General features: G+C 62.7%; 96 protein-coding genes and 1 pseudogene. 45 read left to right on the plus strand and 52 right to left on the minus strand.

Annotated features, from left to right (window positions below; translation table 11 throughout):
* Nucleotides 1-126: 126 nt before the first annotated feature.
* On the minus strand, nucleotides 127-381 hold the full coding sequence (locus tag CCR96_RS09290; protein WP_201219855.1) for a CCDC90 family protein: 255 nt from the start codon (nucleotides 379-381) through the stop codon (nucleotides 127-129).
* A gap of 230 nt (nucleotides 382-611) precedes the next feature.
* Between CCR96_RS09290 and CCR96_RS09295 the strand changes: the two genes are divergently transcribed.
* Both CCR96_RS09295 and CCR96_RS24535 read left to right on the plus strand, forming a co-directional pair.
* Nucleotides 612-1,115, plus strand: a complete 504-nt coding sequence (locus CCR96_RS09295; RefSeq protein WP_201219938.1) for a hypothetical protein — start codon at nucleotides 612-614, stop codon at nucleotides 1,113-1,115.
* A gap of 143 nt (nucleotides 1,116-1,258) precedes the next feature.
* Nucleotides 1,259-1,480: pseudogene (locus CCR96_RS24535) on the plus strand (type II toxin-antitoxin system prevent-host-death family antitoxin); the annotation flags it as partial.
* Nucleotides 1,481-1,758: 278 nt separating this feature from the next.
* Here the strand turns inward: CCR96_RS24535 and mfd are convergent.
* Entirely contained in the window at nucleotides 1,759-5,496 is a 3,738-nt protein-coding gene (gene mfd, locus CCR96_RS09305; RefSeq protein ID WP_242518815.1) for a transcription-repair coupling factor, read from the minus strand.
* A gap of 405 nt (nucleotides 5,497-5,901) precedes the next feature.
* On the opposite strand from mfd, the gene CCR96_RS09310 reads away from it, so the two are divergent.
* The 7 genes from CCR96_RS09310 to CCR96_RS09340 all read left to right on the plus strand — a co-directional run bounded on the left by CCR96_RS09310 (nucleotide 5,902) and on the right by CCR96_RS09340 (nucleotide 12,768).
* Entirely contained in the window at nucleotides 5,902-6,357 is a 456-nt protein-coding gene (locus CCR96_RS09310) for a hypothetical protein (RefSeq protein WP_201219856.1), read from the plus strand.
* 176 nt (nucleotides 6,358-6,533) lie between these two features.
* Complete coding sequence (gene pstS, locus CCR96_RS09315) at nucleotides 6,534-7,601, plus strand: phosphate ABC transporter substrate-binding protein PstS (RefSeq protein WP_201219857.1); 1,068 nt, start codon at nucleotides 6,534-6,536, stop codon at nucleotides 7,599-7,601.
* 175 nt (nucleotides 7,602-7,776) lie between these two features.
* Nucleotides 7,777-8,745 carry a phosphate ABC transporter permease subunit PstC gene (gene pstC / locus CCR96_RS09320; protein ID WP_201219858.1) on the plus strand — a complete coding sequence of 323 codons (969 nt, stop codon included), beginning with the start codon at nucleotides 7,777-7,779 and terminating at the stop codon, nucleotides 8,743-8,745.
* A 3-nt stretch (nucleotides 8,746-8,748) separates the two neighbouring features.
* Nucleotides 8,749-9,657 (plus strand): phosphate ABC transporter permease PstA, encoded by a 909-nt coding sequence (gene pstA / locus CCR96_RS09325; RefSeq protein ID WP_201219859.1) that lies wholly within the window; start codon nucleotides 8,749-8,751, stop codon nucleotides 9,655-9,657.
* A gap of 25 nt (nucleotides 9,658-9,682) precedes the next feature.
* Complete coding sequence (gene pstB, locus CCR96_RS09330; protein WP_201219860.1) at nucleotides 9,683-10,513, plus strand: phosphate ABC transporter ATP-binding protein PstB; 831 nt, start codon at nucleotides 9,683-9,685, stop codon at nucleotides 10,511-10,513.
* A gap of 169 nt (nucleotides 10,514-10,682) precedes the next feature.
* Nucleotides 10,683-11,291 carry a hypothetical protein gene (locus CCR96_RS09335; protein WP_338035857.1) on the plus strand — a complete coding sequence of 203 codons (609 nt, stop codon included), beginning with the start codon at nucleotides 10,683-10,685 and terminating at the stop codon, nucleotides 11,289-11,291.
* Nucleotides 11,281-12,768: a DUF3422 family protein gene (locus CCR96_RS09340; RefSeq protein ID WP_201219862.1), complete on the plus strand. Its 1,488-nt coding sequence runs from the start codon at nucleotides 11,281-11,283 to the stop codon at nucleotides 12,766-12,768. The genes CCR96_RS09335 and CCR96_RS09340 overlap by 11 nt, the downstream gene beginning before the upstream one ends.
* Nucleotides 12,769-12,900: 132 nt before the next feature.
* Here the strand turns inward: CCR96_RS09340 and CCR96_RS09345 are convergent, their stop codons facing one another.
* The 5 genes from CCR96_RS09345 to CCR96_RS09365 all read right to left on the minus strand — a co-directional run bounded on the left by CCR96_RS09345 (nucleotide 12,901) and on the right by CCR96_RS09365 (nucleotide 19,333).
* On the minus strand, nucleotides 12,901-13,143 hold the full coding sequence (locus CCR96_RS09345; RefSeq protein ID WP_201219863.1) for a hypothetical protein: 243 nt from the start codon (nucleotides 13,141-13,143) through the stop codon (nucleotides 12,901-12,903).
* Nucleotides 13,144-13,262: 119 nt separating this feature from the next.
* Nucleotides 13,263-13,769, minus strand: a complete 507-nt coding sequence (locus tag CCR96_RS09350; RefSeq protein ID WP_201219864.1) for an SCP2 sterol-binding domain-containing protein — start codon at nucleotides 13,767-13,769, stop codon at nucleotides 13,263-13,265.
* A 229-nt stretch (nucleotides 13,770-13,998) separates the two neighbouring features.
* Nucleotides 13,999-14,358 carry a hypothetical protein gene (locus CCR96_RS09355; protein WP_201219865.1) on the minus strand — a complete coding sequence of 120 codons (360 nt, stop codon included), beginning with the start codon at nucleotides 14,356-14,358 and terminating at the stop codon, nucleotides 13,999-14,001.
* 30 nt (nucleotides 14,359-14,388) lie between these two features.
* A complete protein-coding gene (locus CCR96_RS09360; RefSeq protein ID WP_201219866.1) occupies nucleotides 14,389-16,884 on the minus strand; it encodes a glycogen/starch/alpha-glucan phosphorylase in 2,496 nt (831 codons plus the stop codon).
* A gap of 64 nt (nucleotides 16,885-16,948) precedes the next feature.
* On the minus strand, nucleotides 16,949-19,333 hold the full coding sequence (locus tag CCR96_RS09365) for a phosphoketolase family protein (protein ID WP_201219867.1): 2,385 nt from the start codon (nucleotides 19,331-19,333) through the stop codon (nucleotides 16,949-16,951).
* A gap of 425 nt (nucleotides 19,334-19,758) precedes the next feature.
* On the opposite strand from CCR96_RS09365, the gene ppk2 reads away from it, so the two are divergent.
* Nucleotides 19,759-20,649, plus strand: a complete 891-nt coding sequence (gene ppk2, locus CCR96_RS09370; protein WP_201219939.1) for a polyphosphate kinase 2 — start codon at nucleotides 19,759-19,761, stop codon at nucleotides 20,647-20,649.
* Between the two features lie 29 nt (nucleotides 20,650-20,678).
* On the opposite strand, the gene CCR96_RS09375 is transcribed toward ppk2, so the two are convergent.
* The 6 genes from CCR96_RS09375 to CCR96_RS09400 all read right to left on the minus strand — a co-directional run bounded on the left by CCR96_RS09375 (nucleotide 20,679) and on the right by CCR96_RS09400 (nucleotide 27,723).
* A complete protein-coding gene (locus CCR96_RS09375) occupies nucleotides 20,679-22,487 on the minus strand; it encodes a Na/Pi cotransporter family protein (protein WP_242518817.1) in 1,809 nt (602 codons plus the stop codon).
* 4 nt (nucleotides 22,488-22,491) lie between these two features.
* Nucleotides 22,492-22,974: a universal stress protein gene (locus CCR96_RS09380; RefSeq protein WP_201219868.1), complete on the minus strand. Its 483-nt coding sequence runs from the start codon at nucleotides 22,972-22,974 to the stop codon at nucleotides 22,492-22,494.
* A 190-nt stretch (nucleotides 22,975-23,164) separates the two neighbouring features.
* Entirely contained in the window at nucleotides 23,165-24,640 is a 1,476-nt protein-coding gene (locus tag CCR96_RS09385) for a metallophosphoesterase (RefSeq protein ID WP_201219869.1), read from the minus strand.
* Nucleotides 24,641-24,741: 101 nt separating this feature from the next.
* Nucleotides 24,742-25,383 (minus strand): ATP-binding protein, encoded by a 642-nt coding sequence (locus CCR96_RS09390; protein WP_242518818.1) that lies wholly within the window; start codon nucleotides 25,381-25,383, stop codon nucleotides 24,742-24,744.
* Between the two features lie 107 nt (nucleotides 25,384-25,490).
* Nucleotides 25,491-26,756 carry an inorganic phosphate transporter gene (locus tag CCR96_RS09395; protein ID WP_201219870.1) on the minus strand — a complete coding sequence of 422 codons (1,266 nt, stop codon included), beginning with the start codon at nucleotides 26,754-26,756 and terminating at the stop codon, nucleotides 25,491-25,493.
* A gap of 286 nt (nucleotides 26,757-27,042) precedes the next feature.
* On the minus strand, nucleotides 27,043-27,723 hold the full coding sequence (locus tag CCR96_RS09400; protein ID WP_201219871.1) for a TIGR00153 family protein: 681 nt from the start codon (nucleotides 27,721-27,723) through the stop codon (nucleotides 27,043-27,045).
* 327 nt (nucleotides 27,724-28,050) lie between these two features.
* Between CCR96_RS09400 and CCR96_RS09405 the strand changes: the two genes are divergently transcribed.
* Nucleotides 28,051-29,406: a methyl-accepting chemotaxis protein gene (locus CCR96_RS09405; RefSeq protein WP_201219872.1), complete on the plus strand. Its 1,356-nt coding sequence runs from the start codon at nucleotides 28,051-28,053 to the stop codon at nucleotides 29,404-29,406.
* Nucleotides 29,407-29,496: 90 nt separating this feature from the next.
* Here CCR96_RS09405 and gluQRS read toward each other — a convergent pair whose 3' ends face one another.
* Nucleotides 29,497-30,417: a tRNA glutamyl-Q(34) synthetase GluQRS gene (gene gluQRS, locus CCR96_RS09410; protein ID WP_201219873.1), complete on the minus strand. Its 921-nt coding sequence runs from the start codon at nucleotides 30,415-30,417 to the stop codon at nucleotides 29,497-29,499.
* An 83-nt stretch (nucleotides 30,418-30,500) separates the two neighbouring features.
* On the minus strand, nucleotides 30,501-30,935 hold the full coding sequence (gene dksA, locus CCR96_RS09415) for an RNA polymerase-binding protein DksA (RefSeq protein ID WP_201219874.1): 435 nt from the start codon (nucleotides 30,933-30,935) through the stop codon (nucleotides 30,501-30,503).
* A gap of 224 nt (nucleotides 30,936-31,159) precedes the next feature.
* Here dksA and CCR96_RS09420 point away from each other — a divergent pair, with 224 nt between their 5' ends.
* On the plus strand, nucleotides 31,160-31,948 hold the full coding sequence (locus CCR96_RS09420; protein ID WP_201219875.1) for an HAD family hydrolase: 789 nt from the start codon (nucleotides 31,160-31,162) through the stop codon (nucleotides 31,946-31,948).
* 113 nt (nucleotides 31,949-32,061) lie between these two features.
* On the opposite strand, the gene CCR96_RS09425 is transcribed toward CCR96_RS09420, so the two are convergent.
* The gene (locus CCR96_RS09425; protein WP_201219876.1) at nucleotides 32,062-32,940 is read right to left on the minus strand and encodes an HAD family hydrolase; all 879 of its coding nucleotides are present in this window, start codon (nucleotides 32,938-32,940) and stop codon (nucleotides 32,062-32,064) included.
* Nucleotides 32,941-33,072: 132 nt separating this feature from the next.
* Nucleotides 33,073-34,557, minus strand: a complete 1,485-nt coding sequence (locus CCR96_RS09430; RefSeq protein ID WP_201219877.1) for a glycosyltransferase family 4 protein — start codon at nucleotides 34,555-34,557, stop codon at nucleotides 33,073-33,075.
* 295 nt (nucleotides 34,558-34,852) lie between these two features.
* On the opposite strand from CCR96_RS09430, the gene CCR96_RS09435 reads away from it, so the two are divergent.
* The 3 genes from CCR96_RS09435 (at nucleotide 34,853) to CCR96_RS25535 (ending at nucleotide 38,168) form a co-directional block, all read left to right on the plus strand.
* Nucleotides 34,853-36,121, plus strand: coding sequence for a glycosyltransferase family 4 protein (locus tag CCR96_RS09435; protein WP_201219878.1), 1,269 nt, complete (start codon nucleotides 34,853-34,855; stop codon nucleotides 36,119-36,121).
* A 3-nt stretch (nucleotides 36,122-36,124) separates the two neighbouring features.
* Entirely contained in the window at nucleotides 36,125-37,873 is a 1,749-nt protein-coding gene (locus CCR96_RS09440) for a sugar phosphorylase (RefSeq protein ID WP_201219879.1), read from the plus strand.
* Between the two features lie 118 nt (nucleotides 37,874-37,991).
* A complete protein-coding gene (locus tag CCR96_RS25535; protein ID WP_420827259.1) occupies nucleotides 37,992-38,168 on the plus strand; it encodes a BPTI/Kunitz-type proteinase inhibitor domain-containing protein in 177 nt (58 codons plus the stop codon).
* A 49-nt stretch (nucleotides 38,169-38,217) separates the two neighbouring features.
* Here CCR96_RS25535 and nikR read toward each other — a convergent pair whose 3' ends face one another.
* Complete coding sequence (gene nikR, locus CCR96_RS09450; protein ID WP_201219881.1) at nucleotides 38,218-38,706, minus strand: nickel-responsive transcriptional regulator NikR; 489 nt, start codon at nucleotides 38,704-38,706, stop codon at nucleotides 38,218-38,220.
* Between the two features lie 331 nt (nucleotides 38,707-39,037).
* On the opposite strand from nikR, the gene CCR96_RS09455 reads away from it, so the two are divergent.
* The 5 genes from CCR96_RS09455 (at nucleotide 39,038) to CCR96_RS09475 (ending at nucleotide 43,250) form a co-directional block, all read left to right on the plus strand.
* On the plus strand, nucleotides 39,038-39,847 hold the full coding sequence (locus CCR96_RS09455; RefSeq protein ID WP_201219882.1) for an energy-coupling factor ABC transporter permease: 810 nt from the start codon (nucleotides 39,038-39,040) through the stop codon (nucleotides 39,845-39,847).
* Nucleotides 39,848-39,869: 22 nt separating this feature from the next.
* Nucleotides 39,870-40,760, plus strand: coding sequence for a hypothetical protein (locus CCR96_RS09460; protein WP_201219883.1), 891 nt, complete (start codon nucleotides 39,870-39,872; stop codon nucleotides 40,758-40,760).
* Nucleotides 40,753-41,559 carry a cobalt ECF transporter T component CbiQ gene (gene cbiQ, locus CCR96_RS09465; RefSeq protein ID WP_201219884.1) on the plus strand — a complete coding sequence of 269 codons (807 nt, stop codon included), beginning with the start codon at nucleotides 40,753-40,755 and terminating at the stop codon, nucleotides 41,557-41,559. Before CCR96_RS09460 ends, cbiQ begins: the two co-directional genes overlap by 8 nt.
* A gap of 65 nt (nucleotides 41,560-41,624) precedes the next feature.
* Nucleotides 41,625-42,500 (plus strand): energy-coupling factor ABC transporter ATP-binding protein, encoded by an 876-nt coding sequence (locus tag CCR96_RS09470; protein ID WP_201219885.1) that lies wholly within the window; start codon nucleotides 41,625-41,627, stop codon nucleotides 42,498-42,500.
* A 417-nt stretch (nucleotides 42,501-42,917) separates the two neighbouring features.
* Nucleotides 42,918-43,250: a DUF2288 domain-containing protein gene (locus tag CCR96_RS09475; RefSeq protein ID WP_201219886.1), complete on the plus strand. Its 333-nt coding sequence runs from the start codon at nucleotides 42,918-42,920 to the stop codon at nucleotides 43,248-43,250.
* 4 nt (nucleotides 43,251-43,254) lie between these two features.
* Here the strand turns inward: CCR96_RS09475 and CCR96_RS09480 are convergent, their stop codons facing one another.
* The 5 genes from CCR96_RS09480 to purM all read right to left on the minus strand — a co-directional run bounded on the left by CCR96_RS09480 (nucleotide 43,255) and on the right by purM (nucleotide 47,588).
* Nucleotides 43,255-44,421, minus strand: coding sequence for a glycosyltransferase (locus tag CCR96_RS09480; protein WP_242518820.1), 1,167 nt, complete (start codon nucleotides 44,419-44,421; stop codon nucleotides 43,255-43,257).
* 20 nt (nucleotides 44,422-44,441) lie between these two features.
* Nucleotides 44,442-44,657, minus strand: a complete 216-nt coding sequence (locus tag CCR96_RS09485) for a cysteine-rich CWC family protein (protein ID WP_201219887.1) — start codon at nucleotides 44,655-44,657, stop codon at nucleotides 44,442-44,444.
* 143 nt (nucleotides 44,658-44,800) lie between these two features.
* Nucleotides 44,801-45,700 carry a transcriptional activator NhaR gene (gene nhaR / locus CCR96_RS09490; protein ID WP_201219888.1) on the minus strand — a complete coding sequence of 300 codons (900 nt, stop codon included), beginning with the start codon at nucleotides 45,698-45,700 and terminating at the stop codon, nucleotides 44,801-44,803.
* A 47-nt stretch (nucleotides 45,701-45,747) separates the two neighbouring features.
* Nucleotides 45,748-46,416 carry a phosphoribosylglycinamide formyltransferase gene (gene purN / locus CCR96_RS09495; protein WP_201219889.1) on the minus strand — a complete coding sequence of 223 codons (669 nt, stop codon included), beginning with the start codon at nucleotides 46,414-46,416 and terminating at the stop codon, nucleotides 45,748-45,750.
* Entirely contained in the window at nucleotides 46,413-47,588 is a 1,176-nt protein-coding gene (gene purM, locus CCR96_RS09500) for a phosphoribosylformylglycinamidine cyclo-ligase (RefSeq protein ID WP_201219890.1), read from the minus strand. The genes purN and purM overlap by 4 nt, the downstream gene beginning before the upstream one ends.
* A gap of 484 nt (nucleotides 47,589-48,072) precedes the next feature.
* Between purM and CCR96_RS09505 the strand changes: the two genes are divergently transcribed.
* The 7 genes from CCR96_RS09505 to CCR96_RS09535 all read left to right on the plus strand — a co-directional run bounded on the left by CCR96_RS09505 (nucleotide 48,073) and on the right by CCR96_RS09535 (nucleotide 55,889).
* Entirely contained in the window at nucleotides 48,073-50,172 is a 2,100-nt protein-coding gene (locus CCR96_RS09505; RefSeq protein ID WP_201219891.1) for a molybdopterin-containing oxidoreductase family protein, read from the plus strand.
* A gap of 93 nt (nucleotides 50,173-50,265) precedes the next feature.
* Entirely contained in the window at nucleotides 50,266-51,537 is a 1,272-nt protein-coding gene (locus tag CCR96_RS09510; protein WP_201219892.1) for an extracellular solute-binding protein, read from the plus strand.
* The gene (locus tag CCR96_RS09515) at nucleotides 51,524-53,257 is read left to right on the plus strand and encodes a GGDEF domain-containing protein (RefSeq protein ID WP_201219893.1); all 1,734 of its coding nucleotides are present in this window, start codon (nucleotides 51,524-51,526) and stop codon (nucleotides 53,255-53,257) included. The genes CCR96_RS09510 and CCR96_RS09515 overlap by 14 nt, the downstream gene beginning before the upstream one ends.
* 98 nt (nucleotides 53,258-53,355) lie before the next feature.
* A complete protein-coding gene (locus CCR96_RS09520; protein WP_201219894.1) occupies nucleotides 53,356-54,201 on the plus strand; it encodes a hypothetical protein in 846 nt (281 codons plus the stop codon).
* 96 nt (nucleotides 54,202-54,297) lie between these two features.
* On the plus strand, nucleotides 54,298-54,579 hold the full coding sequence (locus tag CCR96_RS09525) for a ribbon-helix-helix domain-containing protein (RefSeq protein WP_201219895.1): 282 nt from the start codon (nucleotides 54,298-54,300) through the stop codon (nucleotides 54,577-54,579).
* A 59-nt stretch (nucleotides 54,580-54,638) separates the two neighbouring features.
* Nucleotides 54,639-55,343, plus strand: coding sequence for a DUF2499 domain-containing protein (locus CCR96_RS09530; RefSeq protein WP_242518822.1), 705 nt, complete (start codon nucleotides 54,639-54,641; stop codon nucleotides 55,341-55,343).
* Nucleotides 55,344-55,691: 348 nt separating this feature from the next.
* A complete protein-coding gene (locus CCR96_RS09535; RefSeq protein WP_201219896.1) occupies nucleotides 55,692-55,889 on the plus strand; it encodes a hypothetical protein in 198 nt (65 codons plus the stop codon).
* 442 nt (nucleotides 55,890-56,331) lie between these two features.
* On the opposite strand, the gene CCR96_RS09540 is transcribed toward CCR96_RS09535, so the two are convergent.
* The gene (locus CCR96_RS09540) at nucleotides 56,332-56,730 is read right to left on the minus strand and encodes a type II toxin-antitoxin system VapC family toxin (RefSeq protein ID WP_201219897.1); all 399 of its coding nucleotides are present in this window, start codon (nucleotides 56,728-56,730) and stop codon (nucleotides 56,332-56,334) included.
* On the minus strand, nucleotides 56,727-56,957 hold the full coding sequence (locus tag CCR96_RS09545; protein ID WP_201219898.1) for a ribbon-helix-helix domain-containing protein: 231 nt from the start codon (nucleotides 56,955-56,957) through the stop codon (nucleotides 56,727-56,729). The genes CCR96_RS09540 and CCR96_RS09545 overlap by 4 nt, the downstream gene beginning before the upstream one ends.
* Before the next feature lie 144 nt (nucleotides 56,958-57,101).
* Here CCR96_RS09545 and CCR96_RS09550 point away from each other — a divergent pair, with 144 nt between their 5' ends.
* Together CCR96_RS09550 and CCR96_RS09555 are read left to right on the plus strand one after the other, a co-directional pair.
* Nucleotides 57,102-57,269 carry a hypothetical protein gene (locus CCR96_RS09550; protein ID WP_201219948.1) on the plus strand — a complete coding sequence of 56 codons (168 nt, stop codon included), beginning with the start codon at nucleotides 57,102-57,104 and terminating at the stop codon, nucleotides 57,267-57,269.
* A 73-nt stretch (nucleotides 57,270-57,342) separates the two neighbouring features.
* Nucleotides 57,343-57,816 carry a Uma2 family endonuclease gene (locus CCR96_RS09555; RefSeq protein WP_201219899.1) on the plus strand — a complete coding sequence of 158 codons (474 nt, stop codon included), beginning with the start codon at nucleotides 57,343-57,345 and terminating at the stop codon, nucleotides 57,814-57,816.
* Between the two features lie 566 nt (nucleotides 57,817-58,382).
* On the opposite strand, the gene CCR96_RS09560 is transcribed toward CCR96_RS09555, so the two are convergent.
* Nucleotides 58,383-59,162 (minus strand): HAD family hydrolase, encoded by a 780-nt coding sequence (locus tag CCR96_RS09560; RefSeq protein WP_201219900.1) that lies wholly within the window; start codon nucleotides 59,160-59,162, stop codon nucleotides 58,383-58,385.
* 339 nt (nucleotides 59,163-59,501) lie between these two features.
* Between CCR96_RS09560 and CCR96_RS09565 the strand changes: the two genes are divergently transcribed.
* Together CCR96_RS09565 and CCR96_RS09570 are read left to right on the plus strand one after the other, a co-directional pair.
* Nucleotides 59,502-59,972, plus strand: coding sequence for a YbhB/YbcL family Raf kinase inhibitor-like protein (locus tag CCR96_RS09565; RefSeq protein WP_201219901.1), 471 nt, complete (start codon nucleotides 59,502-59,504; stop codon nucleotides 59,970-59,972).
* Between the two features lie 38 nt (nucleotides 59,973-60,010).
* On the plus strand, nucleotides 60,011-60,547 hold the full coding sequence (locus CCR96_RS09570; protein WP_201219902.1) for a hypothetical protein: 537 nt from the start codon (nucleotides 60,011-60,013) through the stop codon (nucleotides 60,545-60,547).
* Here the strand turns inward: CCR96_RS09570 and zwf are convergent.
* The 3 genes from zwf to glgX all read right to left on the minus strand — a co-directional run bounded on the left by zwf (nucleotide 60,544) and on the right by glgX (nucleotide 65,345).
* Entirely contained in the window at nucleotides 60,544-62,112 is a 1,569-nt protein-coding gene (gene zwf / locus CCR96_RS09575; RefSeq protein ID WP_242518827.1) for a glucose-6-phosphate dehydrogenase, read from the minus strand. The genes CCR96_RS09570 and zwf overlap by 4 nt on opposite strands.
* Nucleotides 62,112-63,128 (minus strand): phosphogluconate dehydrogenase (NAD(+)-dependent, decarboxylating), encoded by a 1,017-nt coding sequence (gene gnd, locus CCR96_RS09580; RefSeq protein ID WP_201219903.1) that lies wholly within the window; start codon nucleotides 63,126-63,128, stop codon nucleotides 62,112-62,114. Before gnd ends, zwf begins: the two co-directional genes overlap by 1 nt.
* A gap of 144 nt (nucleotides 63,129-63,272) precedes the next feature.
* Nucleotides 63,273-65,345 carry a glycogen debranching protein GlgX gene (gene glgX / locus CCR96_RS09585; RefSeq protein WP_201219904.1) on the minus strand — a complete coding sequence of 691 codons (2,073 nt, stop codon included), beginning with the start codon at nucleotides 65,343-65,345 and terminating at the stop codon, nucleotides 63,273-63,275.
* A 211-nt stretch (nucleotides 65,346-65,556) separates the two neighbouring features.
* Here glgX and CCR96_RS09590 point away from each other — a divergent pair, with 211 nt between their 5' ends.
* The 6 genes from CCR96_RS09590 to CCR96_RS09615 all read left to right on the plus strand — a co-directional run bounded on the left by CCR96_RS09590 (nucleotide 65,557) and on the right by CCR96_RS09615 (nucleotide 72,862).
* On the plus strand, nucleotides 65,557-66,138 hold the full coding sequence (locus CCR96_RS09590) for an NUDIX hydrolase (protein WP_201219905.1): 582 nt from the start codon (nucleotides 65,557-65,559) through the stop codon (nucleotides 66,136-66,138).
* A gap of 592 nt (nucleotides 66,139-66,730) precedes the next feature.
* Nucleotides 66,731-67,915, plus strand: coding sequence for a hydrogenase small subunit (locus CCR96_RS09595; RefSeq protein WP_201219906.1), 1,185 nt, complete (start codon nucleotides 66,731-66,733; stop codon nucleotides 67,913-67,915).
* A 132-nt stretch (nucleotides 67,916-68,047) separates the two neighbouring features.
* Nucleotides 68,048-69,172 carry a hydrogenase 2 operon protein HybA gene (hybA, locus tag CCR96_RS09600; protein ID WP_201219907.1) on the plus strand — a complete coding sequence of 375 codons (1,125 nt, stop codon included), beginning with the start codon at nucleotides 68,048-68,050 and terminating at the stop codon, nucleotides 69,170-69,172.
* On the plus strand, nucleotides 69,169-70,434 hold the full coding sequence (hybB, locus tag CCR96_RS09605; RefSeq protein WP_201219908.1) for a Ni/Fe-hydrogenase cytochrome b subunit: 1,266 nt from the start codon (nucleotides 69,169-69,171) through the stop codon (nucleotides 70,432-70,434). The genes hybA and hybB overlap by 4 nt, the downstream gene beginning before the upstream one ends.
* Before the next feature lie 70 nt (nucleotides 70,435-70,504).
* Nucleotides 70,505-72,208 carry a nickel-dependent hydrogenase large subunit gene (locus tag CCR96_RS09610; RefSeq protein WP_201219909.1) on the plus strand — a complete coding sequence of 568 codons (1,704 nt, stop codon included), beginning with the start codon at nucleotides 70,505-70,507 and terminating at the stop codon, nucleotides 72,206-72,208.
* 147 nt (nucleotides 72,209-72,355) lie between these two features.
* Nucleotides 72,356-72,862, plus strand: a complete 507-nt coding sequence (locus CCR96_RS09615) for a hydrogenase maturation protease (protein ID WP_201219910.1) — start codon at nucleotides 72,356-72,358, stop codon at nucleotides 72,860-72,862.
* Between the two features lie 302 nt (nucleotides 72,863-73,164).
* Here the strand turns inward: CCR96_RS09615 and CCR96_RS09620 are convergent, their stop codons facing one another.
* Entirely contained in the window at nucleotides 73,165-74,595 is a 1,431-nt protein-coding gene (locus CCR96_RS09620) for a dynamin family protein (protein WP_201219911.1), read from the minus strand.
* 184 nt (nucleotides 74,596-74,779) lie between these two features.
* Between CCR96_RS09620 and CCR96_RS09625 the strand changes: the two genes are divergently transcribed.
* Together CCR96_RS09625 and CCR96_RS09630 are read left to right on the plus strand one after the other, a co-directional pair.
* On the plus strand, nucleotides 74,780-75,925 hold the full coding sequence (locus tag CCR96_RS09625) for an FG-GAP repeat domain-containing protein (RefSeq protein WP_201219912.1): 1,146 nt from the start codon (nucleotides 74,780-74,782) through the stop codon (nucleotides 75,923-75,925).
* Between the two features lie 276 nt (nucleotides 75,926-76,201).
* Nucleotides 76,202-77,416: an HD-GYP domain-containing protein gene (locus CCR96_RS09630; protein WP_201219913.1), complete on the plus strand. Its 1,215-nt coding sequence runs from the start codon at nucleotides 76,202-76,204 to the stop codon at nucleotides 77,414-77,416.
* Between the two features lie 136 nt (nucleotides 77,417-77,552).
* On the opposite strand, the gene ubiV is transcribed toward CCR96_RS09630, so the two are convergent.
* From ubiV to CCR96_RS09650, 4 genes are all read right to left on the minus strand, one after another.
* Entirely contained in the window at nucleotides 77,553-78,488 is a 936-nt protein-coding gene (gene ubiV / locus CCR96_RS09635; RefSeq protein WP_201219914.1) for a ubiquinone anaerobic biosynthesis protein UbiV, read from the minus strand.
* 192 nt (nucleotides 78,489-78,680) lie between these two features.
* Complete coding sequence (gene ubiU / locus CCR96_RS09640; RefSeq protein WP_201219915.1) at nucleotides 78,681-79,676, minus strand: ubiquinone anaerobic biosynthesis protein UbiU; 996 nt, start codon at nucleotides 79,674-79,676, stop codon at nucleotides 78,681-78,683.
* Between the two features lie 132 nt (nucleotides 79,677-79,808).
* Nucleotides 79,809-80,801, minus strand: coding sequence for a tRNA modification radical SAM protein MnmL/YtqA (mnmL, locus tag CCR96_RS09645; protein ID WP_201219916.1), 993 nt, complete (start codon nucleotides 80,799-80,801; stop codon nucleotides 79,809-79,811).
* 170 nt (nucleotides 80,802-80,971) lie between these two features.
* On the minus strand, nucleotides 80,972-81,442 hold the full coding sequence (locus CCR96_RS09650) for an outer membrane lipoprotein (RefSeq protein ID WP_201219917.1): 471 nt from the start codon (nucleotides 81,440-81,442) through the stop codon (nucleotides 80,972-80,974).
* Between the two features lie 451 nt (nucleotides 81,443-81,893).
* Here CCR96_RS09650 and CCR96_RS09655 point away from each other — a divergent pair, with 451 nt between their 5' ends.
* From CCR96_RS09655 to CCR96_RS09665, 3 genes are all read left to right on the plus strand, one after another.
* A complete protein-coding gene (locus tag CCR96_RS09655; protein WP_201219918.1) occupies nucleotides 81,894-83,000 on the plus strand; it encodes a cytochrome c3 family protein in 1,107 nt (368 codons plus the stop codon).
* A complete protein-coding gene (locus CCR96_RS09660; protein ID WP_201219919.1) occupies nucleotides 82,997-83,614 on the plus strand; it encodes a cytochrome b/b6 domain-containing protein in 618 nt (205 codons plus the stop codon). The genes CCR96_RS09655 and CCR96_RS09660 overlap by 4 nt, the downstream gene beginning before the upstream one ends.
* An 88-nt stretch (nucleotides 83,615-83,702) precedes the next feature.
* Nucleotides 83,703-85,979, plus strand: coding sequence for a multiheme c-type cytochrome (locus CCR96_RS09665; protein WP_201219920.1), 2,277 nt, complete (start codon nucleotides 83,703-83,705; stop codon nucleotides 85,977-85,979).
* Between the two features lie 52 nt (nucleotides 85,980-86,031).
* Here the strand turns inward: CCR96_RS09665 and CCR96_RS09670 are convergent, their stop codons facing one another.
* From CCR96_RS09670 to CCR96_RS09700, 7 genes are all read right to left on the minus strand, one after another.
* Nucleotides 86,032-87,225: a dicarboxylate/amino acid:cation symporter gene (locus tag CCR96_RS09670; protein ID WP_201219921.1), complete on the minus strand. Its 1,194-nt coding sequence runs from the start codon at nucleotides 87,223-87,225 to the stop codon at nucleotides 86,032-86,034.
* A 30-nt stretch (nucleotides 87,226-87,255) separates the two neighbouring features.
* Nucleotides 87,256-88,809, minus strand: coding sequence for an OFA family MFS transporter (locus CCR96_RS09675; protein WP_201219922.1), 1,554 nt, complete (start codon nucleotides 88,807-88,809; stop codon nucleotides 87,256-87,258).
* A gap of 89 nt (nucleotides 88,810-88,898) precedes the next feature.
* Entirely contained in the window at nucleotides 88,899-89,873 is a 975-nt protein-coding gene (locus CCR96_RS09680; protein WP_201219923.1) for a hypothetical protein, read from the minus strand.
* A gap of 12 nt (nucleotides 89,874-89,885) precedes the next feature.
* Entirely contained in the window at nucleotides 89,886-91,838 is a 1,953-nt protein-coding gene (locus tag CCR96_RS09685) for a DUF4914 family protein (RefSeq protein WP_201219924.1), read from the minus strand.
* A gap of 447 nt (nucleotides 91,839-92,285) precedes the next feature.
* A complete protein-coding gene (locus CCR96_RS09690) occupies nucleotides 92,286-93,299 on the minus strand; it encodes a hypothetical protein (RefSeq protein ID WP_201219925.1) in 1,014 nt (337 codons plus the stop codon).
* A gap of 209 nt (nucleotides 93,300-93,508) precedes the next feature.
* A complete protein-coding gene (locus CCR96_RS09695) occupies nucleotides 93,509-95,212 on the minus strand; it encodes a Mur ligase family protein (RefSeq protein WP_420827258.1) in 1,704 nt (567 codons plus the stop codon).
* A 2-nt stretch (nucleotides 95,213-95,214) separates the two neighbouring features.
* Nucleotides 95,215-96,165 (minus strand): isocitrate lyase/PEP mutase family protein, encoded by a 951-nt coding sequence (locus tag CCR96_RS09700; RefSeq protein ID WP_242518830.1) that lies wholly within the window; start codon nucleotides 96,163-96,165, stop codon nucleotides 95,215-95,217.
* A 272-nt stretch (nucleotides 96,166-96,437) separates the two neighbouring features.
* Between CCR96_RS09700 and CCR96_RS09705 the strand changes: the two genes are divergently transcribed.
* Nucleotides 96,438-97,511 (plus strand): undecaprenyl phosphate translocase family protein, encoded by a 1,074-nt coding sequence (locus CCR96_RS09705; RefSeq protein WP_201219926.1) that lies wholly within the window; start codon nucleotides 96,438-96,440, stop codon nucleotides 97,509-97,511.
* A 4-nt stretch (nucleotides 97,512-97,515) separates the two neighbouring features.
* Nucleotides 97,516-99,090 (plus strand): AAA-like domain-containing protein, encoded by a 1,575-nt coding sequence (locus tag CCR96_RS09710; RefSeq protein WP_201219927.1) that lies wholly within the window; start codon nucleotides 97,516-97,518, stop codon nucleotides 99,088-99,090.
* A gap of 140 nt (nucleotides 99,091-99,230) precedes the next feature.
* Here CCR96_RS09710 and CCR96_RS09715 read toward each other — a convergent pair whose 3' ends face one another.
* From CCR96_RS09715 to CCR96_RS09765, 11 genes are all read right to left on the minus strand, one after another.
* Complete coding sequence (locus tag CCR96_RS09715) at nucleotides 99,231-99,644, minus strand: Fic family protein (protein WP_242518837.1); 414 nt, start codon at nucleotides 99,642-99,644, stop codon at nucleotides 99,231-99,233.
* Entirely contained in the window at nucleotides 99,542-99,961 is a 420-nt protein-coding gene (locus tag CCR96_RS24540) for a hypothetical protein (RefSeq protein ID WP_242518855.1), read from the minus strand. The genes CCR96_RS09715 and CCR96_RS24540 overlap by 103 nt, the downstream gene beginning before the upstream one ends.
* A 123-nt stretch (nucleotides 99,962-100,084) precedes the next feature.
* Nucleotides 100,085-102,454, minus strand: coding sequence for an SF1B family DNA helicase RecD2 (recD2, locus tag CCR96_RS09720; RefSeq protein WP_201219928.1), 2,370 nt, complete (start codon nucleotides 102,452-102,454; stop codon nucleotides 100,085-100,087).
* 216 nt (nucleotides 102,455-102,670) lie between these two features.
* A complete protein-coding gene (locus CCR96_RS09725; RefSeq protein ID WP_201219929.1) occupies nucleotides 102,671-103,216 on the minus strand; it encodes a potassium channel family protein in 546 nt (181 codons plus the stop codon).
* A gap of 93 nt (nucleotides 103,217-103,309) precedes the next feature.
* Complete coding sequence (locus CCR96_RS09730) at nucleotides 103,310-106,417, minus strand: efflux RND transporter permease subunit (protein ID WP_201219930.1); 3,108 nt, start codon at nucleotides 106,415-106,417, stop codon at nucleotides 103,310-103,312.
* A complete protein-coding gene (locus CCR96_RS09735; protein ID WP_338035859.1) occupies nucleotides 106,414-107,460 on the minus strand; it encodes an efflux RND transporter periplasmic adaptor subunit in 1,047 nt (348 codons plus the stop codon). Before CCR96_RS09735 ends, CCR96_RS09730 begins: the two co-directional genes overlap by 4 nt.
* A 472-nt stretch (nucleotides 107,461-107,932) precedes the next feature.
* Nucleotides 107,933-108,544 (minus strand): Uma2 family endonuclease, encoded by a 612-nt coding sequence (locus CCR96_RS09745; RefSeq protein WP_201219932.1) that lies wholly within the window; start codon nucleotides 108,542-108,544, stop codon nucleotides 107,933-107,935.
* Between the two features lie 54 nt (nucleotides 108,545-108,598).
* The gene (locus CCR96_RS09750) at nucleotides 108,599-110,785 is read right to left on the minus strand and encodes a patatin-like phospholipase family protein (RefSeq protein ID WP_201219933.1); all 2,187 of its coding nucleotides are present in this window, start codon (nucleotides 110,783-110,785) and stop codon (nucleotides 108,599-108,601) included.
* A gap of 29 nt (nucleotides 110,786-110,814) precedes the next feature.
* On the minus strand, nucleotides 110,815-111,120 hold the full coding sequence (locus CCR96_RS09755) for a hypothetical protein (RefSeq protein ID WP_201219934.1): 306 nt from the start codon (nucleotides 111,118-111,120) through the stop codon (nucleotides 110,815-110,817).
* A gap of 61 nt (nucleotides 111,121-111,181) precedes the next feature.
* Nucleotides 111,182-111,481 (minus strand): hypothetical protein, encoded by a 300-nt coding sequence (locus CCR96_RS09760; protein WP_201219935.1) that lies wholly within the window; start codon nucleotides 111,479-111,481, stop codon nucleotides 111,182-111,184.
* A gap of 363 nt (nucleotides 111,482-111,844) precedes the next feature.
* On the minus strand, nucleotides 111,845-112,036 hold the full coding sequence (locus CCR96_RS09765; RefSeq protein WP_201219936.1) for a DUF2283 domain-containing protein: 192 nt from the start codon (nucleotides 112,034-112,036) through the stop codon (nucleotides 111,845-111,847).
* 60 nt (nucleotides 112,037-112,096) lie between these two features.
* Here CCR96_RS09765 and CCR96_RS09770 point away from each other — a divergent pair.
* On the plus strand, nucleotides 112,097-112,253 hold a 157-nt coding region (locus CCR96_RS09770), incomplete at its 3' end, for a type I restriction-modification system subunit M N-terminal domain-containing protein (RefSeq protein WP_201219937.1).

Raw genomic sequence — 112,253 nt, forward strand, 5'->3', positions numbered from 1 at the left:
GACCCCACGGGCGACGGCGTGACCGGCGATCCATTCGCCTGAGGTTGGTGCAATCCCAGCCCGCGAATCGTGAGCAACACTGTTCGGCTCACGTGCATGGATAGTTTTCCATGGCTCGAGGAACGGTTACAGGAGCTTCACCAGCGTTGCGATGATCGCCGCTTGGGCGACCAGTGCGCCGGTCACCCACTTGATCAGATCGAGCTTGAGTTCCGCCAGTTCGCTCTTGAGTCGGTAGTCCAGATACTCCTGGGTCACCGGGCGTTGCTCTTCCTGGATCTGTTTGAGCGCTGCGGCCAGCCCCTCGGCCTGATCGCGACTGAAGCCCGTCGTTTCTAGGGCCTGAATGAACTTGTGGGTGTCGAATGTCAGTGTTGTCATCATCGGTCTCCGTGTCGGCGGATCGACTAGGTGTTGCAAGAATCCGCTCCAGTACCTTGCGATTGGCCCCGCCGCGAATACTGTTGGTGGCCACCAGCCCCGCCGCGCCCGCTTGGCCCGCCACGAGCTGCGCGCGGGCCCTCTCGAACCAGTAGGTTACAAGATCAGCACCGGCGGGCACGCGACCGGAATAGAGTCTAGCGAGACCGTAAAGTAGGCATCACCAAGCGCTGCTCGCTTCTTGCTCCCGCCCAAAAACGGCGGATTCCCCACGATTACATCCGCCACCCCCCGACAGCCTCGGCCGTACCCGTCGCGCCGATACCGGGGCACCGATCGTGGTGCCGGATCGCGTGGTCGAGTCCGGCAACGGCCGCACCATGGCGATTCGCGAAGCCTACCGCAGCGGTCGCGCTGAGGAATACCGCGAGTGGCTGACCGAGGAGGCGGAAACCTTCGGTCTTGATCCTGAGCGCGTCAAGGCGATGACACATCCTGTCTTGGTGCGGGTGCGCACCGAGGCGCTTGATCGGCGTGAGTTTGCCATCGAAGCCAATCAGGATGACAAGCTGGCGATGACGGCGACCGAGAAGGCGCGCGCCGATGCCGACCGACTGGATTCGGCCCTACTCGCCAAGCTGAGCGACGATGGCAACCTACTTGCGGCCAGCAATCGCGACTTTGTAACCGGGTTCCTGAGCGCCGGGGCAAGAGGTCGACTTGGCCAAGGGTGACCAGTAAAGTGGATAGGATCGGTCTGGCGACGTCTCCAACGCAAGTTTTCTATGGATGTTGATTCTTGGCCTCAACCATGAGCGCACCCCCTGCCGAAGCAGCCGAACGCCCCGGCACATGGAAGCTGTAAGATGCCAAAGCTCGCTTTAGCGAGTTGGTTCGTCTTGCCGGCGAGATTGGACCACAGCATTTGACCGTGAATGGTCAGGAAAAGGCCGTCGTCTTGTCCGCCAAAGATTACCAGCGCCTGCGCGGCGAACCGATGGGCGACGCCTTGGTCCGATTGCTCGCCGAGGCCGACCTCGATGATCTCGAATTCGAGCACCGCAAGACCCGTGGTCCAGTCCGTGACATCAAGCTGTGAGCGGATGGCTACTGGATACCAACGTGCTCTCGGAGCTGCGGCGTCAGCGGCCAACGCCCTCCGTGGTCGACTTCGTAGCGGCCGGGGTTGCGGTGTTCAATCCGTGGTGCGAGTCCGCTTGACGCAAACAGATCAACCTCTGCACCAGATGGCCAGGAACGGCCTGATTAGTCTGGGCGGTCGTGGTTTAGATCTGGATGTCTTCCGGCGCTATGGCGCTATGATCACCAGGGACCTGACACGTAAGTCTTCCGCTGATGTTCAGATGAAATGGCGCTTCACCCGGTCAACCGCGCCACCACCGTACTGACCTGATCCACCCGCTTGGCCGGATCAGCCATGTCCATGCTGAACCGCAGCGCACCCGCCGCCTGATCCAGCTTGAAGTCCTTGGGCCGCGATTGCACCAACTGAATCAGCCTCATGTGATCGATATTCGGCTGCTCACCGAAGACGATGCGCCCGCCCTTGGGGCCGGCCTCGATCTTCTTGATGCCGTAGGGCTGGACCTTGAGCTTCAGCTCGGTGATCGCGAATAGGGCCTTGGTCGGCTCCGGCAGCAGGCCGAAGCGGTCGATCATCTCCACTTGCAGATCCTTCAGCTCGTTGCGGTCGGCGGCGCTGGCGATGCGCTTGTAGGTGACCAGCCGGGTGTGGACATCGGGCAGATAATCGTCCGGCAGCAGGGCGGGGAGGCCGAGATCGATCTCGGCGCCGTGGTCGAGCGGGCGATCGAGCTCCGGGGTCTTGCCGGATTTGAGCGCCTGCACCGCGCGCTCGAGCAGGTCCATGTAGAGGGTGAAGCCGATCTCGTGGATCTGGCCGGATTGCTCCTCGCCTAAGAGTTCACCGGCACCGCGGATCTCCAGATCATGGGTGGCCAGCGTGAAGCCGGCGCCGAGGTCTTCCAGCGACTCGATCGCCTCCAAGCGCTTTTTCGCATCAGCGGTCATCGCCTTCGGCGGCGGGGTGATCAGATAGGCGTAGGCGCGATGGTGCGAGCGGCCAACCCGTCCGCGCAACTGGTGCAACTGCGCCAGGCCGAGCTTATCGGCACGATGGATGACGATGGTGTTGGCGCTCGGCACGTCGATGCCGGACTCGACGATCGTCGTGCAGACCAGCAGGTTGAAGCGCCGATGGTAGAAGTCGCGCATGACCCGCTCGAGCTCCTTCTCGCGCATCTGGCCGTGGGCGACCTCGACCCGCGCCTCGGGCACCAGTGCTTCTAGTTTCTGCGCCATGTTCTCGATGGTCTCGACCTCGTTGTGCAGGAAGTAGACCTGGCCGCCGCGGTTGATCTCGCGCTGGCAGGCCTCGCGGATCAGGGCATCGTTCCAGGTCGAGACGAAGGTCTTGATCGGATGGCGCTCGACCGGCGGCGTGGCGATGATGCTCAGATCGCGCATCCCGGCCATCGCCATGTTGAGCGTGCGCGGGATCGGCGTCGCGGTGAGGGTCAGCACGTCGACCTCGGCGCGCAGGCTCTTCAGCTGCTCCTTGTGGCGCACGCCAAAGCGGTGCTCCTCATCGATGATCGCGAGTCCTAGGTTCTTGAACTTGACCGAGGGCTGCAACAGCTTGTGGGTGCCGACGACGAGATCGACCGTTCCGGCGGCGAGCCCGTCGGTCACGCCCTTGACCTCCTTGGCGCTCTTGAAGCGCGACAGGCTCTCGACCTTGATCGGCCAGTCGGCGAAGCGATCCGACAGATTCTGGAAGTGCTGCTGGGCGAGCAGGGTGGTCGGGACCAGCAGCGCGACCTGCTTGCCGGCATTGATGGCGACGAAGGCAGCGCGCATCGCCACCTCGGTCTTGCCGAAGCCGACATCGCCGCAGACCACCCGGTCCATCGGCTTGGGGTCGGCCATGTCGCTGAGGATGGCCTCGATGGCGCGCTGCTGATCCGGGGTCTCCTCGAACTCGAAGGCGGCGGCAAAGGCGTCGTAGTCGGCGCCTGGGGTCGGGAAGGAGACGCCTTGGCGGGCGGCGCGGCGGGCGTAGATGTCGAGCAGCTCGGCGGCGACGTCGCGGATCTTCTCCGCCGCCTTGCGCTTGGCGCGCTCCCATTGATCGCTGCCGAGCCGGTGCAGCGGCGCCTGCTCGGGCTCGGCGCCGGTGTAGCGCGAGATCAGGTGCAGCGAGCTGACCGGCACATAGAGCTTGTCGCCCTTGGCGTATTCGAGCGCGAGGAATTCCGCCGGGGTGCCGCCGACCGCGATGGTCTGCAGCCCAAGGAAGCGGCCGACGCCATGTTCCTCGTGCACCACCGGCGCGCCCGCGACCAGTTCGGTGAGGTTGCGGACCACCGCCTCGCCATCGCGCTCGCGGTGCTTGCGGCGGCGCTCTTGACGCACCCGCTCGCCGTAGAGCTGGGTCTCGGTCAGGATCACCAGCGCGGGCTGATCAGCGCTGGCGGGCAGCAGCAGCGGCTCCTCCAACGGCGCGACGGTCACCGCGAGCGGGGCGGTGTCGGTGAGGAAATCGAGCCAGCCCGCGACGGGCTTTGGCTGGATGCCAAAGCCGTGCAGATTGTCGATCAACAGCTCGCGTCGGCCGGTGCTCTCGGCGATGAAGAGCACGCGTCGGCCGGTGGGGTTGGGTGAAGGTGAGCCCGATGCCGCGCTAGGCGCGCTGGGCGCGTCAACCAACGCGGTCTCATCCAAGAACGCCTTGAGTGCCGCGGCGGGATGCGCAGCGCGTGCTTGGATCGCCACGGCCGGCGGTCGCCCGCTGGCGAAGTTGTAGACCTGCGCAAAGCCTTTGCGTCGCTCGGCCCATTCGGCGCTCTGCCAGCGCACACCGGGCAGCGCATTGAGCTGACCGGCAAGCTCGTCCGGGCTGAGATAGAGGCGCTGAGGTGGCAGCAGTGGTCGCTCAATGTCGTGGCGGCGCTGCTCGTAGCGGGTGCCAATATCCTCGAAGCGGGCTTTGGCCGCCTCGCGGGCGCCTTCTGGCTCGAACAGCAGGGCGCCGGTGGGCAGATAGTCGAACAGGGTCGCGGTCTGCTCGAAGAACAATGGCAGGTAGTATTCGAGCCCGCCCGGTGCTCGGCCCTCGGAGACCTCGCGATAGATCAGGCTGGCCTTGGGGTCGGCGTCGATGCTGGCGCGCCAGCGTTGACGGAAGCCGGCGATCGCCTCCTCGGTGAACGGATACTCGCGCGCCGGCAGCAGGCGCACCTGCTCGAGCTTGGCGATCGAGCGCTGGCTGTCGGGATCGAAGGTGCGGATCGATTCGACCTCATCGTCGAACAGGTCGATACGCAGTGGCTCGCGGCTGCCCATCGGGAAGATGTCGAGCAGCGCGCCGCGCACCGCGAACTCGCCGTGGGTGATGACCTGCGAGACGCATTGATAGCCAGCGCGCGTGAGGCGTTCGCGGGTGTGCTCCAGGTTGAGTCGGTCGCCGGCGGCCAGCACCAGCGACTGGCCGTCGACGAAGTCCGGCGGCGGCAGCCGCTGCATCAGCGTGGCGACCGGCACCACCAGCACCCCACGCGCGAGCCGCGGTAAGCGGTGCAGGGTCAGCAGCCGCTCGGAGACCAGCTCCGGGAGCGGTGAGAAAACGTCGTAGGGCAGCGTCTCCCAATCCGGAAAGCTGAGCACCGGCACGGCTTGGCCGCGAGCCCGTTCGGTACTCGGCTTGCCGGCGTTAGCGCCCGTGCCGGCGTTTGCCCCAGCGCCTTTGCCTGTCTTCGTCTCGGCGCCCCTGTTGCTATCCGTGCCGGTGGCCGTGCCGGCGTTGGCCAACGCATTGTTCGCGCTGATGTCCTGTTCATCGAGGAAGAAGCGCAGCGCCTCGCTGAGCTGAACCGCCGCCGGCATATCCGCGACCACGCAGAGCAGCGGAGCCCGCGCGTTGCGGGCGGCTTCGGCAATCGCCAGCGCTGAAGCAGCGCCATAGAGTTTCCCCCACAACAGCCGTTCGCCTTGGCGCTGCGGCAAGGGTGGTGCGAGCGGTGATGGCGCTCGCGCATCCTCGGTGAGGGCATCCGTGAGGCCAGCTGGGGGCATGGCGGTGAGCGCCGAGGGCGCATCCGAGCGAGAAGCGGTAGGGTCTTGGGACACAGCGACAAGGAAGAGCAGAACAGCGGACTGAAAGATAAGCGCTGAATCTTCGCACAGCACACCTCTGGGTGCAGCAATGCCTAGTGGAATAGCTCTAGTGGAACAGCCCTGGTGGAACAGCCCTAGTGGAACAGCGGCTGCAACGTTCAGCGGGATGCCAGCGTCACGCCGGCGAAAACGCCAGTCTCCAGGCCAGGGATGATGAGCTGCGGGTTGCTCCGAGCGGTGAGGGGGCCGGGTCGTGCGCCTCCTCGCGGCTCGCAGCCTCACTCAGGTACGATATCGCCATGTGCCATGTGCCATGTGCCATGTGCCATGGCCACCCTCTCGTCAGCCTTGGAGACCGCATCGATGAAGCAGCCAACCAACCTCGCCGGCAAGATCGCTCATCTGAAGACCCTGCTGGTGAATGCCGAGGAATTTTCCGAACCGATGACCTACTTCTTTGATGCCCTGGTCGATGATCCCGCCTTTCTCGCCAAGGGCAAGAAGCTCAGGGACGAGCAGATCGAGTCACGCTTCTACGGGGTGCTGGAGGTGCTTCGACGGCGCATGACGCCAGACACCGAGGTCAAGCCGCGCACCATGACCTTGGCTGCACTCAAACAGTACGGGTTTGCCCATGGCGGCTTTACCTTCGGACATCTCCTCGGGGTGACCTTCTACTTCCGCGACCTCGATATGGGGCTCTGCGCGTTAACGGCCATGGACGGCTCCGCCATGACCCTGTTTTCACGCTTCTCGGTCTATGATCAGGTCGACCCGTCGAAGAATTTTCAGGTCGACCGCCCTGGGCGTCGCCATTGACACCGCCGCCGTGCCAGTCGGCAAACCTCCCAGTCGAGGAAACCTCAAGGCGGTCTCGTCTGGCATCGGTTGGTCACGAAAAATTCACAGAATGGCAGTATGCGGTCGTCACAATAGCGCTGGCCTGAGTTTGGGCCACCCTTCTACGCACCATGATCTTTAGGAGTTCTTCCGCCATGACGCTTCTGCATGCACTGAAGACAGCGGCACTTGCCGGCTGTCTCTCGACGTTCGCCTTCTCTGCGGCGGTCAGCGCCGACACCACCGTGAATGGCTCCGGCGCCAGCTTTCCGTTCCCGCTCTATGCCAAGTGGGCGAAGGACTTCAGCAAACAGAACAAGGGCGTACGCGTCCAGTACCAGGCGGTCGGTAGTGGTGCAGGCATTCAGGCGTTTATTGCCGAAACCGTCGATTTCGCGGCCAGCGATGCGGCCATGAACGACGACGAGATCAGCAAGGTGCCGACCGAAAAGGGCGTGGTCCTGCTGCCGATGACCGCCGGTGAGGTCGTCCTCTCGTACAATCTGCCTGGCAACCCGGAGCTGAAGTTGCCGCGGGACGTGTTCATCGATATCTTTACCGGTAAGCTCGATACCTGGTCGGATGAGCGCATCGCCAAGGCGAATCCGGATGTGAAGTTCCCCGATGACAAGATCACCGTGGTACGTCGCTCTGACTCTTCCGGTACGACCTATGTCTTTACCGGCCACCTCGCCGCGATCAGCGATGAGTTCAAGAGCCAGGTCGGTCACGGCAAGAGCGTGAACTGGCCGAAGCGCTTTGTCGGCGCGCCGAAGAACGACGGTGTCGCGGCGATGATCAAGCAGACACCGGGCGCGATCGGCTACATCGAATACGGCTATGCCGAGGCGACCCGTCAGCCGATGGCGATCCTGCAGAACAAGGCCGGTCATTTCGTCAAGCCGGGCGAGGACAGCGGTAAGGCCGCACTGGCCAGCGCCGAATTCCCAACCACTGATCTGCCAGGGTATCCGGGCACGCCCGACCTGCGCGTTTGGGTTGATGACCCCGAGGGCGAGCAGGCCTATCCAATCGCGACCTTTACTTGGATGCTGATGTATCAGCATCAAGACGAGGAAAACGCCAAGGTGCTGCGCGACTTCATCGAATATGGCCTGACCGAAGGCCAAAAGGACGCCACCAAGATGGGCTTCATTCCGCTGCCGGAGAACGTCAAGGCCAAGGTTGAAGAGGCCATGAAGCTGGTCGGCAGCAGCAAGTAACGCTGCGACCTGAAGCCCGCTTGAGGCTCAGCTGGCGTCGGTGCGCTATCGAAGGTTGCACCGTTCGCCGGCAGCTTTTTGACCTAATCTTTATCGCCCAACCTTATCGCTTCCATACCGCTTCCTTATCGCTCAGCTTCGCCAGCGTTGGCGATCCAAGAACGGCGCACTTGCTATGGCTTCCAATCCTTTCGCTCATGTTGTCACCAAGGTCAGCGGGCCGCCCTCGGCTGTCGACTATGGGGCGGACAAACTGCTCCGAGGGGTGGTCTGGGGCGCGGCCGCGGTTATCCTGCTCCTGGTGGCCTATATCGTCTTCGAACTCGGTCGCCAGGCCTTTCCGGCGATGCTCGAGTTTGGCCCCGAATTCATTTACAGCACCACCTGGGATGTTCAGGCAAAGCAATTCGGCATCCTGCCCGAGATCTGGGGTACGCTCTATAGCTCACTCTTGGCCTTGCTGCTTGGCGGTATCCTTGGGGTCGCGATCGCCATCTTTCTGACCCAAGATTTTCTCGACCATCGCGTCTCCAATGTCTTTCGCACCATTGTCGAGATGCTGGCCGCGATCCCCTCGGTGGTCTATGGCCTCTGGGGCATCTACGTGCTGATTCCGCTGATCCGGCCTGGCGCCAACTGGTTGCACGACACGCTCGGCTGGTTCCCGTTCTTCGGCACCTCGCTGAGCGGCCCTGGCATGGCGCCGGCTGCGCTTGTGCTGGCGGTGATGATCCTGCCGACGGTGGCAGCGATCTCGGTCGATGCCTTCAAGCGCGTGCCCTATAAGGTCAAAGAAGCCGCTTATGGTATGGGCACCACGCGTTGGGAGGCGATCCTGAAGGTGATGTTGCCGAGTGCTTCGAGCGGCATCTTGGCAGCGCTGGTGCTCGGCTTCGGGCGCGCGCTGGGCGAGACCATGGCGCTGGCGATGTTGATCGGTAACTCCAATCAGATCAGCCTGTCGTTGTTCGCGCCGGCCAACACACTGGCATCGCTGCTCGCCTCTAGCTTTCCGGAGGCTGGGCCGATCGAGGTGCAGGCGCTGATGTATGCGGCCATCGCGCTGCTCGCCATCACGCTGCTGGTGAACATCTTTGGCCTCTGGATCATGAAGGCCGCTACGCGCAAGTTTGAGGGGAAATAGGCCATGACCGGTAACATTAGCCAGGCGATCCTCGAGCGGGATCTTGACTCCTTGCCGCAGCTCAAGGGCTCGGTGCTCGAAGGTCGTGGCCTCAGGAGCCGCATCTATACTGGCATCACCTGGCTGCTCGCCATCCTGGCCGCATTTCCCTTGTTCTCGGTGCTCTACATGCTGATCGCCAAGGGCGGCGCTCGCATCAACTGGGAGACCCTGACCGAACTGCCACCCTCGGCGTTCGAGGTCGGCGGTGGTATCGGCCCGGCGATCGTCGGCACCGGCGTCATGGTTGGCATTGGCGCCGCCATCAGCATCCCGATCGGCATCCTCGCCGCCATCTACCTGGCTGAGATCGATCCGCACGCCAAGTTGGCGCAGATCGCGCGCTTCCTGGCCAAGGTGCTGACCGGCTTCCCCTCGATCCTGGCTGGTGTTTTCGTCTATGCGTCCCTGGTGGTAGCGATGAAGAGCTACTCGGCTTGGGCTGGTGGTATCGCGCTAGCGGTGCTGATGCTGCCAACGGTGATTCTGACCGCCGAGGAGGCGCTGAAGCAGGTGCCGCAGAAGATGAAGGATGCTGCCTACGGTATGGGTTGCACCCGAGCGCAGGTCATCAGCAAGGTGACCTTACCGACCGGCATGCCCGGCGTGATCACCGGTGTGCTGCTGGCGGTGGCTGGTGCGGCGGGCGAATCGGCGCCGCTGCTTTTTACCGCCTTGTTCAGTACCTACTACATCAATGGTTGGGAAGGATTGAGCGAGCCCACTTCGTCGCTGTCGATCTTGATCTACAACTTCTCGGGCATGCCCTATGACAACCAGATCGAGCTGGCTTGGACGGCCTCGTTGGTGCTGGTGCTGATTATCCTGCTGTTCAACATTCTGGCCCGCGTTCTCGGCCGGCAGAAGTTTTGATTGCGATTGATGAGGTAACTCGGACATGAACGCGACTTCAGAAGCACTCAGCAGCCAAGCTGCGGCTTGGTCGGTCGACCCGAAAGACAGGGTGATGGACTGTCGCTTGCAGAAGATCTTCTACGGCGACTTCCTGGCCGTGCGCAACAGCATCGTGCCGATCGAGAAGAACAAGATCACTGGCTTTATCGGGCCGTCTGGCTGCGGCAAGAGTACCGTGCTGCGCAGCCTCAATCGGATGAACGATCTGATCCCCATCTTCCGCTTTGAGGGCAGCGTCACTTACCACGGGCAGGACATCTACGACAAGTCGATCGACCCGGTCTTGGTGCGGCGCTACATCGGCATGGTATTCCAGCAGCCGAACCCGTTCTCGATGAGCATCTATGACAACGTCGCCTTCGGCCTGCGGCTGAATCGGTTCAAGGGTGATATGGACGAGCGGGTCGAGAAGGCATTGCGCAGTGCGGCGCTCTGGACCGAGGTCAAGGACAAGCTGAAGAACAGTGGCTTGTCCTTGTCCGGCGGCCAGCAGCAGCGTCTCTGTATCGCGCGTGCCGTGGCCACCGAGCCCGATGTGCTGTTGATGGACGAGCCCTGCTCGGCGCTGGACCCCATCGCGACACGTCAGGTCGAGGAACTGATGCTGGAGCTGAAGGAAAACTACTCGGTGGCGCTGGTGACCCATAACATGCAGCAAGCTACGCGTGTTGCCGACACCACGGCCTTCTTCTCGGTCGACATCTCACAGGGTGGACGCACCGGCTACCTGGTCGAGATGGGCGAGACGCGCCAGGTCTTCGAGGACCCGCAGGCACAGCTGACGAAGGAATACGTTTCCGGCGAATTCAGCTGATCGGCAGCTGCTTAGCAGCTGTTCGATACCTCAGCCAGCAATCACGCCAAGCTTTGGGGCCTTCCGCTTCCCTGGCAAGGCAGAGCTTTTGCTTCAATTTTGCAAATGGATCTCGATGCCGAAGGCGAGACGACTTAACCTGGATGCCATAGAGGCGTCACTACGCGCTGTGCAGGCAGACTTCGAACGGATCAATGGGACCCTGGATACGCCGCGTGATCCACTCGGCAACGCCGTCCTCGAGCGCATGCTGCTCGGCTACGAGCTGGTCGACGCCTACCTCGCCGATGGGGTGGATCTGTTTGCCGCTGGGCATTCGTCGCTGCTGCTCGAACTCAATGTGCGCGTGCTCTGCGGGCTCGACGCCGCACGGCGGCCCGAGTGCGCCTCGCAGCTCGAGGCGACCAAAGAACACTTCTACGCGGCCACCGACGGCGGGGTCGAATCCTTAGTGAACTGGGTACGAGGTCTCAATGGCGCACCGACTCGGCGGCGGGCCGCGAGTACCTACATTCATATCCTGAGTCAGCCACAGTTGTTCATCGAGGGCAACCATCGGACTGGCTCGCTGGTGATGAGCTGGATACTCGCTCGTGACGGAAAGCCGCCCTTCGTGCTCTCGGTTGAGAATGCCAAGGCCTATTTCGATCCTTCGGCGCTGGTCAAGAACTCGCGTAAACATTCACTGCGGTTGTTGCTAGAACGTCCTAAACTGGTGAAACGATTCGCTGACCTGCTCAAGGACGACGCTGAGAAGGTTCATCTCGATGGCCACTAGACTTGACGACGACGATAACCACGACAATGCCACGCCCATCGTGAGTGTGCTGCCGGAGCCCTCAGCGCAGGGCTCCGGCCTGCCGTTTCCGGTGCATCCGCTGCGCGAGCTGGTGACCTCCGAGCTGCATGCCCGCACCTTCGATCCGATGCAGGCGCCGGTTCGGGTCGCACATCTTGCCTATCTCTGTGGCGAGCGGGGGAGCGGGCGCCAGCAACAGTATTTGGCGCGCTTGCTCTCACACTTTGGTATCCAGTTGCCACCGAAGGTTGGCCTGCAATTCGCCACCGATCTCGGTGGGCTCTGGCTGCGCTGGGAGCGGCATACTGAATTTGTCACCTACACGCTCAGCCGTCAGGGTCCATTTGCTCAACCCTTTGGTTCCGATCTGCTGGGTGAATTGCCGCAAGTCTGGCTGCGTAATCTCCCGGGGCAGGTGGTGACTGCGGTGCAACTTGCGCTTGAGTCAGCCGAGATGCCCGAGCGCAGCCTCGACGAGTTGGTCGCGCTGTTCGGTCATCATCCAGTGGTGGGTGGTCAGGTTGCCGGCGGGGCTGGTTACGTCTGGTCTGATCTGCGGATTCATGCCGACGGATTTGGCCATATTCTGCTACGCGATGTCTGTCTGTCAGCTGAGCAGGCGGGTCGGCTGATCAAGCGCGTGCTCGAGATCAATGCCTATCGCGCGATGGCGCTACTGGGTCTGCCGGCGGCGCGGGAAGCGGCGTTGCTGCTGAGCGATGCGGAGCAGCGCTTGGCAGGTGTGGCCGCGCGTATGGTTGATGGCCAATTGGACGCTGCGGGTAGCGGCGACGCGAGCCCTGTCGATGGCCTGACATTGCCCCCAGAGCGCGAACTACTGGCCGAACTCACCGCACTGGCGGCTGAGATCGAGTCGGTCGCGGCCGAGACCGCAACCCGGTTTGATGCCTCGCAAGCTTACTATCAGGTGGTGCGACAGCGGCTCGAGCAGCTGCGCGAAGAGCGCATTCAAGGGGTACAGACACTGACCGAATTCCTCGATGCACGCTTGGCGCCGGCGATCGCTACCTGCACCGCAACCGCGCAACGTCAGCAACATCTCGCCGAGCGGGCGGCGCGCTTGACCGCGCTGCTGCGCGCTCGGGTCGAGGTTGAGTTGCAGGAGCAAAACCGCGGCCTGTTGGATTCGATGGATCGGCGTGCCAAGCTACAGCTGCGGTTGCAAGAGACGGTCGAGGGGCTATCGGTCGTCGCGATCGGCTATTACGGAGTCGGGCTGATCGGTTATCTACTGAAGGGGTTCGAGGCGAGCGGCTGGCCCCTCAATTCGACACTTGGCATTGGCATTGCGGTACCGCTGGTGGTTGGCATCGCTTGGCTTGGACTCAGACGTGCAAGGCGTCGCTTACATCAGGATGCCGAGCATTCGCATCTGAGCACAGCGCAAGGCGGCGGTGCCGGTTCGACTGAAACACCGACGCGCGAGCAAGATTAGTAAAAAACTGTCGATCAACGTCTTCCCGATTTGAGGGCCCATGGTGGGCGATGATCGGGAAGTAGAAAATGGGCAGCGACTCAGGCTCTCGCAACAGGGGACGCTGGCCCGTCGCAGCGTCGGCCATCGGCCTTAGCCCGGCGCCCGAATATCAAGCTCTGGCCTGAGGGAACCGATGGGTGCGATCTTTCCCTGGCTCCGCCAGGAGATCAGCGCATCGTGGTCGAGATAGAAGGTCCGCCCCGTGATGCGTCCGTGATGCTTGACGTCGAGGGCTTGTGCCAGCTCGCGAGCGGTCGATGAAGACGGCGATGTGCCGATGACGCGAGCGAGCGCGTCGCCGTTCTTCTCGACCAGCAAGATGTAGTACTCCATGCGTCCTCCGCATGTGAATCGCGGTCAGGATTCGGCGTGTCGGCCCGCGCTCGCTGGGCGTCGACCGGCGAAGCATGGTGTCGTGCTCGGTCGCCTTGGTCGCTCCAAGTGGCCGGTGGTTATGGGCAAGTGTTCATGTCACCGCCGACGCTGCCGGTCAGTGCGAGGAACGCGTTAAAAGGACCCATCACGCCCATGGCTTCCATCTTCGGACCGCTGAACTTGAGCTTGCCAGTCATCATCGAGCCGGCCGCTTTGCACTTGCCCTCGCCCATGCAGGTCCAGTTTTCGTCGGTGGCGTGCATCAGGTAGTCGACACCGTAATCTGGGTTGCTGTTGGTGACCGCGCCACCATAGGTACAGATGGCCTTGCCGTCCTTGTGCGAGATCTTCAACTCGACCTTGCTGCCGAGGCCGCACTTGTCTCGATACATTTGAATCGTCTTGAAACCGCGGTCATCGTCGTTCTTGGCCCAGTCGGCAAGCTCATTGGTGAGGGTGCTGCTCTTGTTCCAGGCATCGCAGGCCTGCTTGGCCCACGCATTGCTCATGAAGACCTCTGCGTGCGCGCTGAGGCTTCCGGTTGCGAGCAGTACAGCTAAGGCGGTGGCGCGTGTTGTGATCATGGTCAGATCCTCCTATGGGGTCGTTAGACTCTGTTGTATTTTGTCTTGAGCTGCTCAGTCACCAAAGGGCTGCGCAAATGTCATCCCCTAGCGAACAGGATGCTACGCCAGGCGCGAGAAGGTGGCAATGAACCGATCGGGAGACCTTGCTGATCGTTGCTCTGGTTAGATGGGCCGTTGCCGCAGTCAACCTCTCTTCGTTGTGTACAGGCATCGTTGTGAGCAGGCATCAGGTGCCCGGATCTCCATAGAAAACGTAGTTGGTCGAGTAATCGCTGATCTCGAAATAGACCTTGCGCTCATTGCCGTCTTGTTCGCCATTGAGGTTACTGTCGAGGACGCCGTAGGCAAAACGATAAGGGCGGTTCATGTCGCCGCTGGTCGCTGTGGCTGTCGAGAGCTTATCGATCTTGATGAAGCGCTTGACGACCTTGCCGCCCGAGTAGACCTCGAGCACGCCGTTGGCGCCCGTCCAGTTCTGCAGCGAGCGGCCAATCTTGTTTTGGGTCTCTTGGGTGCAGCCCAGCATGGCGACGCTGAGCAGCAGCAGGATGAGGAGGCGAGTGAGAGGCAGTGTGGTCTTAGTCATCTTGGCCTGAAAGATCGATTGTTGGGTTGGTCAAAAGGGGCTGCTGAGGTCGGCTGACATGGGTGTCACCTGCCAAATCCGCTCGGCGTACTCCTTGATGGAGCGATCAGACGAGAACTTGCCCATGCGCGTGGTGTTGAGGATCGACATTCGATCCCAGTGGTGAGGGTCTTTGTAGGCATGGTCGACCTCTTGTTGGCGCTCACGATAGTCGTTGAAGTCGGCCAGTACCATGAATGGGTCGCCGTGGATCAGGTTCTCGGTCAGCGGACGGAACAGCTCGGTGTCGCCGTGCGAGAACAGGCCTGAGCTGATGAGATCCACGGCCGCGCGCAGCTGCTCGTCGCGCTGATACAGCTCCCAGGGCTCATAGCCGGCGACCTGTTGTTGCTGCACCTCGGCCGCCGTCATGCCGAAGAGGAAGAAGTTCTCATGCCCGACCTCGTCGCGGATCTCGATATTCGCGCCATCCAGGGTGCCGATGGTCAGTGCACCATTCATCGAGAACTTCATGTTGCCGGTGCCGGAGGCCTCCTTGCCGGCTAAGGAGATCTGCTCGGAAAGATCGGCGGCCGGGTAGAGCCGTTGGCCGTTCTTGACGTTGAAGTCGGGCATGAACAGCACGCGCAGATAGCCATTGACCTGGGGGTCAGTATTGATCACCTCGCCAACGGCATTGATCAGTTTGATCATCAGCTTGGCCATGAAATAGCCAGGCGCGGCCTTGCCGCCAAAGATGAAGGTACGTGGCGTCAGATCGATGTTTGGGCGCTGCTTGATCTGCTCATAGAGCCAGACGATATGCAGCAGATTCAGGTGCTGGCGCTTGTACTCATGGAAGCGCTTGGCTTGGACATCGAACAGGGTCTCGGGGTCCGGGGCAAAGCCGGTGCGCTCGCCGAGCCAGTTCGAGAGCTTGCGTTTGGCGTTGGTCTTGACCTCGCGCCAGCGTTGCTGCAGGGCATGGTCCTCGGCATGTGGCTCGAGATCGCGCAGGCACTCGAGATCCTGTACCCAGCGGTCATTACCACAGGTCTCGGTGATCAGCGCGGCGAGCTCGGGATTGCTGGCGACGATGAACCGCCGTGGTGTTACCCCATTGGTGACGTTGTGAAAGCGTTCTGGCCAGAGGTCATTGAAGTCCTTCATCACCGTCGATTTGAGCAGCTCGGTGTGCAGCTCGGCGACGCCATTGATGGCCTTGCTGCCGACTGCGGCGAGATGCGCCATACGCACCCGGCGTCCCCCCTGCTCGTCGATCAGCGACATGCGCGCAACGCGCTCGTCGTCACCCAGGAAGTGCACACGTACCTCATCGAGAAAGCGCCGGTTGATCTCGTAGATGATCTCCAGATGGCGTGGCAGCAGGCGCTCGAACAGCTCGACCGACCAGGTCTCCAGCGCCTCTGGCAGCAGGGTGTGGTTGGTGAAGTGGCAGCTGTTGCGGGTGATCTCCCAGGCCTGGTCCCAGGTCATCAGATGATCGTCGAGGAGCAGCCGCATCAGCTCGGCGACGGCCAGCGATGGATGGGTATCGTTGAGCTGGATCGCGTACTTGTGATGGAAACGCTCCAGATGGCCGGTATGGCGCAGCTCGAGCCGGATCATGTCTTGCAGCGAGCAGGAGACGAAGAAGAACTGCTGTTTCAGGCGTAGCTCCTTGCCGGCCACCGGCTCGTCATTCGGGTAGAGCACCTTGGAGATGGTCTCGGCCTCGATCTTGGCATGCACGGCGCCATAGTAGTCGCCGACATTGAAGGCCCCGAAATCGAACGATTCCGGGGCTTCTGATTTCCACAGCCGGAGCAGATTCACGTTGGTGACGCCATAGCCCATGATGGCGGTGTCATAGGCGACGCCGTTGACGACCAGGTTCGGGCGCCAGCGCTGGCGCGGAACGCCATGCTCGTCGGCATAGGCCTCGCTATAGCCACCAAAGCCGACCGGGAACGCCAGCTTCGGCCGCATGATCTCCCAGGGGTTGCCGTTACGCAGCCAGGTATCGCCCTTCTCGATCTGCCAGCCGTCGACGATGACTTGGTCGAAGATGCCAAACTCATAGCGAATGCCATAGCCGATGGCTGGAATCTGGGTCGTGGCCAGGGAGTCCATGTAACAGGCCGCTAACCGGCCGAGTCCACCGTTGCCGAGGCCCGGCTCCTCCTCGCTCTCGATGATGCGCTCGAAGTCGAGCCCCAGTTCCTCGGCGACCTCGCGCGCCACCTCGGTGATGCCGAGGTTGATCATGTTGTTGGCCAGGTGCGGGCCGAGCAGGAACTCGGCCGAGAGGTAGCAGACGGTACGGGCGCTCTGATCCTTGTAGATGCGCGCCGACTTGATCCAGCGCTCAAGCATCCGATCGCGGACCGTATAGGCAGCGGCTTGGTACAGGTTGTTGTCGGTTGCGACCTCCAGAGAGCGACCTTGGATGTAGAACAGGTTGTCGAGGAAGGCGCGATTCAGTGCGTCCTTTGATAAGCCGGTGCGGGTGCGTTCTTCGTCCAAGCGGTTGTCAGCTGTGCTCATTGCGCGCCTCTTGTGCAGTCGTGTTCTGGAGTCGTGTTCTAGATCCGTGTTCCTAGAGCCATCTTCAGAACGGCCAGACCCAATCGTCGACTTCGGGCTTGTCGATGCCGTACTCATGGGCATAGTTGCGGCAGTCGATCTGCATGTCCTTGAGTCGCTCCATCACATGTGCGCCTGCCACTTGCAGCCGTGGGACGCGCTTGATCACATCCATCGCCAGTGTAAAACGATCGATCTCGTTCTCGATCGCCAGCTCCAGTGGCGTGTTGATGTTGCCACGCTCCTTATAGCCGCGCACATGCAGGTTCTTGTGGTTGGTGCGCCGATAGGCCAACCGATGGATCAGCCAAGGATAGCCGTGGAAGTTGAAGATCACCGGCCGATCCTTGGTGAACAGGCTGTCGAAATCGGCATCGGTGAGGCCGTGCGGATGCTCATTCGGGGTGGTGATCCGGAACAGATCGACGACGTTGATGAAGCGGATCTTAATATCCGCGAAGTGCTCGCGCAGCAACGCGGTGGCCGCAAGCGCCTCCTTGGTCGGGATGTCGCCGCAGCCGACCAACACCGCGTCCGGCTCCTCGCCCTGGTCATTACTGGCCCAGTCCCAGATGCCGAGGCCCTTGGTGCAGTGCTTGATGGCGGCGTCCATGTCTAGGTATTGCAGATGATTCTGCTTGTCGGCGACGATGACGTTGATGTCATCGCGACTCTGCAGGCAGTGATCCACGGTCGAGAGCAGGCTGTTGACGTCTGGTGGCAGATAGATGCGCGTGACCTCCGGGTTCTTGTTCACCACCACATCGAGGAAGCCGGGGTCCTGATGGGTGAAGCCGTTGTGGTCCTGGCGCCAGACGGTCGAGGTGATCAGCAGATTCAGCGAGGAGATGCGTGCCCGCCAGGGGATGTCTTCGCAGATCGCCAGCCATTTTGCATGCTGGTTGTACATGCTGTCGATGACATGCACGAAGGCCTCGTAGGTGGCGAAAAAGCCGTGGCGGCCGGTCAGCAGATAGCCCTCGTACCAGCCCTCGAGGGTGTGCTCGGAGAGCATCTCGAGCACGCGGCCGTCGGGTGACAGCTCGCCGCCGTCGGCATCCTCGTCCTTATAGTCGCAGAGCCAGAGCTTTTTGGAGACCTCGTAGATCGCGTCGAGCTTGTTCGAGCTGTTCTCGTCCGGGCCGAAGACGCGGAAGTTATCCATGTTTTTCGCCATCACATCGCGCAGCAGCGCGCCCACCGGCTTGGTGTTCATGTGCCTTGTGGTGCCGGGCTTGTCGACCGGGATCGCATAGTCGCGAAAGTCCGGTCGGCGCAGCGCCCGGCGTAAGAGTCCACCGTTGGCATGCGGATTGGCGCTCATGCGCAAGGTGCCCTGGGGGGCGAGCGCCTTCAGTTCTGGAATCAGCAGGCCGTTGCCATCGAACAACTCGTCCGGCTTGTAGCGCTTCATCCAGGTCTCGAGCTGCTGCAGATGCTCTGGATTGTTGTGCATGCCCGAGAGTGGCACCTGATGCGCGCGCCAGAAGCCCTCGACCTTGTGCCCATCGACCTCCTCGGGGCCGGTCCAGCCCTTGGGGGTGCGCAGCACGATCATCGGCCAATGACCGCGGGTCGCCTTGCCCGAGCGGCGCGCCTCGTCCTGCAGCGCCTTGATCTCGGCATAGCAGCGATCCAGGGTCTCTGCCATCAGCCGATGCATCGTCATCGGGTCATCGCCCTCGACGAAGTGCGGCGTCCAGCCATAGCCGCGCATCAGGCTCGCCAACTCCTCATTCGGGATGCGCGCGAGCAGGGTCGGGTTGTTGATCTTATAACCGTTGAGATGCAGGATCGGCAGCACCGCGCCGTCGCGGATCGGGTTCAGGAATTTGGCCGAATGCCAGCTCGTCGCGAGCGGGCCGGTCTCGGCCTCGCCGTCGCCGACCGCGACCGTCACCAGCAGGTCGGGGTTGTCGAACGCAGCGCCGAAGGCATGCGAGATCGAGTAGCCGAGTTCGCCGCCCTCGTGGATCGAGCCGGGGGTCTCGGGGGTGCAGTGGCTGCCAATGCCGCCGGGGAACGAGAACTGCTTGAAAAAGGCCTGCAGGCCGGCCTCGTCCTCGCTCTTGTTCGGGTAGATCTCGGAGTAGGTGCCTTCCAGGTAGACCGGCGCCAAGACGCCGGGGGCGCCATGTCCTGGCCCGGCGAGGAAGATCGCTTCCTGTTGGTGGGCGTTGATGAGTCGGTTCATGTGCACATACATGAAGGCCAGGCCCGGGCTGGAGCCCCAGTGGCCGAGCAGGCGTTTCTTCAGGTGCTCCTCACGCAGGGGTTCGCGCAGCAGCGGGTTGTCGCGCAGGTAGATCATGCCGGCCGCGAGATAACAGCAAGCGCGCCAGTAGGCATCGATCTTCTCGAGCTGAGCCTGGTTGAGGGTCGCGGAAACAGTGGTGTTTTCTTCGGCCATGATGATCTCCTGAGCGCGCTGTGTTGTGGATCAGGTAATGGACTAGCTTAGGGTTCAAGATAGCGTTCAAGATAGGGTTCAGATTAGAACGTTTCGGTGAACATTGGATGACGCCAACGGACGTGGCGCGTCGCCACCCCAGACGATAAAGCGCTTGTTTTACCTTAACCTTAGCCTATGGTTTGGTGCTGGCAACCGGGGGTTTGGGCGTGCGATGCAGGGTTGTTGCGGCGATGCTCTCTCCTCGCCTCGGCCTCTCGATCGACATGTGGTCGTCTTCTTTTTGTCATCAACCTCTGTCAATCTTCTGTCACTCTAATTGACCGATCGCTGTTGCCCGATTCGACTGAGCCCGGTCCGGCGGCGGCGCTGATGTTCGACGTCAGGAGCAATCTGTGAACGATACGAGTGCGGATCTCGGAGGTATGGACTGGTTGAAGGCCGAGCTTGAGGCGGAGCTCGATGAAGACTATGAACTTGAGCTGTCAGAGTCTGCGCTATCGCTCGAGCTGAGACGGATCTACAAGAAGCGGCATCCAGCAACGCTGGATCGCGCGACCTACTTCAAGGCCTTGCTGGCCCTGCAGGCCGAGCTGATCAAACTCCAAGACTGGGTGGAGCATAGCGGCGAAAAGATTTGCGTCATCTTCGAAGGACGCGATGCCGCTGGCAAAGGCGGGGTGATCAAGCGCATCACGCAACGGTTGAATCCGCGTGTCTGTCGGGTGGTGGCGCTGACCAAGCCCAGTGATCGTGAACGGACGCAGTGGTATTTCCAGCGCTATGTGCCGCATCTACCCTCGGGTGGAGAGATCGTGCTCTTTGATCGCTCTTGGTACAACCGCTCTGGCGTCGAGCGCGTGATGGGCTTCGCCACGCCGGATCAGGTCGAGCAGTTCTTTCAGGACGTCCCGGAGTTCGAGCGGATGCTGGTGCGCTCTGGGATTCGCCTGGTCAAGTACTGGTTCTCGATCACCGATGAAGAGCAGCAGCTGAGGTTCTTGATGCGCATCCATGATCCGCTCAAGCAGTGGAAGCTGAGCCCGATGGATCTGCAGTCGCGGGTGCGTTGGGAGGACTACACCAAGGCCAAGGAGGAGACCTTTGCGCGCACCAACATTCCCGAGTCGCCCTGGTTTATCGTCGAGGCCAATGACAAAAAGCGCGCGCGATTGAACTGCATCCATCACCTGTTAGACCAGATCCCCTATCGAGATATGCCACACGAGTCGATCACGCTGCCGGATCGCGTCTTCAGCCCCGATTATGACCGGGCCGTGCTGCCGAACGAGCTCTTCGTGCCGGCGCGCTACTGATGAAGTGATGAGCTTGGGCAGAAATCGCCTCAGCCTTGTTCGATGTCGTCGTCGCGATCGACCGTCTTCGCCATGCGCTTGGCGAAGTAGTAGATGCGCTTGAGTTTCTCGATGATGTCGATCTCGAGGGTGTAGGCCGGGATACGGTTTGGCTCTTCGGCGACTAAGCGCTGTGCCTGGTGGGCGGCGGCGGAGTCCGCGATGCGCGAGATCTCCTGCTTCATCGAGGTGACCGAGCGCGCGGCGAGCTCGTTGTTCTGGGCAACCGCCTGCACCGCACATTCCACCGCGCGATTGACCGCGACATGAAAATTGGTCAAAACCTCGCGCGTCGGCTGGCTGATGGAGACCCCTTGCTGGATGCGCTCGTGCCCGAGCACGATCAGATTCGTCTCGATCACGTCACCGATATTCTCGAGGTCGTTGACGGCTTCCATGAGTCGGATCAGCTCCGCGGTTTGGTGCTGGGTCAGGCTGAGGCGACTGATCTTGCTGAGGTAGGCGATGATCTGTGCATGCAGGGTATCGACATCGTCGTCCATGCGCTCGATGTCGCGCAGCGTGTCTCGACTGCCGCTGAGGATGGCGGGCATGATCCGGCCCATCATGTCCTGGACCCGCTCGCCCATGTGCAGCACTTCTAAGCGAACGCGGTCGAGCGCCAAAGACGGCGTTGCCAGGAGTTCGTCATCGAGGTACTTGGCGCGCACCACGAGTTCCTCCTCGCCCAGTGGTCGGTCGCGGACCAGCCATTCGGCGAGGCGCGCGAACTGGCCGGTGAAGCCAATGAAGATCAGGGTGTTGGCGACATTGAACAGGGTATGTGCATTGGCGATCTGGCGCGGCACCTCGGCGGCAAGACGGGCTGCGCCGGTCAAGCCCGCGTGCTGGGGCGAGATGAGGCGCACGACCTCGGCGAGCTGCGGGATCAGCCCGATCCAGACCAGGACACCGGCCACATTGAAGAGAACGTGCACGACGGCGGCGCGCACTGCCTCGCGGGGCTTGCCGATCGACGCCAGCAAGGCAGTGACACAGGTGCCGATATTGGCCCCGAAGGCGAGTGCGATTCCGGTCGGTAGGTTCACAAAGCCTTGGCTGGCCATGACGATGACGATGCCGGTGGTGGCCGCCGAAGACTGGATGAGTCCGGTGAACAGAGCGGCGACCAGGATGCCGATGAAGGGGTTTTCCATCGTCTGCATCACGTCCAGGAAGGGCTGATAGCTGCGCAGTGGCGCCATCGCGTCGCTCATCACGCTCATGCCGTAGAACACCAGCCCGAGCCCCATTACCATGCCCCCGTACTGGCGGAAGCGCTCACGCTTAGAGACGAATAAGAACGTAAAGCCGACGCCGACCATCAGTAACGCGGCCTTGGTGATCTTGAACGCGATCAGCTGGGCGGTCACGGTCGAGCCGATGTTGGCGCCCATGATGACGCCCACCGATTGCGCCAACGACATCAAACCGGCGCTGATAAACCCGACCACCAGCACGGTGGTGACCGAGGATGAGTTGATCACCGCGGTGACGAAGGCGCCGGTCAGTGCGCCGGTGAAGCGGTTTGATGTCAGCCGCGCCAAGATATCCTTCATCCGCTCGCCGGCCACCGCCTTGAGCGCGTCGGCCATCTGATCCATACCGAAGAGGAACAGTGCCAGACCGCCGAACAGGCCCATGGCCATGGTCAGCCAGTCGATTTGCTCGGTGCTGGCATCGACACTGGTTGCGGCAAGGGATGCGGCTGTCGTGGCGAGCAGCCCTAGGGCGAGCAGCCCCGGCAGCCAGATCGCGGTTGTTGGCAGACACGGCCTTGCAGTCGGTCGGATCAGCAAGCGGTTATCCCTCCTGATGCGGATCGGATTTGACGACGGTCACCGGCATCGGCGCCAGATGCACGACCTGTTCGGCGACCGAGCCGATCAGCAGGTGCTTCCATCCGGTCAATCCCATGCTGCCCATGACGATCATGCTAGCGTTGATCTTGTGCGCGACCTCTAGGATGCGCGAGCTTGGCAAACCGGAGACCAGCATGGATTCGAGCTGCTTGCGCTTGATCATATCGCGATGCGCGTTGGCGACCCGTTGCAAGAACTCATCGAGCATCTCTGCAGCGCCGTCCTCGATCCGCGTGAGCTGCTTCTTCTTCAGCGCGCGGCTGTAGTAGCCAGGCATGGAGGCGGGGTCGTGGATCACATGCAGCACCTGGACCGGGCGTTGCAGACAACGCCCCAGCTCCAAGGCGCAGAGCAAGGCGGCTTCGGAAGGTGCTGAAAAGTCGACGGGCACGAGGATCGGGCCCGGCGTGTGCTTGTCGCTCATAGCCCCTCAATGCGAGTGAGACCCGCGTTTGCTGTTGAACCGCTCAGCCGCTCGGTGGTGGAGCACCCCTTGGCAGAGCCTCGATTATGTCATTTTTATGACAGATTTGTTACAGCGAGAACGCGCGGCCAAAAGCGGGAGTTGGCACCAAACGCCGAGCCTACCGGGCCTACCGCTGCGCGCTTTCGGTTCATGGCTGCTTCCGCCCGTTGTCGACGAGCCGGTTGTAGACCACGCGCAGTGGCTCGGTCGGATAGGTCAGCGGTAGCAGCTTTCCAGTGGGCATGGCGAGGACGCCGATCTGGTCCGGGTTGGCGCCGAACAGCACATGATGATTCGGGATACCGCCGGCATCCAGCCAGAGCGTGCCGTCGGCGGACAACGGCGTGTGCCCGACGATGAACGGCGTGTTAGGGCTGACGCCGAGCGCTTTGCAGAGCCGCTTGATGTCGCTGGCGCCATAACCCGACGGTGAGTTGGGCTTGCGCAGGCGCAGGTTGGTGAGTTGGCGCTGGAGCTTGGGCTTGTCGCGGACATGGATCAAGTCGCTGCGCGAGGCCTTCATCGTTGGCGCGCCAGCATGGCAGCAGACGAAGCGCGGTGAGACGGCCACATAAGGCAAGCGCTCATAGAGCGCCTGCATCCGGTCGCGGTAACGCGAGCCGCGTTGCTCATGCAGGGCCTGCTCCCACAAGAGTCCTTGCGGTACACCGCCCTTGCTGATGTCGTTGGCGAAGTCGTCGTGATTGCCACGCAGGTAGAAGACCCGCTCCGGAAAGCGCAGCTTGAGCCGGAAGATCAGGTCCATGAGCAGCATCGAGCTATCCATCTGGTCTTCCTGTCCGGGTGTGTCCGGATGCACGGCGTCGCCAATGAGGATCAGCAGCCCGCTGCCATCCTCGATGGCTTCGAGGAAACCATTCTGGGTCAGGATCACGAGCAGATTGTCGATACAGGCATGCAGGTCGCCGACGAAGATGGGTGTTGGCCGGCTCGGTAGGCGCAGCACGCCTCCGGCCTCGCCATCGCGGGTCTTGAGCCGGTATGGCTCGCGCTCCATCAAGGCGATGGTCTGCTCGAGCAGGTCGAGTGCGGCGCTGCGCTCGAGCGGCTCAATGGGTGCATTGAGCACCGTTGCCAGACGCGCGATCTTTTGTGCCCGCCAGCGCGTCATGCGATCGATATCGGCGGGTTTCACCAGGGGTGCGACACAGGTTCCGCGCTTTGGCGCCTTGTTCTTCAACGCCAGCCCCTTGCCGCTCAGCTTGACGCGCAGGTGCTTGTTGGCGACCAGCTTCGGGTAGCCAAGTAGGCCGCGTTGGATTGGGTCTTCGCGGCCAAGGGTGACCGATTCGCCCGGGCGCACTCGAACAAAGCCGCTGATGTCGCTGAAGAAGGTGGAGGGGTCGAAGAGCAGGTAGTCGCCGCTGCGCTGGAAGCGGCCATCGGCCGCGAGCTTGAGCTCGGGTTCGAGCTGCAACCGATAGCCGTCGTCGCTACCGAGCAGGAGCTGCAGCGGCAAGGTTGGATGCGGTACCCGGACCTTCTTCTCCCCGAGCCGCAGCGCGGCGTCGAGATCAAGCTCATCGCACTCTTCCATGTCGTTTAGGAGCTCGTGGAAGTAGCGCAGGAAGCGGTGGCGGGATTCGCTGGAGGAATGGGGCATAGCGTTTACGGAGCCGCCTCGGTCGTCGCACGGTTTACTCGGATTGCCGGGCCGCTGAGTATCCTCCCCCTCGTCATCATGCGGAAGTCCGAGATGATGGCTCAGCGAGGGTCAGCCCTGGTTGCGATGGCGAATCGCATCGGGTTGTCCCGGATGCGCTGGCGCAGGTAGACCTGCAGGCCGTGGCGATCGAAATGCGCTGCCACCTGTGCAAACAGCTTCACCTGGGCGCGAATCTGATCGAGATTGATCTGGCGATCGACCGGATGGGTGCCCTTCAGCGCGCGTGCCCGACGATCGCTATCGATCAGCTCCGGTGCCGGCAGCAGGAACTCGAACACAAAGCGAGAGCGCCAGTTCACCGACAGCAGGCAGCGTCGCGGCGGCGGAAGCTGGATGCGTTCGGCGTCGAGCGCGAGCTCGCCCCAATGCTCGAGCCAGGCGTCGTCGAACAGGGCCAGTGCGGCTTGATGGCCGATGAACGGCAGGCCGAGATGGACCTCGCGCGGGCGCACCGCCAAGGCCTGGGCACGCCACCAGCCGCTGCGGCTGAGATCGATGAAGCCCTCTTCAGGCCAGCCGCCGAGATGGCGGATGAAGGTCGACTTGCCGGCCCCCGGCGGGCCGGTTACGATGATCTGATTGAAGTGAACACAACGCGCAACCGGAACATCGCGAAACCTCTTGACTTGAGGCACCGGCTCCAGGCTCAGCTCCGGCAGACCAGTTTGCATCGACGGCATTTGCACTCCTGTGAAAGGCCTGCCGGTGGTGCCGGCGTGAGCGGCGGTCGCTATGGGTATGAGTCGCGGCATGAGTCGCTAAGGGCATCAATCGCGATCGCCATGGCTCAGCCAAAGATGGCCTTGAAGAGATAGAAGATGAGCGCGGCAAGAATGGCCCCAGCCGGCAATGTGATGAGCCAGGAGAGGAAGATATTGCCGACCACGCGCAGATCGACCGCACCGATACCGCGCGCGAGACCGACCCCCATCACCGCGCCGACCGCGATCTGCGTGGTCGAAACAGGTAGCCCGGTCTTCGAGGCCAGCACAACCGTTGATGCCGCGGCCAGGGTTGCGCAATAGCCGCGCGTTGGCGTCAGCTCGGTGATCCTGGTGCCAATCGTCTGCATGACCCGGTAGCCAAGGGTGGCGAGGCCGACGACGATGCCGACTCCACCAAGCGCCAGTATCCAGAGGGGCAGCGAGGCGCTTTGCACGACCTTGCCGCCGCTCTCGACAATCGACACCACCGCTGCCATCGGGCCGATGCCGTTGGCGACATCGTTCGAGCCGTGGGCAAAGGCCATGGCGCAGGCGGTGAAGATCATCATCGGCACAAACACGCGCTCGACGCTGGCAAAGTGGTAGTGGCGGTCGGTGTTGGCGTCTACTTTAACCCGATCGATCATCAGCTTGCCGATGATGGCAACGATCACGCCGATGACCGTCGCGCTGGCGACACTCTGCCAGGTGTTCAGATGCAGATCCAGATGTTTGAGGCCCTTGAACAGGGTCACCAGGCTGATGATCCAGCCGACCAGGAAGACGTAGAGCGGCCCCCAGCGTTTGGCGCTGCGAAACGGGTTGTCGGCGTCCAGGATCAGCTTGCGGATGCTGTGCATCAGCAGGAACGCGATGAGCCCGCCAATGACGGGCGACACCACCCAGCTTGCCGCAATCTTGCCGATCTTTGGCCATTGCACCGCATCCATGCCGATGCCGGCGATGGCGAAGCCGACGATGGCGCCGACGATGGAATGCGTGGTTGAGACCGGCCAGCCGCGCGTGGTCGCGATCATGAGCCAGATCGCCGCCGCCAGCAACGATGCCAGCATGCCATAGACCAGCAGCTCAGGACTGCCAATGAGTGGAGTAGGGTCGATGATGCCCTTGCGGATCGTCGAGGTGACCTGGCCACCGGCGATAAAGGCGCCGGCGAACTCGAAGATGGCCGCGATCAGGATCGCCTGCTTGACGGTGATGGCGCCGGTGCCGACCGAGGTGCCCATGGCGTTGGCGACGTCGTTCGCGCCGATGCCCCAGGTCATGTAGAGCCCAAAGATGACCGCTAGGACAAGAAAGACGGTGCCGTAGGTGGCAATAATTTCCATGATTCCTCCACGAGGAGTGCGAGTGCCAGCGATGCCGACTGCGCGAGCGCGTCCGGGGCTGGCTGAGCAAGTGGGCTAAGCAAGTGGGCTAAGCAAGTGGGCTGAGCGGGTAGGCTGAGCGGGTAGGCTGAGCGGGTAGGCTGAGCGGGTAGGCTGAGCGGGTAGGCTGAGCGGGTNGGGTAGGCTGAGCGGGTAGGCTGAGCGGGTAGGCTGAGCGGGTAGGCTGAGCGGGTAGGCTGAGCAATTAGGCTGCGCGGATGGGCTGTGCTGATAAGGCGCGCTTGGGTCAACGCGCGATCAGCAGCAGCATGCGATCGCCGACCTTCTCGGCGTTGTCGGCCAGGTTTCCAATCCACTCGATCAGCCGATACCAGAACACCACCGAGATTGGACTCATCTCGTCTTCGTGCTCGAATAGCTTGCGCGCCAGGGCGATGGCGAGATCGTCGGTCTCGGTCTCGATGCGATTGAGCTCAGCGACCATGCCCTCGACCCGCTCCGCCTCTGGGCCGCGGAAGCCGGTCTCAATCAGCTCGTCGAGCTCATCGATGATCGCGTGCGACTGGGTGCAGGCGTCCACGCAGCGGCGAATCAGCTGTTTGAGATGCTCCTGCATGGCATCGGGCACCGTCATCTGCCGTTGCAGCAGGAGCCCGGCGATGTCTTGGGCGGTGTCGGCGATGGCGTCTTGCACCTCGAGCACCTCGAGCAGGTCGCGCCGGTCCACGGGGAGGAAGAGGCTGCGCGGTAGGTGTGCTCGCACATTATGTTTGATCTCGTCGGCCTCGCGCTCCTTGGCAAAGATGGCCTCTTGGGTCTTGATGAGCCCGTTCTGATCGCCGGCGATCAGTTGATCGAAGAGGGTTGGTATGAAGCTGACACAGGCATGCACGGTTGCCATGTGTTGTTGCATGGGTTTGAATGGCGAGCGCGCGAACACGGCTGATATCGCGTTTGTTGTTTTCATTGCAGACTCTTCCTCAGGGTGCCGCCAACGTGTGCTGAGGTCCGGTTGTGGCCGGGCAGGGGACCGGCGCAGCCCAGCGCCAGATCAGGCATGCGACCGCTCTTGCTCATTCCCGGCACGGCGGTATCGTCATGGTGAGTGGAGCCTCGCTTCCCCTCTGGCCGTTGATAACAGCGTTGTCATCATTTCGCAATAGATTCGTCACATAAGCGCTGTTCGTGGTCTTCCGCTCGGAGTCAGCGCTCAGGTCGACTATGATGATCGCTAGCCGCCCGGCCGGCGGCCCTGTCCGCATCCTCCTCTGGCATCAACACGAGGTTCGACGCCTTGAAACAGCTCGCAAGTCGACTGCGTATCGGCGAAAAGATCGTCCTTGGCTTCGGGGCCATTGGGCTGATTTTCCTCGGCGTCATCGGGTACTACCAGGTCAATCTGCGCGAGAGCGTCAACGCCTACCAAGAGCTGGCCCGGGTGTACGGAGCCCGGCAGGTGCACGCCTTTGCTATTGAGAGGCAGCTGCTTGCGATGCGCTCGACGGCAGACCGCTTTCTGCTGACGCGCGATCCGGCGCTCGCCGAAGAGACGCGGCTGCACGCCGGCGCCTTGGGTGCCGAAACCGAGGCCCTGGCGCTGACGGATCAGGCCTCGGCGGAGACGGCTGCGGCGATCAGCGCAGCTGCAGATGACTTTGCGAGTCGATTCGATGCCATCGTCCGCGCCTGGCGCATCCGTGGCCTGGATGAAGGCTCCGGCTTGCAGGGCGCGTTTCGCGATGCGGTGCATGAACTCGAGGACCGCGTTCAGCGCCAACAGGTGCCTGGCCTCGAGCCGGCCGTGTTGCAGATGCGTCGGCGTGAGAAAGACTATCTGCTGCGAAGCGACGCCGATTACGTGGCGATGGTGGATGCGATTGGAGCGGACATCGAGGCGCGTATCCAGGCGTCGCCGTTGCCGACCGATGAGCGTTCCGCGTTCAGCGCTCTGCTGGCTAGATACCTGCGGGATTTTCATGCCCTGGTTGAGCAGAATGCCCAGATCGAGCAGCTGACCGCGGCCATGTACGAGGCTGCAGTGCGGATCACGCCATTGGTTGAGACCAACCTCGCGAGCGCCATGGCGGCGATGCAGGAGCGCAGTGCGGCGGTTGCCGAGACCTCGGCAGAACGTGCTCGCTGGAGCATGATCGTTGCGGCGATCGCGCCGGTGTTAGGTTTCCTGCTGGCGTTGGTCATCACCTCACGCATCGTGCGTCCGGTGCGGCGCATGGCTGAATTGCTCGATCGGCTGACGCGCGAGCATCCCCGCGAGCGTATTGAAACCAACCCTTACGGGCGCGACGAGGTCAATGCCATGGGCATCGCGGTGAATACCCTGCTCGATCATAAGACGCGGTTTTTCGACTGGTGGCGCAGCTCGATGCAGGAGACGATCGCCTGCCGCGATCTCGGTCGCGCCGAGGACGATGATGAGCGTGTGCGGGCGGCGCTGGAGCTGAATCGTGCCACGGATGCCAAGCTCACCCAGCTTGCAGCAGAGCGCGAACGCCTCATCACCAAGGCGCAGCGTCTGGATCAGCTAGCCACGAATGCCGCTGGCACCTCTTTGGGTCGTACAGCGAGTGCCGAGCTGCGCACGATAGCGGGCGACCTGCGGACGCTGGCTGGGATGCTGGAAGGTCGCTGAGACCGGGGCCAACAGACGGCAGACGATGTCGAGCCGGTGTCGGGGGGCAGCCGGGCACCGATCTGGATCGGCAGATGACTCACGTCAGATTCACCTTGAGCGAACGGCGGCGTCGATCTGCAGAGGTCCGCGCGGGATGCGTGCTAGATCCCAGCGCGGGATGGCGTGCTGCCAGAATTCGGAGACGCTGCGGGGCGGGGCTTCGAGCGGCGTCTGGCCTAGACAGCGCCAGGCGCGATCCAGTGCTGGCAGTGGATGGTCGGGATCGACTGGGGCTGCAGCAAGGCTCTTGGAGAGCTTGCGCCCGTCGTCGCCGAGGACCAAAGGCAGGTGTGCGTATCCTGGCTGGGGTAACCCGAGACAGCGCTGCAGATAGAGCTGTCGCGGTGTCGAGATGAGCAGATCTGCGCCACGCACCACCTGCGTGATGGCCTGGTCGCCATCGTCGACGACGACGGCGAGCTGGTAGGCGTAGAAGCCATCGGCACGACGCAGCACGATATCACCCACCTCGGCCATCAGCTGTTGCGTGATTGGCCCCTGGACCGCGTCGGTCAGGCTGAGCTGGTCGCCATCGATGCGCAAGCGCTCGCTGCGTGCAACCCGGTCTTGCGGGAGTCCGTTGCGGCAGTGACCGGTGTAGATCGGGCCTTCCGGTCCCTGGATGCCATGCGCGGCGATCTCGCGGCGGGTGCAAGCGCAGGGGTAGCTCAGCCCATCACGGCGCAGGCGCTCAAGCGCGGCTTCGTAGTGCGAGCTGCGTTGGCTCTGGTAGACGACCGGCTCATCCCACCAAAGGCCAAACGCCTCGAGCGTGGAAAGGATGTGCGCGTCGGCGCCGGTAACGGACCGGTTCCGATCCAGATCCTCGATCCGGATCAGCCAAATACCGGCATTGGCGCGCGCATCGGCGAAGCTGCCGACAGCGGCCAGCAGTGAGCCGAAGTGGAGTGGGCCGGTCGGGGAGGGTGCGAACCGACCACGATAAGGCGCGGATACGGTGCCGCCCATGGTCGATACGATGGGGTCGGTCAGCGGTTTGCGAGGCGGCTTGCTGGCGCTGCAGCCTGAGCCGCCGCGCCAGCAAAAGCTAATCAACCACGCTGCTTCTCGCGGATCTCGTCCAACGTCTTGCAGTCGATGCAGAGTGTCGCCGTTGGGCGGGCCTCGAGGCGGCGGACGCCGATCTCGACCCCGCAGGCCTCGCAGTAGCCATAGTCGTGATCGTCGATGCGCTCAAGCGCCTCGTCGATCTTGCGAATCAGCTTGCGCTCGCGGTCGCGGGTGCGCAGCTCGAGGCTGAACTCAGACTCCTGGGTAGCCCGGTCGTTGGGGTCCGGGAAGTTGGTGGCCTCGTCCTGCATGTGGTGGACCGTACGGTCGACCTCTTCCATGAGCTGCCGCTTCCATTCCAGCAGCAGCCCACGGAAGTGCTCTTCCTGGTCTGCATTCATGTACTCCTCGTCCTGTGCGATTGCGTAGGGCTCAAAACCGAGCGACCTCGCGCCTTTCTTGTCTGTCTCGGCCATGATCTGCTCCCGGAGACGATGCAATGTTGAAACCGGCCTTTGAAGGTGGCAATGGACGGTTCCGTTGAGACTACGCCGAGCGTCAGCCATCGACCGCCCGACTGCGAAGCCGCTCCTTCTAGCAGATCGCTTCGGCCGCGACAAGCATTGCGCGCCGGCAGAGTGATGAGGCTGTGCTAATCTTGCGCGCCGATTAGGTTCACCACTGACAGAGGGAATCCCCGATGCAGACGGGTCTCCAAGCGCTGATTTTCGACGTCGACGGCACCCTGGCCGATACCGAGCGCGATGGCCATCGCCCTGCCTTCAATGCGGCCTTTGCCGAGGCCGGTCTCGACTGGCATTGGTCTGTCGAGCTTTATGGCGAGCTGCTCGCCGTCACCGGCGGGAAGGAGCGGATGCGGCATTACCTGGCCCAATACCGGCCCGACTTCGAGCTCGACAAGCAGCGCTATTCGGACCTCGATACGCTGATTGCGCAGCTCCATAAGCGCAAGACCGAGCTCTATGTCGAGCGGCTGGGGCAGGGGGGTATCCCGCTGCGCAGCGGCGTGCTGCGGCTGCTACGCGAGGCCCGTGACGCCGGCGTCAGGCTCGCGATTGCCACCACCACCACGCCGGCCAACGTGACGGCGCTGCTCGATTCCGGGCCGGAGCCGGGCTTGGTGAATTGGTTCGAGGTCATCGCCGCAGGCGACGTGGTGCGCGAGAAGAAGCCCGCTCCAGATATCTTCGAACTCGCCCTGGCCCAGCTGAATCTGCCCGCTGCGGCCTGTGTGGCGATTGAAGATTCCGAGAACGGCGTTCGCTCGGCGCTCGGCGCCGGCCTCGATGCACTCTTAGTGACGACCAGCTCTTACACCGAAAGCCAAGACTTTGGCGGCGCCACTCTGGTGGTCGACCAACTTGGCGAGCCTGGTGACCCAGCCAGGACCCTGATGGGCGATCTCGGTGGCGCTGAGTATGTGGACCTTGACGTGCTGCGCCGGCTGCGTGAGCAGGTGTTCGGCTAGCGTTGGCGAAGACTCTGGCACGGGGCTCGGCGTCGTGCGTTGCGACCCGCCAGGTGACAGGCTTTCCAGCGACTGACCCGTAGCCATTGATGACCAAGCAGGATGCTTGGCGGCTAGACGATTTGTTCAATCTGTTCTAGCCGAGTCATGACGCGGTCAGCGCTGACGCCAACGAGCTCAGGGTCGTCTTCCCGGAGTCTGAGCGAGCGCGCATCGCCAGCAAAGAGCGCGGTCTTGAGCCCAAGCCGTTGCGCTGGCCAGATGTCATTCCGACGGTCGTTGCCGATGTAAAGCACTTGATCGGGCCGGATGCCGTGCGCGGCTGCGAGACCACCGAGCGCGGCTTGGTAGATGGCGGTTGATGGCTTGGCCTCGCGCAGTTGGTAGGACCAGGCGCTGCAGTTTGGGTCGAGCCTGAGGTCGGCCGGTGGCTGGCCGAGGAAGGCCTCTAGGATCAGTGGCGTGTAGAACTGGGCGTTAGAGACGATGCCGAGCACCAGGTCGCGTTGACGCAGCTCGCTGAGTAGGTCGGTGAGGCCGGGCATCGGCCAGACAGGATTCACCCGGCACTCATACTCTACTGCGATCCGTTCCAGCTGTTGCGGGGTTGGTTGGCATCCATGCTCGGCGAGCACAGTTGTCCAGATTTCACGAATATCCACCTCCGGGTAAAGCTTGCCACTGGCCCGAACCCGTGCGTGATCGGCGCGGATGGCGACGCTCAGGTGCTCGTTGATGGGTGTGTTGATGGGGGCGTTGATACCTGTGTTGATGCCTGCATGTGCGAGCAGTGCCTGGAGGTCGATCGACCCCGGCGTGTGGCCGCTGAGCCCGATATCGCCGCTGGCGGAGATCAACAGGGTGCCGTAGACGTCGAAGAGCACCGCTTTGATGCCCTGGAGCGGCTCCAGCCATGGTTCCACGCCGGTCGGCTTGGGTTCGAGCGGGGTGCTGAGGTCGCGGATACGCGCGCTGAGTATCTGCTCGGTCATGCGCCGCTTACAACCGGGTGATGGGCCGGGGGATGGGCCGGGCGATGGGCCGGGCGATGGGATTGATGGGCGCGATGGGCGTTTGTCATTCTGGAACTTGTGGCTTGTGGCTTGTGGCTTGTGGCATCTGACTCAGGTTCGCAGCAGATGGAGCCGTTCAGGGGCCTGGAAGCAGGCGATGAGCACAGGGCCATCGGCCTGGTCGCGCAACGGGGCGGCGGGGGCGTTGAGCAAAGATTGGTAGATCGCCTCGAGCCGGCGTCGGTAGCCGTCGATCAGGTACTCGCGCTCGACCACAGCCTGGTTGCGCGCGATCAGCTCGGCGCCGGCGGTGAGCGGCGGTGAGGTTGCGTCGAGCGCTGAGCCGGCGGCTGGGTCGGTGCGGATGTGTCGCAACACCTGGATCTGCCCGTCTTCGTCGAGGCGGCCGAAGTCGACGCGGCTATCCTTAGCCACGGCCGCGTGCCAGGCACGCTCGAGGTCATCGACTTCGCGCTCGCGACCATAGGCACTGGCGGCGGCCGCGAGGGCTTGGTCGAGGCGTCGGCGCAGGGTGGCCGCATCGAGCCAGTCGAGCGGTACCGGCAGGCGCTGATAGAGCCCGCTGAGGTCGAGCCCGTCGGCACGGAAGTCGGCGGTGATCTCGGGCAGATCGCGGCCAGCGAGTGGTCGGCCGATGAGCCAGGGTTCGAGGAACGCGAGGCCGAAGCCCTCGGCGACGCTGGTGGTCATGAGCGCATGACTGGAGGCGAGCAGGGCGCTGAAATCGCTGTTGTCGGCACCAAGCTCGAGGTCGACTGGCAAGGCCAGCTCCTGCGCCAGTGCCACCCAGCGCTGATAGATTGGCTGCTCGAGCGGGTTCTGTGGCGCTTGGGTGGTCGCAAAGCGATCCTCAGGGCCGGCAAGCGCGGCCCAGAGCAGCAGCTCGCCGAGATTCTTGCGGCGGATGGCGCGGGTCGGATAGAGCCAGCGGCGATGATCGCCGCGCGCCCTGGTGTGTTGGTCGCGGGGCCGTCGACTGGCCCTGCTGTCTTGCTCGCTTGCGAAGGAAACCGCATTCGGAAGACGATGTAGCTGCGTGCTCGGTATGCCCGCCGCGGCAAGAAAGCGGTAATCGCGCTCGTTCAGCGTTGCGTAATGGATCTGCGGTGCCAATGGATAGAGATGCGTGGACAGTGCTGCACCATCTTGGGCATCGGTGGTCTCAAGCATGCGTCGGTAGAGGGCAGGGCGGCCATCCTCAGCGAAATCATGCGGCTGCAGCAATAAGCGCTGGCCAGCCGCGGCGAGCCCGCGGAGAGCGTCCGGGAGGGCGAGGTTCTTGCCGAGGCAATGATTATGGACATGCCAGAGGTCGGCTGGTCCGCCGAGGGCGCGCGTCGCGGCCTGCTCCATGGCCTGCTGTAAGGCGCTGGCGCCCAAAGGCTGCCGGCGCTCCTCGTAGCCGAGCGCGGAGACGACCTCAACCCGGGCCGCGAGCGAGCCGGGCTGTTGTGGTGGCTCGCCGCTGAGCACGACAACGGCGTGACCCACTGATGCTAGGGCCGCGCAGGCGTGCTGGATCACACGCGTGACGCCGCCGGTCTGAAGATGGAAATGGACGATCGCGATACGCATGCTGTGGGATCATAGCTCGGATTGTTGGTCGACTGGCTGGCTGTTGCGATGCTCTGATTGGCAGGCCTACCGACACTGGCAGCAATCGGTCAGGTACAGTCGACGCTATGCTGACTGGTTGGCTCAATGGCAGAGCCGCGCATCGGGCACGGGTTATGCAGCATCGAGTGCGCTGCGGGCGCTCTGCATCCTCGGCTGACTGACTCGCTGGTTTGCTGGACCCCAGGCTCTGCTCTCACTGATCGCTCATCTTGACGACTTTTCAGACAGCTCCCAGACAGCTCCCGCAGTACGCATGAAGCAACCGGAAAACATCGGCTTCGTCTCGACCCGCTTTGCCGGCACCGATGGCGTCTCTTTGGAGGCCGCGAAATGGGCCGAGGTGCTCTGGCAGAGCGGGCATGTCAGCGCCTGGTATGGCGGCGTGCTCGATCGCGATCCGGCGATGAGTCTCTGCATCCCGGAGGCCTTCTTCGATCACTCAGAGAACCAGTGGATCAACGCCCAGCTCTGGGGCTGTACGCGCCGCAGCCCCGAGGTAAGCCGCCGCATCCAGGAGCTGGCGGCCTATCTGAAGTCGACCTTGTATGCGTTTCGTGCGCGTTTCGATCTCGATGTGCTGATCGTCGAGAACGCGCTCACGATCCCGATGCATATCCCGCTTGGCGTCGCGATCACCGAGTTTCTGCTCGAGACCGGGATGCCGGCGATCGCTCATCACCACGACTTCATGTGGGAGCGGCAGCGGTTCCAGATCTCGGCGGTCGATGATTACCTTGAGATGGCCTTTCCGCCACGGGTGCCGCACCTGCAGCATGTGGTGATCAACCAGGCTGCGCGCGAGGAGATCGCCTGGCGTAAGGGCCTGCCGAGCATCCTGGTGCCGAATGTGTTCGATTTCGAGAACCCGCCGGGTCCGCCGGATGCCTATGCGGCCGATGTGCGCCAGGCCTTGGGGCTGACCGCTGAGGAGCTGCTGGTGCTACAGCCGACGCGGATCGTGCCGCGCAAGGGCATCGAGAATGCCATCCATCTGATCCGCCGGCTCAAGCTGTCGCATGCTCACCTGGTGATCTCGCATCATAGCGGTGACGAGGGCTATGAGTACGAGCGCCAGATCCAGCAGTTGGCGCAGGACGAAGGGGTGTCGCTGAAGCTGTTCGGCGAGCGCATGGCCGATCGCCGGCAGCTGGACCAGACGGGGCAGAAGGTCTACGTGCTGAGCGATCTTTATCCGCATGCCGACCTGGTGACCTTCCCGAGCCTCTATGAGGGCTTCGGCAATGCCTTGCTGGAGGCGATCTACTTTCGGCTGCCGATCGTGATCGGGCGCTACAGCGTCTACCAGCGCGATATCGAGCCGAAGGGCTTCCGTTTGCCGTTCATCGATGGGGTGATCGACAAATCCACGGTTGAGCAAACAAGGACCATCTTGGCCGACCCTGGCTATCGTGCCGAGCTAGTCGAGCACAACTATCAGGTCGCCAGTCGCTTCTACAGTTACCGCGTGCTGCGCGACAGCCTGCGCAGCATGATCAATAACGTGCGCAATATGACGGAGTAAGCCATGTTTGTGGTCGAGCGGCGCGTCTATGAGCGCATTCGCGAGCGTCTGCGCCGACTTTATGGCGAGGAGGCATTACCGCGCTTGATGGATCGGTTGCAGCTGATCATTGGGCGCTATGGCGTGGGCGCTGAGTGTCCGCCCGAGGCCTCTGGTTGCGCGCCTTGGGATCAAACCGATGCGGTGCTGATCGCCTATGGCGATATGGTTTGCGCTAACCAGGAGGCGCCGTTGGCGACGCTGCGGCGCTTCCTCGAGCAGCATGTCGGCGATGCGATCTCGAGCCTGCATCTGTTGCCCATATTTCCCTATAGCTCGGATGACGGGTTTGCGGTGATCGATTATCGGCAGGTTGATCCTGCGCTTGGCGATTGGTCGGATGTCGATGCGCTGGCCGAAGACTATAGGCTGATGTTGGACCTGGTGGTCAACCATGTCTCCAGTCAGAGCCGCTGGTTCCGTGCCTATACCAACGGCATGGCGCCGGAGCGCCATTATTTCATCGAGGTCGACCCCAAGGCGGACCTGTCGGCAGTGGTGCGTCCACGGACCTCCGCGCTGCTGCGGTCGGTGCAGACACCTTATGGCGAGCGCCATGTCTGGGCCACCTTCGGACAGGATCAGATCGATGTCGATTTTAGTAATCCAGATGTGCTCTTCGAGTATCTGGATATCCTGCTGTTCTATGTCCATCACGGCGCGCAGATCATCCGTTTGGATGCGATTGCCTATCTTTGGAAACGGCTTGGTAGTGCCTGCATCCATCTGCCGCAGACGCATGAGGTGGTCAAGCTCCTGCGAGACCTACTGACGCTGGTGGCGCCAACGGTGCTGCTGATGACTGAGACTAATGTTCCGCATGCCGAGAACATCAGCTATTTCGGCCATGGCGACGAGGCGCATCTGGTCTATCAATTCAGTCTGCCGCCGCTGCTGTTGCACGCGATGCATAGCGGCAATGGGCGCTATTTGACCGAGTGGGCGGCGGCGCTGGCACCGCCGCCGCCAGGCTGTACCTATTTCAACTTCACTGCCTCACATGATGGCATTGGGGTGCGGCCGCTCGAGGGGCTGTTGCCACAGTCACAGCTCGATGCGCTGGTCGCCGCGATGGAGGAGCGCGGCGGGCTGATCTCGCGGCGGAGTAATCCCGACGGCTCGGCAACGCCCTACGAGCTGAATATCACCTATTTCGATGCGGTTGGCATCCCTGGTGACCAGGAGGCCTCGGTTCGACGTTTCCTCTGTGTCCAGACCATTGCGATGAGTCTACAAGGCTTGCCTGGCATCTACTTCAATAGCCTGCTTGGTGCGTCCAATAACCTACGCGGGGCCGAGCAGAGTGGCCGCGCACGGACCATCAATCGACAAAAATGGGCGCTTCCAGAACTCGAGGTCATGTTGGGCGAGGGCTCGAGCCATCAGGCGCAGCGCCTATTGCCCGAGTACCTGCGACGTCTTAGGATTCGACGCTCGCAGTCAGCGTTTCATCCAGATGGCCCGCAGCGGGTGCTGGAGTTACCGGCGGGGCTGTTTGGGGTGCGTCGTGTGGCACCGGATAACAGCCAAACGCTCTGGATGATCGCCAATCTGACCGGCGCGCCGGTGCAGTTGGGGTTTGCGCGCCTCGTGCGGCGGCCGCGCGAGCTGCGATGGACGGAATTGATTGGAGGTTGGCACCAAAGTGGAGAGCAACTGCCGAGCCGTTTTGAATTGGAGCCCTACCAGGTGGCCTGGCTGGTGGGGCAATGATCCGCGCGCTGTTCGGGGCTCGCCTCCGGTTGCGGCGCTGGTCTTGCTGCTGCTTGTGGGCCTTGTCGCTGGCTGCGCGGGCGGTCCGGGTGCTGGCGATAAGGGGGATCTGTTGCATGTGAGCTGTTTGCAGGAGCCGCAGCCTGACCGCTGTAGTCGGCCGCGCCCGGCCTTCTATTACGACTATCGGTCTGATAGCTGCCGGCCGTTTAGGCCGGGCGTTTGTGATCCGGGCTGGCCATTCCAGTCGTTACGCGACTGTGTCAAGACCTGCGGAGGACGCCCGTCGCCCTGAGCAGGCAGATCGCTGGGAGCGGGGGGTTGGATGGGCATCAGGGTCGGCGCTAGGCCAGTGGCTCGAGATGCAGGTGCCGATCGCTGTCGCTCGCGCTGGCGGTGTCCTCAGACCCGTGCCGATGCGCCTCTGCGCTGGCCTTGACCGGCAGGATGGCGAGATGGCCGTGGTGGACGCCGGGTTGAGCGATGACGGCGTCGGCAAACGCCTGCACCCGGTTGCTCGGTCCACGCAGGATGACGGTCTCGAGGCAGTGATCGTGGCTCAGGTGCACATGCATGGTCGAGACCGTGAGGTCGTGATGCTGATGATGGGCGCTGGTCAGGCGTGCCGCGAGTTCGCGCTCGTGATGGTTGTAGACATAGCTCAAGGTCGCGATGCAATCGCCCTCAGGCTGGCCTGCGAGCTGCTCGGCATGGAGCCTGTCGCGGATCAGATCGCGGATGGCCTCGGAGCGGTTGCCATAACCGCGCCTGACCATGTAGCCCTCGAAGGCGTCGGTCAGGGCATCGTCTAGCGTGATGGTGACGCGTTGCATCGTGGTCAGTCGCCTTGGCTGGGTGTCGGGTGCGTGCCGCTGAGCGGGGACGGGGGTTATTCTGAGCCCTGGGCCGCTGCTGATGGCCGAAGTCCGGTGCTCGAGTAAGGAATACTGGCGCAAGACTTGGCCGGCAAGCAAGCCGAGTCAATGATCAACACCCCGCTTGAGTGCTTGCCGGAGTCCTGTCTCGCTGCTTCGGTCACGGCGCTCCCTTCGTCCCTGGTTAATCTGGCGATCTGGCTCTGGCTGTTGGCCGTGGGTGCGTTTCGCAGGCGCCGGGTCGAAACTGGTATGATCTTTTGGTCATTGCTGCTTATCGCTGCGACTTATGGCTCATATCCCCGACGGTGTTTTGTCCGCCCCTGTGCTGGTTGCCGGCGCCCTGGTCTCAACGGGGCTGCTCGCGATCGCGTTGCGGAAGCTGCGTGAGGCTGATCTGCCGCAGGCGGCGGTGCTGGCGGCCGCCTTTTTCGTCTCCTCGTTGATCAGCGTGCCGCTCGGCCCGAGTAGTGTGCACCTGTTGCTGAACGGACTGATGGGGCTGTTGCTGGGCTGGGCGGCGCTGCCTGCGATCTTTGTCGCGCTATTGTTGCAGGCGGTCTTCTTCGGTTTTGGCGGTCTGTTGGTGTTGGGCGTGAACACCATGAATCTCGCGCTGCCCGCGCTTGCGGTCGCGCTGCTGCTGCGGCCGCTGCTGCAACGCCTGCTGAGCCTTGCGCCGCGGCAAGGCTCGAGCGTTTTAGCACAAGCAGTACCTGTCGCCCCCGCTGCTCCAGTCGCTTCAGCCGACTCAGCCGCTGCGGTTGACGCAGGCCCTGATCCCGATGCGGGTGAGGGCGCTACTGTGCAGACTCCGGCGGAATCAGTGGCGGAGGACTTCATCAGCCCGCGGCAGCGTCATCAAGCCTTCGGCGCTGGCGTTGCTGCCGGCGTGCTTGGTGTGACGCTCACCGCGGTGATGCTCTCCGGAAGCCTGCTGCTGAGTGGTGAGCCGTTTGCACCGGCTGCGCGCGTGATCGCCATCACCTTTGTGCCCTTGGCCTTGGTCGAGGGCTTGCTGACCGGCATCGTGGTCAGCTTCTTGCTGCGGGTCGAGCCGGCGCTGCTGAGGCTGGAGGTGATGCGCCATGTCCATTAGCTGGTCTGGAGGGGCTCCGGTGATGTTTGCATCGCTTCTTGGCGATCAATGCGCCCAGCTCCCTGATTGGCGTCGCGCCCAGATTGCCGGAATGCTGCCGCGACAGGCGCCGATGTCAGCATCTGCGCCGGGCCCTGTTCGGGTTGCCGGGATGCTGCTGTTCGGCCTGATCTTGTTGAGCCTCAGCGGTCCGGTGCAGGCTCATCGGTTGCAGGTCTTTGCCAGCGCTGATGGAGACCAGATCCAGGGGCGAGCCTATTTTGTTGGCGGGCATCCTGCGCGCGGCATCGAGATCCAGCTGCTGGACGCCGATGGCCAGCAGGTGGCTGAGCTGAGCTCGGATGACGACGGGCGGTTTCGCGCTCAGGTGTCTGTCGTCGACGATTATCGCGTGGTCGCCAAGTCGGGCGACGGTCACCGCGCCGAATGGCCGATCGCCGCCTCCGAGCTGGTCGGGGTGTTCGCTGACGTGAGGCCGACGCCACCGACGGCTCCTGCTGTAGACGTCTCTCGTCCTGCTGCAGGTGTTGCTAATGAGCGTGAAAGCCCCAATCGCATTCCAGCGTCGCCGCCCGCGTCTACTGAGTCATCGCTCCAAGATGACGAGGCGTCTTTTCCTGCTGGCGCAGACCTTGATCTGGCACTAAGTGTCGCTAGTCAGCGCGGGCTCGAGCCATGGCTTCAGCATGTGATTGAGCAAGCGATTGAGCAGACGCTTGGGCAGACGCTTGAACAAGCGCTGGCGCGGCAGGTGCGCCCACTGCGTGAGGCGTTGGCTGAGGCGCAGGCACAGGCCTCGCTCCGTGATCTGTTGGGTGGACTGGGCTACATTGCTGGTCTGGCCGGACTCGGCCTCTGGTGGACGCGGCGCCGCGAGCAGCGGCATTCCGTCAAGGACAACAGCGATGGCTGAGCTGCCGGGTCCCAAGCGGGCCGACTCTGATCAGGTGGGGCCGGCATTGGGCCTGTTCGATCAGGCCTTTGATGAGCGATCAAATCTGCTCGCCGTATTCGATCCGCGTGCTCGGGTCATCATCGCGGCGCTGTGCGCGATCACCGTGGTCTCGCTGCAATCGCTCAGCATGGCGTTCTTGGCCTTGTGCGGCGCGATCTTGCTCGCCTGGCTTGGCGGTGTCTCGGTGCGTCGTCTAGGCTATCTGCTGCCGCTCGAGCTGTTGATGCTGGTGCTCATCTTGACGCTGCCGTTCTCGGTGCCTGGCGCTCCGCTGTTGCAGCTCGGGTCGTTCGCGGCCAGTGCTGAAGGGCTCGCGCTGGCGCTGCTGATCCTGTTCAAGGCGAATGCCGTGGTGCTGATCCTGTTCGGGCTGGTTGGCGCCATTGGCGCAGGCCCAACGGTGCACGCGCTGGCGAGCCTTGGGCTGTCGACGAAACTCTGCCAGCTGCTGTTGCTGACGCTGCGGCAGATCGACCTGGTCGGCGCTGAGTATCGCCGCATGCGCCTGGCGATGCGGGCGCGCGCCTTCGTGCCGCGCAGCGATCGACACAGCTGGCGCGCGCTGGGCTGGCTGATCGGCATGCTCTTAGTGCGTAGCCTGGCGCGCGGCCAGCGGGTTGCCGATGCGATGCGCTGCCGCGGCTTTGATGGTCAGCTGCGGCTGCTGCAGCGCTTCCACTGGCAGCGCGGTGATACGCTGCTCTTGTTCGGCGCATTGCCATTGCTCGCGGGCCTGCTGCTGGTCGATTCAAGCTAGACCACAGTTGCTACGTAGCATGAACTGACAAGCATTGCGGAAACAGCCTATCCGGAGGCCTTGCGATGGACCCTACTGATCTGGCCAGTGCGGGCGATGTGCCGCTGGTTGAGCTGAAGGAGCTGAGCTTCGGTTACGGAGCCAGGCCGCTCCTGCGCGAGATCGATCTGCGCATCGGCCGGTACGAGCGGGTGGCGCTGGTCGGGCCGAATGGCGCTGGCAAGAGCACCCTGCTGCAGCTGATCGTTGGCCTCTTGGCGCCGAGTGCCGGTCAGGTGCGGGTGCTGGGCAGGGAGTGTCGCTCTGAGGCCGATTTCCGCGTTGCACGGGCCAAGGTCGGGCTGGTGTTTCAGCACAGCGATGATCAGCTGTTTTGCCCGACGGTGCTCGATGACGTTGCCTTTGGGCCGTTGAATCTGGGGCGCTCGCCGGCGCAAGCGGCGGCTGCGGCAGAGCGCACCTTGGCCGCGCTCGGACTTGAGGGCTATGGTCCACGGGTCACCCATCGTCTCTCTGGCGGCGAGAAACGGCTGGTGGCTTTGGCCACGGTGCTCGCCATGGGTCCCGAACTGCTGTTGCTCGATGAGCCGACCAGCGGGCTGGATACCCGGAGCGAGGCACGCCTGCTCGATCATCTGGACGCACTGCCGCAGGCCATGTTGATCGTCTCGCATGACCAGCGCGTGCTCGAGCGTCTCAGCACTCGGGCGCTGTGGCTGCAACAGGGCCGATTGGTCGAGGCCGAGCTGCATCGGCATCCGCACCAGCATCGACACGCACATCTGCATCTGCATGCGCCGGGTTTGGCGAGTGATCAGGATCATCTCAGTGAGTTGCCGGTCCACGCGCATGCGCATCCGGGTGAAGCCGAGCTTGCGTCAACCGTTCAATCCTATGACTGCTGCGATGGGGACCGGCGGGACGAGGCGCATGGTCGATGACGAACTCGAACTCGAACCTGTTGCGCTGGGCTCCAGTGCACGCTTAGTGGCTGTCCATTAACTTTTTCCCGATTTGAGGGCCGGTATGGGACGATTATCGGGAAGTAGAAAATGGACAGCCACTTAGTGACGGCGGCTTAGGTTCCATCGCTATTCTGTACTGGCGTTTGATGGTCTACACTTATGTGACCCAGTTCACATTTTGAGTGCAGGACAGTCGATGCATCGTCAGGCTAGACAGGTTGACCCGGGTGATACGTTGCAGCGCTATCTCAGCACGCTGCAAGAAGAATTCCGCCGCTCGCTGGCTGCATCCTTGAGACGCTCGGGCGGACCAGGGCAGGTTGCGCAGGAGCAGCAGGATCTTGCGGCGAGCCAAACTGCAGTCTTTAAGTTCGTCGTCGATGGCTCGCGCCGATGCAACCCGATCCGTCCGATGTGACCGCGCTCACCAAGGCCAAGCTCGGCGGCGAGACCGCCAAGATCCCTTGGTGTGAGTTACAGCGGTTCTTCGCCCAGGGCCGCGCCATTCATGTCGCTACCGGCCTCGACTTAGTTGAGGTCGCCCTGGCCGTCCACCACGACGACGCCGAGCAGGTGTTGCACTGGATGACCCAGGGCCAGGTTGAGCGCGTCAGGGATGCGGATGCGCGGCACTGGATCGAGGTCGATGCGCTGGTCTGGGCCCTCGTGGTGCGGCCCTGGGTGCTGGTTCAGCCGCTCGAACTCGACGAAGCCGGGGCCGATTGATGGCCTATGGCAGGGCTTGAACGCCCATGGCATCAAGGTAGGCACGCGCGCTTGCCTCCTGCCTGTAGGCGGTGACTGCCTGCTTTAGCCTGTTCGCGGGTAGCGGGTCGTCTAGCGTTTGCAGCATGGCGCTGGCCATCGCCTCGCTATCACCAACCGGAACCAGTGGGCCGTAGCGGCCATCGTCGAGCAGTTCGCGTGGCCCGCTTGGGCAGTCGGTCGCAACGGCCGGGATGCCGAGTGCGAGTGCTTCAGTAAGCACGTTTGGTGACCCTTCCCAGGCGGACGAAAGCACGAACAGGTCGGCGCGTGCGAGCCAGGCATAGAGGTTGGTCTGAAACCCGGGTAGCTCAAGATCACCCTCGGCGCCGAGCCGCAGGCCTAGGGTCTCGGCGAGCGCTGCGAGGGTGTCACGGGCGCGGCCGTCGCCGATGATCAAGAGCCGGCAAGCACGCTGTTGTTTGAGCCGGCTGAAGGCGCGCAAGAGCGTCGGGAAGTCCTTCTGGCGTTGTAAGCGACCGGCGCCGATGATGACCGGAATCGATGCGCTCTCGGCTAGCCAGGGATGCGGGCAGGGGGCGGCTGCCCACTCAGCCAGGCGCGGCGTGATCACCGGGTTGCGAATCACCCGGATCTGGCCGCGCGGGAGCCGAGCGATCCTGGCGGTATCCTCGGCGACCCCTTCAGAAACCGCGACGATCTGCTCGATGGCTGGATAGAGTCGACGGATCGGCAGTAGCCGCAGCCAGCGCTTGAGGGGATTGCTGCCGGATAGGGCCGCGGACAGATTGGTGCCGAGCCGTAGCACCAAGCGCGTGTCGCTGGCGGCGAGGGCGCGCGCGATGACGGCAGCACGACCAGCGCGGTCCTTGACGGCCAGTAAGACGGGTGGGCGCTCGCGGCGCAGCCAGCGTGCCAGTGCGAAACTGGCCAGCCAGGTGTGGCGGGGGCCGAGCGGGATGCAACGGACGCTGTCGGGCAGGGCCTCTAGGTGAACGCTCTGCGTGCGAACGAGCAACAGATCAACCTGATAACCCTGCGCGCAGAAGCCTTGAAGCAGGTGAACCAGCATCCGTTCCACGCCGCCCTGACCGGAAAACGAGGCGAACACGGCCAGCCGCGGTTGCGTTTCGCGTACAGTGCCAGGCTCATCGCCTGCACTCATCAGCATGCCCAGACTGCAGACGGTGCTTAGGCGGTGCTGGTCTCCGCGCTGTCGGCGATCTCGCGCAGGCAGTTCGAGCAAAGGCAATCTTCGTACTGGCCTTGCAGGGTTTTCAGCACGGGCAGCGAAACCTTGACCGCGACACAGTCGCAGTTGCGTAGATCATCAACCCTGCATTCGAAAGCGGTACCGCAGCGCGGGCATTGTTTGGTGCCGTCGGTGATCGGCTCGTTCCAGGTCATGGGCTCGTCCTCCTGTACAGGTCTTAGGCGTCGCGTATTCAGTCTCTTTATGGAAAGAGAGTGCGGCCGTTAGCCTTAGGATTCTAGGTAGGAATCTAGGTAGGATTCTAACGCTTTGCGCTTGGTTGGCGGTTGGCTGGCTGTCAACTGAAGTCGCCGCGGCGCGCCGCCTCGGTGATCAGTGAGACGGCCGGGTGCTTAATGCGGCGCTCGGCGGTGATCGCGTAGAGCCGCTCTTTGAGTTCGGGTGCACGCCCGATGACGCGCACCTGATACTTGGCGAGCACGTCGGCTTCGACCGATTGTGGGGCGGTGAAGATGCCGGCGCCGGCTTCGCCAAAGGTCTTCATCAAGGCTCGATCTTCGATCTCGGCGACAACGCGTGGCTGCACCTGCTGGTGCTCGAGCCAGAGTTCGAGGGCCCGCCTCAGCGCGCTGGCGCTGCTCGGCATGAGCATTGGTGCGCCGTGCAAGCTGGCCGGAAAGTCGGCCATGAGTGCCTCGGCCTTTGCGGTTGCGGCAAAGAAGCAGGTTGCCGACTCTCCAAGCGGATGGCTGTAGGCCCTGATATTCAGCGCGGGGCTGAGGGGGCTGTCGGCCAGTATCAGGTCATGCTTATGCACCGAGAGGTCAGCGAGCAGTTCAACCAGTGGCCGCTCGGCGCAGACTAGCCGAACCGGTTCCGGCATCGCTAAGACCGGCGCCAAGACTCGGTGCGTCAGGAGTTTGGGGACGACCATCGCGATGCCGACGTTGAGGCTTAGGCCACCGGTTGGCGTGCGGCCAGCCAGCACATCCTCGAGTTCTTCGCCAAGGCGGAAGATGTCGTCCGCATAGGAGAAGACCAGCCGCCCGGTCTCGGTCAGCGCTAAGCCTCGGCCCGACTTGGCGAAGAGTTTGTCGCCGACCTGTTCTTCGAGCTCGCGCAGTTGGCCGCTGATGGTCTGCGGTGTCAGATGCAGGATCTCAGCGGCGCGCGCGATTGAGCCGTGCGTGGCAACGGCCCAGAAGTAGCGCATGTGCTTGAGATTCAGATGGGGCATCTGAGGTCTGTGTGGGGTTGTCGACGGCAAGGCGCTGGCATGGATGATCACCGGGTGGTATCGATGATCACCGGGCTGTCGAGCGGCTTGCCATCAAGCTGGGTTCGTCCATCTGTCGTGAGGGCGAGCCGACCTTCGGCAAACCAGCGTGCGGCGAGCGGGTAGATGCGATGCTCCTGCTCCAATACCCGTGCGGCGAGCCGGTCAGGATCATCGTCGGCGAGCACCGGCACCCGCGCCTGCAGAATCGCCGGCCCACCGTCGAGCTCAGCGGTGACGAAGTGAACCGTGGCCCCATGCACCGGGTCGCCGGCCTCGAGCACCCGTTGGTGGGTGTGCAGGCCGCGATAGCTCGGCAACAGCGAGGGATGGATGTTGAGCAGGCGGCCTTGCCACTGTTCGACGAAGCCGGGGGTGAGGATGCGCATGAAGCCGGCGAGGGCGATCAGCCCTGGGTCCGCTGCGTGCAACAGCTCGGCGAGCGCGGTGTCGTAGGCTTCGCGCGTCTCAAAGCCGCGATGGCTTAGGGTTCGCGTCGGGATTCCGGCGCGCGCTGCTCGTTCCAAGCCGAAGGCGTCAGCACGATTGCTGATCACCAGCCCAACCTCGAACGGCGCGTCTTGGTGTTGGCCGTGGTCGATCAGCGCCTGCAGGTTGCTGCCGCTGCCCGAGATCAGTACGGCAAGCCGCAGAGGCGCGTTGCTGCTCTGCGTCACGTCAGCGCTCCAGAGTAGCGCACCGATGGACGTGCTTCGTCGCTGGCCTCGATGGTGCCGATGATCCAGGCCTGCTCGCCGCTCTCGGCAAGCTGGGCGCAAGCGGCCTCAGCCTGGTCGGCGGGCACGCAGGCGATCATGCCGACGCCACAGTTGAAGGTGCGCAGTAGTTCCGTATCGGCGATGTTGCCCTGCTCGCGGAGCCAGCCGAAGATCGGTGGCAGCGACCAACTGTCGAGATCGATCAGCGCCTGGCTGCCCTTGGGCAGCACCCGCGGCAGGTTCTCGGTGATGCCGCCGCCGGTGATGTGGGCGAGGGCATGGACCTCGAGCGCCTGGATTAACGCGAGCGTTGGCTTCACATAGAGGCGGGTTGGCGCTAGCAGCAGCTCGCCGAGGCTGCGCTCGCCGGTGACTGAGGCAGCGGGCATCGAGGCGGGTTGCACGGAAGACGCTGGCGCTGAGGACGCCTGTGCCGAGGATGTCTGTGCTGAAGACACCTGTGCTGAAGACGCCTGTGCTGAGGATGCCTGCGTCTTGAGCGGCATGCTGAGAGGCATCGCACTCAGCTCGAGCACCTTGCGGATCAATGAGTAGCCGTTGGAGTGCGGCCCGGATGAGGCGAAGGCGATCAGTGCGTCGCCAATCCGTACCTGCTCCGGGCTGATGATGGCGGATTTCTCGACGATGCCGACGCAGAAGCCGGCCAGGTCGTAGTCGCCCGGCGCGTACAGCCCAGGCATCTCTGCGGTCTCGCCACCGATCAACGCGCAGCCGGCTTGCCGACAGCCTTCGGCGATGCCATTGACGACCGCGGTGGCGACCTCGACATCCAAGGTACTGGTGGCGTAATAGTCGAGAAAGTAGAGTGGCTCGGCGCCGCAGACGACGATGTCGTTGGCGCACATGGCGACCAGATCGATGCCGATGCTGTCGTGCTGGCAAAGCTCGATGGCCAGCTTGAGCTTGGTGCCGACGCCATCGGTGCCCGAGACCAACACCGGCTCGCGATAGCCGCTCGGCAGCTCGAACAGACCGCCGAAGCCGCCGAGTCCAGAGAGGACGCCGGGCCGGTGGGTGGTCTTGACCGCGGGTGCGATCTGCCGCACCAGGCGTTCGCCGGCATCGATGTCGACGCCCGCATCTTGGTAACTTAGCTGTGGTTTGCTCATAGTAGCGGGTTGCAATTCGCGCGAGACAGTTGCAGCGTCAGCGGAGGTGCTGCGTGCGGAGGCCCTCGGTGTCAGCGGCCGGGCCTTGAAAGTCTGCCATTCTAGCGCGATTGCGGTCTCGGTCTGGTCTTTCAGGCGGGTCCTTCCCCGTCATTCAGGTCAGTGTCGATGAGGTCATGGAGGAAATGCAACGTGAGGACTGAAGCCTGGGTTGTGGATACTGGATCTGATCGCGCGTCGCTGTGTTCAGTCTCTCGGTTTGCTGATGATCGGTTCGCTGCTAAAGCATTGCTCGAACGCGCGCTTGCCGGGATTGGCGAGACCAACGACTAGCGAAAAGGTTGCCACATCCTTAGGAACGCTCGTATTAAAACCCTCGGCTGCTTCAAGCGAGAACGGAGCCAACGGCCATGATGAGGTTGAATTCTGAGCCAGGACGCGCATTCAGCAGCTGAACATCCCTTTTTTGAGGACCGTCGAGCCGATGTCTACCGTCAAGAGTACCTGCTACGAATGTGATGCCAACTGTGCGATCGATGTCACCCTCGACGCCCAGGGTGAGCCGGTCTCGATCGAGGGGCCTGACTGCCCGCGTTGCTATGTTCAACTCGATCGGCGCAACCATCCAGATCGACTGCTCTATCCTCTGAAGCGGGTCGGACCGCGCGGCAGCGGCGAGTTCGAGCGCATCAGTTGGGACGAGGCGCTCAGCACCATCACTGAGCGACTGAGCCAGACCCGTGACCACTATGGTGCGCCGGCCGTGGCCTTCTTCGCCGGCTATACCAAAGAGGCCCGCCCGCAGTTGCAGCGCCTCGCGCATGCCTTCGGCTCGCCGAATTACATGACCGAGAGCGGCTGCTGCTTCTCGGCGACCAAGGTAGCCGAGGAGGTGACCTTCGGCACCAAGATCAAGACCACCTCCACCGTCGCCTCCTATAAGACCAAATGCCTGTTGGTCTGGTCGACCAATCCGCGCGGCTCGATCCCGCCCTTCCATCTGCATCCGCAGGCGCATGCCAAGCCGGGGCGGCCAATGATCGTGGTCGATCCGCGCCGCACGCCGCTGGCGGATCAGGCCGATGTGTTCTTACAGATCCGCCCCGGTACCGATGGCGCACTGGCGCTCGGTTTCCATCATCTGATCTTCGCTAACGGCTGGCAGGACCAGGCCTTCCTCGACGAATGGGCGAGCGGCGTCGAGGCCTTCCGCGACTATGTCGCCGAGTTCCCACCCGAGCGCGTCGCCGAGATCTGTGGCATCGACGCCGACGATCTGCGCCATGCCGCTGAGCTGTTTGCGACCCTGCACCCTGCGCAGATCATGCTCTCACCGACCGCCACGGTGCAGCACAGCAATGGCTTCCAGAATCATCGCGCCGTGATCCTGCTCTCGCCGGTCACCGGCAACCTCGACCGCGAGGGCGGTAACCGCTTCTTCAACGATAAGCTCAACCCGAAGCCGATCGAGCTGTTCGATCACTGTGTCAACGACCTACCGCCGCGCGTCGGCGATGAGGTCTTCCCGGTCTGGACCCGGCACTGGCCGGCGGCGCAGAGCATGCTGCTGCCCGATTGCATCCTTGAGGGCAAGCCGCAGCGCATCCACAGCCTGCTGGCGATGGGCATCAATACCGCGATGTGGGCCAATTCCAAGCGCGTGGAACAGGCATTGGGCGCGCTCGACTTCTTTGCGGCTTCGGATTTCTTCCACAATCCGGCCACGCGCATGGCCGACATCGTGCTGCCAGCGGCGACCAACCTCGAGCGGGAAGCGCTGATCGCCTATCCCGGCTGCGCCTTCCAGGGCGAGCTGCGCTATCGCTATCCTGTCGTCGCGCCCAAGGGTGAGGCGCGGCCGGATGCCCAGGTCTGGCTCGAGCTGGGCGTGCGCCTTGGCATGGCGGAACAGTTCTGGAATGGCGACCTCGCCGCCTGCTGGGCCGAGGCGGCCTCAGGCTTTCCGGAGGATGTGCGCGAGGAGGTCTATTCCAATCCGGACGGTGTCACCGTGTACGCGCAGACCATTGATGATCTGGTCGAGCACGGCTACCTCGATGCCGATCGCCAGTATCGGCTGCATGGCTTCAAGACCCTCAGCGGCAAGGTCGAATTCGACGCCCAAGAGCTGCGCGATGCCGGTTACGATGGCCTGCCGATCTGGCGCGAGCCGGCCGAGAGTCCGCTCTCGACGCCCGACGTGGCGCGCGATTTCCCGTTGGTGCTGACCAGCGGCGCGCGGCATAAGCACGCCACCCATTCGCAGCATCAGTACCTGGAGCGGATGCGCAAGGCGATGCCGGATGCGCTGGTCGAGCTGCATCCAGACGATGCCGCGCCGCGCGGGATCAACAACGGGGATGAGGTCATGGTGTCGACGCGCCGCGGCAGCGTGCGGTTCACGGCTCGGATCACAGATCGGATCAAGCCCGGCGTTGCCCACTGCGCACACGGTTGGAATCACGCCAACATCAACGAGCTCACCGATGACGGCGCCCTCGACCCGATCAGTGGTTTCCCTCCGTTTAAGTCGTTACTCTGTGAGGTTGCACCGGTGCAGGGTGCCGGGCGTCAAGCCGCTTGATGCTCAAGGCCGATCAATGTTTTCATCCGGTGGCGGCAAGCGGTGACAGCAAGCAATGACAGCGCATGAGACAGCCCCCGGAGACGGGGGCCTGTGAGCAATCGAGCGAGCAATCGAGGACGCCGGCGGTTCTTACAAGGGGTTTCGTCGGCGGCGGTCGCAGCCGGTTTTCCGGCCATCATCAAGGCACGCAATGCCGGGCCGACGCTGCGTATCTTGGGCACCCATGCCACGCTGCAGGAACCCATCCGGCAGCAGGCCGAGCGCGACTTAGGCTTCCGCATCGAGCTGCTGCCAGGCGGCAGCTCGCAGGTGTTACTGCAGGCATCCACCGAGCCAGACAGCTTCGATCTCTATGAGCAATGGTCCGACAGCATGCGCTTGCTCTGGCAAGCCGGGACCATCCAACCCATCGACACTGGTCGCCTGACGTATTGGGACGAGGTCAACCGTCTGTGCAAGACCGGCCGCATCACCGAAGAGGCGCCGATCGGTGCCGGCGACCCGCCCAATACCATCCTCTATGTGCAGCCGGATGGTGCGCTGGGGCCAACGCCGCAGGCCCGTATCGGTTACTTGCCCTACGTGCATAACGTGGACGCCTTCGGCTACGATAGTCGCGTCATCCCTGAGGCTGAGCCTTATGTCGGCGAGAGTTGGGGTTGGCTGCTCGATCCCGCCTACGCCGGGCGCGTCGCTCTAGTGAATGCACCGAGCATCGGTATCTTCGACTTGGCATTGGCAGCCCGCGCGCGCGGGCTGATGGATTTTGCCGATCTGGGCGCGATGACGGAAGAAGAGGTCGATGAGCTGTTCAAGATCGCCATCGCCTACAAGCTTGATGGCCAATTCCGCTCGTTCTGGCGCTCGATACCGCATTCCGCCGAGCTGATGATCTCGGGCGAGGTCTGTCTCGAAAGTATGTTCTCGCCGGGTGCATTGATGGTACGCGCCGCTGGCGTGCCCTGTGTCTACGCCGCTCCGCGTGAAGGCTATCGCGCCTGGTTCGGGGTGATGTGCTTGTCGCGCGCCTGTACCGATGAGCGCCAAGAGGCGGCTTACGCTTACATGAACTGGTGGCTCTCAGGCTGGGCCGGAGCCTACATGGCCAGGCAGGGCTACTATATCTTCAACCCAGAGCGCTCGCGGCCATTCCTCAGCGCCGATGAATGGGGCTATTGGTACGCGGGGCAGCCGGCGCAGCGGCCATTGCCTGGTACCGATGGCCGCATTGTGGTGCAGCCCGGACAGCTGCGCCATGGCGGCTCCTACGTCGAGCGCTGGTCGCACGTCGCCGTTTGGAACACGGTCATGTCGACCTATGATCTGAGCGTGCGCCGCTGGAGCGAGCTTGTTCTCGCTTGAGCGCACTGCGGTGCCGCTGGCTGCGCGCTGGCTGCCGCTGCGCCAGCGGGTTGCGGCCACGGTCTATCTGACCTTGCTGCTCGCCCTGTTGTTTGGCGTTGGCGCTATCTGGATGGCGCAGATGACGCGCTCGCAGACCGATGAGCTGGTGCGGTTGGCAGACGCCTCGAAGGCGGTTCGCGGTTTCCGTACCAACGTCGACAAGATGCAGTTCGCCGCCTATCGCTTCGTCGCCGCCAACCATGGCTCGGCGGTGGTCCAGGTCAGTCGCCTTTACTCAGCAACCCGGGCCTCGCTGACAGAGTGTCTTGCGACGGGCTGCGTCGACGCCAGCGCAGAAGGGCGTATTGAGGCGTTAGTGGAGGGCTTGGATCGATTCTACAAGGCCTTTGGCGACGCCGTTGCCCAGCGCAGTGTCTTGAGTTCGATCATCGATCAGCGCTTTAAGCCCAATCTTGCCTTTGTGCGGCAGGAACTGCCGGCGCTGGTACACACTGAGTCGTCAGGGGCTCGAGCCGATTCGCCGCAAGCGCTCGATGCCGTCAACCTGCGGGCGATTCAGCGGCACTTGCTGGCTGTCGAGGAGGCGACCGATTCGCTGCTCTACAGTGCCAATCTGCAGTCCTATAGCAGCCTAGCCATCGACTTCGACTGCGAGCGCGGTCAACTTGCCCAGCTCTCGCCATCCGTACCCGAAGCCTCGGTCGCTGCGATTCGGACCGCGTTGGAGCAGATGGAGCACGTTTGGGGCACCTTATTGCAGCGAGCCCGTGGGTATCTGTTTCTGGTGAATGTCGTCATGGCGGCGGATGCGCACGAGATGCAGGTCATCGCCGGTCAGCTCGAGCAACAGATCGAAACGGCCCTGGCCGACGCGCACCGCGCTACCGACTCAAGGCTCTTTAGCTTTGCTTCTGCCCTCATCTTGCTGTTGCTGCTCGGGAGTCTTGCCGTGTTTGCTCTTGGCCAAGCCATGGCGACGAGCGTGACCCAGCAGCTCAGGGCGCTGACGCAGACCTTTAACGATCTTGCCGCCGGCTCCCGCGCACCGATCTGCATCCAAAGTCCGCACAACGACGAGATCGGCGAGCTGGCGATGGCGGCAGCCCGCTTTCGCGATGCGAATGCCGAAATTCATGACCTGTTAGCGCGTTATCAGGCCCTGAATGAAGCCCTGGAGTCTAAGGTCGCCGAGCGTACCTCTGCGCTGGAAGAAAGCAATCGGCAGCTCGAACGGCTGGCGCATACCGACCGGCTCACCGGCGTACTCAATCGCCGCGCCCTGGAGCAACGGCTTGAGGACGAAGTGAAACGGAGCCAGCGTTACGGTCGGCCTTTCTCACTGATGTACCTAGATCTGGACCACTTCAAGGAGATCAATGATCGCCATGGGCATGAGGTCGGCGATGCCGTGCTGGTGCGCATGGCCCACGAGCTTGGCGCCATGCTACGGGCGCATGATCGGCTTGGCCGCTGGGGCGGTGAGGAGTTCCTGATCCTCTGCTCAGAGACGACCGGTGAGGACGCGCGCTCCTTGGCGGAGCGGATTCGAGCGCGGGCGGAGCAGCTTAAGCTCGAGCCCGTTGGTCAGGTCACCCTCAGCATTGGCATCGCCAGCCTGGCTCCGTCGCAAACGGTGGACAATCTGCTTGCTAAGGCCGACCAGGCGATGTATCGGGCCAAGTCGCTCGGGCGTAACCGCTGCGTGTTGGCGTCATAGGCGTGATAGCGGCCGAACAAGTCAGCGCACTTGCATGGCCACCCGTTTCCGGGGCGGTGCAGCAGTCCGATTCGTCAAGATTAAGGAGAAAACTCATCATGCCTTTCATTGGTGTTCTTCCCGAGCGCAAACAGCTCTTCACGCCCGAGCCGCGTTGCGATCTGCCCGTGAGTGACGCGGCCGCCTGGCGGCTGAATCCGGCGCATCGACAGATCTACGACAAGCTGCGCCTCGCGCTCGATGCCGGTCTCACCGCTGCACCCTGTGGCGTCAGTCCAATGGATCTGGGCATGGCCGAGGATGCCGAGGTGTTCGTGAAGCCGATCACCAACCTCGCGGGCATGGGGCTGAGTGCGCGCTCGGTGCGGGCCGATCAGGTGCCGATGGAGCCGGGAAGCTATTGGTCAGAGCGGCTAACAGGAACACACAGCAGCAGCGATTGCCTGGTCCAAGACGGGGAGCCGCAGTGGTTTGCGCATACCCGAGGCTCGGACGAGAAAGATGCCTCGCGCCCGATCTATTGGGAGATCGGTGCCGACCTTCCAGATGCCGAGGAGTGGCTCAGCGCTTGGGTGCGCCGAAACCTGGCGGGCTACACCGGCATCTGCAATATCGAGCTGATCGGCGGTCGGCCGATCGAGGCCCATCTGCGCGGCTCCAATGGCTTCTTCGACCTCTATGGGCCGGCGTTTATCCCAGCCTGGGTCGCGCTGGTGGATGGGGATGCCTTCAGCCCGCCGCCGCCGATCCCGGGTGGCTATGTGATCTCGGTGTTTGGTGAGGCCGATCTGAGCGATGAACATCTGCGCGCCGCGCATGAACTCGGCGTCAAGGTGCAGCCCGATCCGAGCACGCCGGGCAGGGCGGCTATCCTGCGCTGTCGCGAGCGCGAGGCGGGTTTTGAGGTGTATCGGCTGTTGACTGGGCGTAGGCTCGATGCCTAGGGGGGCGCTGCGGTCTGAGTCTCAGGGGAGCATCAATCAATCTCATCACACTGGATCAGTTAAGATCTAAGCCTGCTCGTGAGATCGGAGACCACCATGCACACTACCCAACAGCTCAGCATCAGCTTACCGAACGATCTGGTCGAAGAGGTCAAGGCGAGAGTCCGTGCAGGTGAATATGCCTCCGACAGTGAGGTCATCCGCGAGGGCTTGCGGACACTCCTTGCCCGTGATCGCGAACCCTTCAAACCGCTGTTCAACGCACGCCTGCTCGGTAAGGCGCTACAAGCCGCTCACATCCTCAGCAACTCATCCTCAGCAACTCATCGTCAGCAACTCATCGTCAGCAACTATCTGGAGCTGCGCCAGGCCGCATGATCGGTTGCTCGCCCTCATCGATGACCGGGATCGCTGCGACATTTCTTATGACCTGATCGTTGACTAGACGCATGCTGCTCTCGGTACCCACCTGGATCATCCATTTGCTGACCGTCAGCGAATGGTGTGCCGCCATCCTGCTATTGCGTCGCTATGCGATCCGCATCGAACGGCGGCGGCTGCGCTGGTTCGCCTACGCGATGATCCCGCACCTGCTCGCCGGACTCGCGGTGCTGGGCTTTCATCTGAGTGGTGACCAGGCCGATGGGCTGATCACGTTGTCGCGGCTGCTGACCTTTGTCGGCAGTCTGTCGCTGTTGTCCGCGACGCTCCTGTTGCTGCCCGAGGGGCGATTCTCGCCCGGGAGCACGGCAGCGGCGGTGATGGCCTTGGGTCTCGTTTGGGGCCTGTTCAGCTGGTGGTTTGGCGAGGCGGGATCAGCAGCACTGTTGCCCGCGGCGAATCTGGTCTACCTGGGGTTTTTGTTGATGCTGTTGGTGCTCTACCGGCAGGATCGGGCGCTGTTCTCGGCGCTGACCGTTTTCGGCTTCTGGTTCCTGTTGGTCTTCGTCGCGGTCACCATCACCACGACGCACATCGCCACCCAGCGCCTTGGCTTGCCGAGCCTGTCACATGCCGATCTCCTGCATGGCGCGAGTGAGGGTCTGCTCTCGGTCAGCAATTTCCTGATCGCATTTGGCGTCTATCGGCGGCTTCGGACCGCCCGGGTTCGTCCGAGCGAACCTGCTTGCTGGTTGAAATAGAACCATAACCAGCGGCAAAGGTGATAAACACGGTTTCAAGTTTTGGTTACTATGACGGGGATGTGAGCGCTGCTCAGGCTCGGTGACTCCCCGGGCGATTTTGCTTGGGCGCTCGGGTATGGCTGCCGAGGCGCTCATCCTAGCCGCCAGCTTGAGCCACCGATTACCCTGAATGGCGCAGATGGGAGATGGTCGTCATGCCGCTTGCTCGCGCGCCTGGCCTAGGTACTCCTGAAGGTCGATGAGGTTGTCTTGCTCCCAGGACCCTTGTGCCTTGCACTGGCGCAGTGCCCGACCTACCAAGGCATCAGCGGCGCGCATCGCTTGAACTTGCGTCGCGGTTAGCGCTTGGATGTGCTCTCCAAGGTCGAGAAAGAGGGTGACGTCAGTCGGTTGTTACCGAGCCCATTACAGGCAACTGACCCCTTGAACCGTCAGCAGGCTGCAGATGATGAATGGCAAAATCTAATGTTTTCCCAGGCCAACTCTTTGATGGATTGGGGTAATGAGGAAGATGAGGTCTGGAACGATGTGCCAGCCGTCTGATGTAGTATTGCTGCCTTTTCCATTCACTGATCTTTCCGCCTATAAAAAGCGTCCAGTTCTCATTGTCAACGGGGTAAATTCACGAGGTGACTTCTTGGCCGTACAAATTACATCGCAACCCGACCACGAAGGCTCTTTCGTTTTAGAGCAAAAAGATTTTATTCTTGGTGGCGTATGAGTCGTCTGACTTGACTTCATCGCTTGAAAAGCAACATTCGCGCCAGTCTCTTATCAAAATTCGCGCTTTACGTGGTTCCAGTCAGGAGGCCGGCCGCAAGTCGGTGTGCTGAAGCTGCGGGTTGATGTCCCAGCGACTGAATCATCGGGCTATGACGTCGGAAGGCATCCAGATCGAGAACGCTACCTCTTCACCTTACATAACAGGTCAGAATCTAGAGGTGGATGATGGTTGGACTCTGTCATGATGAGCGACCCCGATGGCTTAGCGCCAGTCCTCCAGGCGCAATCCACGAATCCGCTCGAACTCGTCGGTGTTGCTGGTCACCATCGTCAAGCCGCGCGCCAAAGCCGTCGCGCCGATCAGGACATCATAGGGGCCGATTGGCCTACCCCGGGCCTTTAGGTCCGCGCGCACCGAGGCGGCTGCTTGCGCATCGCCCAAGGCAAAGGGCAGCGTGGTGATGGACGCGAAAAACGCCTCCAGCACGGGCGTTAGCTCACGCGCCCGTGCCGGCTTCAGGTGCAACCCGAAGGCGACCTCCATGCGCGTCAGTGTCGAGACCGCGATCAAAGCCGGCGGCGTGGCCTTCACGCGCGCTAGCACCTTCGGCTTGCCCTTGACGAAGTCAGACACCGTGCAGGTGTCAAGCAGGTACCTCATGCCAGCGGATCATCAGTGGGCGCTGGCATCGCATCGCGCAGCGCCTCGAAACGCGGTGCATCTGGGATGCCCTCGAAGTTTGCCACCGCCGCTGGCCAGGCGGAGCGTTCCGCCAACCAGGCCTGCAGCGCCTGGGCAATCAGCGCCGAAGCGCTTTGTCCTTGCTGCTCCGCCACAGCGAACAGCCGCTCGCCGAGGGATGGATCAAGTTCGATATCAATGTGCATGATGTGTTGCTTGGGAAGTGGGAAAGGTCTGATGAGCATAGATCGAAACCACCGTGCGGGTCAGCTAGCGCCTAGGGGCTTGAGGCCTATCAGGTCAAGAGCAGCAACGAGGATGGCGATGGCCTCACACGCTCGGGACGGCTCTTGGCCTACCTGTTGGCGCAACGCCTACTGGCCCAGCGCACTGGTGCGGTGCTGATCTTCGATGAGGTCGACAGCTTCCTGACCGATCGAGGCCAGGCTCGGTACAGTTGGGAGCGCATGATCCAAGAGTGTCGGTTGAAGGGCAGTGAGCAGGTGCGGGCGGTTTGATGAATCCTGTCGCTGACCGCCACAAAAGCAATGTGAGCGCACCTTAACCAAATCGGTCCAGCAGGCGACAACGATGCAACATGCCTACAAACAAACGCTTGACCAACAGCTCGAAGACTTGCCAGAAGGGTTGACCGGCGAAATCCTCAACGGCCAACTGCATACCCAACCGCGCCCGGCTGGTCCGCATGCGCGCGCCGAAACTGAACTCAGTATCGACGTTGGCAGCGCTTACAGTCGTGGCCGTGGCGGACCGGGCGGCTGGTGGATCATCGTCGAGCCCGAGATCCACTTCATCAGCGATGTGGAGGTTGCGGTTCCAGATCTTGCGGGTTGGCGTCGAGAGCGGATGCCGCAAATCCCCGAGGGACATCGATTCGAGGTTGTTCCTGATTGGATCTGCGAGATTTTGTCTCCCTCGACCGAAAGCAAAGACCGGCGCATCAAGATGCCCCTCTATGCGCATGATGGCGTGGCCTACGCCTGGCTTGTCGACCCCAAGCGACGGCGTCTCGAGGCCTATGCGCTGGAGGCGGGTGAAATGTAATCAAGTGATTAGCTGGAGTACGCCCAGCGCTCATCCGCTGCGCCGGCCCCAATCCATCAGCAGAGGCATGCCCATGGAAGCGATACGAAAGATCGAACACATCACCAACGGCGAGCTGCGACTGCAACTGCCAGAAGCCTTCTGGGATTAGAACGTCGAGGTCATCATCCAGACCACGGCAAACGCATCGCTTTCCGGCACGGAGCCGCCCAAGAGCTTGCGCGGCAGCCTCAAACAGTATGCGCATCTGCGGCCGCTGCATGTCGGCTCTCCCCAGAACCTCTCAGCGCTGCACAGACCGGCGTACCGGACAAACCCTCGTGGGGCATCCGGCGATCAGTTTAGTCTAACGCCGATGACCAAACCCGGTTCATCGCCGTTACAACCTCATCCGCAGCGTTATTCGCAAGCGGCTGATCGTCGCCGCCGAGCGAAGCGACCGTGCGGGAATTTCCGCGCAAAGTTCTCCCCACCCACGGTCAAGCCGGATCTACGCAGTTAGTAGGAAGGCGCTTGGTCATGCACCAGATCTATTGGCCTTGAGCAGATGCCCAGACCTGCCCGATTTACCTCGCCGGCTCCAGCGCGGGCTGATCTGTTTCAGCGATCGGGAGCATCTCAGTGGCCGTCTCGGCGATCGAATGCATCGCTGGCATCGCCAGCCCTGGGTCAAGCTGTAGCGCGTGCAGCACGCGCCAGGCCAGCTCATCTGGGGAGCGGCTGATCACCTCGGCGGGGATCTCGTGCTTGCCGTTGAGGCGGTCGAAGTCCTCGAAGCCGTAGGAGACCATGAACGGGTGCATGCCGGAGTTGATGGCGGCGCGGAAGTCCTTGGCCTCGTCGCCGCAGGCGAAGGCGCAGGCGGGGTTGATGCTGAAGCGCTCGCGGGTCTGGCGGAAGTAGCCGAGCTTGTCTTCGCTGAGTGGTAGGTGAACCAGGAAGTCGAGCAGGTCGGGCTCGAGGCCGTGGCGCTCGAAGAGTTTGGTCAGGGTGACCAGGGGCTCGTTGGTGATGTTGCGGGTGACGATGCCAACGCGCACGTCATCGGCGGCGGCGAGACGGCGCAGCAGGGCTTCGATGCCGTCGAACATGCAGGCCTCTTCGCGATAGACCTCGGTCAGGGTGTCGATCAGCTTGGTGCGGCGACCGGGACCGATCTGACGCCTGAGATTCTGGGGCATCTCCTTGAAGCCGCCGATGTACTTGAACAGGTTGCGCCGCTTCTGAAAGCGCGAGAGTGGGCCGATGTCCATGCCGAGGTGGTTGAAGGTCTTCTCGATGGCGCGAAAGGCGTCGATCGTGGTGCCATCGGCGTCGAGGATCACAAGGCGGTCGTTGCTAAACATCGCGCTTATTGGACTCAGCAATGGTCTCGGGAGGCGCCTTGCGGTGGTGACGCTGACCTGTCCCTCTAGGTCGCGGTTCGCCTGACGATCGCTGTCGACGGGCCAACCGCGTGGTGGCGCGATTTTCGCACATTCTGGCGGCTGCGGAATCATCTGACGGTCGCTCAGATCGCGGTTCAGCGTCCTCGGTGCCCAATCACCCGATTGCGCTCAGCCTCAGCCTCAGCCGAATCCATCGAATCCGCTAAAGCCGCCGAGACGAATGGTCTTGAGCCTGTACAATCAGGCCCGGTATCGGCTGACCCCTGGCCGTTCTCTTCTCATCGCAGCGAGGTGACCATGCCGTTAACGATTCGATCGAGCGCGTTTGCCGAGGGCGCGCCCATCCCCGTCCAGTACAGCTGTGATGGCGAGGATCGCTCGCCGCCGCTGGAGTGGGACGGGGTGCCGGAGGGCACGCAGAGTCTGGCCTTGATCATCGATGATCCGGATGCGCCCGACCCCGCCGCGCCGACCATGACCTATGTGCACTGGGTGCTCTACAACCTGCCGCTTTCGCTGGGCGGGCTGCCGGAGGCCTTTGAGCCGGCGACCCTGGCGACGGTGATCGGCGAGGGGATCAACGACTGGCGCCGCACCGCTTATGGTGGACCCTGTCCGCCGATCGGCCGGCATCGCTACTTCCATAAGTTGTACGCGCTGGATACCAGTCTGTACGGCCTGCTGCGGCCGACCAAGGCCGATCTGGAGCGGGCGATGCGTGGCCATGTGATCGAGCAGGCGACCCTGATCGGCACCTACCAGCGCTGATGTCCCAGACATCTCAGACATCTCAGGCATCCTAAGACATGAACCTGAAGCTGCCGAAGCCTTATATCACCTTCCTCGCCATCTGCCTGGTGGCGGGGCCGTTTATCTGGCTGGTGCTGACCGAGGACGGCAAGCGGCGCAGCGATCTGTTTCTGCTGCATCTGCTGGGGCATCAGCCATTCAATCTGGCGGTCGCCAACCTGCGCCCCGAGGTCGAGGAGCAGGCGCTGTTGGCGCAGTTCTCGCGGGTCGACTTCGTCTGCGATGATCAGCCGAGCGGGCTGGGTGACCGGCGCTGTGTCGCGCCGATCGGTTCGTTCAATGGGATACCCGCGCGCAGCGCCCAACTGCATTGGGATGATGACCAGCTGAAGGCGGTGCGGGTCGACTATCGCCGCCGTTGGCACGAGGCGTTGCTCGAGGAGCTGCAGGGGCGGCATGGTCAGCCCAGGCGCGACAGCGTCGGCAGCGGGATCGTGCTCGCCTGGCGCCTGCGCGATGGGATGCTGCTGGTGCCGGAGACCCCCGCCGAGGAGGAAACCCCAGCGCTTATGTGGGTGGCGGGGCAGGACTAGCCACCGCGCGCATGCGCCTTTGGCGTCTCGATCCGTCGCCACTGGCGGCCATCGCGCTTGATCATGTCGCCGGCGGCGGGCGGCCCCCAGGTGCCGGCGGCGTAGTTGGGGAACTCGCGCGGGGGCAGCGCGGCCCAGACGTCGATCACCGATTGCACGATCTCCCAGCCTTTTTCGACCGTCTCGGCGTGCTTGAACAGGGTCGCGTCGCCCTTCATGCAGTCGTAGATCAGGGTCTCGTAGCCGGTCGCCGGTTTGTTGCCGAAGTAGTCCTCGTAGCAGAAGTCCATGTTGACGGTGCCGATCTTCATCGTCGGTCCCGGCACCTTGGCGCCGAAGCTCATCTGGATGCCTTCGTTGGGCTGGATGCGCAGCACCAACATATCGGCCTCGAGTTCATTGACCTCGGTGTCTTGGAACATGATGGTCGGCGCCTTCTTGAAGTGGATCGACACCTCGGTGTACTGCGCGGTGAGCCGCTTGCCGGTGCGCAGATAGAAGGGCACCCCGGCCCAGCGCCAGTTGTCCATGGTCAGCTTGAGCGCGGCGAAGGTCTCGGTGTGCGAGCTCGGCTTGACCCCGGGTGAGGTCCGATAGGCCTTGACCTGCTCGCCATTGGGCATGGTGCCGGCGCCATATTGCCCGCGCACGGCATGGGTCAGCACCTGCTCCGGGGTCAGCGGGATGACCGCATCGAGCACCTTGTTGACCTCGTCGCGGATCGCCTTGGCGTCGAACGAGTTCGGCGGCTCCATGGCCAGGAAGCCGAGCAGCACCAGCAGATGGTTCGGCATCATGTCGCGCAGCGCGCCGGCCTCCTCGTAGTAGGCGCCGCGATGCTCGACCCCGACCGACTCGGCGACGGTGATCTGCACATGGTCGATATGGTTGCGGTTCCACAGCGGCTCGATGAAGCTGTTGGCGAAGCGGAACACCATGATGTTCTGCACCGTCTCCTTGCCGAGATAGTGGTCGATGCGATAGATCTGCTCCTCGTTCATGTTGCGGTGCAGGTCTTCATTGAGCGCGATCGCCGAGTCCAGATCGCGTCCGAACGGCTTCTCGATGATCACCCGGCGCCAGTCGTCCTCGGTCTCGTGCAGCAGCCCGACCTCGCCGAGATGATCGGTTACCGTGCCGAACATGCTCGGCGGGATGGCGAGATAGAACAGGTAGTTGCCCTCGGTATCGCGTTCCGCGTCGATGCGGCTCAGGTGCTCGCAGAGCAGCTCGTAGTCGGCCCCGGCGAGCATATCGATCTTCATGTAATGGATGCGCTCTTCGAGCTGCGTCCAGAGTTCGGGGCGGAAGTTGTTGCCCGAGGTCGCCCGCAGATGTTCGGAGAACAGGGCGCGGAAGCTGGCATCGTCATGATCCAGTCGGTCGAGGCCGAGCATGACGAAGCTCTCCGGCAGCAGGCCGGCGGACCAGAGGTGATAGAGCGAGGGGATCAGCTTGCGCTTGGTGAGATCGCCACCGGCGCCGAAGATGATCATCACATTCGGTGGCGCTGGTGGCGCGGTGTTGAAGCCGGTGTGGTTCAACGACATGGTTTGCGGTTCCATCAGCCCTCCGCTTTCTCGTGGTGGCCACCGAACTGGTAGCGCATCGCCGACAGCAATTGATTGGCGAAGCCGGCCTCGCCCTGGGAGTTGAAGCGCTCGTAGAGGGCGGTGGTGAGCAGCGGCGCCGGGGTGCCGCTCTCGATCGCCGCGATGCTGGTCCAGCGACCCTCGCCGGAGTCGGAGACGCGCCCGCCAAAGGCCTTCAGCTCCGGGTCCTCGGCGAGCGCATTGGCGGTCAGGTCGAGCAGCCAGGAGGACACCACCGAGCCGCGCCGCCAGAGCTCGGCGATGCGCGGCAGGTCCATCTCGTATTGGTAGAACTCGGGGTCGGAGAGCGGGGCGGTCTCGGCATCGACGGTCTGATCGGCGCGGCCAACGCCGGCGTGCTTGAGGATGTTCAGGCCCTCGGCATAGGCCGCCATGAGGGCGTATTCGATGCCGTTATGGACCATCTTGACGAAGTGGCCGGCACCATTGGGGCCACAGTGCAGATAGCCCAGCTCGGCGCGGTCGTAGTCGCCCGTGCGCCCCTGGGTGCGCTCGATCTCGCCGGCGCCGGGGGCGAGCGCGGCGAAGATTGGGTCGAGGTGCCGCACCGCGGCCTCGTCGCCGCCGATCATCAGGCAGTAGCCGCGCTCGAGACCAAACACGCCGCCGCTGGTGCCACAGTCGACGAACTGGATGCCCTTGGCATGCAGGCGCTTGGCGTGGCGGATGTCCTCCTTGTAGTAGGAGTTACCGCCGTCGATGATCATGTCGCCCGGCTCGAGATGCGGCTCGAGCTGGTCGATGACCCTGTCGACCACGGCCGCGGGCACCATCACCCAGACCGCGCGCGGCTGGCTGAGCTTGGCGCAGAAGTCGGCGATGTCGCTGCTGCCGATGGCGCCTTGTGTCTCCAGTTGCGCGACGCTGGTTGGATCGGTGTCGTAGACGACGCACGCATGGCCGGCGCGCAGCAGTCGTTGCACCATGTTGGCGCCCATGCGCCCGAGTCCGATCATTCCGAGTTGCATGCTGGCGGGTCCTCTCTGTCGTGGTGGGTGTCGTGGTGGGTTCTACCCAGATTTGGCAAGGGTTGGCGCCGGCTGGCGCGGCCAGCTGACCTCGACCGCGCGGGCGTTCAACGGATAGAGACCGGTGTCGAGTCGTGGGTTGCTTCAGCGAGCCTCCAGCACCAGGACGCTGCGGGCCTGTGCGCGGATGCTGTCGCGATCGATCCGCTGCTGATCGTGAACTGACCAGATGTAGGGTGCTCGGGCGGTATCGATAGCGCTGTACCAGCGCCGTCCAGGCATCGGTGGTAGCTCGAATTCCTTCGGCTCTTTCCACATATTCATGATCACATGCAGGTGCGGTTCGTGCGGCTCAAGCCCAGCTAGCGTGAAGGCGAGCACGCGGGTGCCCGGATCATCCCAGAGGGGTGTGTCGAGCTTGGTCCCGTGCCAGCGGATGTCCGGGATGCCGCCCTCGTGGGTGGGCTGGCCGGTGAGGAAGCGATCGCGGCGCAGCGTGGCATGACGATGCCGAAAGGCGATCATGGCGCGGGTAAACGCGAGCATGGTGCGATTCTCATCGGCCAACCGCCAGTCGATCCAAGACAGCTCGTTGTCTTGGCAGTAGGTGTTGTTGTTGCCCTGCTTGGTGCGCAGCAGCTCGTCGCCGGCGAGCAACATGGGGACGCCCTGGCTGAGCAGCAGCAGGGCGACGAAGTTGCGCGCCTGCTGCTGGCGTAGGGCGAGGATTGCCTGATCGTCGGTCGGGCCTTCAACGCCGCCGTTCCAGCTCAGGTTGTGATTGTGCCCGTCGCGGTTGTCCTCGCCGTTGGCCTGGTTGTGCTTTTCGTCGTAGCTGACCAGATCATGCAGCGTGAAGCCGTCATGGCAGGTGATCAGGTTGATCGAGTTGGCTGGGCGGCGGCCGCGGCTCTGATAGAGGTCGCTGGAGCCGGCGATGCGGGTGGCGACGTCGCCGATCAGGCCGCCATCGCCGCGCACGAAGGCGCGCATCACGTCGCGATAGTTGCCGTTCCATTCGGCCCAGCGAAAGCCGGGAAAGTCGCCCACCTGATAGAGCCCGGCGGCATCCCAGGCCTCGGCGATGATGTGCGCGCGGCCCAGCTCGGGCGAGAGCTCGACCGACCAGAGCACCGGTGCGTGATACTGCGGCTCGCCGTCTTCGCCGCGCGCCATGGCGCTGGCGAGGTCGAAGCGGAAGCCGTCGACGTGCATGTCGCGCGCCCAGTAGTGCAGTGAATCGATGAGGAAGCGCGTCACCAGTGGATGGTTACAGTTCACGGTGTTACCACAGCCGGTATAGTCGCGGTACTGGCTGCGGTCATTGAAGTCGAGGTGGTAGAAGACCTCGTTGCCCATGCCCTTGAAGTTGATGATTGGCCCTTCGGCGCCGCCCTCGGCGGTGTGGTTGTAGACCACGTCGAGGATCACGCCGATACCGGCACGGTGCAGCGCCTTGACCATGTCGCGGAACTCGTCGCGCGCTTGGCGCGGGTCGCAGGCATAGTGCGGGTGCGGTGCGAAGAAGCTATGGGTGCTGTAGCCCCAAAAATTCTTTAGCCCCATCTGCGCGGTCTTCGGCGGCACGTCCTGGAGATCGAAGGCCATGATCGGTAGCAGCTCCACATGGGTGATGCCAAGCTCGGTGAGGTAAGGGATCTTCTCGATGATGGCGCGGAAGGTGCCCGGATGCTGGGTGTTCGCGGAGGGATGACGGCTGAAGCCGCCAACGTGCAGCTCGTAGATGACGGCCTCGGTGAGCGGCACATGCAGATGTTGATCGCCTTCCCAGTCGTACTCGTCGCGAATCAGCAGCGAGCGCATTGCGCTGGCGAGATTGCTGCCTGGGCGGCAGGCGGCGGCGCGATCCCAGAGCCGATCACTGACCGCGGTGCACCAGGGGTCGAGTAAGAGCTTGTCGGGATCATGGCGACAGCCGCTTTCGCGGGTGTCGCTGGGGCCATCGATGCGCCAGCCGTAACAGATGCCGTCTGGCAGTCCTTCGACGAGTACATGCCAGAAGAAGAAGGTGCGGTGGGTGTTGGGGTCGAGCTGGATGATCTGGAATGGCTCGCGGCTGTGTTCATGCTCGAACAGCAGCAGTTCCACCTGGGTGGCATGCCGCGAGAAACAGCAGAAATTGACGCCGTTGTCGGCGAAGGTCGCGCCGGAGAGTCCCCAGTCGCCGGCTTGGGTGCGATAGTGCGTGGCTGCCATGGGTGGGATTTTCCTTATGGATCTGAATCTCGGTCTGGGTCTGGGCCTGCTCGAGCCCGGCGCTGGTGAGCTGAGATGCTGGCGCCGAGCCTCTGGTGCCCCAATGGTAATGCCTCAGCGCAGACGAAGATATGACTGTGTCGTCACGCTGCCTGCGGGTAGCTGCGACGAATGCGTAGAATGGCGGAAGATCAATCTGAGAGCGAAACGAATGCGATATTGCAGCCAATGCGGATCGGGCGTGACCTTGACGGTGCCCGAAGGCGATAACATGCCGCGCCACGTCTGCGCCCAATGCGGCACCATCCACTACCAAAACCCGAAGATTGTCGTCGGCTGCATCCCCGAGTGGGGAGATCAGCTGCTGCTGTGCAAGCGTGCCATCGAGCCTCGCTATGGGCTCTGGACACTACCGGCTGGCTTCATGGAAAACGGCGAGACGGTGCAGCAGGGCGCAGCGCGCGAGACCTGGGAGGAGGCTGAAGCCCGAGTGGAGGTCGGACGCCTCTATGCGCTGTTTAATCTGCCGCATATCAACCAGGTCTATATGCTGTTTCGCGCGCGCATGCTCGAGCCTGAATTCGGGCCGGGTAGCGAGAGTCTCGAGACACAACTGATGACAGAGTCGGAGATCCCTTGGGATGAAATCGCCTTTCCGGTGATTCAGGAATCGCTGCAGCTGTACTTTCGCGACCGCGCCGCTGGTCACTTTCCCTTGCGCACAGGCAGCATTTGTCGTCTGGATGGTCCCGGGCGTCGCTACGAAGTGACGCTTGAGGACGAGCCTGTCTGACGGTCGCGCTCGGGCTTGCTGTGCTTGCTTCGGTCCGCGGACCTCACTGACTAGTTCGACTGATGCTGAGTCCTTCGCTGTCCCTTTCTCCCTGAGCTTGGGTGTGGTCCTGAGAAGAGCGCACTCTTCTCCGCTTCCTGCCCCGTCTCCCGGCCTGCTTGACCTCCTCTTGCTCGGCGGCGGCGCAGTCTTGTGCGAGCACTGCTGCGAGCACTGCTGCGAGCACTGCTGCGAGCACTGCTGCGAGCACTGCTGCGAGCACTGCTAGGTGCCACTGGCAAGCTAAAAGTGTCGCTTTCTTGATCTGGGCGGGGTTGATCGAGGAATCGCTTCAATCTGCCGTCCTGTCGCTAGACGCTCCGAATCGGATGCGCTATACCTGAAGTCATAAGTTAGAAAATTCTAATATTATTGACTAATTGACTTTTCGCAATACTAGATCGGCCGCAGCGGACCTAGGGCGCGCTGCATGCAAACCAATCTGGTGTTGGATGCTCGGAGAGCGACGGAGTGGGGAGACTGGCCTTGAATGAGCCATGCCAACGGCTCCGCGTTTCTTTAATGCCCGAGCCATGAGAGGTGGTATCGGCTCATGAAAACGACAGGTGAGTGGCTAGAGAAAGAAATCGGTCCGAGGATCTCGGATCAGTTAGACATTGGAGGCATCGATCGACGCAGTTTCATTAAATTTGCGGCGAGTATGACAGTGGCAATGGGTTTGCCGGTTGGCATGTCAGGCCGGGTCATGGCGGCGATTGAAGAGGAGGCGGCGCGACCAGTGGTGATCTGGCTGCATTTTCAGGAATGCACCGGTTGTACTGAGTCATTACTGCGCTCGACACATCCGACGCTTGAGACCCTGATTCTCGACATGGTCTCGCTCGATTATTCGGAGACGTTGCTTGCCGCAGCCGGTCATCAGGCTGAGGCGGCCTTGCATGACTCGATGCAGGCCAATGACGGGCGCTTCATTCTGGTCGTCGAGGGCTCGGTGCCAACCGCAGACAACGGCAATTTCTGTAAGGTCGCAGGCCAGACCCCGCAGCAGATGCTGCACAAGATCGCACCGCATGCCGTGGCTGCCATCGCGATCGGCTCCTGTGCTTCTTGGGGTGGCGTGCAAAGCGCAGCGCCGAACCCGACTGGTGCAGTGGGGTTGGCGAAGGCGCTCGAGATGGAGGGCATCATCAAGACCGACGGCAGTGCGTTGCCGGTGATCAACCTGCCGGGCTGCCCGGCCTCGCCCTACAACTTCCTCTCGACCGTTCTCTATTACCTGACGCTGAAAGAACTGCCAGCACTGGATGCGAAAGGGCGGTCGCAATTCGCCTATGGGCGGCTGATCCACGAGAACTGCGAGCGGCGTCCGCACTATGACGCTGGGCGCTTCGCTCAGGAATACGGCGACGAAGGTCATCGCCAGGGCTATTGCCTCTACAAGCTCGGCTGCAAGGGTCCAGAGACCTATGCCAATTGCCCGGCGATCGAGTTTGGCGATGTCGGCGGCAATACCTGGCCGGTTGGCATTGGGCATCCCTGCTTCGGCTGCTCCGAGCAGGGGGTGGGCTTCCACAAGGCGCTACATGAGCAGGCTGATGTGACCTCAGTGACGCCGCCGTCGATGTTTCCAGGCATCTTCACCGAGCACGGTGGTGGCATCGGTGTTGGCTCTGCGGCGCTCGCCGGCGCGGTCGCGGGTGGTGCCACGGTTTACGCGCTGGGCGCTTACGACAAGCTCAAGCGTGCGGAGAAGGCTGAGGCCTCAGAGTCCAGTTAGCAAGCCAGTTAGCAAGCCAGTCAGCAAGCCAGTCAGCAAGCCAGTCAGCAAGCCAGTCAGCAAGATGCATGAAGACCCGCCCTGTGCAAAGCGGGGCGAGCCGGTTGCGGTTTAATCGGAGAGGTCAGGGCAATGAGTATCGATCGTCGCAATTTCTTGAAGGGTCTGGCGGTTGGAGCCGTCAGTCTTAGTGCGGGCTCCGTGATGGGGCCGGCCGTCGCGCGGCCGGGCAAGGAGCTCGTGCCCGGAGCAGTCGGCATCCTCTACGATGCCACACAATGCATCGGTTGTAAGGCCTGTGAAGTCGCCTGCAAAGCGGCCAATGATCTGCCGCCGGTTGAGAACCCGGCGTTGGGTCAAGCCTATGGTGTCGAAGGCGTCTGGGACGCTGGGGACGACCTGGACAGCCGTACGATGAACAAGATCAAGGCCTATCCGGGCCTGCAGGCGGTCGAGGCGAGCCGTGCTGATGCGGTGCTGGCGGAGCCGACGGTTGGCGGCCCCAAAGCGGATGCGGTGAGCTTCGTCAAGCGCGCCTGCATGCACTGTGTCGACCCGGACTGTGTCTCGGCCTGTCCGGTGAGCGCGTTGACCAAGAATCCGGACACCGGGATCGTGCAGTACAACCCGGACGCCTGCATTGGCTGCCGGTACTGCCAGGTGGCTTGCCCGTTCAATATCCCGAAGTTCGAGTTCGACAAGACCTTTCCGAAGATCGTCAAGTGCCAGATGTGCACTGATCTCGTCGAGGCGGGTGGCATTCCGGCTTGCTGCGAGGCCTGTCCGACTGGCGCGAGCCTGTTCGGTCTTGTAGCCGAACTGCGCGAAGAGGGCCACCGGCGACTCGCCGCAGAGCCAGGCTCGCGCATCGAGTATCCGATCCATTCGCTGGATCGCAACGATACCAAGGTTACAACCGTTGCGCAGTACACCCAACGCATCTATGGCGAGACTGAGACCGGCGGCACTCAGTACATGCTGATGGCCGATGTGCCGTTCGAGGATCTTGGTCTACCAAGGCTCAGTGATGAGTCGCGGGCGCGGCTGTCCGAGACCATCCAACATACGCTCTACGGCGGCATGGTGGCGCCGACCCTGTTGCTTGGGGGCCTGGTCTTAGCGGCCTATCGGAATACGCGTGAAGAGCGTGCGCGGGCTGACGATGAGATTGGAGGCGAGCCTGACGCAGGCGCGAGCGCGGCCAAGGCGAATCAGCCGAAAGTCCAAGCGCAGCCGAAGGAGGGTAGGCGGTCATGAGTGAGCGTTTCCGGCCCATCGGCGGGCGTCTGCTGACCCCGCACTTCTACTTTCTTGGCCTGCTGGTACTGATCGCGGCCTGGTTCATTGCCAAGCGCTTCATCTTCGGCATCGGCGCGGTATCGAACTTGAGTGATGGATTCCCTTGGGGTATCTGGATCACCTATGACGTCGTTACCGGCACCGCGATCGCCTGCGGCGGCTATGCGATGGCGTTAATGGTCTATGTGTTCAATCGCGGCCAGTTCCATCCAATGATCCGCGCCGCGCTCTTGACCAGCGTTTTTGGCTACACCTTGGCCGGTGCCTCGATCATCGTCGATGTCGGCCGTTGGTGGCAGCTCTATAACGTGTTCTTGCCCCAGTACATGAACCTGAATTCGGTGATGCTGGAGGTTGCGCTCTGCGTGACGCTTTACACCGTCGTGCTCTGGATCGAGTTCTCGCCAACCATCCTGGAGGCGATGCAGGCGAAGCGTTGGCTGCGCAATCTGCGGCATTTTCTGTTCCTAGCGATTGGTCTTGGCATTCTGTTGCCAACCATGCATCAGTCTTCGCTGGGGTCGCTGTTGATCATTGCCGGCGATAAGGTGCACCCGCTCTGGCAGACCAACATCATTCCGCTGCTGTTCCTGCTCACGGCCATCACCATGGGCTATGCCATCGTGGTGTTCGAGTCGCTCTATGCCTCGGTCAATCTGCGTCGGCCGTTGGAGACGCCATTGCTCTCAAAGATCAGCGCGGTGATCCCTTGGCTGTTGATCGTCTATCTGGTGTTGCGGATCGGCGAGAGCGTCATCAGTGGTGACATCCTGTTCTTATTCAGAGGGGGTTCTGAACCGTTGCTGTTCATGCTCGAAGTGGCGTTGTTCGTCTATGCCATCCGTCACCTACGCGATGAGCAGCAACGGGTGCGTCCGACGGTGCTGTTCTGGACCTCGCTGGCGGTCTTGCTGGGCGGTGCCCTGTATCGCTTCGACGCCTTCATGATCGCCTTCGACCCCGGTCCGGGCTGGCATTACTTCCCGGCCGTGGGCGAGATGATGATCACCATTGGCATCGTCGCCTTCGAGATCATGGCCTATCTGTTCTTCGTCAAGATGACGCCGGTGATGATGGCCGCTCCCGGAGAGGATGGACCGGATGCTGGACCTTCAGGCGCGTGGTCAGGGCAACGGCCTGCAACGACAGCGCCTGACCGATTGAGTAGCCAGAGGCGAGGCAAGGGCGGCTTTCCGCCACCCGCAGCGACCTCTGCCTGATCAAGACATCATTTGGCGGTGGCAGGCTGATTGATCGTCCGCGCCGCCCTTCGGCTGGAGAACAAGAACAGTGAGCACGAACAGAATCACCGTCGACCCGGTGACCCGCATCGAAGGTCACCTGCGCATCGACTGCGACATTACAGATGGCAAGGTTACCGACGCCTGGTCCAGCGGCCAGATGTGGCGTGGCATCGAGACCATCCTGCGCGGGCGCGATCCGCGGGATGCCTGGCTCTATACGCAGCGCATCTGCGGTGTTTGCACCACCGTGCACGCCATCGTCTCGTTGCGGGCGGTTGAGAACGCGTTGGATCTGGAGATCCCGCTCAACGCGCAATTGATCCGCAACCTGATCATGGCCTCACATGGCATCCACGATCACATCGTCCACTTCTATCATCTGTCGGCATTGGATTGGGTCGATGTGCCTTCGGCCTTGAAGGCTGATCCGAAAGCGACCGAGAAGTTGGCGCAGTCGATCTCGAATTGGCCGAACAATAACGCCCAGCATTTCGCCAATGTGCAGGAGCGGGTGAAGAAGTTCATCAATAGCGGCCAGCTCGGCATCTTCTCGCATGGTTATTGGGGCCATAAGGCGATGATCCTGCCGCCGGAGGCCAATCTGATGGCGACCGCGCATTATCTGGAGGCGCTCGACTATCAGCGCCGTTCGAACCAGATCACCGCGGTGCTGGGCGCCAAGACGCCGCATGTTCAGAACCTGGCGGTTGGTGGCGTCGCCAATGCGATCAATCCCGACAACCAATCGGCCTTGAACATGGAGCGTCTGGCCTATGTGAAGACGCTGATGGATGAGCTGGGTGGCTTCGTGCGCGAGGTCTATCTGCCCGATGTGACGGCGATCGCCGCGCTCTATGCCGACTGGCTGCCCTATGGTCAGGGGGTGACCAATTATCTGTCAGCGCCGGACTTTCCGCGCGATGGTAGGGGGACCAAGTTTGGCATGCCGGGTGGCTATATTCCGAATGCGGATCTGTCGCGGTTCCATGAGATCACGTATTTCGGTGATCCCTACTTCGAGAAGAACGTCAAAGAGAGCATCAAGCACAGCTGGTATCAGGGCGACTGGACGCGGACGCCTTATGAGGAGGAGACCGAGCCGGAATACACCGATTTCAATGAGAACGGTGCCTACTCTTGGGTCAAGGCGCCGACCTTCTTGGATCAGCCGGCGCAGGTCGGGCCTCTGGCGAATGTGCTAGCCGGTGTCGCGGCCGGGCATGAGCCGACCAAGCGGTATCTGAAGATGGCGATGGACCGGATTGGTGCGATCACTGGCTCCGAGGTGCCGCTTTCGGTACTGCATTCGACGCTGGGGCGGCATGCGGCGCGCTGTGTGCGCACCCAGGTGCTCTACGACATGATGCAGGAGAACTATGACGCGCTGATCGCAAACATCGCATCCGGTGATTACACCAGCTTCAACAAGCCGGTGTTCCCGAAGGGTGAGCAGATGGGCTTCGGTTTCCATGAGGCTCCGCGCGGCATCCTGTCGCATTGGATCGTGATCGAGGATGGCAAGATCAAGAACTACCAGGCGGTGGTGCCCTCGACCTGGAATGCTGGGCCGCGGAACCAGGATGATGCGCGTGGACCTTATGAGGCGTCGCTGATCGACAATCCGGTGTTGGAGGAAGACCGGCCGTTGGAGGTCTTGCGCACGGTGCACTCGTTCGATCCGTGTCTGGCTTGTGCGGTGCATCTGCATGATAACGAGCGGCAGACGGTGGTGCGAGTGAATACCGCTTGATGACTGCCTGTGGTGCATGGCCGGGTTCAGGTGATCTGTGCATCGGAGATTGGGACTGTGATTGATTCAGAATTGTTATCTGCCGCTGCACCGCATCGTGCTCGTTATAGCCCTGGCTCGATAAGCGAGCCCGAGCCATCGAGCGCGATGCTTATTGGGTTGGGTAACCTGATCCTGGGCGATGAGGGTGTCGGGGTGCATGCGATGCGGCGGCTGGAGGCGGAGTATGGCTTCCAGCCGGCCGTCGAGCTGGTCGATGGCGGTACCTCTGGGCTGGATCTCTTGCCGTTGCTTAAGGATCAGCGCCGGTTGCTGCTGATTGATGCCTTGGCCTCTGATGCGGCCCCGGGGACGATTCAGGTGATTCGCAACCAGGAGATCAGGACGGCATTGACGGAGAAGGTCTCGTTGCACCATCTCGGCATCGCCGATCTGTTGGCACTGGCCGAGCTGCTCGACTACGCGCCGTCGGAGATCGTCCTCATCGGCATCGTGCCTGAGCGATTGGAGATGGAACTGGCGCTTTCGGACTGTTTGCGCCAGCGCATGCCTAAGATCATTGAGACCGCTGTTGGCGTCTTGTCCGAGTGGGGGATCGAAAGCCGTCGAAGTCTGACGCTGGCTCCAACGCTGCTAACGGATTCAGCGGCCTAAGAAGCTCGGTCAGAAAGGTGATCTTGACCCTTAGAAACTGTCCATCAACGTCTTCCCGATTTGAGCACCTGTAGGGCGATCATTAGGAATTAAAAATGGGTGGCTACTTATCTGCCGTTGCCCGAGGATAAACACCCTGGCACTGCCCCTGGCACTGCGCTTGTTTTGTCATCATTACGCACCTTTGGTCGCTTCGGCGCGCCGGTAGGCTGCCAATTCGGCATTGGCCAAGAACAGTCTGAACCATGTCTTCGACAGATATCAGGAAGATGTCAGGATAGATGATCCCCGCGTATCGCTGGTCAGAAGAACGTTTTACGCTTAGGGCGCCCGGACTGCTCACCTTTGACCAGTTGCGGACGGTCCGGTTCTGATGCAGGGGGCATTGCTGGGCGATCCTGTTGCAAAGCGGGTGCGGGCGCCTCGTGATCACGCATGGCGTCGTAGAGTTTGCTGCGAAGCTGTGGGAGCAGCTCGCCCGTCAATTCCTCAAGATGCTCGCGACTGTGCCAACTCATCTTGCGGAACGACTGGAGGCCGCTCTTTTCAGCAATCTCGCGGGCGCGTGGGCTGACCTCTGCCCACATCATGCGCAAGTCCTCCGCCCGGTCGCGCAACAGCAGCTCTCGATCGTGCAGCTTTTCAAAGATCTGGTCGAAGCGAGCAATCAGACGCCGTTTGGTCCGCGGGAGAACAAGGTATTCGATGACAATGAAAGCCAGGATTGCGGTCACTGCAATCACTGGCAACGCCACAAGCATGCCGGTGCCAAAGGCGGCAGCGCCCAATCCGCCGAAGAGCAACAGCCAAACACCTCGCCAGCGCGCGCGGATCGATTTGAACCTGTCGGCCGCCTTGTCGATCACCATGGCGTGGAGCCGGAGCCGCTCAGCATAGGCTTGGAGCTGTGTGATCTGGTTGTCCATCCGCCGAGTCGGTGCACGGCGTAACTCACTGATCAGGTCGTTGCGCGCCTTCTCGAAGTCCTCCATCGGCAGGCGCGACTTCGGCTTGTCGGCCAGCGGTATGAAGGTGTTATAGATCATCGGTAAGTCTTTGCGCGGGATCACCTTTCCTAGGTTCCAGCAGAGCGCGCCATAGGCCCGCGCGAAGTCGTGCAAGTTCTGGAACTGATCCACCTTGTTCAAGACGATCAACATCTTGTGGTCGATGCCCGCCAAGGACTCGCGGAAGACTTGAAGTGTTTCACCTGTCGTCCCAGGTTTATCTGGATCAAAGAAGATCATCACAAGGTCGGCGCGTTCGGCGAACCAACGCACCACACCGGGGAAGTCAAAACCACGCCCGTTCTCGGCTTTGGCCTCATCGATCATGCCCGGGCTGTCGATCAGGGTCACCGTTTGCAAGAGTTCAGCGGGGCGCAGCTTGAGGCGCACATGCGAGACCAATTGGTCGCCAAAGTGCCGGAGCCCCTCATAGGGCAAGTCCGGATTGCTTACGACAGCAGGTCCATCTCGCTCGGTCGCGGTCGCGCCATGGGTGATGATCGTGAACCCGTCATCCGTGGGAGCAACCCCTGTCTTCTGAACATCGTCGCCTAGGAGATAGTTCACAAACGTGGACTTCCCCGATGAGTGGTTGCCCAAGAGCAAGACCTGCGTCGGCCGCCGCAACTCACCCACGGTGGGCGGACGTCGGAACAGGAACTGTTCTGCCAGTGGGTCGAGAGGGTCCTGGTAGTAGTTGCGGATCCGGTTCGCGAATTCTTCCATCACATGTGGCAAGGGGACGTCCTCTTTTCGTCTGCTCGATGAGGGAGAGGTCATTTAAGCAATCCAGTGCGTGCAAGTCGAGCTGGGCTTCGCGGCCAAGGCTAAACTTTTCTCTCCGGAGACCGATATATCGAGTTAGAGAACGGTTTTCTCGGCTTTTGTGCCCCTGCGCCCTGAGGTCATCATGAACGTTGTCAGCAGCGAATTGAGCTTGGCTTCCTCCCATCGCTACAGTCGGGTCGAGACCTCGACCGAGCGTCTTGAGATCAATGGACGCGGGCGCGCCATGCCGAGCGAAGCCGGACAGAATCGAGCCGGGGCAAGACCTGAGACCGGTGTATCGGCGGTGGTGCTGTCTGGACAAGGGCGCGCCCTGGCGGCTGCTGAGCAGGCGTCCGGCGAGATTGGAAACGCGGCTGGCAAAGGCCAAGCAACCGCTGATGCGATCGAATCCGCGGCCGAGGAGGCCCGTAAAGACCCGGGTAACCAGCTGCTGATCGCGCTGGTGGAGTACCTCACCGGGAAGCGGATACGGCTGATCGATAGCAAGGACTGCCAGCCTGCTGAATGTGAGTCTGGCAAAGGAATGGAGTCTAGTGCTGCCGCGCCGAATGCCATATCGACTGCTCCGGAGACCGCCCCGCGCGGCCGGCAGTCGGATTTCTCACTCTTCTATGAGCGCACCCATAGCCTCGAAGAGCATGAGTCAATGCACTTTTCTGCCGAGGGTGTGATCCGTACCGCTGACGGCAAGACCATCCGTTTCGCGGTGGAGCTTGGCATGCAGCGTTCGTACCGTGAAGAAAGCCGGTTCGAGCTTCAGATGGGATCAGCGGCTCAGCGCGAAGATCCGATCGTGATCAATTTCCCTGGGCAGTCCGCGCAACTGCGTGATCAACGCTTCGAGTTCGATCTCGATGCCGACGGTGACTTAGAGTCGCTGCCGCTGCTGGCCAATGGTAGCGGTTATCTGGTCTACGATCGCAACGGTGACGGTCGCGTGAACGATGGCTCCGAGCTGTTTGGCGCGCTGAGTGGTGATGGCTTCGCCGACCTCAAGGCCCTTGATGAAGACGGTAACGGCTGGATCGATTCTGCCGACGCCGCCACCAATCAGCTCTACCTCTGGCTGCCAGAGGCTGGCGGTGATGGTAAGCTCATGACGCTTGAGGAGGCTGGGGTTGCGGCCGTTTCCACCTCCAGCATCGCGACGCCGTTTGAGCTGAGGGGGCACCAGAACGCGGACCTTGGCGCGGTTCGCTCGACTGGCCTCTACTTGAGTACTGACGATACGGTCGGGACCACGCAGCAGATCGATCTCAGCGTCTAAATTTCGCACGGCGCCCTGCTGAGGACAGGCGATGAGCGCCGATGAGCATTGAAAAAGACGCTCGATCAACGTGAAATGCTGCGTTGGCTCTGAGGTGTGGCTGAGGTGTGGCTGGGGTTCCCGCGTTGAGATAAGGCCCGCATTGCAATCAAGACGGATGCTGTTATAAAAAAGCCGGTCTATGATCGCGCCGGAGGTCGCTGTCGGCGTCGGTGGCGCCGGAGTGCGGTCTTGCGACGCACAGCTTGAGGCAAAGGGAGAGGGGAGAGAGTCGCCTTGATTAAACGTATTCCAGTCGAGCAGCTTCGTTTCGGCATGTATGTGCATAGCCTGAACTGCGGCTGGACCGATCACCCCTTTCTGCGCAACCGTTTCTGGTTGGATAGCGATGACCAGATCAGGCGCATCCGTGCGCTCGGCGTTGATGAGATCGAGATTGACACCGATCTGGGCAGGGATGCACCGAGTGTGCCTAGCATCAGTGAGGTGGCTCAGGATCTGAGGCCAGCATTGGATGCGGCCGCGCGTCAGCGGCTACCGGTGTTCCACGCCTCAAGCCTCGCTGAAGAGCGTGCTCGGGCGCGGCGGATACTCAGCGAGGCCAACCGGGTGGTAGAGCGGGTGATGGAAGATGCCCGCCTCGGCCGACAGATCGAGGTCGATCCCGCTCGTGAGGTGATCTCTCACGCCGTCGCTTCGATCGTGCGAAACCAAGATGCCATCATTGGCCTTCATCGCATTCGTTCTGTTGATCGCTATACCTTCGAGCACTCAATCAACGTCGCCGTCTTGATGATTGCTTTCGCGCGCTCGCTTGGCCTAGAGACATCGCTGATTGAGGAGATTGGCCTCGGTGCGTTGCTGCACGATGTGGGCAAGAGCCAGATCCCGGATGCCATCCTGAACAAGCCCGGCAAGCTCACTCCGGCTGAGTTCGAGGTGATGCGCAGCCACGTTGACCTCGGCCATGAGATCTTGGCACAGACCTCAGGCGTCTCAGCAACCGCGCTTGATATTGTTGTCGAGCACCATGAGCGCATCGATGGAAGTGGTTATCCAAAGGCGAAGTCAGGTGCATCGATCTCGCGTTTCGGTCAGATGGCGGCTATCGTTGACGTCTATGACGCGCTGACCACTCGGCGCGTCTATCACGATGCCATGCCACCAAGCAAGGCGCTGCGAAGTCTCCTACAGGAAAGCCCGCAGCAATTCGATCGTACCCTGATTCAGCAATTCATTCGTTGCGTTGGCATCTACCCGATCGGCACCTTGGTCCGGCTCGAGAGCCAACGCCTCGCGGTGGTGGTCGAGACTGGGCGCGAACAGCTGTTAAAGCCTGTCGTCCGATTGGTATTCGATATCAATAAGCATCAACGCCTGATGCCGCAAGACATCGATCTTTCCCGTCCCACGGCCTTTGGGCAAGATCGCATTATCGATGCGGAAGATCCGGCCGATTGGGGTCTACGCCCGGAGTATGTGCTGCGGTAGAGCGCTGGGCTTGCTGTCAGCCTGGCGCCAGCGGATCAGCCGCTCTGTTCGTTGGAACGGCTGGGTGAAGTACTTCATTTGACCTCAGCTGTCTGCAGACGAATGAGCATGCAAGCCGTTCGGCAATGCGCACGCATTAGGCCGCGGTCGCCGCCATCCCGGCCTTGCCATGCCAATAACCGTCGCAGGGGCCAACCGGCATCAGCGCGTTGAGCCGTATGCTGGCCTCAGCGGGGTCGAGCACGTTGCTCAGGGCTTGATGGAACAGCTCGATGACCTGATCCATCTGCTGCGATTGAGGGCTGATGCGCAAGATGTCGACGCCCAACTCGCGCATCGCCGGCAGCTCGGCGAGCAGGTTGAGCGTGTGCGCGGATTGGGTCTGGATGCCATTCAGCACCAGGAACTGTTGCTCGTCCTGGGTGTTGACCACCAAGCCATCCGGGTAGTCCATACAGACATCTCGACAGTCGTCCTTGGGCAAGTGTTTGTGCCGCGCGGTGAAGCAGCGCGCGGAATAGGCGAGGGGGAGCCGTCCGTAGGCCATGACCTCGGTTTCGACGCCGGCCGGCTTGGCGCGCTGCATCTGCTCAAGCGTCTCGCGGGTCAGCTCGACCGGCAACGCCCAGCGCTTGAGGCCCTGCCTGGCGAGTACGCCTAAGGTACGATCGTTGTAGCAGTTGACGCTTGGGCCGATCGCGAACGGTCGGCCGGCGAGCAGATGCACCGCGCCCATGTCGTTGGCCTCGACCATGAACCGGTCTTGGCCGCAGATCGCACGCAGTCGCTTGAGCTCGGACTCGGCCTCAAGCAGGGTCAGGGTCGAGAGCACCACCTCTTTGCCGTGTTCGGCGAGGCGCTCGGCGATCGCCAGCCAGTCCTCATGGCGGACCTGATTGCGCTTCGAGCAGATGGTCTCGCCGAGATAGACGATATCGACCGGCGCTTCGGCGACCATGGCGTAGAAGGCGTTGACCTGCTCCTTCGGCCAGTAATAGGTGATCGGCCCGAGCGAGAGGCGAGGGCGATGGCTGCCCTGTGCAGCCGCGATTGGAGTCTGAAGAGCGCTCATTGTGAGGTATTCCTGGGCCTTGCGGCGAGGCTAGTCGGCAGTTTGATCAGAAGGGGCGTGCAGCTGGCTGAAGCACTTGGTTAGGCGTTGGGTCGAGCTTGCGCCGATCGCTTGCTCTCCGGTCTGTTCCAGTCTCCAAGGCGCTCATTGCCAAGGCCTATCCGGCGGCCGAGAGGGCGCCGAGAGGGCAACTCATTGCCAAGGCCGATGATAGGGGCCAAGGGTGGTTTGGGCGCCCTCGGAGACCTTACCCAGGGCTGCGGTCCACTCGGGCTTGGGCGCGAAGCTGCTCGGGCTGCGCTCAAAGCTATCGAGTGCCTCACGCCAGATCTTGGTCACCTGTGCAACATAGACCGGGCTGCGCTGCCGACCCTCGATCTTCACCGCCTTGACGCCGGCGGCTTTCATCTCTGGTAGCAGCTCCATCGCGTTCAGGCTCACCGCGTCTTCGATCGCGTGATCGATCTGGCCATCGGTGTTGAAGGTGCCCTTGCAGAGGGTCGGATAGCCGACGTTCTCGCCTTTTGGGTGGCGTTGGATCAGTACTCCGCCGAGGCGGGTGTCGAGTCCGGCGTCGGTCTCGATCCATTCGACATGGCTGGCCGGCGAGCAGGCGCCATAGGTGTTCGGCGAGCGGCCGGTGGCATAAGACGAGAGGATGCAACGTCCCTCGACCATCACGCAGAGGCTGCCGAAGGCGAAGACCTCGATGTCGACCGGGCTCTGGTCGATGACGTGCTTGACCTGGCTGATCGAGAGCACCCGCGGCAGCACCGCGCGACGGATGCCGAAGTGCTCATGGTAGAAGCGCAGCGCCTCGTAGTTGGTCGCCGAGCCTTGCACTGACAGATGCAGGTTGAGCGTTGGATGGGTGCGACTGGCGTAGTCGAGCACACCAATGTCGGCGGCGATCAGCGCATCGACGCCGAGATCGGCGGCCTTATCAACCGCCTGCTCGAAGCGACCGAAGCCGTCTGGGCGCGGATAGGTATTGAGCGCGATGAACACCCGTACACCCTTGCCGCGTGCATAGCGAATGCCCTCGACCATCTTGTTCGGGGCGAAGTTGAGGCCGGCGAAATGGCGCGCGTTGGTATCGTCGCGAAAGCCGATGTAGACCGCGTTGGCGCCGTTGTCGACGGCCGCCTTCAATGCCGGCAGATTGCCGGCCGGACAAACCAATTCCATCGTCTGGGTTACTCGTGGTTATCGTGAAACAGCTGCCTCGTCTTCCGCGTCCTGTTGCGGTATCAACCTGACTCTGGATCGGCTGCGTCAACGCTCGTGTTGTGATGCGTTATGGGCATTACGAGCACGGCCTCAGGCGACGCGGTCGATCGGAGATGCGCGCAGCATCGATTGCTCCGCTGCCAAAGTCCCCTGGCAGGTGCCGCGACGGCGCAGCGCATGCTCGATGCCATTGAGCACCACCCACTTCTTCGAGCACCATTCGGGCGCTAGCAGGATCTCGCGTTGCGCGGTGCCGGTGACGCGGTGATAGAGGATGTCGTCGGGGGTGCGCTCGATGAGATCAGCGGCGATCTCGATATAGTCGTTCATCGCCAATGGCTGGTAGCCGCCACGGCGCCACTGCTGCGCCAGCAGGGTATGTCGAACCACATGCAGCGGATGTAGTTTCAGCCCGTCGGTCCCCAGTGCGACGACGCGAGCGAGTGTCTCCAGTGCGGCATCGCGGCCTTCGCCGGGTAGGCCAATGATCAGATGCGTGCAGACCGGGATACCCCGGAGCCGTGCCGCGCGTACCGTGCGCCGATAGTCGGCGAAGCAATGGCCGCGATTCACCCGCGCTAGGGTGCTGTCGAAGGCCGACTGCAGGCCGAGCTCAAGCCAGATCTCGTAGCCCTGTGCGCGATAGTCAGCGAGCAGATCGAGCACCGCATCGGGCACGCAATCCGGCCGGGTGCCGACCGAGAGGCCGATCACATCGGGCTCATCGAGTGCCTGCTGATAGAGGGCGCTGAGGCGAGCAATATCGTCGTAGGTGTTGGTATAGGCCTGAAAGTAGGCGAAAAAGCGCTCGGCGCCGGTGCGTTTGCGCAGTACCCGCCGACCGCCCTCGATCTGCTCGGCAACGCTTAGCTCGGGGCCGGAAGACTTGGTTGCGCTGCTAGTCGGGCTGTTGGCATTCGGGCTGAATGAGACGTTGTTGCAGAAGCTGCAGCCGCCCCGCCCTTTGCTGCCATCGCGGTTCGGGCAGGTGAAGCCGGCGTGAATCGCCAGCTTATGCACCCGGCGCCCGTAGCGGCGGACCAGATCGACGCCGAAGGTATTGACTCGATCTGCTAAGGTCATGAGCGGTTGCGGGCGTTCTTGTATTGATCGCAGAAAGCCTTAAACCTTCGCAAAAGTTTCCCTGATTGACATTGAGTCATGTCAACCAGGTTACCGTGAAGCAGATTGCTGTGAATCAAGCGCTTCATGGTCCGCGGTAGCGACCCCGCTCTGACCGTGAGACGTTGCGTTCAGCGCACGACCCGAGCTGTCCCAAAGCGATCGAATAAAACGCGGACGCGATCGCCAGCGACGAAGGACTCGTCGGCGGCTTGGGTGACCGCCATCGTGCGGCCATTGTCGAGCCTCACGGTGATCTCCAAGCCGCGCTGTCGCGTGACACCTTCTTCGATGGCTGAGCCGGCAACGGCGCCAGCGAGGCCGCCACCAATGGTCGCGAGTGTGCGGCCGGTCCCGGCGCCGACCTCATTGCCGAGCACGCCGCCGATGGCGCCGCCAGCGAGCGTGCCGACACCGCTCTTAGTGCCCTCGATCTGCACCTCGCGGACCGACTGCACGGTACCGAATTCGACATTCTGTGCGCTGCGTGCTTGATCACGGGTGTAGGAGGAGGCGGACATGCTGGCCGGGCAGCCGCTGAGTAGCGTGAGAGTGGTTAACGCCATCAGGGCAACCACAGCGGTGTAAACATGTCTCATCATGGCTTGTATCCTCATCGACAAGTAGGTCGGTTTGAGATGGTGCACTTATTGGACCTGGTATCTGGGCCTGCTATCTGGACCTGGTATCTGGGTCAGGTTGCAGCCTTCGGCGCCCGACTGTGACATTCTTCAGTACTCTGCTGCTTGAGCCCTTCCTTGCTTCACAGCAGGTCTAACAGCCGGTCTAGACTTAGCGAGTGGAGCTTACCAGAGGCGCGCGCCTCAACGAACCGACAAACCCGTCTGCGAACGAACGAGGCCACTCTGCCCAGCCTGTCTGCCCAGCCTGTCTGCCCAGCCTGCTCATCACCCATGTGGTGAATGACGACTGATAAGACTGCAACACCTGACCTTGAGATATTGCCAAAGATCATTCACGAGCGATGCTGTCGGCGTTTAAGGTGGTGAACGCACTCGATCCGACGGTCTCTATTGCTGAGAGGCACCCCGCATGTTCTCCCTTCCGCCGCCTGACCCACGTCCTATAACCCGATGGCTCGTGATCGGGCTGTTCCAAGCTGCGCGCCGCCCGCGGTTGTCGATGCTGCTGATGCTGGCGCTGTTGGTGCTGACCGGATCAGCGCTGGCGAACGCCGTTGGCCCAGCCGCCTCCTATACGGCCGCTGCTGTTCCTGCACCAGCGCCTGTTGCCGCTGCACCAGCGCCTACCGATGCGAGTTCAGCGCCAATGGCCGAGGGGAAGGGTCTGCTCAAGCAAGAGAGCCAGAACTGTATGCGCTGTCACTGGATGGAGACCATGGCGTACCGCGACCGCGAGACCGGCAAGATCGTCAATCTGTCGATCGATGGCGACGCCTACAGCCACTCGGTGCACGCAGAGCTTGCCTGCAGCGATTGCCATGACCGCGGTTTTTCAAGCTACCCGCACCGTAGCAGCAGTGCTGACGAGGCGCTGAATTGCGTCGACTGCCATGAAGGCCGGCAGGATGATGGCGCACCGAATCTGATCGGGGTCAAGCACGAGTTTGAGAAAAGCGTTCACTTCACCGAGGGCGTTGAGGAATTTTCCTGCTTCTCTTGCCATAATCCGCACACCTTTCACCCGTTTAAGCCAGGCGTGTCGATTCTCGAGGTGGTTGCCGAGACCAATGGCACCTGCTTGGATTGTCATACCGAGCTCTTAACGCCGGTGCCCAAGGGCCATGAATGGCTGCCGCGGCCACAGGCGCATTGGAGTTCGGTGCGCTGCCTAGACTGTCATACCCCGCTCGAGGGTCGTATTCCAGATCGGCCATCGCACAACGTACTGGCGGCCGAGGAGAGCAATCAGCTCTGCGTTGAATGTCACAGCAAGGGTTCGGCGCTGCTCAGTCAGCTTTACAACTACCGTGCCGAGCAGGCGCGCGAGGAGGATGGATTTTTCTCCCAGGCGATCTATAACGATGCCTACATCGTCGGCATGACCCGCAATGCCTGGATGGATCGTATCGGTCTTGCGGTGATCTTTCTGATGATCCTCGGCGTTGCCGCGCACGGCTATGGCCGCTACTACAGTCGCCGTCGCCAGGAGAACTCACAACAGGAGAACTCACAATGAGCGCGCTCTACCTGTATCCCGTTTGGCTGCGGCTTTGGCATTGGTTGAATGCACTGCTGTTCATCACCCTGCTGTTGACCGGCGCCAGCATGCACTTCAGCCTGAATTGGCTGATCCCGTTCGATGTGGCGGTGCCTGTCCACAACACCAGTGGCGTCTTGCTCACCGTCTCCTGGTTAGTGTTCCTGGCCGGGAACCTTTGGGGTGGCAATGGCAAGCACTACTTGATCAATCTGCGCAGCCTCCCGCGTGATCTGATCGCGCAGACGCGTTACTACCTGCATGGGATCTTTGTGGGTGCGCCGCATCCGTTTCACGTTAGCGCCGAGCACAAGCTCAATGCGCTGCAGACCCTAAGTTACGTCGGAGTGATGTATGGGCTGATGCCGATCTTAGTCCTGAGCGGCTGGGCTTTTCTTTTCTCGACCTCCTTGCCGGAGACCCTGTTCGGGATTGGCACCGTCTGGATCATCGCGATGGTTCACCTGGTGGTGGCCTGGATGCTGACGCTATTCCTGATCGTGCATTCGTACATCATTACCACTGGAGAAACGCCGACCACCAATCTAAAGGCCATGCTGACCGGCTGGCACAAGGAAGCGTCGGGCGGCTGAGGTTGGCGGGGCCAGCTTCGTAACATCGTCGCTCGGGCAGGGTCAAAGGCCCTAGTTATTCGCAACGCGTTCTTCGAGACTCAACGCCATGAACATCCGCTCCCTTTTTGCAACCAAGACGCGCCGCCGCCTGGCTATCGTGCTGGCCGTGATACTGGTGCCGGCGGTGCTCTACAAGGTGGCTTATCCACTCTTCTTTGATGCCTATACGGGCGTCAAGAACGCACCGCTGACTTACGACACGCGCAAGCTGAGCGAGGCTGAGTTCAATCAACTGGCGCTTGAGTTGACCGAGTCGGCCCGTCGCGAGCGTGCCGAGGCGACTGTGACCGAAGAGCGGGACGCATTTGCCCGCGAGGTCAAGATGGAGATCCTGATGCGCACCCCCTCGTTCATTCGCGAGAGTGGCTACGCGCACATCGAGTACTTCCGCGAGGCCGGCATCCTCGAGTACAAAGGTCCAGAGACTTGCCTTGAGTGTCACGCGACGATCGACATTACCCATGAAGACGGCAGCGTGGAAACGGTCGATACCTTGGACAACATCGTTAACACGGTGCACTTCAAGTTCCAGAGCGCGGAAGGCGGCGCCTTCTCGACCTATGGCTACGATGGGCGACAGGTGAATGCCGAGGGCGCACGCAAGATCCCGGTTGGCAAGATCAACCGCGCCTGCGGTATCCCGGGCAGCTTCTCCTGGACCGGTTGGGCGGCGTTGGTCGCGAGTCGGCCCGAGCATGGCCTCGAGGGTGAGGCTGAGCAGTCGCCGGTCTCGGCCGATCCACCCACTGCCGAGGGCATCACGCTCGCGCTCAATGATCCAGGCGCCGAGGGGCATGGCGTGGGTGAGGGCGTTGCCGACGGCGTGGTGCTGCGGAGTGAGGGTTGCGGCCAGTGCCACATCGGTGGCAACTATCATCCGGCCACCGAGAAGATGATGCCGGTCGGCGATGTGCCGGGCGTGGCGAAAGAGGGCATCGATTGCCTGATCTGCCATGCCGCCGAGTACGACATGAATCAGCGCTACGTGATTCAGGATAAAAAGGGTCTGCGCTGGAATCAGGACCGCAGCATGCGCGCGGCGATGACGGTTGGCCGGGCCACGAATCAGAACTGCCTCAACTGCCACCAGCACAACATGGGCGGCGATGCCTACATCCATAATGTTGCTGCCAAGCACTTGGGCGACAAGCACCAGCGTCTGCTTCACACCGGCGCCAAGCGTGGCAATCCATTCAGCCCGGAGTCCGATGCGCACGCAGCCGCTGGAATCAAATGCACCGACTGCCATGTGCCCGAAGGCCATAAGATCCCGCGCGGTCGCAAGGGCGTCGACCTGGTCGCCAGCGATCTGCCGCACAAAGAGGTCAGTTGCGAGAGCTGCCATTCGCAGGCGCCGCACAATGTCTCTGACCACCGGGCGTTACTGAATGGCCATGTCGCTCGGCTGGCTTGCGAGACCTGTCACATCCCGCAGCTTGAGGACAATAATGTCGTCCTGCGCGATTGGGTGCATCCGACCTGGGACGCCGAAGAGGGCATCTGGACGCCGACCGACGTGTATCGCTCCGGTCAGCCTGGCGAAGGCCTGATGTACCTCTGGTTCAACGGTAATGGCACCTTCTTGGCCAACGCCCTGGGAAGCAACCCAGAAGGTGACGGTAGCTACAATCCGCTGATGGAGCAGATCGCCCGTATCGATAACCCGGATGTGATTGCTGCGGTGCGCGCCGCGGCTGAGGAACTCAAGCAGCAGTACCCGGATATCAATGTCGACGAGTATGTCGAGATGGCCACGAATCCGCTTTCGCAGCTCAGTCCCGAGATGCTCGAGAAGCGTCGTCAGATGGTGGCTGACAATCTCGGCAAGGCGATGCAGGAGGGCGAGAGTCGGATCTATCCATTCAAGCCCTTCAACGCGATGATGTTCGAGGACATGAACAACCAGGGTCCGTTCGGTGCGATGATCCTGCCGTTCGACTACGCGGTTTACTATGAGACCGGCGATGCGCGCGCGGCGGTGGCGAAGGCGATTCAAGACCCGATCGTGCTGCGCATGTACCAAGAGCCGTTCAAGCTCTACATGATGGACGAGTTCATGGCCTACTTTGGCGTTGAGGGTGGCTGGAAGACCATCTACCCGCTGACCGCCGATAAGACGCTTGCGCCACAGGTCGAGCCGCACTGGATGCGGCAGATGGGCACGCTGATGGTCAATCATGGCATCCAGCGCAAGGGCCATGACTGCAAGGCCTGTCACCAGCCCGATGGCATCCTCGACTATGCGGCACTGGGTTACACGCCGGAGCGCATCGCCGAGCTGACCTCGAACGAGATCATTGCCGAGATCGAGATCGAGCCCTAGTCGTCTCGCCGAGTGATCCTCGACGGCTTACGACTTGCATGCGATCTGTGGTTCAAATGCTCTCTTTAGGTTGATCCACGAGCGCGGCGACGACAAGATCGCCCCAGACATTCAGCGCGGTGATCGGGTAATCGAAGAAGCGATCGACCACCAGGTAAAGCGCGAGATAGGTCTGCGGCAGCCCGAGCAGTTCGAGCATAAAGGCCATCATCGCGATACCGCCGCCGGGGATGCCGGCGGTGCCAGCACTCGAGGCCATGGTCAACAAGACAATCATCAGCGCCTGCCAGAGCGAGACCTCGGCGCCGGCGAGCTGGGCCATGAAGATCAGCAGGATCGACTGATAGAGCGCCGAGCCGTCCATGTTCAGGGTTGCGCCCAGCGGCAGGGTGAAGCTCGTAGTGCCTGGGCTGACGCCGGCGTTCTGCTCCAAGGTCTGTTTCGAGACCGGATAGGTCGCTGCGCTTGAGGCCGTGGCGAGCGCGGTTGCTAGCGCAGCCCGGACTTGAATAAAGAAGCGCCAGGGATGCCGGCCGCTGCCCAACCAGAGCAGCGTCGGCAAGAACAGCAGCGCATGCAGCACGGCAGCCAGCGCCACCGCCCAGACGAACGGCCGCAGCGCCAAGACCCCGGCCCAGTCCATGCCGGCCAGGCTCGCATAGACCAGCGCCGCGATGCCGATCGGCGCCAGCGCCAGCAGGGCCGAAAGCATCCGCATCAGTAGTGCATTCAAGGCATCTGCACCATCGGCGAGCAAGGCGCGCGGCTCCGGCTGCAACCCGCGCGCGGCGAGCGCGGCAAGGATCGCCAGCACCACAATGTGCAGGATGTTGCCCGCGGCCAGCGAGGCGAACAGATTCGAAGGCACCAAGTTGGTGATCAGCTGCTCCAGGCTGAAGCCGGCACCAAAGACCTCGCCGCCATTGGCGATTGGTTCCAGATTCAGCAGTCCCGGCGTAACCCCACGCGAGAACAACAGCCCGAGCAGGCTACCGCTCATCGCGGCGAAGGCCGAGGTCAGCAGATAGAAGCCGAGCGTGCGACCGCCAATCCGGGCCAGATCGACGCTACGCGCCAGCGCCGCATAGATCGAGATCAGGATCAGCGGCAGGATCAGCACCTTCAGCAGCGACAGGAAGATCTCGCCAAGCCAGCCGACCCAGATCGCGCCCGCTGGCCAGAGCAGGGCGAGCAGGACGCCGAGTGCCAGGCCGGTGGGGGTCGAGTAGAGCGAGCGCCAGCTCAACAAGGTTCGAGCGTGACGCGCGGCGACGCGTTAGGGCCTTGATGCGTCCAACTGGGGCTTGAAGGTTGCTCTGGCATGGGTGGTCATGGATCTGCGGTTGTCTTGTGCTACTGGGGCGCGCAACGCTAGGGTCAGCGCCGCCGCTGCGAGGCATAGGATACCCGCAGCCAGGAAGGCGGTGTCGTATTCGCCGAGCTGAAACAGGCGTGTGGCGAGGGTTCCGCTGGCATCCAGCGCCAGATAGTCGATGCCCTCGGTGGTCTTCAGCAGAACGGCGGCCAGGAACGGGCCGAGCAGGCCACCGATGCCGTAGGCGGTGAACAGCAGGCCGTAGTTGACGCCGATGTGGCGGGTGCCAAAGTAGTCCGCGGTGATCGCCGGATAGAGCGCCAGGAAGCCACCGAAGCAGAGCGCGATCAGCGACACGCCGAGCAGGTACAGCGGATAGGGCCGCATCCAGTCGAGGCCAAAGAGCACCAGACCGCAGAGCACGAACATCAGGATCAAGGTCGACTTGCGGCCGAGGCTGTCCGAAACCCGACCCCAGAGGATACGCCCGGCGGCATTGAACAGCGCCAGCACCGCCACGGCCATGGCCGCCGCCGAGGCGATGGTAGCGAACTGTTCATAGGGGACAGGTCGTTCGGTGATCGCGGATAGGCTGAACGCCTCCCAGATCGGCGCAGCCTTCATGATCACCATCAGTCCGGCCGTGCTGCCGGCCAGATAGGTCAGCCACAAGAGCCAGAAGGTCGAGGTAAGCAGCATTTGACCGGGTGTGAAATCGACCTGGTTTGGCGGCAATCCGGTGTGTCCGCTGTTAGCGCTGGTGCCGCTGCTCGTGCTGGTGCTGGCGCCAGTGCCAAAGCCGGTGCCAGTGCGAGTGCCAAAGCTGCTGCCAGTGCCGCTAGCCGCGGCGGGCGGCGTCCAGCCCGCTGGACGATAGCCCTCGGGCGGATTACGCAACAGCTGGGCGCCGAGCACCACGGCGGTGAGGAAGATGATCCCGAGCACCATGAAGGTGTCGAAGACGCCGGCCTGTGGTAACGGGAAGAGCGCGATACCGAACAACTCGTAGTCGCTGCCGCTGATCAGCGCCCGTGCCAAGGGTGCGAAAAAGAAGGCGCCGGCGCCGAACCCGGCGACCGCCAGGCCGGTGATGAGCCCACGCTTGTCCGGATACCACTTGACGCAGGTCGCCACTGGGCAGACATAGGCCATGCCGATACCGATGCCGCCGAGCACGGCATAGGTGCCGACCAACCAGGCGAGGGCGACGCCATCCGAAAACTGGTCGGTGAGGCTGGCGAGCATCAGCCCGAGCCCGAGGATCAGGCCGCCGAGGGTGCCGACCAGCCGTGGCCCGAGCCGATCCTGGATGCGTCCGCCGAGGATCACGGCGAACGCGAACACCGCGATGACCAGCTGAGCGGGCAGCGTGATCTGGGTCTCCGACCAGCTCGGAAATTGCGCCAGCAGCGGGGTTTGGAAGACGCTCCAGATGTAGACGGCGCCGAGGCTGACCTGAATGATCAGGGCGCCGGCGACCACGACCCAGCGCTTGTCGTCATGGTGATTGGTCATGCTGCGATTCCTTGGAGAGGGAACATGGGGCGGTTCGGATTGGCGTGAGGATCGCGCTTGGCTAGCGTCAGTGATGCGCTTGGCTAGCGTCAGTGAGTCCGTGCATCGACTGGGGTGCTCGCGTCCTGCTGTGCTTGAGGTCCCTCGCCGGCAGGAGCGGGGTAGGGCACCAAGAGTTCGTAGTCGACCAAGGCCCAGAGTGTGCGCCCGTGACGGCTCAGCAGTCCGCCCGGCGCTGACTCGGACCTGGACGCGCACTCCGACGCGCACTCGGACGCGGGGCGCACAATCACATGCCGGGCCTTGTGATCCAGCACATCCCAGCCAAGCGCGCGCAAGCCCTGCCGTGCCTCTTGGCAGAGCGCGTGCAGCTCGGTCTGCGTCAGATAGCCCTGTTGCGAGGCGGTCTCGGCATCGACCCCATCGATCCAGCGATAGATCAGCACGTACAGCCGCTCCCAGTCGTAGGCCACCCTGGCGCCCTCGGGCTGAGCAGCCTGATCCTCGGCCAACACGCGGTCGTACCACCAGCGGCGGTGGTCGATACGGCCGAGCTGCCAGTCGAGATAGCGGGTGGCCGGCGAGTAGATCGCCAGCGGTGCCTTGGTCGGGATGCGCGGGCCAGCACGGGCGCGCAGGCGTTCCAGATTGGCGAATTCCTCGAACGGTGACAGGAATTCACTCACCGCGATGCGATCGCGCTCGGCCCAGTCGAGCGGCTCGCTTGGCGGAATCGAGATCAGCGCTTCTTGTGCGAAGCGGCTGAACTTGACCACCAGGGCGAAGCCGGCGCGCGCCGGATGCGCGACCGGCACCCGATACACGGCGCCGGTCGCCCCGGCGAGCTGGCGACCGACTTTGCGCAGCCGATCACCGACGAACCACTGCGAGGGCACGATCGACTCCAACACCGGCCAGCCATGGCGGGTGACAAAGAGGTCACCCGACTGCTTGCCACGCAGATGCAGGTAATCGACCCCGAGCACCCGGCGCCGCAGCGACTCGGGGGCGCTATCGAAGGCGCGGGGCTGATGATGATGTCGACGGAAATCAAACTGTTCCAAATGAACGACCCCTCAGCGCTCGTCCGGCTCGAGGAACGGCAGGTCGAGCAAGCGCTGGTAGTCATCCGGGCTGCCACCCTGCAGGCAGCACTCGATGATCCGCTGTCCGGTCGGCAGCAGATCGGGACCGAGGAAGGCCTTGAGTTCGCGGTGGAAGAAGTCGGTGAGGATGGCGGCGCCTTGGTCGTAGGCCGCCGGGCCGACCTCGGGCTGATGCTCGACCTCGAAGAACCAGTTCCCGATCGTGCTGCCCTCCATCATGATGCTGCCAGGGGTGTAGCCGAGCAGCGAACAGCGCGACGGCCGCATGCGGTTAGCGGCAAAGCGGGCGCCACCGCGCCGCGCGAAATACTCGCGGGCAATCCACTGCGGCATGAAGCCGACCTCCCAGATGCCGATGTGCTGGTTCGGGATCAGCACATAACGCACCTCAGGCGTCTCGATGATCTGATTCAGCAGCAGGTTGGCGTGATCGACCATGCGTCCGGTCGCGAACGGCCAGTAGGAGCCAACGCCCTCGGAGGTCATGCCCGCGGTCTCGACGATGCTGGGGTTGGCGTGACCACGCGGCGCGACCAGGCGCCATAGCCAGGCCAACGCGGGTGGCAGCAGATGGAACAGGCCGACGATGCCGTAGGTGGGCCGCGCGGCGCTGCACGGCGGTGTGCGCACGCCCATGCTGCGCACGTCGACATCGACAGCGCCGTTCACCACATCCGGGATGATCTTGCGCGGGATGACCACGCGCGGGTTCGGGCAGGGTTCGCCTGGGGCGTCCTCGATGTGTTCCCAGATCAGGGTGGTGGCGCCGGGGCGGCCCTCGATGTTGAGGAACAGCAGCGGCTCCGGCGGGTGCACGGTGAGCGCCTCGATGTGCGGATCGGTGCCGTAGCGGTCGATGTGGTTACAGCGCACGAACCAGGCCTCTTCGGCATCGATCAGGGTCAGCTTGCCGTTGCCCTTCTCCAGCGACGGATGGCAGAGCGCCATGTCATCGGTCACCGGGCGCAGATCGCAGCCCTTGGGTAGGGTGAATTTGCGCTTCTCGCCGGTCTCGAGGTTGCGGCCGATCAAAAGGGTGCCATCGGGCCGGCGATGCGCGTATTCGAGCATCTCGCTCTTGCCGCCGCCGCTGGCGCCCTCGTGCGAGATCACTACCTTGTTCTCATAGGGCGTCACCACCTGCACCGTGGCGCAGTGCATGGTCACCCAGCGCTCCTCCTCGCCGATGTTGAGCAGCACCCCATAGACGCCCTTCTTGGCGCTGGGGCCGGGGTAGAGGTTGTAGCTGAAGACCTCGTGGAGGCCCTCGCGGCGGTTATGCACCACGACCTGACGACCCTCGAAATGGGTATGCCGAAACGGCGGCGCGACATAGATGATCGCCTTCGGCTGAAAGTCATCGGGCAGCTCCTCGACCGGGACGATGCCTTGCAGCAGCGCCAGCCCGAGAGCAAAGAAGCCGGCGTTGTCGGGCGCGATCACCAGCGCCTGGGTGGCCGGGCTCGGCAGTCCGGCATAGAAGGCGAAGATGGCGAGCGGCTGCGTCTTCAGCCATGCGAAGGTCTCTTCGCGCACGGGGTCGAAGGAGGTCCCGAAACGCTCGACATAGGTGGTCTTGTCCGTCGGCCGGTCGTCGCCGATGACCATGCAATCGGGGTCGCGCCGACGCATATAAGGATCGATGTAGTTGGCTGAGATGCCATTGCGGGTGCGGCAGACATTGGCTTCGACGACCCGGCCGACCCCAGGCACATCGTAGTCGACCTCATGGTTTCCCTCGCGCGCATCGCGCACCGCGAGGGCGATTAGCTCCTCGTGGGAACCAGCCACGGTGACACTTGGCGCCGCCGCGAGCAGTGCGCGCGTCTCCGGTGGCAGCGGAAGATCGAGCAGCTTGCGCGATGGCTGACTGCCACCTGTCGATGGGCGGGGTGATGTGGAGGAATGATCAAGTGGGGACATGATTGGACCCGGTATGGAGCCGGCGCGAAGGGATTTGCCTCAGCAGCGCGGTTCTGATTGCGCCACGTATGGGGCTGCGATCCTGATCGCGGCGGTGACTTCAAGATGGAGGTGAGTCGATCATAGCGAGACTGATCGGTGCCGATCAGCCCATCAGGCCGCCGATGTCTTCGAGAAAACCTTCAAAGACTTCGTATTTTTCGAAGTGTTTCTTGCGCGCAGTGCCGATTCGCCTTGGCCCTGCGTTGCGTCTGCGCCGGACTTGGGCCTAGCCGATCCGGGTTTGAGCCGATTCAGAGTCTGCGCCGAGTCTGATGTGGATTCTCTTAAAGCGATATCCTGCGCGCCGAGCGGTTTATGCTCATTCCATCTGATCGGCAGCCGGAACGCTGGGCGCACCTGTACCCGCCCAATCTGGCAGACAGGGCGAATGGCTTAGCGATGCGGCTAGTGCTGCAAGAAAGGTGAGCTGCGGCGCTGTGCGCTCAATCGCTCGATGCCGAGCACGGCGAGCAGGCGCTCGACCATCTGCTGCTGGGTCTGGCGGTCGCCGTGCTCGGCCTCGATGTTGTAATACTCACCGAGCCGATGGCGGGCGACATAGTCGGACAGAGAGCAGTCGAAATTGGTGCTGTTCAACTGCTTGTGCATGACATTCAGGCCAGCGGCATTGAGCGCAGCAACCCGACGTTTGAGCGCGGGGTCGGCGCTGAGTGGTGCTGTGCCCACGACGAAGATCAGGTTGTCCTCATCGCCTAATCTGCTGTTGCCTTTTGTGCTGCCGCTGCTGCTGTTACTGCTGCCGGTGCTGCCAGAAGTGCCGGTGCTGCTGATGCGACTGGCATTTCTGCCGCTGATGTTGCTGCGGCTCGCCTGGACGCCTGGATTGCTGTTCAGCCGGGCTCCCGGATAAGCCCTGAGCGACACGCTCTCGCGGGCCATCGAGATGCTGCCGGCACCGCCATTGCCACTCCAGCCGTTGTGATTGTTGTGCAGGGCCAGGACGGGTCCGTGGCGGTCTTGGTAATGATCCAGTATTGCCTGGCTGTAGCCGGGGGCTGGCGCGCGTTGGCCAGGGCAGCGCCTGGACTCCGCCTGAGAGCGACTGAAATTACGATTGGGGTCCTGACCTAGGAAGTTGCGCTGTCCACCGCTGTCGACTGCCAGCAGACCGCCGCCATAGTCGATCACCGCCTGTACCGCGACATCGAAGGCGGTGTCTTCGTTGTCATGCGGCAAGATCCAGAATGGTCCTTGCGGATGCTGTTGATGCTCAAGGATGTGGAAGGTCCAGCGGAAGCGGCCTTCGTACACCTGTTGCTGCCGATAACAGAGCCCTGCGCCTTGGATACGGCTGAGGTTACGACGGATGTCGGCTGAGTTGGCACGGGTCGGCTCGAGGCAGTCGCTGATGGTCGTCGAGGAGCCTCTCGAGCCGTCGCCTGCGCAGCCGAACAGCACTGCAAGGACCAGGATGGCAGCCAGACAGTGCAGTGGTCTAAATCTGCCTTTCAGCAGCGTGCCGATTGCAGGCGTTTCGCGTGCAGCGGTGCTAAGCGTAAAGGCTCTGCGGGCTTCATAGACTATCCGCCAAGCGCTAAGCGCGGGGCGATCCCTGTCGATGTCGATGACGTTACTCCGCTGTTGTCTGCCCGGCTGGTCTATCCGTCTCATGTCATCTCCCATCCGAGTCGGCGCAGATTGAGCTGCACCTGCTTCCGGTCGCTATAGGGGCGCTTCATCCCTTGCTGGTCGATGTAAGGCTCATGGCCCTTGCCGGCGATCAGAGCGACCCAGGGCTCGTCGTCGGGTCGCGCGGCCAGCCGGTCGAACAATGCGGCGATCGCCGCGGCCCGATCCAGGATCAGGGTCGGTGGCTCGGGGCAGTCGCGCATCCCGGCCAGGGTGTCCTCGGCGATGGCTTGGGGGTCTTCGAAGCGCGGATTATCAGAGGTCAGAATCACCTGATCCGAGCCGCGACAGACCGCCGCGCCCATCAACGGCCGCTTGCCGCGGTCGCGGTCGCCGCCGCAGCCGAAGAGAGTCAGGACCCGCGCCTGCGGGAAGGCCTCGCGGATCGCGGCGAGGATGTTCTCGAGCGCATCCGGGGTGTGGGCGAAATCGATGACGATGGTGCGTTGCTGATGGACGACGCAGTCGAAGCGCCCAGCGACCGGCTGCAGGGCGCGCCAAGGCTGCTCGGGCTCGCGGCCGAGCAGTCGGGTCGCGAGCGCGCAGGCTAGGGCGTAGTTGGCGCGGTTGTAGCTCAGCGCGAGAAATGGCCGTGCTTGCAGGGCCTCGGCGCTGATCGGCGCGCTCGGACACCGGGAACTGGCTGGCTCGGAGAGGCCGGTTCCCCGCGGTAATGCGGGTGTCTCAATGCGCAGGACCGGCACCTCGCAACCGCGCTCGAGGCGCAGCCGCTGCTCGACCTCGGCGCTGCTGGTGAGCAAGGGCACCCGGTCGGCGAGTTGATCGAGGATCAACGCCTTGGCGGCAAAGTAGCTCGCCTCGTCGCCGTGGTAGTCGAGATGATCTTGGCTGAAATTGGTCCAGGCCGCGGCGGCGAAGCGCAGCCCGTGCACGCGGCCTTGATGCAGCGCGTGGCTGGAGACCTCCATCACCAGGGTGTCCGCCTCGGCGCGATGCTGATTCAGGATGCGACGCAGCTCGATATAGGGTGGCGAGGTGAAGCCGGTCTCGGCCAGCGGCTGGCCGTTCAGCGAGAGCCCCAAGGTGCCGAGGCTGAGCACCCGGCGTCCAGCGGCGAGCAGGATCGCCTCCAGGTATTTCACCGTGGTGGTCTTGCCATTGGTGCCGGTGACGCCGGCGATCTGCCAGTGCTCGGGTCCGGTCGCAAAGAAATGATCGCAGAGCCGCGCCAGTGTCTCGCCCCAGGCGCCCGGGGCGGTGACCAAGACGGGTCGGCCCGCTAACAGCTCAATGGGGTCAGACTCGGATTGGCGTGACTCGGGGTGATCTGCCTTGAGTTGATGTGCCTCGGATTGGCATGACTCGGATTGCGACGGCACGAGTTGGCATGGCTCGGGTTGAGAAGGCTCCGCTTGACAAGGCTCCGCTTGAGATGACTTGGGCTTGCTTGGGCGGGTTTTCTGGCCAGGGCTTCGATGATCAGCGCCCAGCGGGCGATTGATCACCAGCGCGCCGAATCGGCTGTGCGCCAGATAGCGTTCGATGATCTCGGAGTCGCTCTTGCCGTCATCAAAGCGCTGAAAGCAGAGGATCGAACTCGGCGTGCAGCGGTCGGCGCGCCATTGGATGTCGCTCAGGCCGTTGAGGTCTAGCGCCTCGAGGTCGGGTGTCTCGCTGAAGCGGCAGGCGCTCAGGATCTCGAGCAGTGGGGAATGGTTCAAGCCTAGGCCTCGCTGTTGCGATAGCGGCCATAGCGAGCCGCGGTCGCATCATAGTCCTCGAAGCCGAGCCGACGCCGCAGCTCGGGGAAGCCCATCAGCCGTTGCGGATGCCGTCCGGCCTTGAGTTCAGCCAGCGCCTCGGTCATCGCCTGCATCGCGGTCGCGAGCAGGGTCAGTGGATAGGCGGCGATGCGGATGCCGAGCGCCTCCAGTTCGGCCGGCGGCAGGATTGGCGTGAGGCCGCCCTCGAGCATGTTCGCGAGATGGATGCCGGGCGCCTCGCGGCAGATGGTGGCCAGTTCCTCGCGCGTTTCTGGGGCCTCGACGAAGAGCATGTCGGCGCCCAATTCGCGGAACCGATTGGCGCGCTCGATCGCCTCGTTCAGACCAAGCAGGGCGCGGGCATCGGTGCGCGCCAGGATCAGGATGTCGGCGCCCTGATCGCGCGCCTCGACCGCGGCGCGGATGCGATCACAGGCCTCCTCGCGCTCGACCACCGCCTTGCCGCGGGTGTGTCCGCAGCGCTTTGGCGCGACCTGATCCTCGAGCATGATCGCGGCAAAGCCAGCCTGGGCGAAGCCGCGCAGCGTGCGTTGCAGGTTCAACGGATTGCCGTAGCCGGTATCGCCGTCGCCGATCACCGGGATGCGAACCGCTTCGAGGATGTTGCGGCCCTGGTCCAAGACTTCGGCATAGGACATCAGCCCGGTATCCGGCGCGCCGAGCCGATGCGCGGCAGCGGCAAAGCCGGACATAAAGGTGAGAGAAAACCCCGCCTGCTCAATCAGCCTCGCGCTCAGCGCATCGCCACAGCAGGGCATCGAGATCAGGCCGCCTTGCTCGAGCAGCGCGCGCAGCTGGTTGGGGGCGGTGGTCAGGGTGTCGGTGGCCATCGTCTGGTGCTCCTGTTCGGCTCGGTTCAGGGTTTCGGCGACGCCAGCGTCAGTGGCCAACGCTCGCCTCGGATTTTGCAGCGCTGACAAGCGGGGCACAAGCAGGCTTTACGAGGTCCGAAACCCTGATCGGCAGCCGGTTCCGAGGTCCCGATGTTCTGTTTGCCGCGGAGTGATGCTTGGATTAGCCTGATCCGACAGCGAGTCATCGACCGGGAGGGATGCCACAACCATCATCCCGGTGCACCAGATCGATCGCACTGACCCTTTACGGCTGCTGCCAAGAGTGCTCGAAAGAGGAAGCGGCATGCCATCGCCTGCTGAGGAAAACCATGTCGCCCAGTCCTGAAGCCGTACCGAATGACGAACAGACCGCGTCGCTGACCTCCGAGTTGACCCCAGCGTTGACCCCAGCCCTGGCCTTTCGGGCCGCTATCGGTGGCGCCATGATGGGGCTGGCCAACCTGGTGCCGGGGATCTCCGGCGGCACCATGCTGGTGGCGGTCGGCATCTATCGGCGCTTCATCGATGCCGTGAGCGATCTCACACGGCTGCGGCTGAGCATCGCTAATCTGGCGTTGCTCGCCGTGGTGGCCCTGGCTGCACTGGTGGCGATCGGTGCCCTGAGCGGCCTGATCGCGCAAGCCCTAGTGGACTTTCGCTGGGCCATGTTCAGTCTCTTCATCGGTCTGACCCTAGGTGGCGCACCGCTGCTGCTGCGCATGACCCGGCCCTTCAATCGCGCTGCCTATGCCGGCGTCGCCGCCGGTGCCCTGGCCATGCTTGCGCTGGCCCTGCTCCAAGGTACGGCGGCCGACGCCGGTGGCGCCCAGAGCAACTGGCTGATGCTGGGCATCGCCGGCATGGCCGGGGCCTCGGCCATGATCCTGCCGGGGGTGAGCGGGGCCTACCTGCTGCTCCTGCTCGGCCAGTACGAGCCGATCATCCATGCCATCAAGGACGCAGTGTCGGCCGCGACTCAGCTCGACCTGGCCGGGGTGCTGGCCCAGCTCGGCGTCATCGTGCCGGTGGGGATCGGTGTCGTCCTCGGCGTGGTGGTGGTCGCTAACCTGCTGCGCTTCCTGCTGCATCGTTATGAGAAGGCGACCATTGGCGTCCTGCTAGGGCTGCTGCTGGCCGCCCCCGCCGGGCTCTATCCATTCCGAGAAGGCGTCCCCCCGCAGCTTGGTGATGTCTTCGAGGGTCAGCTCGTCACCGAGCAGAATATCGCCGAGCTGGCGGCGCCGAAGAACGCTAAGGACTGGTCTCAGCGCAGCTTCAGGCCCAGCCCAAGCCAGCTTGGCGGCAGCTTGGGGCTCATCCTCGCCGGGTTCTTGGTGACCCTGGGTATTGCGCGGCTCGGGGGAGATGATCGCAAGCGACCTGAACCAAGATCATCGGAGTGAGGCCATGCGCTTTTTCAATACCGAGGGGCCGGTGCGGCCCGACATCCATTACAGCGTGTCGCCCTTGCAGCGTTGGGATCTGGAGGAGATTCTGACGCTGATCGGACGGGAGAAATATTTCCTGCTCCACGCCCCGCGTCAGACCGGCAAGACCAGTTGCCTGTTGGCGTTGGCCGAGCAGCTGAATCACGACGGCCGCTATCAAGCGGTCTATGCCAATCTTGAGATCGCGCAAGCGGCGCGCGAGGATGTCGCGCTCGCGATGACTGGGATCGTGCAGACCATTGCCGCGGCAGCGACCAGACAACTCGGTGACACCGGCGTCGAGTCGCTGGCGACATCCGTCTTGCGCGATCGTGCCGCCACGGTCGCGCTGGGGCAGTTCCTCGAACGCTGGTGCGCCGCCTCCCCGCGCCCCTTGGTGCTTCTGCTCGACAAAGTCGACGCCCTGATCGGCGACACCCTGATCTCGCTGCTGCGCCAACTGCGCGCCGGCTACCCCCAGCGCCCCGAGCGCTTCCCGCAGACAGTGGTGCTGTGCGGGGTGCGCGATCTGCGTGACTATCGCATCCATGCCAGCTCCGAGCGCGAAGTCATCACCGGCGGCAGCGCCTTCAATATCAAGGCCAAATCACTGCGCCTAGGCGATTTCGACGCCGCCGATGTGCGCGCGCTGCTACACCAGCATACCGAGGAGACCGGCCAGGTCTTCACCCCTGAGGCCATCGAGCAGGTCTGGACCCTCACCCAGGGCCAGCCCTGGCTGGTCAATGCCCTGGCCTACGAGACCTGTTTCGAGAGGCGCGCGGGTCGCGACCGCAGTCGTGCGATTGATCGCGCCATGATCGATCAAGCCAAGGAAACCCTGATCCTCAATCGGGTCACCCATCTTGATCAACTGGCCGACAAGCTGCGCGAGCCACGGGTGCGGCGGGTGATCGAGCCGATGCTGGCCGGCACCGCATTGGGCGAGGTGCCGATCGATGATCTGCAATACCTGCTCGACCTAGGACTCTGCCGGATGAACAACGGCCAGGGGTTGACGATCGCTAATCCCATCTATCGCGAAGTGTTGCCGCGGATGCTCGCCTTCACCCCGCAAGCCTCCCTGCCCCAGATCACCCCGAGCTGGCTCAATCCGGACGGCAGCCTCAACCCCGATCGCCTGCTCACCGCCTTTCTCGCCTTCTGGCGTCAGCACGGCCAAGCCATGCTTGGCAGCGCGCCCTATCACGAGATTGCCCCACACCTGGTGCTGATGGCCTTTCTGCATCGTGTGATCAACGGCGGCGGCACGCTGGAGCGCGAGTATGCCATCGGCTCCGGGCGCATGGATCTGTGCCTGCGCTATGGCGCGGTCACCCTGGGCATGGAACTCAAGGTCTGGCGCGACGGGCGTCCCGATCCGCTGGACGAAGGCCTGGCACAGCTCGATGGCTATCTGGACGGGCTGGGCCTGGACACCGGCTGGCTGGTGATCTTCGACCGGCGTGCCGATCAGCCGCCGATCGAGGCGCGCACCACCTATACCGAGGCGCGCAGTCCGCAGGGGCGGAGCCTGGTCGTGGTGCGGGCTTGAGGCTGGGTCGCGATCTGGCGGCCTTCGATGCTTGGCTGGCGAGAGCCGCTCTTTTTTCTTGCCGATGGCAGTCTCGGATTTCTCTCAAACTGCTCTCAATGCGGATTCTCGGCATGCGTCACCAGTGCGGCCTGACCGGTTCAGCCTGGTGCGCCATTGTCTGTGTGGTGTTCTCGCATGATTTGAATCAGCCTTTCATCCAGGCAAGAGCGCATGAAGCCGTTCATAGGCTGCCCGTCGCCGGAGTCGTAATAGGCCAGCATCAACTGATTGAATTCCAGTTGGCGCTTTGTCGGTAGGTTGATCGCGGGGTAGCCGTGGCTGAGCAGCAGGCCATTCATCAGGAATCGACCCATGCGTCTGTTGACCTCGTAGAAATACTGCTGCCGGGCCATGTCGAGAAAGATGAAAATGGCCTGATCGTAGATGTCATCCATCTGCCCCAACCGGTTTAGCATGTCGGTGTAGCGCATGGGCAACTTACTGGCATCGGGCGGCCTGTAGTCAGTGCCGGCGATGCTGACCATGCCGGTTCTGAACGCCCCCCAAGCCAAGGCTTCTTCCTTGCCGGCGATGGCATGGAGTGATTGGGCGAATTCCCGCTCAGGCTGAAGCCTGCTTGTTTGATGGCCTTGAACAGATGGCGCCAGGCTTCCGCTTGATTGATGGCAACCTGTTGATCGCTGAGCTTGTGTCCACCTACGGTGATCCCGTCCAGCAGGGTCTGGATTTCTGGCAGGGTGAAGGGAATGCCTTCGAGATTGACGGCATCACAGACAAATTCCGGCAGTTGTCGTTGGGCGAGCATCATGGCGCGGCCCAGGTTGGGTTTCATGTTCCAGTGTTTGTCACTGGCTATGCTGTTGCGCATTTTTTCACTCTCCTGAAGACCGAAGGCTGGAGCAGAAGCCAATCAGGAGCCTGCCCTCGTCTCCTCGGGTGTCGTCAACCAACTGGCCTTCTGGGAACATCTAGGTTTGACTTAGTGGTCTACTTAGTGGTCTAGAAAGGTCGGCGTCAGGGCGTAGTCTTCTGGCATGTCTTGCTGGGCGTTGCTGAAGAGATCCTGCAACCGCTGGCGCAGCCGGGTCAGGCGTTGGCTGCCCGGTTGGCGCACCGCAATGGCCAGCGCCTTGGGCTGAGCAATGAGCACCACCAGCCGCTTGCCGCGAGTGACGGCGGTGTAGAGCAGGTTGCGCTGCAGCAGGTTGTAGTGCTGGGTGGCAAGCGGGATCACCACCGCTGGATATTCGTAGCCCTGCGCCTTGTGCACGCTGGTCGCGTAGGCGAGGGCGACCTGATCGAGCTCGCCGGTCTCGTAAATGATCTGGCGGCCGTCGACCTCGATCGTGACCAGTCCCTCGGCGGTATCGATGCCGAGGATGCGGCCGATGTCGCCGTTGAAGACCTCCTTGTCATAGTCGTTGACCAGTTGGATCACCTTGTCGCCGGGGGCGTAGGTCCAGCCGAAGCGCTCCAGACGTGGCTGTGCGCTGGGGTTGAGTGCAAGTTGCAGATCGCTGTTGAGGGCGCGGGCGCCGAGGCTGCCGCGGTTCATCGGCGTCAGCACCTGGATGTCGCGCACCGGATCGAGGCCGAAGCGTTGTGGGATGCGCTCAGTGACCACCTTGAGTAGACGCTCGTGGATCTGCTCGGGGGAGTCGCAGCGGATCAGATAGAAATCCGGCTCGGGCCGATCGGCCCTGGACTGTTCGCCCCTAGACTGTTCGCCTCTGGACTGATCCCTGTTGGACGGATTGTCCCCGCACGGATCATCCCTAGACGGATCAGCCTTGGGCTGATCCTCGCGCGGCGTCTCCGGCATGCGCCCAACATTGATGCGGTGCGCGTTGACGACGATCTTCGAGGCCGCCGCTTGGCGAAAGACCTCGGTCAGGCGCACCGTCGGCACGCGCTCGGAGTGGATCAGGTCGGCGAGCACCGATCCGGGGCCAACCGAAGGCAGCTGATCGACATCGCCGACTAGGATCATCGCGGCGCCGGTCGGTACCGCGCGCAGCAGCTGGTTCATCAGCGCGGTGTCGACCATCGAGACCTCGTCGCAGATGATCAGATCGGTGTCGAGCGGATTGTATTGGTCACGCTTGAAGGCCATCGCTTGCGGATCGAACTCGAGCAGCCGATGGATGGTCTTGGCCTCGCGCCCGGTGGTCTCGGTCAGGCGCTTGGCGGCACGTCCGGTCGGGGCGCAGAGCAGCACCCGCACCGCCTTGGCCTGTAGGATGCGCAGAATGGCATCGACCACCGTGGTCTTGCCGACGCCGGGGCCACCGGTGATGACGCTGAGCTTGGCGTTGATCACCCGCGCGATCCCGGCGCGCTGTGACGCGGCCAGCTGGAGCCCGATCTGCCGCTCGACCCAGGGCAGCGCGCGCTCGGGGTCGATCCGGCCCCAGGGCGGTGCGCCGCGCAATAGCCGCTGCACGCCGAGCGCGATGCCTTGCTCGGCGCGCTGCAGCGGCGTTAGCAGCAGTGCTGGGCGCTCGTCGATCAGCTCGGCGATCAGGTGCTTGGCCTCGAGTTCGCTGGCGATGGCCTGCTCGATGATGTCGGGCGGTATCGTCAGCAGCGCCGTCGCCTGTTCGGCGAGTTCATCGTGCCAGGCGGCGCAGTGGCCATTGCCGGCGATCTCCTGCAAGACGTGGCGCACGCCAGCCTGCGCGCGGATCAGCGAGTCAGGCGGGATGCCCAGGCGCTGGGCCAGCGCATCGGCGGTCTTGAAGCCGATGCCGTGGATGTCGAGCGCGAGCCGGTAGGGGTTCTCGCGCACCCGCTCGACCGCCTCCTCGCCATAGGTCTTGTAGATGCGCACCGCGCGCGCGGTGCCGACCCCGTGTGACTGCAGGAACACCATGATGGCGCGGATCACCTTTTGCTCGGCCCAGGCCGCGGTGACCCGTTGCTGGCGTTTGCGACCGATGCCGGGTAGCTCCAGCAGCTGTTCTGGATTGTCCTCGATGACCGCGAAGACGCGCTCGCCAAAGGCCTTGACCAGGGTGCGGGCGAAGTGCGGGCCGATGCCCTTGACCATGCCAGAGCCGAGATAGCGCTCGATGCCATCCAGGGTGCTCGGCGGGATCACCTGCAGCCGGTTGGCCTTGAACTGCAGGCCGTGGGTGCGATCGGTGACCCAGTGGCCGCTGGCCTCGATGTACTCGCCGGCGGTGACGCTGGCCGCCTGGCCGACCACCGTGATCAGGTCATACTGGCCGCGCGCCTTGATGCGCAGGACGCAGAAGCCGTTCTCCGCGTTGTGGAAGGTGACACGTTCGATGGCGCCACTGAGGTGCTCGGGTGCCGCGGGGCTTGCCGCCTCAGGTCGGAGTTCGCTGCTGGCTGCCATTGACTGAATAAACCGCGGATGCCGTGGGTGACGCAGATGCGTGCAGGTTAAAGCTTTAAAAAACAGTGCGCTAGAAAGAGTGTGTGGCCACGCATCGCAGCGGCTATAGCCACTTCGACAGCCTCATCATCGCAACGGATCTTTCCACTGGCTGCGATATCCTTTGGACTGAGGATCTCCAGCACGGGCAGCCCGTCGATGGAATGCCGAGGCTGATCAATCCCTTCTCGGTAATTGGCGCATCCTGAGCGGCTGTTCTTTACCGGCCTTGGCGCGGCTCCTAGGTTCCTCGGCGGCGGCTGGGTGCGATTTGATCCAATGCTCTCCGCGCACGTAGCTGCCCCAGCTGCGTTGCACGACGGCGAAGAGCAAGGCCGTTGACCAGCCGAGGAGCAGCACCCCGTTTAGGGCCTCGATACCGGAGAGGATGCGCCATTGCTCGGTCGCCAGGGTGATGTCGCCATAGCCGACCGTGGTGAAGGTGATGGCGGAGAAATACAGGGCCTGCTCCAGGGTGCCGATCGGGGTCACCGGCGTCAGCAGCCGATAGGCCAAGGCCCAGACCAGGATCTGCAGCCAATGTAAGAGCAGCAGCCCGAGCGCGGTCAGGATCACGGCCGCGAGGGCACGTCGCGGTAGCAGCTGGCCATCTGGCCCAACATGATGACGCGCCAGAAAACGGATCAACGCCATGGAGCCAAGGCCCTGGATCAGGACCGTGATCACGACCAGCAAGGCGCCGGTGAGCAGGGGCAGGGTCATGGCATCACGGCATGGATCACTCGACTGCTTTCCGAAGGGGCGCGGTCATGACGTTGGCCCGTCTTTTGCACATCACCTGCCGCGGTGCGATGCTCATGTCGTGCTTGGCGACGCGCCTCCGGTGGTGCCGAGCCTCTGCGCGCTCGCCATGGATGCTGTCTGCCCCTCTTTGATTCCAAACAGGATCGCATACAAGGTTGGCACCAGGATCAGCGTCAGCAGGGTCGCAAAACCCAGGCCCGCCATCATGGTGATCGACATATTGACGAAGAAGACATCAGGCAGCAGCGGGATCAAACCCAGAATCGTGGTCGATGCGGCCAAGACGACGGGGCGCATGCGGCTGACACCAGAATCGAGAATCGCCGTGTAGCCCGGTTTGCCGCTCGCGATCTGTTGGTCGATCTCCTCGATCAGCACGATCGCGTTCTTGATCAACAGACCGACCAACGCCAGGGCGCCGAGCATCGACATGAAGTCGAACGCGGCATTGGCGCCCAGCAGCCCCGCGGTAATGCCGATGATCGCCATCGGCACCGTGAGCCAGATGATCAGTGGCTGGCGGATCTTGCCGAAGAGCAGGATGCTGACCAGGATCATCGCCAGGAAGCTCGGCGGCAGCACGCCCATCAGCGCGCTCTGGGCCTTGGTCTGGTCTTCATACTCTCCGCCCCAGGACAGGCTGTAGCCCGGTGGCAATGCCATCGCCTCGATTTGCGGGCGCAGGCGCTCGAACAGCGGCGAGGCCAGCGGCCCGCGCGGGTTGGCCGAGGCGATGATGGTCTGCTGGCGGTCGCGTCCGCCGATGACCTGGTTCTCCCAAATGGTTTCGAAGCCACTGACCACCTGGGCGATGGGCACTGAGCGCTGCAGCACTGGGCTCCAGACCTGCACATCCTGGATGCTGTCGACATCGACGCGCTCGCCGAGCGGTGCCCGCACCAGGATCGGCAGCAGGCGCTCGCCGTCGCGATAGAACCCGACCTGCACGCCATCGAAGGCATACTGCATGGCCTTGGCGACGTCCTCGCGGGTCACGCCGAGCTGGCGCCCGACCTGCTCGTTGAACACCGGGCGGATCACCTTCACCGGCTCGCGCCAGTCGTCGCGGATCTCCTTCGCATCCGGGTCGGCGTGCATGATGGCCTTGGCCTCATTGGCCAGCTCACGCAGCACTGCCGGGTCTGGGCCGCTGAAGCGCGCCTCGATCTTGCTGTCGCGCCCGGGGCCGATCATCAGCGTCTTGATGATCGGATCGGTCCAGTAGAGCTCCTCGCGCATGAACTCGTCGGCCTGCTCCCAGACCTCGGCGATGCGCTCGCGGGTATCGGTATAGACCACGATCTGCGCATAGGATGGGGTCTGGTCCTTGGAGTCATAGGTCAGCACGAAGCGCTGATGGGGTCCGCCGATCACCGAGCTGGTGCTGACCACGCCTTCCAGGCTGCGCAGGTAGTCGGAGACCTTGAGCGCGTCCTCGCGGGTCTTACGGATATCGGTCCCTTCCGGCTCCCACAGATCAACGAAGAAGAGCGGCGTGTTGGAACTCGGAAAGAAGGCCTGCTTGACGTAGCCAAAGCCCCAGAGCGAGATCACGAAGAGCGCGACCACGCCGCCGACGGTCAGCCAACGAAAGCGCAGTGCACCGGCGACCAGGCCGCGATAGATACGGAAAGGTGCCGCGTTATAGGCCGCGCCCTCGTCCGCGTCATCGCCGCTGCCGACCTTGAGCAGCAGGGCGCAGAGCAGCGGCGTGGTGCTGATCGCGGTGATCCAAGACAGCAGCAGCGAGATCAGGATCACATAGAACAGCGAATTGGCGAACTCGCCGGTACTGTCCTGCGAGAAGCCGATGCCGGCAAAGGCGAGGATGCCGATGACCGTGCCGCCGAGCAGCGCCCAGATGGTCTTACCGACGGTCTCGCTCGCGGCCTGCTCCGGGCGCATCCCGGCGTTCATGCGCACCATCATCCCTTCGGCGACGACGATGGCGTTGTCGACCAGCATGCCGAGCGCGATGACCAGGGCGCCAAGCGAGATGCGCTGCAGCTCGATCCCGGCCAAGGCCATGATAAACAGCGTCCCGGCCACGGTGATCAGCAGCACCGCGCCAATGATGAAGCCGACCCGCAGGCCCATGAACAGCAGCAGTACGACGATGACGATCGCCACCGCTTGCGCAACGCTGATGATGAAGCCGTTGACCGACGTGTCGACCACCTCGGGCTGGTTGTAGATGGCCTTCAGCTCCATGCCGAGCGGGATATCGCCCTCGAGCGCGGCGAGTCGTTCATTGAGCTGACGGCCGACCTCGACCACGTTTTGCCCGCCCATCACCGAGATGCCAAGGGTCAGCGCCGGCTGGCCGTCTTGATAGTAGTAGCGGTTGGGTACGTCGACATAGGCGCGGCGGATCTCGGCGATGTCCGAGATGCGCAGCACGCGTTTATCCTCGGAGCTGATCAGCGCATCGCCGATCGACTGCACGGACTCGGACTCACCAGTCGGCCAGATGCGCAGATACTGCTCGCCGACGACGATGTTGCCGGCATCGGCGACCAGATTCTGCGACTGTAGCACCGCGCCGATGGTCGCGAGCGGGATCCCGAGTTCGCCGAGGCGGGCGCGCGAGATCTCCAGATAGGCGACCTCCTGCTGCTCGCCGCCGATCACGATCTTGCGGATGCCGGGCACCAGGATCAGCTGCTTCTTGAGATGATCGGCGGTATCCCAAAGGTCGCGCCAGGTATAGCCTTCGCCGGTCAGCGCGAGATAGATGCCGTAGACATCGGCAAAGCTATCGACCACGATCGGCGGCTGCGCCCCGGGTGGCAATTTGTGCTGCATGTCGGCGATCTTGCGCCGCAGCTCGTCGTAGATGTCCGGGAAGTCGGCGCCGCGATACTGGTCCTTGAACTCGATGGTGATGTCGGACATGCCCGGCCGCGAGACCGAGCGCTTGATTCCTTTGACCTGCTCCATCAGCTGGATGGCCTCCTCGACGTGGTAGCTGACCTCGTCTTGGACCTGCTGCGCCGACGCGCCTGGATAAAAGGTAATGATCTTGGCCAGCTTGACCGTGAACGCCGGGTCCTCGAGCTTGCCCATGCTCTGAAAGCCCCAGATGCCACCGCCGACCAGGACGATGACCAGCAGCCAGGAGATGACCGGCGTCTTGACGGAGTATTCGGCGATATTCACGAGGACGGGCCCTCGCTGGTCGGCCTGACCGGAACCTCATCCGCGCGCGGTTCGGCCTCCTCGCGTTGCGTCAGCAGACGCACCTCCATGCCGTCCGCTAGGTAGCCAACGCCGGCCACCACCACCCGCTGTCCAGGCTCGAGCCCGCCCTCGACCTCGATCGAGCTGCCGGTCAGGCGCCCGACCTCAACCGGCACCTTGCGGACGCTCAGTGCTGGCTCCTCGACCACCCAGACGAAGGGCTCGAGCTCAGCATCGGCGGTCACCGCGGTGGCTGGTAGACTGAAGACGCGCTCGCCTGCCGTGACCTTGCTGAGATCAGCCGTGACCGTGGCGGTCATGCCTGGGAAGACCATGAAGTCCGCCGGGGCGGGCATGCTGTAGGTGACCTCGAAGGTCTGGGTCGCGGCGTCGGCGCGGGTCGAGACCTCGCGCATCGTCAGGGCAAAGCGCTTGCCGGGATGGTTATCGAATGAGGCCCAGGTCGGCACCTGGTCCCTGGTCGACTGATCCTCCCCATTCCTCGGCCGCAGGCTGCGGATGATGTTTTCCGGCACCGCCACCTTGACCTGCAGGCTATTGTTGTCCTGCATCGCCAGCACCGGCTGCTTGGCCTGCACCTCCTCGAAGCGCTCGACGTAGCGCTGGCTGATGGTGCCGTCAAACGAGGCCTTGAGCTGGGTGTAGTCCAGATCCTGCTGCGCGCGCTCGAGCGCCGCCTGGGCATTCTTGAACTCGGCTTCCTTGGCGTCGAAATCGGTGCGCGAGATGAAGCCGTCTTTGACCAACTCCTGCGCGCGCTTAAAGTCGTTCTCGGCGCGATCGAAGGTGGCCTGGGCGTCGCGGGCGGCGATCTCGTAGTCGGTGGCATCAAGGGTGATCAGCACGTCGCCTTCGTTGACCTGATCACCCTCTTTGACTAGCAGTTCCTTGACGGTGCCGGGAACGCGAAAGGCGAGCTCCGCTTTGGCTTCGGCATCCACTCGGCCTGGGAAACTGCGCTCGCCGCCGAGGTCGGGCGACGCGACCAGCAGCGTCTTCACCGGTCGCACTGGTGGTGGACCCTCGGGAGCGGCCTCTTGTGAGCAGCCGGACAGGACAAGACAGCAAGGCAACAGCAGGAGCGTCACAACCGGCGCGCCAACTTGGAATGACTGATGTTTGGACACGATAAAACACCCGGTCGTTTGCAATGAGGACATCGTTTTGGCAATGGTAGCCGAATTGCGCATGGCGGAAGTGGGTTCTGAACGCTTCCCCCAGGCAATTTTCAGCGCATTGACCCGGTGAGACAGGCGAAACCCGATCCATCAGCAACAAGCCCCAGCCATCGGGCAATGAGTCGGCGAACACCCCGTGCAGCCCGGCATGCGGCCTGCGCGGCGCGGCCTGCAGCGAGGCGTCGTATGTCAGGCCAAAGGGCGAGAGATTTGCAAACCGCGCCAGATCGTCGCTCGCGTACTGGAAAAAGACCCCCCGCCGGTTCTGCGCGTCGCAAGCCACGCTGCCCCTGATTCACCCCAAGGCTTCGCGAAACAGCCGCACCGCGTCGTATTGATCGGCCACCGCGAGACAGCGATCCATCAGCTGTGCGTCGAGGCCCGGCAGCAAGCGGCTGTGCGTGGCCTGGGCATAGCCGTCAACGCCGAGGTGATGGATCAGCAGATGGCCCTTGCGCCAGATCCAGACCTCTGGGATACCTTTGGCCTGATACAGCGGCAACTTGCTCAGAGCATCGCTGCTGATGACTACCTCGATGACCAGATCGGGCACGGCCTTGTCCTGCCCGAAGCAATAGGACTCATCCGGCTCCCCAGCGGCGAATTCAGACTCCCTGAGTGTGAAGCCGCCACGACCGTAGTAGCGCAGGCCCCTGATTTGGCAATAGGTGTCGACGAAGTACCCCAAGGTTCTCTTATGACGCTCATGACGCTCGCCAACCGGTGACATGATCTCGAGTACCCCGTCGATATAGGTCAGGCGCAAGGATTTCGTCTCGGGGAACAAGGCCGTGAGTTGCTCGAACCGCTGCCAGGAACAGGGTGCGATCTCCACCCGATGCTCCTCGGTCGGTGGATCGAACGCCGTCGCTGGCCGCTCGCCGGACACTTCCGCGATGCTGTTCATTGATGCCCCCCTCAAGAAAGATCGTCTCAATGGCAGGTTCATTGGCCTGTCCCCCTAGGGCTTGCCAAGGATGACGTAGCCAGTGGTATCGCCATCACCCGAGAGCCCAAGCCCAAAGTAGAACGGGCCAAGCCAGGTGTCGGCGCCAAAGAACAGGCTGCTGCCGTAGCGGGTTTCGCTGGGGTTCAGCTCCTCGAGGACGTCCCACAGACGCCCGACCTCCAGTGATCCGCCGAGATAGAGGCCCTTGCCGAGCGGCGGGGTAAGCGTGGTCAGCTGATATTGGTAGACCAGGCTGCCGAAGGCGTACTGGTTGCCGCGGAACTGCTCGTTGGCGTAACCGGAGAGCTTGAGGAAGCCGCCGAGTGGGAACTGATTGTAGTAGGGCATGGTGTCGCCAAATGAGCTGCCAGCGCGCAGGTTCAGCGCCAGCGTGCTGGGACCGCTGCTGAGCGCCTGGCCGGCCTGGAGTTCAGTCCTGAAGTACTGCCGGTCGGCGCCGAGGGACTCGAGCGGCGCGAACAGGTCCGCCATGAGATAAGCGCCCTGACGGGCGAGCGCCCCGCTGTCGCGGGTGTCGTATAGCAGCCGGGAGCGGATGCCGGTCTCGTTGAAGTGATCCTCGGGGACCAGCGAGGTGCCGGTATCGAGCCGGGCGTCGGCGCCCCCCGCGAGCAGGCCGAATCGCAGCTCGGCGAAGCGCCCTAGTGTGGCGCCGAGGTCGAGGCCGACGCGGGCGCGCGCGATGTCATAGCGGGCGATCCGGTTGCCTCCCCGGAAGACGCTGAGCGGGATCTTGCCCCAGTCAACATAAGGGGCGACAAAGAGGGTGCGGCCGCGATCGAGCGGCTGATAGAACTCCGAGAACAGCTCCGGTTCGTTGCCGAGGTTGACCGTGCTCAGCCATTCGCCGCCGAGCGCGTTGATCCAGGTCTGGCGATAGGTGGCGCGCAAGCCGAACCGGCTGTCGCCCTCGAAATCGCTGGTCAGGCCGAGGCCGAAGCTCAGATAGCCCGGTCCCCAGGCCTTTTCGACCGCGTCGACGATCAGCAGGTTGCGTCCATCCTCGCGCTCGACGCGGTAGTTGATGCGCTCGAAGTCGCCGCGGCCATAGAGGCGGTTGAGATCGTCCTCGAGCTGCTGGCGATCGAGCGGCTGGCCCTGGTGGCGCTCCACCACCGGCTCGAACAGGTCGCGGCTGACCCGTTCCAGGCCGACCACCTGGATCTCATCGATGTGCCCGATCGGCTGGCGCCGCCGCGCGACCGCTGCCCGCCAGGCGGCATAGTCGCTCGGGCTCAGGCCGAGGCCGGCGAGTTGGTCCGCGACCTGGCGCGCCGCCTCGACGCCGCTGGCGATCGCCTCGGGGCCGCGGTTGAAGTCGCCCGGGCCGATGCTGCCGAGCTGCGGTCGCACCAGGATGTCACGCCGCGGGTCGATCTCGGCGAGCGAGCGTTCCTCGTTCTGGGCGAAGACGAAGTTGATCATCTGCCCGAAGCTGCCTAGGACCGTGTTCAGTTGCTCGCGGCTCGGCGGGGTGGAGTCGAGCTTGACCACGATCAGCCGATCGACGCCCATGGCGCGGGCGATATCGACCGGGAGGTTACGCACCAGGCCGCCATCGACATAGATCCGATCCTCGGTCTCCAGGGGCGCGAACACGCCCGGCACCGCCATGCTGGCGCGCATCGCCAGCGGCAGCGGGCCTTGGTCGATGACCACCATCTCGCCGGTCTCCAGATCGGTGGCCACGGCGCGAAATGGGATCGGCAGTTGATCGAAATGCGCGACCCCTTCGGCGCCCTTGGTCAATTCGCTCAGGTAGAGCACCACCTCCTGCCCCGAGATCGCCCCCTTGGGCAGCCGGAACTCGCCATCGCGGCGGCCGACGGCAAAGCCAAAGGTCGGCCGCAGGCTCTGCTCCTTGCGCCGCATCGGCCACTCGGCGCGCGGCGGGTCGTCGTCGAACAGCTGATTCCAGTCGACCGAGGTTACCGCCCGTTCCATCTCGGCGGCGCCGAGGCCGGAGGCGTAGCCGCCACCGACCAGTGCGCCCATACTGGTGCCGGCGATGGCGTCGATCGGTATGCGCAGTTCCTCGAGTACCTTGAGCACGCCGATATGCGCCGAGCCCTTGGCGCCGCCACCGGCGAGCACCAGGCCGATGCGCGGGCGTGAGCCCTGATCCGCGGCCGCGGCGAAGGCGGCCAGCAAGCAGAGAATGGCGAACGCGAGCCTCATGATCCTTACTCGTCGATTGAAAGCGGCTGTCACATTAGCATGGTCTCTAGCAGGGTGACGATGCCGCGCGGATGCCGCAAGCGGCAGAACAACAACCTCCGGCTCCAGTCCGCCCAGCGGGCAAATTTGCGATCATCGAAGGAAGCCACTTGTTCGCAGTCCGGGTAACTGGACAGATGCAGCGCGTCCGCAAAAATCAGCCGGATGCTGTCGTCGCGAACGCCGAGCCCTCTGGCGATCTCGCCAAAGCCGCTGATGCTCTCGGCCACCTCGGCAATGACCGCGCGCGCTTGTCGCCAGTGCGCAAAATTGGCCTGAGCCGCCAATCGTTGCATCGCTTTGCGGGGTGGCGCCTTGCCAAAACCGGCAAAGGCAGTGGCATGCTCGCCATAGGGACTAGGGCTGAAATTTCACCAGATAGGCCGTGCGACCTGGGCCGGGGGTCGTGCCACAGCTGTCGCGGTCTGTGTCCGACAGGTACAACTGGGCCTTGGGTCTGGCTCCGCCCGAGCTACCGACCCGAACCAGCTCGGCCAGCACCTCGGTGGTCTGGCCCTCGTAGAGGGCCTGTGCTTGTAAGCCAAGTTCACCGAGGTCGATACGCGTCTCGGTAACCGCAGGCTGCAGCGACGAGGGCGGCTCGTAGGACAAGGCCCCCAGACCGCGATCAGCGACGAAGGCGAGCCGATCCAGCATTTCTTGATGGTCGGCGCCGGTACGGTACTGCGCGTCGCGAGCGCATGGCGCGAGAGCTTGAGTGTTTTCCGTCGCGCCTTGATCCAAGAAGCCAAGGCTTGCTGCACATCGAAGGCCGAGTGCAAGGAGAGCTGAACCATGGTCATAAAGGATACGATAGTATCTTTTCTGAGCGATAACCGCTTAATTGGATACCATCATATCCTACTCGTTCAATCCGATTCGTGCATTCACCACCTGCCCGGCCACCTTAACGGACTGATTTCGAGCCTGGATCTAATGGTCTTGTCCTCGCCAACTTGCTTAGTGTGATGGACCCTGCGGAGATGAGCGAGTTTTCTTCGTTAACAAATCTTGACCTAACTAAAGTGTGTAAGATAGGATAGTATTCATGCTAATTTTTTGCGATGCTTTTAATATTTCAATACCCGCAAGCTTCCCCTCAGCCGTTGTTTCAATATTAACTCCCTCTGCAATCTCAATAACTCCATCTGGCTCATCCTCGCCTAGTTTTAAGTATAGTGCATCAACTGATTCATCGTAGTGAACGTTCATCTGTTTTGCCTTTCTTCAGTGGATAATTTGGTGACCTAACACGAGAACAACAGAGACCCCGTGAACACCGCCTCGATCATCTCCAAGGTTTGGAGCTTCTGTCATACGCTGCGCGACGACGGCGTTGGCTATGGCGACTACCTGGAGCAGCTCACCTATCTGATCTTCCTGAAGATGGCCGACGAGTACGCGCAGCCGCCCTACAACCGCGATATCG

The sequence above is a fragment of the Halochromatium roseum genome, assembly GCF_016653315.1.
GTDB lineage: Bacteria > Pseudomonadota > Gammaproteobacteria > Chromatiales > Chromatiaceae > Lamprobacter > Lamprobacter roseus.

Bases quoted from the DNA above. Each gene is read 5' to 3' on its own strand.
- ubiV (WP_201219914.1), bottom strand. From the start codon at position 78,488: ATGAGCGCTCTTCAGACTCCAATCGCGGCTGCACAGGGCAGCCATCGC.
- CCR96_RS09755 (WP_201219934.1), bottom strand. From the start codon at position 111,120: ATGCAACGATTGGCGGCTCAGGCCAATTTTGCGCACTGGCGACAAGCG.
- CCR96_RS09340 (WP_201219862.1), top strand. From the start codon at position 11,281: ATGGCCACTAGACTTGACGACGACGATAACCACGACAATGCCACGCCC.
- CCR96_RS09565 (WP_201219901.1), top strand. From the start codon at position 59,502: ATGCCGTTAACGATTCGATCGAGCGCGTTTGCCGAGGGCGCGCCCATC.
- recD2 (WP_201219928.1), bottom strand. From the start codon at position 102,454: ATGGCAGCCAGCAGCGAACTCCGACCTGAGGCGGCAAGCCCCGCGGCA.
- CCR96_RS09350 (WP_201219864.1), bottom strand. From the start codon at position 13,769: ATGATCACAACACGCGCCACCGCCTTAGCTGTACTGCTCGCAACCGGA.
- CCR96_RS09560 (WP_201219900.1), bottom strand. From the start codon at position 59,162: ATGTTTAGCAACGACCGCCTTGTGATCCTCGACGCCGATGGCACCACG.
- glgX (WP_201219904.1), bottom strand. From the start codon at position 65,345: ATGGCAGCCACGCACTATCGCACCCAAGCCGGCGACTGGGGACTCTCC.
- mfd (WP_242518815.1), bottom strand. From the start codon at position 5,496: ATGCCCCCAGCTGGCCTCACGGATGCCCTCACCGAGGATGCGCGAGCG.
- CCR96_RS09425 (WP_201219876.1), bottom strand. From the start codon at position 32,940: ATGACCGAGCAGATACTCAGCGCGCGTATCCGCGACCTCAGCACCCCG.
- CCR96_RS09655 (WP_201219918.1), top strand. From the start codon at position 81,894: ATGTTCTCCCTTCCGCCGCCTGACCCACGTCCTATAACCCGATGGCTC.
- CCR96_RS09430 (WP_201219877.1), bottom strand. From the start codon at position 34,557: ATGCGTATCGCGATCGTCCATTTCCATCTTCAGACCGGCGGCGTCACG.
- pstB (WP_201219860.1), top strand. From the start codon at position 9,683: ATGAACGCGACTTCAGAAGCACTCAGCAGCCAAGCTGCGGCTTGGTCG.
- CCR96_RS09590 (WP_201219905.1), top strand. From the start codon at position 65,557: ATGCGATATTGCAGCCAATGCGGATCGGGCGTGACCTTGACGGTGCCC.
- CCR96_RS09355 (WP_201219865.1), bottom strand. From the start codon at position 14,358: ATGACTAAGACCACACTGCCTCTCACTCGCCTCCTCATCCTGCTGCTG.
- CCR96_RS09440 (WP_201219879.1), top strand. From the start codon at position 36,125: ATGTTTGTGGTCGAGCGGCGCGTCTATGAGCGCATTCGCGAGCGTCTG.
- CCR96_RS09760 (WP_201219935.1), bottom strand. From the start codon at position 111,481: ATGCTGGATCGGCTCGCCTTCGTCGCTGATCGCGGTCTGGGGGCCTTG.
- ppk2 (WP_201219939.1), top strand. From the start codon at position 19,759: ATGGACTGGTTGAAGGCCGAGCTTGAGGCGGAGCTCGATGAAGACTAT.
- CCR96_RS09390 (WP_242518818.1), bottom strand. From the start codon at position 25,383: ATGCCGTCGATGCAAACTGGTCTGCCGGAGCTGAGCCTGGAGCCGGTG.
- CCR96_RS09395 (WP_201219870.1), bottom strand. From the start codon at position 26,756: ATGGAAATTATTGCCACCTACGGCACCGTCTTTCTTGTCCTAGCGGTC.
- CCR96_RS09420 (WP_201219875.1), top strand. From the start codon at position 31,160: ATGCAGACGGGTCTCCAAGCGCTGATTTTCGACGTCGACGGCACCCTG.
- zwf (WP_242518827.1), bottom strand. From the start codon at position 62,112: ATGGAACCGCAAACCATGTCGTTGAACCACACCGGCTTCAACACCGCG.
- CCR96_RS09540 (WP_201219897.1), bottom strand. From the start codon at position 56,730: ATGAGGTACCTGCTTGACACCTGCACGGTGTCTGACTTCGTCAAGGGC.
- CCR96_RS09400 (WP_201219871.1), bottom strand. From the start codon at position 27,723: ATGAAAACAACAAACGCGATATCAGCCGTGTTCGCGCGCTCGCCATTC.
- dksA (WP_201219874.1), bottom strand. From the start codon at position 30,935: ATGGCCGAGACAGACAAGAAAGGCGCGAGGTCGCTCGGTTTTGAGCCC.
- CCR96_RS09665 (WP_201219920.1), top strand. From the start codon at position 83,703: ATGAACATCCGCTCCCTTTTTGCAACCAAGACGCGCCGCCGCCTGGCT.
- CCR96_RS09705 (WP_201219926.1), top strand. From the start codon at position 96,438: ATGTCGCCCAGTCCTGAAGCCGTACCGAATGACGAACAGACCGCGTCG.
- purM (WP_201219890.1), bottom strand. From the start codon at position 47,588: ATGAGCAAACCACAGCTAAGTTACCAAGATGCGGGCGTCGACATCGAT.
- CCR96_RS09750 (WP_201219933.1), bottom strand. From the start codon at position 110,785: ATGAGGCTCGCGTTCGCCATTCTCTGCTTGCTGGCCGCCTTCGCCGCG.
- CCR96_RS09435 (WP_201219878.1), top strand. From the start codon at position 34,853: ATGAAGCAACCGGAAAACATCGGCTTCGTCTCGACCCGCTTTGCCGGC.
- hybA (WP_201219907.1), top strand. From the start codon at position 68,048: ATGAGTATCGATCGTCGCAATTTCTTGAAGGGTCTGGCGGTTGGAGCC.
- CCR96_RS09745 (WP_201219932.1), bottom strand. From the start codon at position 108,544: ATGAACAGCATCGCGGAAGTGTCCGGCGAGCGGCCAGCGACGGCGTTC.
- CCR96_RS09660 (WP_201219919.1), top strand. From the start codon at position 82,997: ATGAGCGCGCTCTACCTGTATCCCGTTTGGCTGCGGCTTTGGCATTGG.
- ubiU (WP_201219915.1), bottom strand. From the start codon at position 79,676: ATGGAATTGGTTTGTCCGGCCGGCAATCTGCCGGCATTGAAGGCGGCC.
- CCR96_RS09525 (WP_201219895.1), top strand. From the start codon at position 54,298: ATGCACACTACCCAACAGCTCAGCATCAGCTTACCGAACGATCTGGTC.
- CCR96_RS09380 (WP_201219868.1), bottom strand. From the start codon at position 22,974: ATGAGCGACAAGCACACGCCGGGCCCGATCCTCGTGCCCGTCGACTTT.
- pstC (WP_201219858.1), top strand. From the start codon at position 7,777: ATGGCTTCCAATCCTTTCGCTCATGTTGTCACCAAGGTCAGCGGGCCG.
- CCR96_RS09765 (WP_201219936.1), bottom strand. From the start codon at position 112,036: ATGAACGTTCACTACGATGAATCAGTTGATGCACTATACTTAAAACTA.
- CCR96_RS09675 (WP_201219922.1), bottom strand. From the start codon at position 88,809: ATGACCAATCACCATGACGACAAGCGCTGGGTCGTGGTCGCCGGCGCC.
- hybB (WP_201219908.1), top strand. From the start codon at position 69,169: ATGAGTGAGCGTTTCCGGCCCATCGGCGGGCGTCTGCTGACCCCGCAC.
- CCR96_RS09485 (WP_201219887.1), bottom strand. From the start codon at position 44,657: ATGACCTGGAACGAGCCGATCACCGACGGCACCAAACAATGCCCGCGC.
- CCR96_RS09570 (WP_201219902.1), top strand. From the start codon at position 60,011: ATGAACCTGAAGCTGCCGAAGCCTTATATCACCTTCCTCGCCATCTGC.
- CCR96_RS09345 (WP_201219863.1), bottom strand. From the start codon at position 13,143: ATGGAGTACTACATCTTGCTGGTCGAGAAGAACGGCGACGCGCTCGCT.
- CCR96_RS09385 (WP_201219869.1), bottom strand. From the start codon at position 24,640: ATGCCCCATTCCTCCAGCGAATCCCGCCACCGCTTCCTGCGCTACTTC.
- CCR96_RS09725 (WP_201219929.1), bottom strand. From the start codon at position 103,216: ATGACCCTGCCCCTGCTCACCGGCGCCTTGCTGGTCGTGATCACGGTC.
- gluQRS (WP_201219873.1), bottom strand. From the start codon at position 30,417: ATGGGCGGCACCGTATCCGCGCCTTATCGTGGTCGGTTCGCACCCTCC.
- CCR96_RS09710 (WP_201219927.1), top strand. From the start codon at position 97,516: ATGCGCTTTTTCAATACCGAGGGGCCGGTGCGGCCCGACATCCATTAC.
- CCR96_RS09545 (WP_201219898.1), bottom strand. From the start codon at position 56,957: ATGCACATTGATATCGAACTTGATCCATCCCTCGGCGAGCGGCTGTTC.
- CCR96_RS09620 (WP_201219911.1), bottom strand. From the start codon at position 74,595: ATGGAAGAATTCGCGAACCGGATCCGCAACTACTACCAGGACCCTCTC.
- CCR96_RS09455 (WP_201219882.1), top strand. From the start codon at position 39,038: ATGGCTCATATCCCCGACGGTGTTTTGTCCGCCCCTGTGCTGGTTGCC.
- CCR96_RS09615 (WP_201219910.1), top strand. From the start codon at position 72,356: ATGCTTATTGGGTTGGGTAACCTGATCCTGGGCGATGAGGGTGTCGGG.
- CCR96_RS09685 (WP_201219924.1), bottom strand. From the start codon at position 91,838: ATGTCCCCACTTGATCATTCCTCCACATCACCCCGCCCATCGACAGGT.
- CCR96_RS09365 (WP_201219867.1), bottom strand. From the start codon at position 19,333: ATGGCCGAAGAAAACACCACTGTTTCCGCGACCCTCAACCAGGCTCAG.
- cbiQ (WP_201219884.1), top strand. From the start codon at position 40,753: ATGGCTGAGCTGCCGGGTCCCAAGCGGGCCGACTCTGATCAGGTGGGG.
- CCR96_RS09480 (WP_242518820.1), bottom strand. From the start codon at position 44,421: ATGCTGATGAGTGCAGGCGATGAGCCTGGCACTGTACGCGAAACGCAA.
- CCR96_RS09505 (WP_201219891.1), top strand. From the start codon at position 48,073: ATGTCTACCGTCAAGAGTACCTGCTACGAATGTGATGCCAACTGTGCG.
- CCR96_RS09475 (WP_201219886.1), top strand. From the start codon at position 42,918: ATGCAACCCGATCCGTCCGATGTGACCGCGCTCACCAAGGCCAAGCTC.
- pstA (WP_201219859.1), top strand. From the start codon at position 8,749: ATGACCGGTAACATTAGCCAGGCGATCCTCGAGCGGGATCTTGACTCC.
- CCR96_RS24540 (WP_242518855.1), bottom strand. From the start codon at position 99,961: ATGCGCAACAGCATAGCCAGTGACAAACACTGGAACATGAAACCCAAC.
- pstS (WP_201219857.1), top strand. From the start codon at position 6,534: ATGACGCTTCTGCATGCACTGAAGACAGCGGCACTTGCCGGCTGTCTC.
- CCR96_RS09290 (WP_201219855.1), bottom strand. From the start codon at position 381: ATGACAACACTGACATTCGACACCCACAAGTTCATTCAGGCCCTAGAA.
- CCR96_RS09470 (WP_201219885.1), top strand. From the start codon at position 41,625: ATGGACCCTACTGATCTGGCCAGTGCGGGCGATGTGCCGCTGGTTGAG.
- nhaR (WP_201219888.1), bottom strand. From the start codon at position 45,700: ATGCCCCATCTGAATCTCAAGCACATGCGCTACTTCTGGGCCGTTGCC.
- CCR96_RS09360 (WP_201219866.1), bottom strand. From the start codon at position 16,884: ATGAGCACAGCTGACAACCGCTTGGACGAAGAACGCACCCGCACCGGC.
- CCR96_RS09595 (WP_201219906.1), top strand. From the start codon at position 66,731: ATGAAAACGACAGGTGAGTGGCTAGAGAAAGAAATCGGTCCGAGGATC.
- mnmL (WP_201219916.1), bottom strand. From the start codon at position 80,801: ATGACCTTAGCAGATCGAGTCAATACCTTCGGCGTCGATCTGGTCCGC.
- CCR96_RS09650 (WP_201219917.1), bottom strand. From the start codon at position 81,442: ATGATGAGACATGTTTACACCGCTGTGGTTGCCCTGATGGCGTTAACC.
- CCR96_RS09460 (WP_201219883.1), top strand. From the start codon at position 39,870: ATGTTTGCATCGCTTCTTGGCGATCAATGCGCCCAGCTCCCTGATTGG.
- CCR96_RS09555 (WP_201219899.1), top strand. From the start codon at position 57,343: ATGCAACATGCCTACAAACAAACGCTTGACCAACAGCTCGAAGACTTG.
- CCR96_RS09625 (WP_201219912.1), top strand. From the start codon at position 74,780: ATGAACGTTGTCAGCAGCGAATTGAGCTTGGCTTCCTCCCATCGCTAC.
- CCR96_RS09310 (WP_201219856.1), top strand. From the start codon at position 5,902: ATGAAGCAGCCAACCAACCTCGCCGGCAAGATCGCTCATCTGAAGACC.
- CCR96_RS09520 (WP_201219894.1), top strand. From the start codon at position 53,356: ATGCCTTTCATTGGTGTTCTTCCCGAGCGCAAACAGCTCTTCACGCCC.
- gnd (WP_201219903.1), bottom strand. From the start codon at position 63,128: ATGCAACTCGGAATGATCGGACTCGGGCGCATGGGCGCCAACATGGTG.
- nikR (WP_201219881.1), bottom strand. From the start codon at position 38,706: ATGCAACGCGTCACCATCACGCTAGACGATGCCCTGACCGACGCCTTC.